This is a genomic window from Streptomyces sp. DSM 110735, from assembly GCF_016482685.1.
Taxonomy (GTDB): Bacteria; Actinomycetota; Actinomycetes; order Streptomycetales; family Streptomycetaceae; genus Streptomyces.
Genome location: NZ_JACYHF010000006.1, coordinates 115,343 through 228,990, shown reverse-complemented (window position 1 = coordinate 228,990; position 113,648 = coordinate 115,343). Strand labels below are relative to the sequence as shown.

The following is a 113,648-nucleotide window of genomic DNA, read 5'->3' as shown; positions in this document are numbered from 1 at the left end:
CCGCACCTCGTCCGGCACGACGGCCCGAGCGGCCACGGAGGCGCCCGTGACTTCGCCAGCGACACCCCCGGGTCTTGCCCGGTTCAACGCCCTGGAGGAACCCGCGGCCAGCGCCGCCCTCCACGAGGTCTGCGCCGCCGCCGAGTGGACCCGCCGCCTGCTCGCCGCCCGGCCGTACGCCACCCCGGACGAGCTGTACGCCGCCGCCGACACCGCCCTCGCCGAGCTGGACGAGCCCGGTCTCACCGAGGCGATCGCGGGTCACCCGCCCATCGGACGCCCCAAGCCCGGCGACCCCGCCTCCGCCCGCGAGCAGCGCGGCATGGCGGGCGCCTCCGACGACCTGCGCGCGGAGCTGCTGGAGCTGAACCTCGCCTACCAGGAACGGTTCGGCCACGTCTTCCTGATCTGCGCCACCGGACTGACCGCCGAGCACATGCGCGACGCCCTCAAGGAGCGCATCGGCAACACGCCGGAGCGCGAGAGGGAGATCGCCCGCGCCGAACTGGGCAGGATCAACCGCATCCGGCTGACCCGCCTCGTCGCCAAGGACGCGTGACCCATGCCCACCACCTCCGTCTCCACCCACGTCCTCGACACCGCCGCCGGGCGACCCGCCGAGGGCATCGCCGTACGGCTCCTCGCCCGTGCCGCGCCCGGCGCCGACTGGCGGGAGGCGGGCACCGGCGCCACCGACGCCGACGGCCGCTGCCGCGACCTGCCCGACCCGCCCGAGGGCACGAGTGCGGTACGGCTGGACTTCGCCGTCGAGTCGTACCTCGCCGAGACCGCAGCCGGGGTGTCCGCCTTCTTCCCCGAGGTGACCGTCACCTTCGCCGTACGCCCCGGCGAGCACTACCACGTACCGCTGCTGCTCAGCCCGTTCGGCTACTCCGTATACCGAGGGAGTTAGCACCATGGCAGATGTGTCCCGCCCCGCCGGTCCCGCCCTCCTGGGGCAGAACCAGTACGGCAAGGCAGAGAACCGGGTCGTCCGGATCACCCGCGACGGCTCCACCCACCACATCAAGGACCTCAACGTCTCCGTCACGCTGAGCGGCGCGATGGACGAGGTCCACTACTCCGGCTCCAACGCCAGCGTCCTGCCGACCGACACCACCAAGAACACGGTGTACGCCTTCGCCCAGCAGCACGGCATCGAGTCCGCCGAGGCGTTCGGCATCCTCCTCGCCCGGCACTTCGTCACCTCGCAGGAGGCGATCGGGCGCGCCCGTATCCGCATCGAGGAGTACGCCTGGGAGCGGATCACGCTGCCCGGCGCCCCGGACGGCGGCCACTCCTTCGTCCGCAAGGGCCAGGAGACCCGGCTCGCCCAGATCACCTACGACGGCTCGGCGTGGGAGGTCGTCTCGGGTCTCGCGGACCTGGTGGTGCTCAACTCCACCGACTCCGAGTTCTGGGGGTACGCGAAGGACGAGTACACGACCCTCCCCGAGGCGTACGACCGCGTGCTGGCCACCGAGGTCACCGCCCGCTGGCGGTACGGCTGGACCGGCGAGGGCAAGACCCCCGACTGGGACGTCTCGTACGAGGAGACCCGGCGCCATCTGCTGACGGCCTTCGCCGGGACGTACTCGTACTCCCTCCAGCAGACCCTGTACGCGATGGGCGCCCAGGTGCTGGAGGCGCGCGACGAGATCGACGAGATCCGGCTCTCGCTGCCGAACAAGCACCACTTCCTGGTCGACCTCGCACCCTTCGGGCTGACCAACGACAACGAGGTGTACCTCGCCGCCGACCGGCCCTACGGCCTCATCGAGGCGACCGTGCTCCGGGAGGGGCGCGAGGCGGCGATCCCGGTGGACCTCACCAACCTCTGAGCCATCCCCGAGCGCAAAGGACGCACCCGTGGCAGCAGTCGAGCGCATCGTCATCGAGAACTGCGCGATCGCGACCGTCGACGCGGACGACACCGAGTACGCCTCGGGGCATCTGGTCCTCGCGGGCGACCGGATCGAGTCGGTCGGCGCGGGACCGGCGCCCGCCGCCCTGGAGAACGTCGTACGCCGCATCGACGCCGACGGGCACCTCGCGACCCCCGGACTGGTCAACACCCACCACCACTTCTACCAGTGGCTCACCCGGGGTCTGGCCACCGACCACAACCTCTTCGACTGGCTGGTCGCGCTCTATCCGACCTGGGCGCGCCTGGACGAGGACATGGTCCGCGTGGCCGCGCAGGGCTCCCTCGCGATGATGGCGCGCGGCGGAGTGACCACCGCGATGGACCACCACTACGTGTATCCGCGCGGCACCGGCGACCTCTCCGGGGCGATCATCGGCGCCGCCCGCGAGACCGGCGTGCGCTTCACCCTGGCCCGGGGTTCGATGGACCGGGGCGAGTCGGACGGTGGGCTGCCCCCGGACTTCGCGGTGGAGTCCCTGGACGACGCGCTGGCGGCCACGGAGGCGACGGTGCGCGAGCACCACGACGCGTCCTTCGGCGCGATGACCCAGGTGGCGGTCGCGCCCTGCTCGCCCTTCTCCGTCTCGACCGAACTGATGCGGGACGGCGCGGAGCTGGCGCGACGGCTCGGTGTGCGACTGCACACGCACGGCTCGGAGACGGTGGAGGAGGAGAAGTTCTGTCACGAGCTGTTCGGCATGGGTCCGACCGACTACTTCGAGTCCACCGGCTGGCTCGGCGAGGACGTGTGGATGGCGCACTGCGTCCACATGAACGACTCCGACATCGCCGCCTTCGCCCGCTCCGGCACCGGCGTCGCCCACTGCCCCTCCTCCAACGCCCGCCTCGCGGCCGGCATCGCGCGCGTCCCCGACCTGCTCCGGGCGGGCGTCCCGGTGGGGCTCGGCGTGGACGGCACGGCGTCCAACGAGTCCGGAGAACTCCACACCGAACTGCGCAACGCCCTCCTGGTCAACCGCCTCGGCCCGCACCGCGAGTCCGCCCTCACCGCCCGCCAGGCACTCCGCCTCGGCACCTTCGGCGGCGCCCAGGTCCTGGGCCGCTCCCGGGAGACCGGCTCCCTGGAGCCGGGCAAGCTGGCCGACCTGGTCCTGTGGCGCATGGACACCCTCGCCCACGCCTCCATCGCGGACCCGGTGGCCGCCCTGGTCCTGGGCGCGGCGGCTCCGGTCACGGCGTCGTTCGTCGGCGGACGGCAGATCGTGGCGGACGGACGCCTGCTGCACGTGGACGAGGAGGCGGTCGCCCGCGCGACCCGTGCCGAGGCGCGGCGGCTGGCGCGGATCGCGGACGGGGAGTGAGCGCGCCCGAGCGGACGACGCGCGGGGCGCTCAGAGACCGAACACGTCGAGGTCCGTGGCCAGTTCCTTGAACACCTCGCGCGGGTCGGTCACCAGCTTCCGCCGCTCCAGGTCCATCAGACCGCCCACCGCCGTGACCTCGGCGGCGAGGGTGCCGTCCAGTTTGCGTATCTCCTGGCGGATGCGGAAGGTCTTGCCCTCGGTCCACTCGAACGCGCAGGTCACGTCGACCTCGTCACCGGCGAGGAGTTCGTGCCGGAAGCGGATCGTGGTCTCCAGGGCGACCGGTCCCACACCGCGACCGACCAGGCGCGCCTGGCTGATCCCGGCGGCGTGGAGCAGGGACCAGCGGGCGTGCTCGGCGTAGTTGAGGTAGACCGCCTGGTTGAGGTGGCCCTGGGTGTCGGTCTCGTAGCCGCGGACGGTCACACGGACGGAAAACGGTTCGGGCACTGCGTCCCCTTCTCGCGTCGGACTTCTCCGGTCACCCGATCTTGGCACGCGGCTCACACCCGGCGCGGGGATGCCAGCAGATAGCGCACCCGGGTACGGGGCTCGGTGCACACGCCGGGCTGCCAGCCCGCCTCCTCCAGGGTGGTCGCGCAGGCGCGCAGCGCCTTCTCGCCCGGGGCGTACACGGCGACCGCCTCCGGCTGCGGGGTGGCGCGCACCCGGTAGCCGGGTGTCTCCGCGCCCTCCGGCTGATGCCCGGCCGCTTCCAGGGCGAGCGCGGCGGCGCGTACGAGATGACCCCGCTCCCACGCACAGGGGCGGTCCGTGGCGCCGTCCCGGTTGGTCATCCGTCGCATCTCCAGGAGCCCCTGCCAGGCGCCGCGCACCTCGCGCAGCCGGGCGGGACCGGACGCCGCGGTCCCCTCCTCGCCACCGACCCGTGCCGAGAAGACCCCGCCGGAAGCAGGTGTTTCCGGGTTCGCGGGCGGTTCCTGCTCCCGTATCCGCTGCCCCGCCGGAGTCAGGAAGTGATCGTGCGGCGGTCTCGGGTGCCGGAACGCCAGCCCGCGCCTCACCAGCGCGGCGAGCTGTGTCTCCGTCCCCCGCAGCCGCCCCGTCTCCGGATCGGCTCCCTCGATGACCCGCCGCTGCGCGGCACTCGGCGGTCCTCCCACGACCGGCTCCCTCCGCTCCCGCACCACTTTGAACGGGTCTGCCCGCACGGCGGACCCATTTCCGAAGCGTACGGCGGGGGTCTGACAACGCCGACGACGCCGACGACGCCGACAGCGCCGTCCGGCTACTGGCCGACAGCGCCGGTCCGGCTACTGCCGGTACCCGCTCAGGAACCGTCCGATCCTGCCGATCGCCGCCTCCAGGTCGTCGGCGTGGGGGAGGGTGAGGATGCGGAAGTGGTCGGGGGTGGGCCAGTTGAAGCCGGTGCCCTGGACGACCTGGATCTTCTCGCGGAGGAGGAGGTCGAGGACGAAGCGCTCGTCGTCGTGGATCTTGTGGACCTTGGGGTCGAGGCGCGGGAAGGCGTAGAGGGCGCCCTTGGGCTTGACGCAGGAGACGCCGGGGATCTCGTTCAGCTTCTCCCAGGCGACGTTGCGCTGCTCGTGGAGGCGCCCGCCGGGGCTGGTGAGGTCGCGGATGGACTGGCGCCCACCGAGCGCGGCCTGGATGGCGTACTGCGCGGGCGCGTTGGCGCACAGCCGCATGGAGGCGAGCATGGTCAGCCCCTCCAGGTAGTTCTTGGCGTGCTGCTTGGGTCCGGTGACCACCAGCCAGCCGGAACGGAACCCCGCCACCCGGTAGGTCTTGGACAGACCGCAGAAGGTGAGGACGACCAGGTCGGGGGCGAGGGCGGCGGCCGAGTGGTGCACGGCGTCGTCGTAGAGGATCTGGTCGTAGATCTCGTCGGCGAAGACCATCAGTCCGTGGCGGCGGGCGAGGTCGAGGATGCCCTCGATGATCTCCTTGGGGTACACCGCGCCGGTCGGGTTGTTCGGGTTGATGATGACCACGGCCTTGGTGCGGTCCGTGATCTTCGACTCCATGTCGGCGAGGTCGGGGGTCCACTCTGCCTGCTCGTCGCAGATGTAGTGAGTGGCTCGACCCCCTGCCAGCGTGGTGACCGCCGTCCACAGCGGGAAGTCCGGCGCCGGGATGAGGATCTCGTCGCCGTCCTCGACCAGGGCCTGGACGGCCATGGAGACCAGTTCCGAGACGCCGTTGCCGAGGAAGACGTCGTCCACGTCCACCTCGAGACCGAGGCTCTGATAGCGCTGGGCGACGGCGCGGCGGGCGGAGAGGACGCCGCGCGAGTCCGTGTAGCCGTGCGCCTGCGGGAGCATCCGGATCATGTCCTGGAGGATCTCCTCCGGCGCCTCGAACCCGAAGACGGCCGGGTTGCCGGTGTTCAGACGCAGCACGCTGTGCCCCGCCTCCTCCAGCGCGTCGGCGTGCTCTATCACCGGGCCACGGATCTCGTAGCAGACCTCACTGAGCTTGTTCGACTGCCGGAACTCCATGCGCCGCAACCCTTCGCCGTCTGGTGTCACTTGGTTTTACCAAGTGGGAGCTTGGAAAGTCCAACGAACTGTCTAGACTGCGTCCCATGCCACCTCGCCGACGCTACGACCAGTACTGCTCCGCGGCCCGCGCCCTCGACCTCGTCGGGGACCGCTGGACCCTGCTGATCGTCCGGGAACTGCTGGCCGGTCCGCGCCGCTACACCGATCTGCACGCCGACCTCCCCGGGGTGAGCACCGACGTCCTCGCCTCCCGCCTGAAGGACATGGAGCGCGACGGTCTCACCACCCGCCGCCGCCTCCCGCCGCCCGGCGCGGCGTACGTCTACGAACTCACCCCGCGCGGAAGCGGGTTGCTGCCCGTGCTCCAGGCGCTGGGGGAGTGGGGCCGGGACGGTCTGGAGGAGCGGCGCCCCACCGACGCCGTGCGCGCCCACTGGTTCGCGCTGCCCCTGCTGACCGCGCTGCGCGGGGTGGACACCGGGCCCGGGACGCTCGAAGTCGGCCTGGAGGAAGGGACCTTCCATCTGAACCTCGGAGCCGAGGACGGACCGGTCTACGGCGACGGACCCGCGCCCGGCGGCGCCGACGCCCGGCTCGTGATGGACGAGGGGACCTGCACCGCCGTCGTCCGGGGGGAGTTGACGGTTCCCGAGGGGATACGGTCCGGGCGGATCACCGTGACCGGCGACAGCCCGCTGGGCAAGGCGCTCCGGGAGGAGTGAGGCGCCGGGAACGACCGAAGACCCGCCACGGGGGCGGGCCTTCGGCCTCGGTCATCCGCTACGCACCTCAGGCGCCCGGCGGCACCCGGTACGGTCGTCCCGAACCGCGCGTCAGCGCGTACCCGCCGATACCGGCGAGCGCGGCCAGCACGCCGCCGATCGCGGTCCACACCCAGCGGTCGGACCACCAGTTGGAGGACCAGCCGTCGTCCGGCTCGATGCCGGAGAGCACGGCAGACTTCGTACCGTCGTCCTCCGCCTGCGACTTGACCGCGATGCCCGGCACCAGCGGCTTGGCCAGCGAGCCGTCGACCGCCGCCGCGCCGCCGATGTCCTTGGAGTCGGCGCGCACTTCGGTGCTCACCGGCTTGCCGAGGTCGGCGGAGGAGAGGTTCAGCGCCGTCAGGCGGATGTAGTACGTGCCCGGCAGCGGGTCGTTCGCCCACGGCTCCGACCACGCCCGCACCGTGCGCAGCACACAGGCCAGTTCGACCGTGGGCGCGTCCTGCGCGGCGGTGCGCGTCGCCGCGCCGTACTGGCACGCCTGGCGGCGGCGCAGACCGTCGTAGACGTCGATCTGCCAGGTCTGGCCCGCGTGGGACTGCGGCAGCTTCACCGTCGCCCGCACGGTGGGACGCTGGCCCGCGTCCGCCGCGAACGACCAGTAGAAGTAGTCACCGGTGGAGCCGGAAGCGGTCGCCCGCTGCCCCTGGTCCATCTCCGCCGCCGTACGGAACGACGTGCCCGCCTGGGTGGGCGCCTTCGCGTCGGAGGACGCGCTCGGCGAGGGGGAGGAGTCGGCCACGGCCGGGGCGGCGGCGAGTCCGAGCGCCAGTGCGGCGGTGCTCAACACATGGGTGAAACGCATCAGTTGGTCCTCCAGACCGCGACCCGCCAGCGCGACAGCCAGCCCCACAGCAGACCGGCGACGAAGCCGGTGAGCACCAGCGCGCCCAGCAGCCACCAGCCGCGCCCGAGACCGAAGGCGGCGACGTCGTGCGCCGCGGACGGACCGTCCACCACGTCCACCGTCAGCTCAAGCGGCAGACCCGGCGTGGTCTTCACACCCGGCGCCGCCGAGAAGGAGTTGGTGACCTGGAGGCACACCGGCTCCGCGGTCGCGGTGTCGTCGTCGCTGTCCGGCTTGGCGTAGCGCAGACCCGTGGAGATCACGTCCGTGCGTCCCCGCCCGGCCGACTCGCCGCGCACGATCTCGCGGCCCTTCGCGGTCACCGCGCGCAGCAGCACGCCGTAGTCGGGGGAGACGGCGCGGTCGTCCGCGACGCTCACCGAGGCGCGCAGCTCCTGCCCCGGCTGGACGTCCACCTTGTACCAGCGCTCGCGGCCGAACTCCTCACGGTCGGTGAAGAGTCCGGACTTCAGCGTCGGGGCGGCGGCGCAGGAGGCGGCGCCGTCGGTGGCCACCGGGGTCACCACCGGGTCGGCGGCGCGGTCCACCAACTGGCCGACACGGTCGGACAGTTCTTCCTTGTGCTGGACGGAGGTGTAGGTGCCGCCGGTGGCGTCCGCGATGCAACTGAGCTGGTCGCGGGTCTTGGCGTCCGGCACCAGACCCAGGGTGTCGATGGTGAGCCCGATGCCCTTGGCGGCTATCTCGCGGGCCACCTCGCAGGGGTCGAGCGGCTGGCAGGTGTCCTCGCCGTCACTGATCAGGACGATCCGGCGGGTGCCGTCGCCGCCCTGGAGGTCGTCGGCTGCCTTCAGCAGGGCGGGACCGATCGGGGTCCAGCCGGTCGGCGAGAGCGTCGCCACCGCGGTCTTGGCGTCGGTCCGGTCCAACGGGCCCACGGGGTAGAGCTGTTCGGTGTCCTTGCAGCCCGTCTTGCGGTCGTTGCCCCGGTAGTTGGCGCCCAGGGTGCGGATGCCGAGTTCCACCTCCTTGGGCGTCGCGTCGAGAACCTCGTTGAACGCCTGCTTGGCCGCTGCCATTCTGGAGCCGCCGTCGATGTCCCGCGCCCGCATGGAACCGCTGACGTCCAGGACGAGTTCGACCTTGGGGGCCGCCGCCTGTGGCTCGGTCTCGTCCGCCACAGCTCCGCCGGGAAACGCGATCCCGGCTCCCAGGGCCGCGAGCAGGGCGCAGGCGCCCGTCGCCAGCCGATGTCTTCTGATCATCGGCGGATCCTATTGACCGGACGCGTCACGCTCCAAAACGAACGGGTGTGGCAGCGCCGCCCATTGGTCACCCGGCGTCTCGGGCGACAGCCGCATCAGCGTCAACGCCTTGGCGGGCAACGGCTCGTCACAGAGCGCGGCCAGATCCGGCGTACGGGGCAGGTGGGGCAACGCCGCCCGCAGCGCGGCGCCCAGCGCCGGACCCGAACCCGCCGTCGCGGCCAGCGCACCCGCCACCAGCGAGCCGAACAGCTTGCGCCGCAACACCGTGACGTCGTCCGAAATCAGACGCCCGGTCAGCGCGGGCGGCGTGATGCCGTGCCGGGCCAGCCGCGCCGGGCTGATCCGGATGTCCGCCAGATCGCGGTAGACCAGCCGCAGCGGGGAGTTGTCCGCCGCGAGCACCACGAGCAGGTTCTGCCCGTGCGCCTCCAGCGCGACCCCGAGGTCCAGCAGCCGCAGCCCGGTGGTGAGCGCGAGCCGCGTGAAGGCGGCCAACCATGCGGCGGACCGGGGCAGTTCCGTCGCCGCCAGCGCCGCCACCGGCACCACCCGCTCGCCCGGACCCGCGTACACCTCAGGCGACTCCCGCAACTGCGCCGCCAGGTCGGGAGAGTGGGCGGTGGCCGCGCCGAGCGCGCGGGTGACGTGCAGCAGCCCGTCGGTCCGCTCGGCCAGCTCGGTCGCGAAGGAGGAGAGCGTGGCCGACGCCCGCACCGAGTACACCGAGATGTCCCGCACCGAGGAGGTCAGCCGGGCGCTCAGCGCGGTCTTCACATGCGGTCCGCCCGGGATCGCCAGCGTGCGCAGCGCCATCAACGGGTGCGCCCCACGCCAGGGTTCGGCCGACCGCTTCAGCACATGCGCCGCCTGCCAGGGATGCACCGGCAGCAACAAGTCGCCCCCGGAGCGCAGTTCGTCGGGCCAGTCGCCCGACACCAGGCACTCCGACGCCGGTACCGCCACCGTGCCCAGCCACACGAGCGGACGGTGCTCCGGACCGTACGCCAACTGGTCCGCCACCGAGAAACCGGGACGGGAACGGCAGTTGGGGTGGTACGGATGACCGTCGACCACCCGCTGCTCCCACTCCCAGTCGTGCGCGGGCCACTCCCCGGACTCCTCGGCGTCCGCCCGCGACAGCGCCAGCGAGGCGACGCTGCCCGCGAGTTCACCGGCGAAGGCAGCCGCGTGCGGCACCGCGAGGTCGGTCATCAGGCGCGCGGGGTCGTCGTAGCGCTCGCGGTCCAGCCACAGCGCGCGGACGTGGTCGCCGGTCGCGTACGGATCGGAGTACGGACCGCGCAGCGTGCGGCCGTCGGCGAGGCGCAGGGTGTGTCCCTCGGTGTCCCGGGCGCGGTCGGTGATCCAGGGCAGCGGCTCGTGGACCAGCGCCCGCCACAGCCGGGTCAGGACGCCCGCCCGTGCTCCCGGCAGCGCGGCCGCGTACCGGCCGAGCAGGGCGGGCCGTACGGTGGCCAGCTCCTCGGCGATCTCGGCCTCGGCAGTGGGAGAGTGGTACACGTCGGCTCCTCGGGGACGGGCAGCTCAGAGCACGATTGTCGGACACGCGAGCCATACTGAACGCGACCGGCCCCCGGACGCGAACCGGCGGACAGCGCGGTCCGCCCTCGCGCGGACACCGGCGTCGCAGAGCCCGACGAGCACGGCCGAAGAGACGAACACGGCCGAAGAGCCGACGAGTACGAACGAATGGATCGCGTGGACCTCCAGCCTCACACCGACGACGCCGGGCGGCGCGCCGACGCCTACGCGGCGGCGCCCCTGCTCAACTGCCTGCTGCGCGAGGTCGCCACGCCGCTCCCGGACCCCGGCGAGGACCCCGGCGAGCGGCCCGTCTACCGGCTGCCCGGCACCGGTCGGCTGCTGCGCGTGCGCCCCGGCCGCCGTCCGGCGGAGCCCGAGGTGCGCGCCCAGGACCGATGGCACCGCATCGGCCACACCGAGCTGGTCAAACTCGTCGCGGAGGAGCTGCGCCGACACACCGGACTGACCGGCGGCGACCTGCCCGCCGAGATGATCGACAGCCGGGACACGGTCGCCGCGCTGCTCGCCGCCCGCGCCCGCACCGTCGCGCCCGAGGACCCGTATCTGCGCTCCGAGCAGTCGCTGATCACCGGCCACCCGCACCACCCCGCCCCCAAGGCGCGCGGCGGCGGTCCGGCCGCCGCCTGGCTGCGGTACGCCCCCGAGGCACACGGACGTTTCCCGCTGACGCTGCTCGGTGTGCACGAGGACCAGGTCGCCGAGGAGGGCGACACCGGCGTCCTGGACGCCCTCGGCACCGCCCCGCCCGGCTACCGGCTGCTGCCCGCCCACCCCTGGCAGCTCGACCTCCTCGCCCGCGAGCTCGCCCCCGCCTTCGAGGACGGGCGCCTGGTCCGGCTCGGCGAGACGCCCTTCGCGGTGTGGCCGACGGCCGCCGTCCGCACGGTGTACGAGCCCGAGCGCGACCTGTTCCTCAAGTTCAGCCTCGACGTCCGCATCACCAACGACATCCGCCGCCTGTGGCGCCACGACCTGGCCAGACTCCGCCGCACCGACGATGCCGCCACCGCCGCGTTCGCCGCCATGGACGGTCCCGGCGCCTGGCTGAGCGACCGGGGCTACCGCACCGCCGCCTTCGCCTTCGAGGAACTCGCCGTCCTCGTCCGCGACGGTCTGCGCGACCATCTGGTGCCCGGCGCCACCCCGCTGCTCGCCGCCGGACTCGCGGAGGGCTTCGACGGCAGCCCGCTGACCGCCACGTCCGACCCCGGCGCCTGGTGGACGGCGTATCTGAGCGCGGTCGTCCCGCCCGCGCTCACCGCCTTCGACACCCACGGCGTCGTCCTGGAAGCCCACCTCCAGAACACCCTGGTCGCCGTGGACGCCGGTGGTACGCCGGTCCAGGCGCTGTTCCGCGACGCCGAGGGGGCCAAGCTCCTGCCGGACGTCTCCCGCGCGGCGGGCTGGGAGCGGCTCGTGTACTGCCTGGTCGTCAACAACCTCACCGAGATCGCCGCCGCCCTCGCCGAACACCACCCCGGCTTCGACCCGTGGCCCGCCGCCCGCCGCGAACTGGCCCGCCACGGCGTGCCGGAGATCCCGGCGCTGCTCACCGCACCCAGCCTGCCGGGCAAGACCAACCTGCTCCTGCGCTGGACGGCGGCGGACGGCGCGGACGCCCGCTATCTGCCGCTGCCCAACCCACTGACCGACGGGCACCCGCCACTGGCCGACGGACCCGCGGGCGGGTGATCTAGGCTTGCCGGTGTGCTGCGCGAGGTGACCGCCGTCCGATACGTGACCCCGTTGCGGTCCGGCGGCTCCGTGCCCGGAGTCGTCGAGGCCGACGACCTGGGGACCTATGTCGTGAAGTTCACCGGCTCCGCCCAGGGGCACAAGGCGCTGGTCGCCGAGGTGATCGTCGGGGAGCTGGCCCGCGCGCTCGGGCTGCGCTTCCCCGAACTGGTCCTGGTGCACTTCGACCCGGCCATCGCGGCTTCCGAGCCGCACCAGGAGGTGCGCGAGCTGCACGGCGCCAGCGCGGGCGTCAACCTCGGCATGGACTATCTGTCCGGCGCCGTCGACCTCACCCCCGAGCTGGCCCGCGACTTCCCCGTGGACCCGCTGGAGGCGGGCCGGATCGTCTGGCTGGACGCGCTCACCGCCAACGTGGACCGCACCGTGCACAGCTCCAACCTGATGCTCTGGCCCACGCGCGGCACCGTGCCCCCGCGCCTGTGGCTCATCGACCACGGCGCCGCCCTCGTCTTCCACCACCGCTGGGACACCACCGCGCCCGGCAAGAAGTACGACTTCCGCCACCACGCCCTCGGCGTCTACGGTCCCGACGTACGAGCCGCCGACGCCGAACTGGCGCCGCTGGTGACCGAGGAGCTGCTGCGCCGCGTCGTCGCCGAGGTGCCGGACGCCTGGCTCGCCGAGGACGCGGGCTTCGCGACGCCGGACGACGTGCGCGCCGCCTACGTCGACTACCTGCTCGACCGGGTCCGGCTGTCCGAGCAGTGGCTCCCCACCGAGTTCCCCAGCCGCGAGGAGATCGCGGCAGAGAACGCCGCGCGCGCGGAACGCACCCAGCGGGGGCGTCCGGACTGGCTCAAGGCGGTGCCCGATCTGCACGGCAGACCGGCGGCGGAACAGGATTGGTCGGTGCATCTGAAATGACCGGCGCATCTCCCATGACCGGTGTATCCGCAACGAGGGGGCCGCGATGAGCCATCGTGTCGTGATCGAGTACTGCACCCAGTGCCGCTGGCTGCCCCGCGCCGCCTGGCTGGCGCAGGAACTGCTCACCACCTTCGAGAGCGAGCTGACCGAGCTGTCGCTCAAGCCCGGCACCGGCGGTGTATTCGTCGTCCGGGTCGACGACGAGGTGGTCTGGGACCGCCGCGAGCAGGGCTTCCCCGAGCCGACGGCGGTCAAGCGGCTGGTCCGCGACCGGGTGGCGCCTGACCGCTCCCTCGGCCACTCGGACGGTCACTCGGACAAGGGAGGCGACGGCGACCCGGCGCCCGGGGTCGGCCCCTGAGGTCAGCCTTCAGGTCAGCCCTTGAGGTGCCGGTAGGCGGGCAGCGTCAGGAAGTCGGCGTACTCCGCGTCCAGTGCCACCTGGAGGAAGAGGTCGTGCGCCTCCTGCCAGCGACCCGAGGCGAAGGCATCCTCGCCCAACTCCTCGCGGATGGCGGCGAGTTCATCGGACGCGACGGAGCGGACCAGCTCGGGAGTGGCCCGCTCGCCGTTCTCGAACTCCACCCCCGCGTTGATCCACTGCCAGATCTGCGAGCGCGAGATCTCCGCCGTGGCCGCGTCCTCCATCAGGTTGAAGATGGCCACCGCGCCCAGACCGCGCAGCCACGCCTCGATGTAACGGATGCCCACCTGAACGGCGTTGACGAGCCCGCCGTACGTCGGACGCGCCTCCAGAGCGCCGACCGCCAGCAGGTCCGCCGCCGTCACCCGGACGTCCTCGCGCAGGCGGTCCTTCTGGTGCGGGCGGTCGCCGAGCACCTTGTCGAAGGACTCCAGGGCGATCGGCACCAGGTCCGGATGCGCCACCCAGGACCCGTCGAAACCGTCCCCCGCCTCACGGTCCTTGTCCGCGCGCACCTTCTCGAAGGCGACCCGGTTGACCTCCGCGTCCTTGCGGGACGGGATGAACGCCGCCATCCCGCCGATCGCGTGCGCGCCCCGCTTGTGGCAGGTGCGGACGAGGAGTTCGGTGTACGCCCGCATGAACGGCGCGGTCATCATGACCGCGTTGCGGTCCGGGAGCACGAACTCCGGTCCCGCGTCACGGAAGTTCTTGATGAGGGAGAACAGATAGTCCCAGCGACCCGCGTTCAACCCCGAGGCGTGCTCGCGGAGTTCGTAGAGGATCTCCTCCATCTCGAACGCCGCGGTGATGGTCTCGATCAGCACGGTGGCGCGTACGGTGCCGCGCGGGACGCCCAGGTGGTCCTGCGCGAACACGAACACGTCGTTCCACAGCCGCGCTTCGAGGTGCGACTCGGTCTTCGGAAGGTAGAAGTACGGTCCCTTGCCGAGGTCGAGCAGCCGTCGCGTGTTGTGGAAGAAGTACAGCCCGAAGTCCACGAGCGCGCCGGGCAGCGGGGTGCCGTCGGCGCCGACCAGGTGCCGCTCGTCCAGATGCCAGCCGCGCGGACGCATCACGACGGTCGCCAACTCCTCGTCGGGGCGCAGCGCGTAGGACTTGCCGGTGCGCTCGTCGGTGAAGTCGACGCGGCGCGCGTAGGCGTCCTTCAGGTTGAGCTGACCGAGGACCACGTTCTCCCAGGTGGGCGCCGAGGCGTCCTCGAAGTCCGCCAGCCAGATCCGGGCGCCCGAGTTCAGCGCGTTCACCGTCATCCGGCGGTCGGTGGGACCGGTGATCTCCACCCGCCGGTCCTCCAGCGCGGGCGGCGCCGGGGCGACCCGCCAGTCCTCGTCCGCGCGCACGTCCGCCGTCTCCGGCAGGAAGTCCAGCGTGCCGGTCCGCGCGATCTCCGCCCGCCGCTCGGCCCGCCGGGCGAGCAGCTCGTCCCGCCGGGGCGTGAAGCGCCGGTGCAGCTCCCCGAGGAACGCGAGCGCCTCCTCGGTCAGCACCTCCTCCTGCCGGGGCAGCGAGGGGGCGTCCACGACCGTGGGCGGGGACGACGCGGGTGCGGACATGAGCGGTCACTTCCTCACTGCGCGGGCGGTCGCTTCTGACGCTTCCGAGAAGCGGATCGTAGGTTTTTCCCGGGGGAACCTCAACGGGTCGCGGATCTTCGGCGGGGCGGCGCCCCCGGCGGGCGGGTCACTCCAGCCGCCTCAGATCCGCCTCGGTGTCGATGTCGTACGCCTCCGCCACGTCCCCGCACTCCACCAGCCGGAGCCGCGCCGCGTGCTCCCGCAGATAGGCTCGCGCGCCCCGGTCGCCGGTGGCGGTCGCGGCGACGCCGGACCAGTGGGCGGAGCCGAGGAGGACCGGGTGACCGCGTACGCCGTCGTAGGCTGCCGAGGCGAGGGAGTGCTCGTCCTCGAAGGCGGCCAGGACCCGGGCGGTCGCCGTCGGACCGATGCCGGGCTGGTCGACCAGGCTCACCAGGGCCGCTCGGGCGCCCGTTCCCGCGAGGGAGCGGAGTCCGGCGCGGAGGGAGGAGCCCATGCCCTCGGACCAGTCGGGGTTGCCGACGAGGACGCAGCCGTCGAGGCGGGCGCGCTCGCGGACCTCGGCAGCCCGCGCGCCCAGGACCACGTGGATCCGTGGGCACCCGGCCGCGCGCAGGACTCCGGCCGCGTGCTCGACCAGCAGGCGCCCCCGGTACGGCAGCAGCGCCTTGGGGCGGCCACCGAGCCGGCTGCCGCCTCCGGCGGCGAGGAGCAGCCCGGCGATGCCGTCGTCGGAGGTCTGCGAGGTCGGTGTCATGAGGGGTGCATACCCGGCAGCCGCGCACCATGCCCCACAGCCACCACCTCCGCCACACCCGTGCACCCTTGACGACGCACCGCCCGCCATGAAGACTCCTTCAACAGAACGTTGAATTCCGTTACATGGGTGTGAATCCCGTTTCCGGAAAGTGAACCGCCTGGTCGACGGCCGAGAGGGGTCCGGGTGTCCGACGCCGAACTGGCGCTGCGTTCGACGCGCGTCGTCACACCGGAGGGGGTGCGGTCCGCCACGGTCACCGTCGCCGCCGGGACCGTCACCGCCGTGCTGCCGTACGACGCGCCACTGCCGGGCGCGATCCGGCTGGAGGAGCTGGGCGACCACGCGCTGCTCCCCGGTCTGGTCGACACACACGTGCACGTCAACGATCCCGGCCGGGCGGAGTGGGAGGGCTTCCGGAGCGCCACGCGCGCCGCTGCCGCCGGGGGCATCACCACCCTGGTGGACATGCCGCTCAACTCCCTTCCGCCGACCACCACCACGGCTCACCTGGACATCAAGCGGTCTGCCGCACAAGGGCGTACGCACATCGACGTCGGCTTCTGGGGCGGCGCGCTGCCCGCCAACGTCAAGGATCTGCGTCCGCTGCACGAGGCGGGAGTCTTCGGGTTCAAGGCGTTCCTGTCGCCGTCCGGCGTGGACGAGTTCCCGCATCTGGAGCGGGAGCAACTGGCCCGCTCGCTCGCGGAGATCGCCGGATTCGACGGTCTGCTGATCGTGCACGCCGAGGACCCCGCCCGGCTCACCGACGCCCCCGCCGGGACGGCGTACGCGGGCTTCCTCGCCTCCCGCCCGCACGCGGCAGAGACCGAGGCGATCGCCCAACTGATCGAGCAGGCGAAGAAGTTCAAGGCACGGGTCCACGTCCTCCACCTGTCCTCCGCCGCCGCGCTCCCGCTGATCGCCGCCGCCAGGGCCGAGGGCGTCCGGCTCACCGTGGAGACCTGCCCGCACTACCTCACGCTCACCGCCGAGGAAGTCCCGGACGGGGCGAGCGAGTTCAAGTGCTGTCCGCCCATCCGCGAGGCGGCCAACCAGGACCTGCTCTGGCAGGCGCTCGCGGACGGCACGATCGACTGCGTGGTGACCGACCACTCCCCGTCCACCGCCGACCTCAAGACGGCGGACTTCGCCACCGCCTGGGGCGGGATCTCCGGACTCCAGTTGAGCCTTCCCGCCGTGTGGACCGAGGCGCGCCGCCGGGGACACGACCTCGCGGACGTGGTCCGCTGGATGTCCGCGCGCACCGCAGCCCTGGCCGGTCTCGACCGCAAGGGCGCCATCGCGCCCGGCCGCGACGCCGACTTCGCCGTCCTCGCCCCCGAGGAGACCTTCACCGTCGACCCCGCACGGCTCCAGCACCGCAACCCGGTCACCGCGTACGCGGGCAGGACGCTGCACGGCGTGGTGAAGTCGACCTGGCTGCGCGGCGAACGGGTGTACGCGGACGGGGAGTTCAGCGAGCCGAAGGGGCGCCTGCTCACCCGTACCCGATGAGCCGCCCCCGTGAGTGAAAGGAACCCCGTGACGGAGTCCACGACCCGATTCACCGGCCCCGCGGCGCCGTTCGGCGGCGGCGACCCCTACGCCGACTACCGCACCGCCGACTTCCCCTTCGCGGCGCACACCGACCTCGCCGACCGGCGGCTCGGCGCGGGGGTGATCGCGGCGAACGACGAGTTCTTCGCCGAGCGGGAGAACCTGCTCACGCCGGGACCGGCCGTGTTCGACCCCGGGCGGTTCGGTCACAAGGGCAAGGTGATGGACGGCTGGGAGACCCGGCGGCGGCGCGGCACGGACGCCGGGCAGCCGTGGCCCACCGCCGAGGACCACGACTGGGCGCTGATCCGCCTCGGCGCGCCCGGGGTGATCCGGGGGATCGTCGTGGACACCGCCCACTTCCGGGGCAATCACCCCGAAGCCGTCTCCGTCGAGGGCGCCTCGGTGCCCGGCCCCCCGTCACCGGAGCAGCTCCTCGGCGACGACGTGAAGTGGACGACGCTCGTCCCGCGCACCCCGGTCGGCGGTCACGCGGCCAACGGCTTCGCGGTGTCGGCACGGCAGCGCTTCACCCACCTGCGCCTCAACCAGCACCCCGACGGCGGAGTCGCCCGGCTGCGGGTGTACGGCGAGGTCGTCCCGGACCCCTCGTGGCTCGCCGCGCTCGGCACCTTCGACGTGGTCGCCCTGGAGAACGGCGGCGGGGTCGAGGACGCCTCCGACCGCTTCTACTCCCCGCCCGCCCACACCCTTCTGCCCGGTAGCTCCCGCCGTATGGACGAGGGCTGGGAGACCCGCCGACGACGCGACCGGGGGCACGACTGGATCACCTACCGCCTCGCCGCCCAGTCGGAGATCCGGGCGGTCGAGATCGACACGGCGTATCTGAAGGGCAACAGCGCGGGGTGGGCGTCGGTGTCGCTGCGGGACGGCGAGGGCGCCGACTGGGTCGAGCTCCTGCCCCGTACCCGCCTCCAGCCCGACACCCTCCACCGGTTCGTCCTTCCGGACCCGGCCGTCGGGACGCACGCGCGGGTGGACATCTACCCGGACGGCGGGATCTCCCGGCTGCGGCTGCACGGCTCGCTCACGGACGCGGGCGCGTCCCATCTCGCGGCGCGGCACCGGGAGTCGGGCGGCTGAGCGGACCGGACGTACCACCCGTTCCCGCCGTCGCCCGGGCGGGTCACTCCGCCGCGTACGCCCGCAGGAAGGTGTCCACGGCCGCCTCCGCCAGCGCGCGCATCTCCGCCGTGCCCGGCTTGCGGGTGCCGAGGCGGGAGCGGGTCTCCAGCGGACCGGTGATCAGGGCGAGCAACTGCTCGGCGGCGACGGCGGGTTCGCAGGGGCGCAGATGTCCGGAGAGGGTGAGGCGGGCGAGCCGGTCCGCCATGGCTTCGGCGATGCGCACCGAGGTGCGGTCCTGGACGACCTCGATCAGGTCGGGGAAGCGGGTCACCTGCGCGTAGGTCAGCCGACGCAGGGAGCGGGAGCGTACGTCACAACAGGAGCGCACCAGTTGGTACGCGACGTCGTTCAGCGTCGCGCGCAGGTCGTCGCCCGGGGAGCGCATACGGTCGAGCACCGCGATGTTGCGGTCCATCACCGTGCGGGCGGCGGCCGTGAGGGTCTCCCGGAACAGCGTCTCCTTGTCCGTGAAGTGGTTGTAGACCGTCGGCTTGGCGACCTTCGCCCGCTCCGCGATCTCCTGCACCAGCGCGTCCGCGTAGCCGTGCTCCGCGAACACGTCGAAGGCGGCGTCGAGGATCGCCTGCCGCTTGTCGATGCGGCCGCGTGAGGCCGTCCGCGCTGCCGTCGCCGCTGCTGATGCCATGCCTTCAGGGTAACCGCCGACGGCTCGGACCGTACCCGTCGGTGCAGTCTTCCGAACTCGGCTGTTTCTATCCTCGTGAGGTTGGTAAATTGAACCCGCAGGTTCATTTCGCAAGCGACTCCGTCGGGAGACGACGATGACCACCCCCTTGGACGACAAGCTCGACCCGGCCTTACGGCGGATGATCGGTGTGATCCTCATCGGCGGGATCATGGGCATCCTCGACGGGTCGATGACCGCCGTCGCCGTGGACACTCTGTCCACCCGCTTCGACGCCTCGCTCACCACGACCGGCTGGGTGTCGACCGGCTATCTCCTGGCGCTGACCGTGACCATCCCCGTCACCGCGTGGGCGGTGGAGCGGGTCGGCGGCAGGCGGCTGTGGCTGTCCGGCCTGGTGCTGTTCATGGCCGGGTCGGTCGCCTCGGGGCTCGCCTGGAACATCGGCAGCCTCATCGTGTTCCGCGTGGTGCAGGGCGTCGGTGCCGGCATCCTCGACCCGCTGATGCTCACCCTGCTGGCCCGCGCCGCGGGACCCGCCCTGGTCGGCCGGGTGATGGGCGTCATGGGCATCGTCGGCTCCACCGGTCCCGTGCTCGGTCCGATCGTCGGCGGGATCATCCTGCAGGGCCTCGACTGGCGCTGGATGTTCTTCGTCAACGTGCCGATCGTGATCGTCGCCTTCGTCCTGGCCCGGCGCACCCTGCCCGCCGACCCGCCCGAGGCACGCGCGGCGGCCGGGCGTCTCGACGTCCTCGGCGTCGCGCTGATCGGTCCCGGCGTCGCGACCGGCGTGCTCGCGCTGTCGGAGGTCGCCCAGCGCGGCTCGTTCACCAGTTGGCAGGTGCTGCTGCCGCTGGCCGTCGCCGTCGTGCTGCTCGCCGGGTACGCGCTCCACGCGCTGCCCGTCCGCGCGACCCCGCCGCTGATCGACCTCCGGCTGTTCACCCGGCGCAGCTTCACCGCGAGCGTCGTCGCGGCGGCCGTGCTGGGGCTCGCCACCTTCGCGAGCATCTTCGTGATCCCGCTCTACTACCAACAGGTGCGCGGCTACGGCGTGTTCGAGTCCGGACTGCGCCTGGCGCCCTTCGGCGTCGGCTCCGCGCTGGTGATGCCGCTCGCGGGGCGCCTGTCCGACCGGTGGGGCTCGCGCAACCTCGCCCTCACCGGCGCGGCGATCGCCCTGCTCAGCTCGCTCGCCTTCAGCCGGTTCGACGCGCACACCGCGCAACTGTGGCCGCTCCTTGCCGCGTTCACGCTCGGCATCGGCACGGGTTCGGCGGGCGCCCCGGTGATCGGCTCGGTGTACCGCACCCTGCCGCCGCGACTCGTCCCGCAGGGCAGCTCCGTGCTCTACATGCTCAACCAGCTCGGCGCGTCGATCGGCATCGCGGTGGTCGCGCTACTGATGCAGAACGCGGGCGCGGACCATCCCCGGACCGGGTTCCACAACGCGTATCTGGCGGTGGGGGTGGCGCTGGTCGTGATGATCGTCGCCAGCCTGTTCATCCCGGGGCGCGCGGTGGCGGCGCCGGAGCAGGCGGGCGGGGAACCGGTGGAGCCCGGTGCCGAGGGGTCCGAGGAGTCCGGCGGCGAGCGCACCGTCGCCCGCGCCGGACGCCAGGAGAACGGCAACTAAGCCCGGCAGCAAGGGAATCCGTGGAAGAGGTGATGGCCCTGTCCGAGCAGTGGATCGACATCCTGCGGGCACCCGAGCGCGACCGGCTGACCGTCACGGAGGTCTGTCGCCGCCACGGCATCTCCCGCAAGACGTACTACGTCTACCTCGCCCGCTACCGCACCGAGGGACCCGCGGGTCTGACTCCCCGCTCCCGCCGCCCCAAGAACTCCCCGGCCCGCACGAAGAGCGAGACCGAGGCGCTGGTCGTACGGCTCCGGGGAGCCCAGCCCCGCTGGGGCGCCCGCCGCATCCACGACGAACTGGTGCGGCGGGGCGTGCCCGGCGTACCGGCGGTGTCGACGGTGCACGCGATCCTGCGCCGCCACGGACTGCTGGCGGAGCGGACGGGGGACTGACCGGGCGGGGGACTGACCGGACGGCGGACTGAGCGGGCGGAGGATTCAGCGGGCGACCGACTGAGCCGCGCGCACGACGGTGGGCGGAGCGCACCCGCGCCCCGCCCACCGTCGTGCGCCCGCTCCGCTACCAGGTCACCGGGAGCCGTGCCACCCCGAAGACCAGCGCGTCCTCCCGGTACTCGACGGCGTCGAACCCGATGGCCAGGCGCAGCCCGGGCAGCCGCCGCAGCAGCGCGGGCAGCGCGATCTGCAGCTCCAGGCGGGCCAGTTGCTGTCCGACGCACTGATGGGCGCCGTAGCCGAACGCCAGATGCGCGACCGGCCTGCGGCGTACGTCGAGCCGCGTGGGCTCGTCGGGCACCAGCTCGCCGTCCTGGTCGGCGGCGAGGGTGGAGAGCACGACGCGCTCGCCCGCCTTGACCGGACGTCCGCCGAGTTCCAGATCGGTGGCCGCCTGGCGGACCAGGGGTGGTGCCACCGACAGCAGGCGCAGCAGCTCCTCCACCGCGCCGGGTGCGGCGCTGTCGTCGTCGCGGACGACCGCGAGCTGGTCCGTGTCCTCCAGCAGCGCCAGGACGCTCAGACCGATCATGCTGGAGACGGTCTCGTGCCCGGCGACCAGGATGCTGTTGCCCATGCCGATCAGCTCGTCGTCGCTGAGCTCGTGCCCGTGCCTGCGGATCAGGTCACCGAGGATGTCGTCGGCGGGCTCCGCGCGCTTGCGCCGTACCAGCTCGCCCATGTACGCGGCCATCGCGGCGAAGTTCTCGAGCTGGGTCTCCAGCGTGTTGCCGACGTCGGTGCCGGTGGCGCTGCGGCGCTGGATGCCGTCGCGGTCCTCGGCCGGGATGCCGAGCAGCTCGCAGATGACCAGCAGCGGGACAGGACCGGCGAACGCCTCGACCAGATCGGCGCCGGGACCGGCGTGCTCCAGGGCGTCGAGCCGCTCGTCCACGACCCGGCGGATCGCCGGGGCTAGGGAGCGGACCCGCTTCACCGTGAACGCGCCCGACAGCATCCGGCGGTAGTGGGTGTGCGCGTCGCCGTCGTAATTGAGCAGGATCCCGGGCTGGTTCATGACCGTGCGCGGACCGGAGCCGTCGAAGGCGAACCCCGCCTCGTACCGCGGATCGGCCAGCACCTGGCGGACCTCGTCCAGCCGGGTGACCAGAACGGCCTCGAACTCGCCCAGTTGGGGGTTGAACGTGGAGACGCGCGGCAACTCCGGTTCCTCGCGGAGGCGTTCGAGCGCGGTGTCGGGGCGGAAGGGGCAACCGGGGCGGCGCCGGTTGTGGGGCATGGGCAGCGGGGCGGTCATGAGGCTCCTCTCAGGGGGCGTGGGGGACCGGGTGGCGGCTCGTGAGCAGGGCGCGCGCGGTGCGCGTCCCGCCGGGGCTGTTCCAGCCCACGACGGCCACGAGCCGTCCGTCGGTCGCGACATGGGCGACGAACTTCCGGCTGTGGAGCGAGCCTTGGACGATCCGGACGGCGGACGGACCCTCGGGGACGGTGCCGTAGACCTGGACGCGCACCTGGAACTGGTCGGACCAGACGTAGGGCACCGGGCGGTACGCGGCGCGGGCGCCGAGGATGTCTGCCGCCACGAAGAGACCCTGGTCCGTGGCGTTCGTACGGTTCTCCAGGCGCACCCCGTGCTCACCGGCGCCCGCTCCCGAGCCTGCTCCCGCTCCGAAGCGGGCGACGTCACCGACCGCGTACACGTCCTCGGCGGCGCGGCAGCGCTCGTCGCAGACCACGCCGTCGTCCAGGACCAGTCCGCTGCCGGTCAGCCAGTCGGTGGCGGGGCGCCCGCCCACCGCGACCACCACGACATCGGCGGGCAGCACGGCACCGGACCCGGTGCGGACGCCGACGACCCGCCCCGCCTCGCCGACGAGACCCCTCACCTGCGTCGAGGTGAGCAGCCGCACGCCCCGCTCGGCGTGCAACCGGGCGACCTCCGCGCCGAGTTCGGGTCCGAGCAGGCGTTCCATGGGCTGCGCCGCCGGTTCCACGACCGTGACCTCCCGGCCGAGCCCCCGTGCCGTCGCGGCGATCTCGCAGCCCAGCACCCCGGCGCCGACGACCACGACCCGGCGCGCCGACTCCAGCTCGGCGCGCAGCAGTTCGCTGTCGGTCAGGGTGCGCAGGGTGTGCACTCCGGCGAGGCGTTCCTGCCCCGGAAGACCGCGGGCGACCAGTCCGGTGGCCAGGACGAGGGTGCGGTAGCGGAGCACCCGGCCGTCGAGGAGGGTGAGGCGGTGTCCCGGCGCGTCGAGAGAGACGGCCGGGCAGCCGAGCCGCAAGTCGAGCTCCAGGGAGTCGAGTTCGTCCGGGTCACGCAGCCGGGCACGCTCGGCGGGCCAGCGACCGTCCAGCACCTGCTTGGACAACGGGGGTCGGTCGTAGGGGAGTTCCGGGTCCGCGTCGACCAGCGTGACCGAGCCGGTGAAACCCCGTCGGCGCAGTCCCTCGGCCACCGTCAGACCGCCCGCCGACGCGCCGACGATCACGACGTCGGTCGTCACGAGGACGCCCGCACCAGACGGATGGCCGCGGCGGGGCACAGCAACGCCGCCTCGCGCACGGCGTCGTGGACCGCATCGGAGGGGCGGGGATCGAGGAGGACCACGACACCGTCCTCCTCGCGCTGGTCGAAGACCTCGGGAGCCGCCACGACACAGTGCCCCGCGGCCACGCACCGGTCCTCGTCCACGGTGACCCGCGGCGCGGCGGTCTCCTCGGGCGCGTTCACCGCAGCTCCTCGATGACCTTGGCGAACGCCTCCATCTCCGGCTCCAGCACGCTGTAGTAGCTCAGCCCGTATTTCTCGCGCCGCTCCAGCAGTTGGTCGGCGCACTCCTTGGGCGAGCCGATGAGGAAGGAGGGGAGTTCGGCCAGTTGAGCGGCGTCCAGGCCGAGTTCGTTCTGCCACACGTCGGTGACGGCACCGGTCGCGGCCGAGGGCAGCACGCGGTGGACGGGGATGTTCAGCTCCACGTCCCGGGCGCGGGCGCCGAGCAGGGCGTGCACGTCGGCGATGCGCCGGGTGATCTCGTCCGGTCCGCCCAGCACCAGACCGTCGCCGTCCCGCACGGGCGCGGTGCCGGTGAAGCCGACGATGTCGGCGTGCTCGGCGGCGAGGCGCAGCACGCGCGGTCCCCGCCCGGCGATCAGGATCGGCGGACCCCCGGGCTGCGCGGGCGGGGGCACCGTCTCCGGCGACGCGAAGACCTTGCGCAACTCCCGCACGGTGGCTTCCAGATGATCGACGCGCTCGCGGGCACCGGTCCAGGGCAGACCCGCCCGGTCGAACTGTGCCTTGTCGTAGCCCGCGCCGAGCCCGATCTCGAGCCGTCCGCCCGCGTAGTGGTCGACCGTCGCGAGGTCCCGGGCCAGGACCGTCGGCCGGTAGAAAGAGGTGTTGAGCACGAGAGTGCCGATCCGGATCCGCTCGGTCGCCTCGGCCACCAGGGCGAGCGTCGCCAGCGGGGCGGGCATCCCGAGGTGGTCGGAGACGGACACGACGTCGTACCCGAGGCTCTCCGCCCGGCGCGCCCTGGCCACCCACTCCGCCCGGGAGGCGGGGGTGAACACGACGAGGCCGAACCGCAGGGGCCGGGTGTACGGGCTGGTCACGGGTGAACCCTTCTCTAGGGCGGGTGGGGAAACGGGGCGGCGGCGGTCAGCGCTGGTACGGCCGCGCGGCGCGGGCGGAGCGCAGCGCCTCCCCCCACCACACCAGCCGGTTCAGCAGCGTCTTGGCCGCCACCTCGCTGTCCTCCGCGTCGCGCGGGGCGTCGCCGTCGAACCGGTTCCACACCTGGTGGAAGATCAACTGCTCACGCAGCGGCACCGCGTGCAGCTCGGTGAAGACATGGCGCAGATGGGACACCGCCCACAGACCGCCGCTCATGCCGCCGTAGGAGACGAAGCCGACCGGCTTGGCCGCCCACTCGTCGAAGATCCAGTCGATGGCGTTCTTCAGGGCGGCGGGGATGGTGTTGTTGTACTCGGGCGTGACGACGACGAACGCGTCCGCGCGACCCAGCCGTGTCGCCAGCGCCCGGCGCAGGGTCGCGGTCTCCTCGTCGGGCGGGTCGCCCGGGGTGGCCTTCTCCAGCGGCAGGGGATAGTCGACCAGGTCGACCAACTCGACCGTGATGTCCTCGCGTTGCTCCGCCTGCTTGATGAACCAGCGGGCCACGGTGGGTCCGAACCTGCCCTCGCGCACGCTGCCGATGACGACGGCGATGGTCAACGGAGGTGCGAGCGTGCTCAGTTGCTCGGTCATGACGGTGTGCGTCCCTTCGGGGAACGGCTGCGCAAGCCGGTGAGTGAGATGACCGCCCCCACCGCCCCGGCCAGTGCCAGGGCGAGCGGCGCGGTGCGGGAGCCGTCGGTGAGCAGGACCGCGACCAGGGGCAGCATCAGGACGCCGCCGAGCTGGACGCCGGTCTGGTACACGGGCACCGCCGCGCCGCGTTCCCGCGCGGTGAGACCGCTCGTGGCCTGGAGGTTCAGGGCGGCGAAGGACAGCGCGAGCGCGGCGCCGACCAGCAGCAGGGTGGGCAGCAGCCCGAGCGCGTACGAGCGCGGGCGCGGGTGGAGCAGGAGCAGCAGTTGCCCGGCGAGGGCGGTCACGGCTCCTGCCGCGATGGGACCCGAGGTGCCGTACCGCGCGGTGAGCCGTCCGGCGAACGGGACGGACACCGCGAGCGGGACACACGCCGGGAGCAGGGCGAGCGCCAGTTGCCAGGGGCGCCAGCCGAAGCGGTCCGCCGCCTGGAAGGTGGTCAGGAGCAGCAGGGCGGCGTAGGTGCCGTTGAGGGTGGCCGCGCCCAGGGTGGCGCGGACCAGGTCGCCGTCGCGCAGCAGGTCCCTGGTCAGGCGGGGCGGGGTGCGGCGCTCGGTGTGCGGGACGGTGCGCAGACCCCACAGGAGCAGGGCGAGGGCGACGGGCGCGGGGAAGAGGAAGGTCCAGTGCCAGCTCAGCGGGGTGAGCAGGCCGGAGAGCAGCAGACCGAGGGTGAACCCGGTGGCGCCGAAGAGCGAGTAGACGGAGACGGCACGGCGCAGTCGCGGTCCCTCGGGGAAGGTCGCGGCGATCAGGGTCAGCCCGGCGGGCGCGGTCAGTGCCGCGCAGCCGCCCTTGACCACCCGCGAGGCGACGAGCACCCAGAGCGTGTCGCTCAGCCCGCCCACCACCGACGCCCCGGCGAACACGAGCAGCGCGGCGAGATAGCAGCGGCGCAGCCCCCAGCGGGCCGTGAGCCGGGGTCCGAGCAGGAGCACGGCCGCGAAACCGAGCGCGAAGCCGGACATCAGCCACTGCACGGACCGCACCGACAGACCGAGGTCGCCCGCGATGGAGGGCAGCGCGACGAGCACCACGGACACCTCGACGGCGTCCAGGACCATGTTCCCGGAGAGGACGAACAGCAGCCGCCAGGCACCGTCCGGCGTCCGGGGCGGAGCGGTCCGCGCGACCAGCGGCTCAGCCACGGCTGAACGCCCCGGCAGCCTCCGCCGCTCCTGCCGTCCCGGAGACACCGGCCGTCCCCGCCTCCGCCGCCGCCCGTTCCGCGAGCAGCGCGGGCAGCCGCTCGCTGATCAGCTCGATGTTGCGGACGACCAGGTCGTCCGGCATCCCCGCGATGCTCGCCCAGAAGATCAGATGCCGTACCGGCAGCCCCCTGATCCGCTCGTGGATGCGCCGTGCCGCCTCCTCCGGAGTGAGGATCTCCAGCAGCGACCAGGAGCCGTCCCCGGGCGGCGGCTGCGGGAAGTCCTCCGCCTTCAGCAGCGGCGGACGCGGCACGTCGGTGCCCTCCAGCGAACCCTGCTGGTAGGTGTTCATCTGGTGGGCGAGATGGGGGGCGACCCGTGGCCACGCCGCCTCCGGGTCGTCGGCCAGGATGACGGGCAGCAGGTCCGACACCCGGGCGGTGTCGGGGTCGTGGCCGCCCTCGACGAGTCCCTCGCGGTAGGGGCCGTACATCTCGTGGTTGATGTGCAGCAGCCCGATGCCGAGGCGCCCCGCGAGCCGGGCGCCGCGCGGGCCGTAGAAGCCGCCCCACAGCGGCACCGGCGACTGGAGCGGTCCGGGGGTGATCCCGTTCTCCTCCCACAGCCTGCGCACCTCGCGGATGTTGGTCTCGACCTGGCGGAAGCGGCGCCCGTAGTCGGCGCCGAACAGCCGGTACTCGGGTATCCGGTAGCCCGCGCCGAAGCCGACCTCAAGCCGACCGCCGCTGATGAGGTCGACGAGCGCGGCGTCCTCGGCGAGCTGGGCCGGCTTGTGGAGGTTGGGCAGGACGACGGCGGTGCCGACGCGGACCCGGCGGGTGCGGGCGGCGGCCGCCGCGGCGAAGGTCAGCGGCTGCGGCAGATAGCCGTCCTCGAAGAGGTGGTGCTCGGTGAACCACACACCCCCGGCTCCCCGCCGGTCCGCCTCCTCGCAGTACTCCAGGCAGCGGGCGTAGTGGTCGGCCCACGGCCGGTGCCACGCCTCGGGGTTGCGCAGGTCGAAGAGCAGTCCGACGTCCATCGTCAGGTCTCCGTTCGCAGCAGGGGCGGATGGGCGGGCGCGGTCCGCGCGGGCGCCGGCGTCCGGCGCGGGAGCGTGGCGAACACGCGGGCCACCAGGGCGCGCAGATCACCGGGCTCGCCCGGGTCGTCGGCCGGGGCGCGGGGGCGGTCGTACGGCACGGTCGTCATCGGCTGCCGTCTCCGTTCGTCTCGTCGGCTCGTCTCGTCGGCGTCGGGTCCGGTCAGCCGAGCAGCGTGCCGCCGCTGGCGTCGATGAACGCGCCCGTGATCCAGCGGGCCTCGTCGGAGGCGAGGAAGGTGACCACGTCGGCCACGTCCACCGCCCTGCCGACCCGCTTGAACGCGGACAACTGGGCCATCTGCTCGACCGCTTCGGGGATGTCGAACAGCGCGCTGCCGTTGTCGGTGATGCCGGGCGCCACGCTGTTGACGGTGATGCCGCGCGGCGCGAGATGGCGGGCGAAGTGCAGCGAGAGCTGCTCGATCGCGCCCTTGGTCATCGCGTAGGCGACCTGGTCGGGGCTGGCGAACCGGGTGAGACCGGAGGAGATGTTGACGATCCTGCCCCCCTCGCGCAGCAGCGGCAGCGCGCGCTGGACGACGAAGAAGGGCGCCTTGGCGTTGACCGCGAAAAGCCGGTCGAACTCCTCGGGCGTGACGTCCTCCGGCTGGAGACCGGCCGGTGTGGTGACACCCGCGTTGTTGACGACGATGTCCAGCGCCGCCTCGCCGGTGCGCTCCTTGAGTCCTTGCTCGACCCCGAGGAACAGCTCGTGCACATCGCCCGGGACGCCGAGTTCGGCGCGGACGGCGAAGGCACGGCCACCGTCGCGCTCGATCGACTCGACCGTCTCCCGCGCCGCGTCCTCGGCGCTGGCATAGTGGACGGCGACCAACGCGCCCTCCTCCGCGAGACGTCGGGCCACGGCGCGACCGATGCCCCGGCTCGAACCGGTCACCAGCGCGGTCTTGCCCGTGAGCCTGCTCATGACGGACCTCCTGTTGCTGCTGTTCCTGGGGTTCTCTTCGATGGCGGGTGGTTCCGTGCCGATGACGGGCGGGCGCAGCTCGCCTTGTTCCTTCTCGACGGCGGACGCGGGTGGTCGTGGCGGCGTCGCACCGACACCGCTGATCCGCCGCGCCAAGTGCCGTCGTACGGAACCGAGTTCCAGCAGTTCCGCGAAAAGCTGACGCATGGGCTCCACCTCCGGTCCGCCGAGCAGCAGGGACGACTGCGCCTGGATGTCGGCGAGGGTGCGGGCGCCGGCCGGGCGGCGGACCCGGTCGTAGCCGTCGAGGTCGCCGTCGGGGAGCCGGGTGCCCAGCTCGGCGGCGTCCTGGAGACCGAGGTTGAGCGCCTGGCCGCCCACCGGCATCTGGACGTGCGCGGCGTCGCCCGCGAGGAACACCCGACCGTGGCGGTAGCCGACCGCCTGGCGCCGGGTGTCGTCGAAGGCGTTCAGCCACAGCGGGGTGCCGTGCCCGATGTCCTCGCCGGTCACCTCCGCCCACGCGGACACCACCTCCGCGTACGCGGGCGGTCCCGGGCGCCGTGCGGGGGCGGTGCCGAAGACGTGGACCATGACCCGGGTGCTGCCGTCCGGCCAGCGGTGCGCGGTGGCGAGTCCGCGCGGGTGCCGCTCGAAGCGCCGGTCGGGGACGTCGAGCCCGGCGACGTCCGCGCGGAGCATCTCGCGCCGGGCCGCGCTCCCTTCGAAGCCGATGGACGCCAGGCGCCGGACGCTGCTGTCGCTCCCGTCGCAGCCCACGACGTACGCGCAGGTCAGCCGCTCGCGGTGGCCGTCGGTGGCGACGCTCTCCACGAGGACGTCGCCACCCCGGTCCCGCAGCGCGACCAGGCGCCGCCCGCGCCGCACGTCCGCGCCGAGGTCCCGCGCGCGTTCCTGGAGCACCGCTTCGAGCCGGGTCTGCGCACACTTCCACTGCCCGGCCCAGCGGTGTGCGGGGTCGGCGGCGGTCAGGTCCAGGCGCAGTCCGCCGAAGTGTCCCGGACCGCCGTCCGGCAGCGGACCCAGTCGGTCGAGGACGCCGCGCTCCTCAAGGAGTTCCATCGTGCGGGTGTGCAGGGTGGAGGCACGGGACTCGGTCATCGGCTCGGTGAGCCGCTCCAGCACCACGGTCGGCACGCCCCGCGCCGCGAGGTCACCGGCGAGGAGCAGACCGACGGGTCCGGCTCCGACGACGACCACCGCCGGGGTCAACGCCGCTCTTCCGCGTACCGCTTGGCGTGCTCCAGGGTCGCCCGGCTGTTGGCGCCGAGCGCCTCGCGGACGAACGCCCGCGCCTCGGGCACGCCCGCGTCCGGACCCAGGACCTTGCCGATGGTGTCCGGGTTGAGCACGACGGTGTGCTGCGACGCGGCGGTCACCGTCCCGTCGTCCTCGGTACGGAACTCCCAGCGACCGGTGTGCAGGGTCATCAGCGCGGGCAGCGTGGTCTGCTTGTACGCGATCCGGTGATGCGGGAAGCACACCCGCACCGACTCCGTGGTGTGCGTCGAGCCGTCGACGGCCCGGGTCTCCATGCGCAGCACCTGGAGTCCGGGCACGTCCTCGGTGAGCCGGACCGTGCTGACGTGCGGCAGCCGCTCGGTCCACCGGTCTGCCTCGTTCACGAAGTCGTACAGATCCTTCGCCGACCCCTCGACCTGTACGGAGTCCACGAAGGACAGGGTCAAGTCGGCGGTGTCCGCCGCCTGTTCGAGACCCGCCTTGACCCCGGGCAGCTCTTCGCTGCTGTTGCGGTCGACGGCACGGTCGATCCACTCCAGTCCCTCGGGGTCGTCGTCCACCGCGCGATAGGAGTGCAGCAGCCGCAGACGCGTCTCCCGTTCGCCGCGCGGTTCGACGATCCAGGTGCCGCTCATCTCGGCGACCGGCGGCGCGGACACCTCCTGGCGGAAGGTGATGCGTAGCCCCTCCGGGTCCAGGTCGCGCCGTGAAGTCCAGTTCTTCGCCTCGCCGTTGGCGGTGGCCCAGATCCGGATGCGCTCCTGGTTCCCCTCCCGTTCCAGATACTCGACGTACACCGACGGCGGGAACAGCCGTGGCCAGTTCTCCACCTCGGCGAGCAGCCGGTAGACCTCGGCGGCCGGGGCGTGCACGGTGATCGCGTGCTCGACCTCGCGGACGGTCATCGTGAACTCTCCTTTGATTCCTCGGACTTGAGGGGACGCTCGGCGCCCGGAACATGCGCCCGGAAAGCGCGCTCGGGCTCAGAAGTTGCCGAGTCCGCCGCAGACGTTGAGTGCCTGCCCGGTGATCGAGGCGGCGGTGTCGGAGGCGAGGTAGCCGACCAGTCCGGCGACCTCCTCGGGCGTGGAGTAGCGGCCGAGCGGGATCTTCGCCTGGAACTTCTCCAGGATGGCGTCCTCGGTGGTGTCGTAGGCGGCGGCGTACCCGGCGCGCACCCGCTGGGCCATGGGCGTCTCCACATAGCCGGGGCAGACCGCGTTGACGGTGATGCCGGTCGGGGCGAGTTCGTTGCCCAGCGCCTTGGTGAAGCCGACGACACCGTGCTTGGACGCCGAGTAGGGGGCGCCGAGCACCACGCCCTGTTTGCCCGCCGTGGAGGCGATGTTGATGATCCGGCCGCGCTTCTTGTGCCGCATCCCGCCGGAGGTGAGCACCTCGCGCGTCACCACGAACACACTGGTGAGGTTGGTCGCGATCACGTCGTCCCACAGCTCGTCGGCGATGTCGGCGGTGACCCCGCCGCCGGACCGCCCGGCGTTGTTGACCAGCACGTCGATGGGTCCGAACCGGGCGACCGCCGCCCGCACCACCTCCGCGACCTGCTCCTTGAAGCGCACGTCACCGGTGGTGCCGTCGACGTCGAAGCCCTCGTTCTGCAGTGACTTGACGGTGTCCGCGACCGCCGTCGCGTCCCGGGCGCACAGGAAGACCCGGTGCCCCTGCCCGGCCAGCAGCCGCGCCGAGGCGAGCCCGATACCGCTGGTGGCGCCGGTGACCAGCGCGACCCTGCCGTTGTCGGTCATGAGCGGAAAGTCCCTCCGGTCAGACGGCGCGGGCGGCCGGCAGATGGGCGTTGACCAGGTCGACGAGCAGCCGGGGCGTACGGGCGTCGGCGAGAGCCTCCTCGTCCAGGCTGATGCCGTACGTCCGCTCGATGCGCCCGGCGGTCTCCAGCAGGGCGAGCGACTCGTAGCCGAGGTCCTGGAAGTCGAGGTCGAGGATGTCGCCGTCCAGATCGACGGTCTCGTCGGTCCCGGCGGCTTCCAGGAGGATCGTCCTCAGGTCGGACAGCGTGAATTCCGTGGCGGACATGGGAGGTGGACCTTTCGTCGCGGAGGTGAAGGAGGCGGCGGCCCGGACGACCAGCGCGGAGTTGAACCCGCCGTGGCCACGGGCGAGCACCAGGGCGGTGCGCACCGGCGCCGGACGCGGGGCGCCGGTCACCAGGTCGATGTCGTAGGCGGGGGAGGGCACGGAGCCGGTGGTCGGCGGGATGACGCCGTCGCGGATCGACAGCAGCGCGGCGGCCAGGTCGAGCGGTGCGGCGCCGGAGTACAGGCGCCCGGTGGTCGTCTTCGGCGCGGTCACCGGTACCGCGCGGACGCCGAACACCTTGGTGATCGCCTCCGCCTCGGACCGGTCCAGCTCCGGGACCGCCGCCGCGTCCGCGAACACCACGTCGATGTCGGCGGGCTCCAACCCCGCGTCGGCGAGCGCCAGTTCGATGGCGTGCTGGAGGGTCGGGGCGCGGTCGGTGCCCGGTCGCGGGTCCACCGTGGCGGCGTGACCCGCGATCTCGCCGTAGACCCGTGGCGCACCCCGTCGACGGGCGTGGTCGGCGGACTCCAGGACGAGCAGGGCACCGCCCTCGCCGGGGACATGGCCCGCCGCCCGGTCGTCGAAGGGGAGGTAGGCGAGCGCGGGGTCGTCCGAGGTGCTCAGGCGCCCGCTGGTCAACTGGGCCACCCAGCCCCAGGGGCAGATCGAGGCGTCCACCGCCCCGGCGATCACCACCGGGGTGCCCTTGCGGATCTGGCGGCGCGCCTGCGCGAGGGCGTCCAGACCGCCCGCTTGGTCGCTGACGACCACACTGCTGGGTCCGCGCAGTCCGCCGCGGATCGAGATCTGGCCGCTGTTGACCGCGTAGAACCAGGCGAACGACTGGTACGCGCTGACGTGCTGACCGCCCTTGCTCCACAGCGCCCGCAGCTCGTTCTGCCCGAACTCGAAGCCGCCCGAGTGGCTCGCGGTGATCACCCCGACGTCGTACTCGGGCAGCTCGCCCGGCACCACGCCCGCGTCGGCGAACGCCCAGTCCGCCGCGACCAGCGCGAGCCGGGTCATCCGGTCGGTCTGCGGCAGCAGCCTGCCCGGCAGATGCGCGGCGGCGTCGAAGCCGGAGATCTCCCCGGCCAGCCGGGACGGATAAGGCGAGGGGTCGAAGCGGGTGACCCGGCGGATCGCACCCCGCCCGGCCAGCGTCGCCGCCCAGTACTCCTCGACGCCCAGCCCCGTCGGCGCCACCACGCCCAGTCCGGTGACCAGCGTGCGCCGCGTCATCGCTCCTCCCGCTCGGGACCGGCCAGCACGATCGCGCTCTGGAACCCGCCGAACCCGCTGCCCACCGAGAGCACCGCGTCCGTGAGCTGGTCACGCGCCGTCAGCGGTACGTAGTCCAGGTCGCACTCGGGGTCGGGCGTGTGCAGGTTCGCGGTGGGCGGTACGACGTTGTGGACCATCGCGAGCACGGAGGCGGCGATCTCGATCGAGCCGATGGCGCCCAGCGAGTGACCGATCATCGACTTGATCGAGCTGACCGGAGTGCGGTGGGCGTGCTCGCCGAGGCTCCGCTTGAACGCGGCGGTCTCGTGCCGGTCGTTCTGCTTGGTGCCGGAGCCGTGCGCGTTGACGTAGTCGATGTCCTCCGGGTTCAGCCGGGCTTCGTCGAGTGCGACGCGGATCGCCTCCGCCATCTCCTTGCCGTCGGGGCGCAGACCGGTCATGTGGAAGGCGTTGGAGCGGGTGGCGTACCCGGCGACCTCGGCGTAGATCCGCGCCCCGCGCGCCCGCGCCCGCTCCAGGTCCTCAAGCACGAACACCGCCGAACCCTCCCCGAGCACGAAGCCGTTGCGGCTCGCGTCGAAGGGCCGGGAGGCGTGCTCGGGGTCGTCGTTGCGGTTGGTCGTCGCCTTGATCGCGTCGAAGCAGGCGAGGGTGATCGGGGAGATGGGCGCGTCCGTGGCGCCCGCGATCATCACGTCCACCGTGCCGTCCCGGACCAGGTCGGCGGCGTGCCCGACCGCGTCGAGCCCCGAGGTGCAGCCCGTGGAGACGACCGTCGCCGGACCCTCGGCGCCCACCACCCAGGCGACCTCCGTCGCGAAGGAGCTGGGCACCATGTAGTTGTACAGATGCGGTACGGCGTAGGTGTGGTCCACCAGCTCCAGGCGCCCGCCGTCGGAGACCGTGCGGTACTCCTGGTCAAGCCCCATGGTGGCGCCGACCGCGCTGCCGACGGTGACACCGGTGCGGCGCGGATCGATCTCCTCGAAGGCGAGCCCGCTGTCGGCGACCGCCTCGCGGGCCGTGACCACCGCGAACTGCGCCGCCCGGTCCATCCGCCGGACCTCCTGCGGGGTCAGCCCCGACAGCACGGGGTCGAAGTCGACCTCGGCGGCGACCTGCGAGCGGAACGGCGCGGGGTCGAAGAACGAGATACGGCGGGTGGCGGTACGACCGTCGGTGAGCAGGTCCCAGAACGCCTTCGCGCCCTGCCCGCCCGGCGCGGTGACCCCGACCCCGGTGATGACGACCCGCCGCCCGGACACCCCGGCCATCAGGCCCTCCACGCGTAGAAGCGCCGTGCCATGGCGTCGGCGGGGGAGCGCCAGGTCGCGGGGTCGTACGCCTCGATGTACGGCTTGAGGTCCTGGCTGATCGAGACGAACCGGGGGTCGGTCTTCGCGTCCTCGATACGGTCCCCGCCGTCGTCCCCGTCGAAGTCCTGGAGGTGGAAGTAGAGCCCCCGGTACTCGAAGAGCTGACGGCGCCGGGTGCCCATGCGATCGGGCATGTCGGTGCGGTCGAAGGCGTCGAACAGCCCGGCGACGTGCTCGGCCGAGGCCGGTGCCATGCGGGCCACGATCAGGGTGCTGTGCATCGCTCTCCTTCTGCGTGTGGGGTTTCGCCGTGCAGTCCCGGCGCGCCGTCTCAGCGCGCCGGTCCGAACCAGCGCTCCAGCGCCGTCGGCAGGTCGTCATGGCTGCCCGGCGCGGCCCAGGCGACGTGCCCGTCCGGTCGCACCAGCACCGCCGAGGTGGTGCTCAGGGGGCTGTCGCCGGGTACGGCGCGGGGGCGGGCGGTGACGAGGTCGACGCGGTCCGTCCAGCCGTCGGCGCGGCGGCGCAGCCGGGGGTTGTCGTCGAGGTCGAGCAGCAGACCCCGTCCGGTGCGCAGCAGTTCGGTGCCGGAGGTGCGCCGCTCGCCCCGCTCCAGTTCGAGCCGGGGGAGCCGCAGACCGAGCAGGGGATGCGGACCGCCGCCGACCTCGTAGCGGATGTCGAGACCGCTCACCCGCCCGGCGAGATCGCGCACCACCTCGGTGTGACCGAGGAGTTCACCGAGGACGTCCCTGAGCGGCGCCACCTCGTCACCGCCGAGGATGAGCAGGCTCTGCGCCCGGGTGTTCGCCAGCAGTCGCCGCCCCACCGGGTGGCGTTCCTCGTGGTACGTGTCGAGGAGCGCGTCCGGCGCCGTACCGCGCACCACCGCGCCGAGCTTCCAGCCGAGGTTCACCGAGTCCTGGACGGAGGTGTTCATCCCCTGCCCGCCCGCCGGGAGATGGACGTGCGCGGCGTCGCCCGCGAGCAGGACCCGGCCGCGCCGGTACCGCGTCGCCTGGCGGGCGGCGTCGGTGAAGGCGCTCACCCACACCGGCTCGGCGGCGGAGATGTCGTGGTCGGTGAGACGCTTGAACACGTCGGCCACCTCGCTGAACTCGGGCGCCCCGGTGCGGCGGACGGGAGGCGCGCCCCGCTCGGCGGCGATGATCCGGGTGATGCCGTCGGGCAGATGGGCCACCATCACCAGACCGCCCGCCGACGGATCGGCGGTCATCTTCGCCTCAAGGTCCACCCCGCGCACGTCGGCCAGGAACAGCTCGGTCGTCGCGGCGGTCCCCGGGAAGTCGAACCCGGCGAGCCCGCGGACCGTACTGCGCCCGCCGTCGCAGCCCACGACATACCGCGCCCGCAGGGCGTGCCCGGCGCCCGCGACACTCACGCTCACCCCCTCGGCGTCCTCGGTGAGCCCCGTGACCTCCTGACCACGCCGGATGTCGGCGCCCAACTCCCTGGCCCAGGACTCCAGTACGGCCTCGGTGCGGGACTGCGGGACGGTACGGGCGGCACCGTGTGCGGCGCCGAGCACGGTGAGGTCGAGCGGCAGACCGCCGAAGTGCCCGGCGTCGCTGGTCTCGAAGTCCCCGAAGCGGGACAGCAGTCCGCGCTGGTCGAAGACCTCCATGGTCCGGATGGTGAACCCGATGCCACGGGACTCGCCGGTGCGCTCGGGCAGCCGCTCCAGGACCAGGACGTCGACGCCGGCCAGGCGCAGTTCCCCGGCCAGCGCGAGTCCCGCGGGTCCCGCGCCGACGACGATGACGGAGGCGTCCATGCGTGTCTCCCCTCTCAGGTGGGCGGACTCGGACTCGCTCACAGATAGGCGGTGTTGGGTTCGAGACCGCACAGCGAGCGGCCGTACAGCTCGACGTTGACGCCGGGCGTGATCATGGCGTGCAGCGTGGCCGCGTGGAGGTCCCGCTGGATGCGGGTGATCGGCACGTCCCGGTGGATGGAGGAGCCGCCGCTCGCGCCCGCGAGGATGTCGACGGCCGCCTTGCACTGCCGGGCGATCCAGCCGATCCGCGCCCGCGCCGCGACCCGTTCCCCGGTGGTCCAGGGTTCGTCGTGCGCGACCTTCCGGGCGATGAGGTCCGCGAAGCGGTGGGCGCGCTGTTCGGCGTCCTCGATCAGCAACGCCGCCTCACCCACCTGGAGATGGGTCAGCGGCGCCTCGCGCTGGCTCGGGTAGTCGGTGTAGGTCAGGGGGCGCCCGGGGAGGCGTTCGAGGAAACTGGCGAGCGCGTACTTGGCGGCGCCGACGAGCTGACCGCTCTGGATGGCGTTCGTGGTGACGAGGACGGGGACGCGGTAGTGCGGCTTGGGACCGTTGATCCGCGACTTGGAGACGTTCTGGTAGAAGTCGATCCCGCTGATCACCCGGTGGGCGGGGACGAAGACCTCCTCGGCGATGGTGGTGACGCTGCCGGAGCCCTGGAGCCCGATGGTGTGCCAGTCGTCCTCGATCCGCAGATCCGCGACCGGGACCAGGCAGAACAGCGGGACCGTGCCGTCGGCGGGGTCCTCGGGCATCGCCACGTTGATCTTCCACTGGCTGTGCAGCACACCGCTGTTGAAGCTCCACTTGCCGCTGAGGAGATAGCCGCCCCGGGTGCGCCGGGCGGTGCCGGTCGGCGCGGTGGTGCCGCTGATGCGGACGTGCGGGTCCGCGAACACCTCGTCCAGCGCCTCGTCGGGCCACAGCGCGGCCATCCAGCCCAGCGCGGCGTACACCGACAGGCAGAAGGCGGCCGAGCTGTTTCCCTTGGCGATCTCCCCGAGCACGTCCACGAAGGCGCGGGCGTCCGACTCGTATCCGCCGTACTGCGCGGGGATCTGCATCCGCAGCAGCCCGGACTCCTCGACAGCCGTGACGACGTCCTGCGGCAGTCGCCGGTGCTCGTCGATCCACAGGGCACGCGAGCGCAGCAGGGGGACGAGCTTGGCGGCGGTGTCCACGAGTTCGTCGCGGGTCGGTGCGGTGGGGTGCGGCATCAGGTCCTCCGGCGGGGGCTTCGGGTCACGGACACGGCACGCGCCGCTATTCGCTCTCGAGATTGGCGGCGATACGCGCCAGGACGTCGTTGGCGGCGAGGAATTCCGCCTCCGATATCCCGGTGAGCGAGCGGGCGGCGTGCGCGTTGACGAGCTTTTCCGCGCGCTCGTGCGCCACCACTCCGGAATCCGTGAGGATCACGCGTTCCCCGGCGACCGCGACCCAGCCGCGTTCCTCGAATGCGTCCACGACGGGCTGATAGGAGGTGTCCTTGTCCACGGCCAGAAAAGGAGCGAACGCCGCGTCGATACCGGACACCGTGTCGACCCCGATGTGGATGGCGTGCAGCACCTGCCACTGGCGCCGGTTCAGCTTTTCCTCCGCGAGGGCGTGACCGGTCGCCTCGTCGAAGAGCCGGTGCAGATGCAGGAGCCAGTATCCGAGCCGTTTCGTCGTGTTCTTCTGGAGCACGGAAATCCACCTCAGAATGTCTCGGACGGCGCTTTGCGCACCAGTCCCTCGTGATGCGGGAGAACCCAGTAGAGGGTGAGTTCGATCCGGGCGAAGACCCACCGGCCGTCCTCGCGGACGTAGGTGTCGGTGAACCTGCCGGCCACCATCGCGCTCTCGTCGTCGAAGACGACCCGCTCCTCGAAGAAGCTGACCCCGGTGGCGTGATCGCCGGAAACCTCCACGTCATGGCCGTGGACGAACTGCTTGACGAGCAGCCCGGAGCCCGGCTTGTCCTGCTGGATGAGCCCGGGGAGCGCCGTGAAGTAGTCCTGGATCGCGGTGCGTCCGGTCGCCTGACCGAGGTGCGCGTAATCCAGCGTCGCGGTGCCGGAGAACAGTTCCCCGACCCGGTCCCACTGCCCGTCGTTGATACGGCGCGGCAATGCGGAGCGCAGCCTGGTGAGTTCCCGCACGTCTTCGAGGACCCGCACCCGCTCGGCGAGCGATTTCACGAGATCCGCGACTTCCGTCTGTTCCGGCATGGGCAAGGAAACCCTCTCCGTCAGGGGTGGGGAATCGCCGGGGGATCCGGGAGATCGCCCTGCCATTCGACCTTCGCAGGGTTCCGTCCACCGTCACAAGGCGTCCCGGGAGAACCTGCGGTCGGACCGCAGGCTTTCCTGTGGTCGCGCTGCGGTCCCGTGGGAGGGGAAACCCGTGGCTTGCGGGAACTCGCGGGCAGAGAAAAACGCGCCGCCCCCCCGAAGCTGGGGGACGGCGCGTTTTACGCGGGCGCGCGGAATGTCAGGGCGACGGAGAACCCAGCACGGAAATCAGCTCCCGTCGCCCGGACACACCGAGTTTGCGGTAGACGCTCGACAGATGGAACTCGACCGTGCGCACGGCGAGAAAGAGCGTCTCCGCGATCTGCCGGTTGCTGTACCCGGCGCGGGCCAGCTCGCTGATGCGCAGCTCCTGACCGGTCAGGTCCGGCAGGTCCCGGCGCTCCAGGACAAGACCGAGCCGGGCGGGCCACAGACCGTTGCGGCTCTCGCGGGCGACCTCGGCCGCAGCCTCCAGGCGCGAGCGTGCCACAGCCGGTTCGCCGCGCTCCTTCTGCAGAACGGCGAGGTCGTGGAGGGCGTGGATCAGCTCGCCGCGCGCATGGGCCAGATCGAGCAGCTCCACCGCCTCCTCCAGCAGTGCGGGCGAGGAGTCGTCCCGTCCTGCCACCGCGACGGCGTGCAGCGCGATGCCGATGCCCCGTGCCGCGCCCCACTTGCGCGCCGCCGTCAGCTCGTCGGCGGCCAGCGCGAGCGCCAGGTCGTTGCGCCCGGTGGCGAGTGCCGCGAACGCGGCGCGCGAACGCCACGGCACGACCGCCGGGTTGGTGACGCCCTGCGCGGTGAGGACCCGTCCGCAGGCCGTGAAGTCCTCCAGCGCCTGCTTGCAGTTGCCGGTCGCCATGTGCAGCGCGCCCCGCGCGGCCAACACCAGTGCCACGTCAGGAAGTTCCGGGTCGAGGCGCCCCGCCAGCTCATGCGCGAGCAGCACGCCGTGCGCGGCGTCCGGGCTGCCCGCGAGGACCTGTGCCTCCACGAGCCACGCCACGGCCGGCCGGGTCAGCTCCGGCGGCAGACCGCGGGCGAGCACCTCACCCAGCAGCGCCGCCGACTTGACCCCGTCACCGGCCAGCAGACTGACCCGGGCGCGCAGCAGCGCCAGCAGCGCCTGATGCCGGGGTGACCCCAACCACCTGGGGTCCATGAGCAGTTGACGGCAGCGGGCGCGCGCGGAGACCAGATCACCGGTATAGAGCAGGGTCAGGATCGCCAGCCACATGCAGTACGGGTGACCGCGCCGGTCCGATGCCTCCAGGATCGTCTCGACCTGCTCGTGCACCAGCGCGCGGCGCACCCCGAGATTGGCGAGTTCGAGGCTGTGCAGCGACAGGCAGACCTCGTCGGGCGGCACGCGTTCGTCGTCGGATTCCTGGCGTCCGGGTATGTAGACGGCGGAGCCCTCCCGGAACGGCCCCGGACCACTCCGCGGTCGACCGGTCGGCTGCGCAATCTCGGTCATCGTCTCCCCCTGGGCTCGGCTGGATGCTGCCCGGTGCCGCGTGTCGGGCCCGCCGGGCCGCAGCCGGACGGCACTGTCCGGGGCACCGGGGCGGGCTGGGGTGAGGCACGCTGAGCAGACACGCTCTGGCGGAACCGGCTCGACCGTACACGGCCAATATTGCCGCAGTGTCAAACGCCTGACCGACCGGAATCGGCCGGTGCGCGCCGTGCCCCTGCCCTGAGCGGGAAGGACGGAATGCCGGGGATCGTGCCGCTGTCCGAAAACCCGTGCCCGGGCAGCACTACCCAGGGTTCAAACGTGAACGATGCCACAATTCCGGTGAGGTGGGGACCGGCCATCATCATCCGGGAATCCGGCCCCCGTGGGGAGAGTTTATTTCGGAACACCGGTGACAGTTGTTCGGAAACATCGGTGACGGAAATTCGGATACATCGGTGACACTTTTCGAAGATCCCGATCTCCCCCCCGGCGCACGCGTCCGCGCGCCGGTCGGTAGAAATGCAGCACTGGGAAAGCGCCACCCGGGGAAAACCCCTACATCGGTCCCGTCCCCGCCGCGACCAGCCCCGCCACCGGCGCCACATGACGCCGGCTGATGAGCCAGCGGCCGTCCTCCAGCTCGAAGTCGTCCTCCACCAGTCCGACCACGGTCCAGTCGGCGGGGCGGTGGCGGCCGTCCGGGGTGCGGGTGGCGCTCCAGTGCCAGACCGTGGCGTAAGCCTGCACGTGGGGGCGGCCGTCGGTCCATTCGATGAGGGTCTGGCCGAGCACATGGGCGACCGTGGGCTCGCGCCGCCAGCGGCTGCCCGCCGACATGAACGCGGTGAACTCGTCGCGGCCGTGGAAGCGCTGGGTGGGCCCGGGCATCACGTCGTACTCGATCAGGGCGTCCTTGGTGAAGCAGTCGACGAGCTGTTCGTACCGGCCCGTGTCCACCAGCCGGAAGAACGTGTAGAAAGTCCGGTAGATCTCCCGTTCCGCCGCGATGGTGGCGAGAAGATCGTCGTTCGTGGAGGCCATGTCGGTCCTTTCCGGGCCGCCGGACGAGTTTCCGCTCATGATGCCACGGAGTTTCCGGGGCATGGAAACTCGCCATTGACCGTTCTCGGCGGAACTCGCTACGGTGGGCGCGTTATCGGGGGCGCTTCGGCCTGCCGCACGGGGGAGGAAAGCAGTCATGCGTGTACCGCTTTTCCCCGACCGTGCCGCCGTGCCCGCTCCCGTCTCGGCGTGGCTCTCCTCGCGCCGCCACATCGACCTGCGGCGCGTGAACAGCGCGGGGTGTACCGCCGCCTGATCCGGTGAGTTCCCCGGCGCCTTCCGCACAGGTCGTGGGCGCCGGTTCCGCGCGCATTCCCGTGGCCGCTCCCTCCCCCCCCTCGCAGGACCCTCGGCCGATCCCCCCGCACGCCCTTTCCCCTGGTCTCACTCCGCAGGAGACAGCGCCCGTGACCCACGATCGCCCGGGGCGGCTCAGGCCGGCCTCGTCCCTCGTCCTTGCCCTGACCGTCGCCGCCGTGTCGAGCGCCTGTGGGGGCGCCGCCCCCGGTGACGCGCGCGGCGGGACCGGTACGCCGAAGTCCGGCGGGAACCTGCGGTTCGCCGTCGGCACCGACGCCGGATGCCTCGACCCGCAGCAGGTCGGCAGCAGCGACACGCTGTACGCGCTGCGCCAGACCGTCGACTCCCTCACCGACCAGGACCCGTCGACGGGTCGCATCGTCCCCTGGCTGGCGAAGAGTTGGGAGGTGTCGGACAAGGCGCGCACCTTCACCTTCCGGCTGCGGCCGGGCGCGACCTTCAGCGACGGCAAGCCCGTGGACGCCGAGGCGGTCAAGAAGAACCTCGACGCGATACCCCGGCTCGGCGGTCTGGCGATCCTCGCGCAGGGCTATCTCACCGGCTACCGGGGCACGCGCGTCGTCGACAAGCTGACCGCCGAGGTCACCTTCGACCGTCCCAACGCACAGTTCCTGCAAGCGACTTCGACCCCGTCACTCGGTCTTGTCTCGCCCGCCGACACCGCACGGACCGCCCAGCGCCGCTGCGGCGACGGCGTCCACGGCTCCGGTCCCTTCACGGTGTCCGGCTACCGGCAGAACCAGTCCCTCACCCTCAAGAAGCGCACGGGATACGCCTGGGGCTCCACCGCCTGGAAGAAGAAGGGCGCCGCCTACCTCGACTCCGTGACGTTCAGCGTGGTCGCGGAGGCGGGCGTACGCGCGGGCAGCCTCGGCTCCGGTCAGGCCGACGTGATCGGCGGGGTCCGCCGCCAGGACGAGGCGGTACTGCGCCGAGGCGGCGCCGGTGTCGAACGGCGCGCCAACCCCGGCGTGGTCTTCAACCTCGGTTTCAACAACGGCCGTCCGCTCACCCGCGACCCCCGGGTACGCCAGGCAGCCCAGGCGGCGATCAACCGCGCGGAGATCGCCGGCGCCGTCTTCCCCACCGGCACCCGCGCCGCCACCAGCGTCCTCTCCCGCACCACCCCCGGCTACACGGACCTCTCCATGGACCTGACCTACGACCGGCAGAGGTCCAAGTCACTTCTCTCGGAAGCCGGTTGGAAACCGGGCGGTGACGGAATCCGCCGCAAGGACGGCAAGCCCCTGAAGCTGACCGTGGTGTCCTTCAGCAAAGCCGGTTCCTACGAAGCCGCCCTCGAACTCGTCCAGCAGCAGCTCAAGGACGTCGGCATCGCGCTCGTCATCAAGCGGCTGGAGGTCACCCAGTTCCCGCAGACCCTCCGCACCGGCGACTACGACGCCCTGTGGGGCGGCGACCTCACCCGCGCCGACCCCGACGCGCTGCGCACCCTGTACTCGACCCGCCTCGTCAACTCCTACCGGCTGCCCGGCGGCGCCCTCGACGCCGCCCTGGACGAGCAGGCGACCACGACCGACACCGCCAGGCGGAACCAACTGGTCGCCAAAGCCCAGCAGTTGATCGTGCGCGCCGCCTACGTCCTGCCGATCGTCGACCAGGAGACCCTGGTCGGGGTCGCCGGGGGAGTCCACGGGCTGACCCTCGGCGCGTCCGGCGGCGTCCGGCTGCACGACACCTGGAAGAGCTGAAGTCCGCCATGCAAAGGCGGACTTCGGCAGCCCCTGCCCGGATGTGAAGGACGACGATGCGACGGTACGTACTCTGGCGCCTCGCCCAGGCCGTCGGCGTGCTGTGGGCGGCGTACACGCTGACCTTTCTGCTGCTCGACCTGCTGCCCGGCGACCCGGTCGCGGCGATGGCCGGTGCCGGGCTGAACTCCACCCAGGTCACCCCCGAGCGGCTGGCCGAACTGCGGGCGCAGTACGGCTTCGACCGACCGCTGCTCGTGCGGTACGCGACCTCGCTCGGGCACGCCCTGCGCGGCGACTTCGGGGACTCGGTCGCCACCGGCCGACCGGTGGCGGCCACCCTCGCCGACGCGCTGCCCTCGACACTCGAACTGACCGGCATGGCGCTGCCGTTGGCGGTGCTGCTCGGTGGCGCGCTGGCGCTGGCGGCGGCGTCCACGAGCCGGGGTCCGCTGCGACGGCTGCTGCTGTCGCTGCCCGCCGTCGGCATCTCGCTGCCCGCGTTCTGGGTCGGGCTGATGCTCGTCCAGCTCTTCTCCTTCCGGCTGCGCCTCTTCCCCGCCTTCGGCGACGCCGGAGCTGCCGGGCTCGTCCTGCCCGCCGTCACGCTGGCGCTGCCCGCCGCCGTACTGGTGGCCCAGGTGCTGTCGCAGAGCCTGCTGGCGGTGCTGGACGAGCCCTATGTGCAGACCGCGCGGGCCAAGGGCGCGGGTCGGGTCCGCGTGCGGTTGCACCACGCCCTGCGCAACGCGGCACTCCCCGCGCTGACCGTGATCGGCGTGCTCGCCGGGCAGTTGACGGCCAACGCGGTCGTCGTGGAGAACGTCTTCTCCCGCAACGGGCTCGGCCGCGTCACCACCGACGCCGTCACCGTGCGGGACATCCCCGTGGTGCAGGGCGTGGTGGTCTTCGGCGCGCTGGTCTTCGTCCTCCTCAACCTCCTGGTCGACCTGGCAGGACCGCTGCTCGACCGCCGCATCGTCATCTCCGGACGAAGGAGCTACACGTGAGCGAGGCGCCGACCGTCCCCCGCCCGGCGACCGGTCCGGAGCAACAGCCCACACCCCCGCGCGCCCACGCCCGCCGGACCCTGCGCCATCTCCTGCGCCGCCCCGGTCTGGTCCTGTCCCTGCTGATCGTGGCCGCGATGGTCCTCGCCGCCTTCCGGCCGGAGCTGTTCACCGGTCGCGACCCCCTGCGCGGCGTACCCTCCGAGATCCTCAGCCCACCAGGACCCCAGCACTGGTTCGGCACCGACGGGCTGGGCCGGGACCTCTACGCGCGCGTGGTGTACGGCGCCGCGCTGTCCCTCAAGGCGACCCTGATCGCCGTCGCCGTGGCGTTCGCGGTGGGCGGCGGGCTCGGTCTCGTCGCCGGGTTCGCCGGGGGCTGGGTGGAGAGCGTGCTGATGCGGCTCGTGGACGTGCTGCTCGCCGTGCCCGGACTGTTCCTCTCCCTGGCGGTGGTCGCCGCGCTCGGCCCGGGCACCGCGCAGGTGGCGCTGGCCGTCGGGGTCGCCGGTGTCGCGGGGTTCGCGCGGGTGGCGCGCGCGGAAGTGCTGCGCGTACGGCACACCGCCTACGTGGAGGCGGCACGGGTCTCCGGCGCCCGCTGGTGGACCGTACTGGTCCGGCACGTCCTGCCGAACTCGGCGGGAGCGGTGCTGGCCCTGGCCACCCTCGACCTCGGCACCGCCGTCCTGTCGGTCGCCTCCCTCAGCTTCCTCGGCTACGGCGCACCGCCGCCCGCGCCCGAGTGGGGCACGCTGATCGCCGACGGCCGCGACTACCTCGCCGACGCCTGGTGGGTGTCGACGCTCGCCGGGCTGACCGTCGCCGCCCTCGTCCTGGCGGTCAACCGCCTCTCCCGCGCGTTCGACGGCACCTGGACGGAGCAGCGATGACGACGCCTCCCCTTCCGAAGCCTGTGCGCAAGCCGCCCGCAGGGGAGCCGCCCGCAGGGGAGCCGCCCGCAGGGAAGCCGCCCGCAGGGGAGCCGCCCCTCCTCTCCCTCCAGGACCTGCACGTCTGCTACCGCACCCGCACCGGCGGTCTCCACCACGCCGTACGCGGTGTCGACCTCGACGTCGCACCGGGCGAGATCGTGGCCCTCGTCGGGGAGTCCGGGTCCGGCAAGAGCACCACCGCCCACGCCGTCACCCGCCTGCTGCCCCGGGGCGGCGGGATCGACGCCGGACGCGTCCTGTTCGGCGGCCGCGACCTCACCGCGCTGTCCGAGAAAGAGTTGCGGACCGTACGCGGCACCGGTGTCGCCCTGGTCCCGCAGGACCCGGCCGTCTCCCTCAACCCCGTGCAGCGGATCGGCACCCAGGTGGCCGAAGTGCTGCGCATCCACCGGCTCGCCACGCGGCGCACCGCGCACGAGCGGGCGCTCGACCTGCTCGCCCGCGCCGGGCTGCCGGACCCGCGCACCCAGGCGCGGCGCCGTCCGCACGAACTCTCCGGCGGGATGCGGCAGCGCGCCCTGATCGCCATCGCGCTCGCGGGCGACCCCCGGCTGATCATCGCGGACGAGCCCACCAGCGCCCTGGACGTCACCGTGCAGCGGGGCATCCTGGACCGGCTCCAGGCGCTCGTCCGCGAGTCGGGCACCGCCGTGCTCCTGGTCACCCACGACCTCGGGGTGGCCGCCGACCGGGCGGACCGGATCGCGGTCATGTCGGAGGGCAGGATCGTCGAGTCCGGTCCGAGCGGTCCCCTGCTCGCCGCCCCCGCCGACCCCTACACCCGGCGGCTCCTGAGCAGCGCCCCGCGACTGGACGCCCCCTCGCCGCCCCCGCCCGCTCCCGGTCCGGCACCCCTCCTGGAGACCGAGCACCTCACCAAGGACTTCCCGCTGCCCCGTGGCGAGGGCGCCGCCCGCACCCTGCGCGCCGTGGACGACGTCTCCCTCACCGTGCACCGCGGCGAAACGGTCGCCCTGGTGGGCGAGTCCGGCTCCGGCAAGTCGACGACCGCCCGGCTGGTGCTGCGCCTGACGCCCCCGACCTCGGGTCGTATACGCCTCGACGGCGACGACGTCACCGACGCCCGGGGCGCCCGGCTGCGGGCGCTGCGCCGCCGGGTCCAGCTCGTCTACCAGAACCCCTACGCCTCCCTGGACCCGCGCCTGACGGTCGGCGAGAGCGTCGGCGAACCGCTGCGCGCCTTCCGGGTGCCGGGCGCCGCCGCACGGGTGGCCGAGCTGCTCGACCGGGTCGCGCTGCCCGCGACGGCTGCCCGGCGCAGACCTGCCGAACTCTCCGGGGGGCAGCGGCAGCGCGTCGCGATCGCCCGCGCGCTGGCGCTCTCCCCGGACCTGGTCGTGTGCGACGAACCGGTCTCCGCCCTCGACGTCACCGTCCAGGACCAGATCCTGCGCCTGCTGGCCGAACTCCAGGCCGACACCGGGGTGGCGTACCTCTTCATCTCGCACGACCTCGCCGTCGTACGGCGGATCGCGCACCGCGTGGTGGTCATGCGGGGCGGCCGGGTTCTGGAGGACGCCCCGGCCGACGAGTTGTTCCGGGCGCCGGTCCACCCGTACACCCGCGCACTCCTCGCCGCCGTTCCGGGGCGGACCGATGAGTTGCGCGCCGAGCCGGGGTCTGCACCGTTGACAACGGCGGCTCCCCGCCGACAGCGGACCCCGGCATCGGAAGAAGGCACCTCATGGCCACGCTAGTCTCCACCGTCTTCGTCAGCCTCGACGGTGTCTACCAGGGTCCCGGCGGCCCGGAGGAGGACACCAGCGGCGGCTTCGGCCAGGGCGGCTGGACCGTCCCGTTCTCCGACCCGGACTTCGGCGCGTTCATCACCGAGGTGTTCGAGAACCCCGAGGCGTTCCTGCTCGGACGGCACACCTACGACATCTTCGCCGCGTACTGGCCGCACGTGACCGATCCGGACCACCTGATCGCGGCGAAGCTCAACGGGCTGCCCAAGTACGTCGTCTCCGCCACCCTCCAGGACCCGTCCTGGAACCGCACCACCGTCCTCTCCGGCGACCTCGCCAAGGAGGTCCGCACGCTCAAGGAGAGCACCGAGGGGCAGATCCAGATCCACGGCAGCGGCGCCCTGGTCCGCTCCCTGATCAACCTCCGCCTCCTGGACACCCTCCACCTCGCGACCTTCCCGGTGGTCCTCGGCGCGGGGCGCCGACTCTTCGCGGAGGGCGCCGTACCCACCCGCTTCCGCCACACCGCGGGCCGCGTCACGAGCACGGGTGTCTCCGTCCAGACGTACGACCTGGCGGGCGATCCCGAGTACGGCAGCTTCGAGCTGTCCGACGAGGCGTGAGGCGCCGCCCGACGCGGCTGAAGGCGGGTCCCGAGGGGCGGAGGAGGGGGCCGGGAGGTCCCCTCCGGGGAGGTTAACTTCCCGAGAACTCATGGGACCTGACGGGAAAATCCACATCTTTGTCATTGACATGCCCACGTCTACGCGCGTCATCATGAGGGCATGAGATTCCCCCCACGAACGTCTCGCATCGGCGCCGCCGCCGCGCTGCTCTCGGCGCTCCTCGTCGGCGGCACGGTCGCCACCGGCACGGCGGACGCGGCCACCGCGTCCACCGGCAGCATCTGCTACGGCGACCTGCCCTCGCAGGCATACGACACCCTGGAACTCATCGACCAGGGCGGTCCGTTCCCCTACTCGCAGGACGGCGTCGTCTTCCAGAACCGGGAAGGCGTCCTGCCCAGCCAGTCGTCCGGCTACTACCACGAGTACACCGTCAAGACGCCGGGCGAGTCCACGCGCGGCGCCCGGCGCATCGTCACCGGCAAGGCGTACGAGGAGGACTACTACACCTCCGACCACTACGCCACGTTCGACCTGATCGACTTCGGCTGCTGACGCCGCCGCCGGGGTAACCACCGCACGACCTCCGCCCTGCCGCCCACCCCCACACCGGGCCGCGGGGCGGAGTCGTCCCCGCCGGCGGGCAACTCCCGCTAGCTGTACGACGGCTGCGCCCGGTCCGGCACCTCGGCCAGGGCCACCGCCCGCCGCTCGCGCCGCGACGTCTCGCACGCCTCCGCGACGCGCAGCGCCTGGAGCGCCTCGCGGCCGTCGCACGGGTTGGGGAGTTCGCCGCGCACCACCTCGACGAAGGCGCGCAGTTCCGCCTCGTACGCCGAGCCGAAGCGCTCGAAGAAGCCGCTCCACGGCTTGTCGCACGGGGGCGGTCCTGTCGGTTCGGTGGAGGCGACCGGGGTGCGGTCGTCCAGACCGACCACGACGGTGTCGCGTTCCCCGGCCAGCTCCATGCGGACGTCGTAGCCCGCGCCGTTCAGCCGGGTCGCGGTCGCGGTGGCCAGGGTGCCGTCGTCCAGGGTGAGCACCGCCGCGCCGGTGTCCACGTCACCAGCCGCGCGGAACATCGGCGGCCCGGCGTCCGAGCCGCTCGCGTAGACGTCGGTCACCTCGCGCCCGGTCACCCAGCGCAGGACGTCGAAGTCGTGGATCAGGGTGTCCCGGAACAGCCCGCCCGACAGCGGCAGCCACTCCGGCGGGGGCGGCGACTGGTCGGAGGTGAGCGCCCGCACCGTGTGCAGACGCCCGAGTCTGCCGGAGCGGACCGCCTCGCGGGCGCCCACGTAGCCCGCGTCGAAGCGCCGCTGGAAGCCCATCTGGAGCACCGTGCCCGCCGCCTCGACCTCCGCGAGCGCGTGCAGGGTGCCGGGCAGGTCGAGTGCGATCGGCTTCTCGCAGAAGACCGGAAGCCCGGAGCGTGCCGCCCGCCCGATCAGCTCCGCGTGCGCGGACGTCGCCGTGGTGATCACCACCGCGTCCACGCCCCACTGGAAGACCTCGTCCACCCCGGGCGCCGCCGTCTCGCCCAGACGGTGCGCCAACTCCTGTGCCCGTAACGGATTCGAGTCCGTCAGGATGAGCGATCCGACCTCCCTGTGGCGGCTGAGCGTGTTCGCGTGGATGGTGCCGATGCGGCCCGTACCGATGACCCCGATGCGCATGGAAACAAAGTGGAGGGCCGTCCTGTACTTGTCAATCAGTATGTCCGGACAATCGGACTTCACGACTTCCCGTCAACCGGGCACCGGACTACGCTCAAGCCCGTGCCGAAACCAGATGTGGACCCGACCGTGGCGCTCGATCTCCGTGTGGACCGCGGCTCTCCGGTGCCGCTGTACTTCCAGCTCTCCCAGCAACTGGAGGCGGCCATCGAGCGCGGCGCGCTCACCCCGGGCAGCCTGCTGGGCAACGAGATCGAGCTGGCCGCGCGGCTCGGTCTGTCCCGGCCCACCGTCCGCCAGGCGATCCAGTCCCTGGTCGACAAGGGGCTCCTGGTGCGCCGCCGGGGCGTCGGCACCCAGGTCGTGCACAGCCAGGTCAAGCGCCCCCTTGAGCTGAGCAGCCTCTACGACGACCTGGAGGCGGCCGGGCAGCGCCCCGCCACCAAGGTGCTCGTCAACACCGTGGTGCCCGCGTCCACCGAGGTCGCCGCCGCGCTCGGACTGCCCGAGGGCGGCGACGTGCACCGCGTCGAGCGGCTGCGCCTCGCGCACGGCGAGCCGATGGCGTACCTCGTCAACCATCTGCCGCCCGGTCTGCTCGACCTCGACACCGCCCGCCTGGAGGCGACCGGTCTCTACCGGATGATGCGCGCGGCCGGGATCACCCTGCACAGCGCCCGCCAGTCCATCGGCGCGCGCGGCGCCACCCCCGCCGAGGCGGAACGGCTCACCGAGGGCGAGGGCGCCCCCCTGCTCACCATGAGACGCACCACGTACGACGACACCGGGCGCGCCGTCGAGTACGGCGACCACGTCTACCGTCCGGCTCGCTACTCCTTCGAATTCCAGCTCCTCGTACGGTCCTGAGGTGGTCCTGAGGCGGCGCCGAGCCTGTTCCAAAGCATCCCTTCACGTGTCCGGATGTCCGGACAAAGGGACCGTAATGGGTGCCCCGGGCATGTAACGAGTGTTCCGTATGTTCGATACTGAAGTGTTTGGGGCAGGCGACGGCACCGCCGGGACGAACCGACGGAGTGCTCGCCCGCCCCTCTCGCACGTTGGAGCACGGTCTAGTTACGCACGCAAGAAGGGCACGGCCTCGTGGCACGGTTTCGGACCCGGGTGGGCAGGGCGACGGCAGGAGCACTCGGTGTGATCGCCTGTCTCTCGCTCGCCGCTTGTAGCAGCACCGGCGGCAAGCGCGCCGAGGACGCCCGCAAGGCAGCGGTCGCCCAGGGCAGGTCGGCGGTGAACACCCCCCGCTGGACCTTCGCGATGATCACCCACTCCGGAGACGGCGACACCTTCTGGGACATCGTCCAGAGCGGCGCCAAGCAGGCAGCCGTCAAGGACAACGTCACCTTCCTGTACTCGCACGACGACGAGGCGCAGCAGCAGGCGCAGCTCGTCGACGCCGCCGTGGACAAGAAGGTCGACGGCATCATCGTCACCCTCGCCAAGCCCGACGCGCTCAAGGCGGCGGTCGCCCGCGCCGAGAAGGCAGGCATCCCGGTGATCACGGTGAACTCCGGCTCCGCCGACTCCAAGAAGTTCGGCGCCCTCACCCACGTCGGCCAGGACGAGACCATCGCCGGTGAGGCGGTCGGCGACGAGCTGAACAAGCGTGGCCGCAAGAAGGCACTGTGCGTCCTGCACGAGCAGGGCAACGTCGGCCACGAACAGCGCTGCGACGGCGTCGCCAAGACCTTCCACGGCACCGTGCAGAAGCTCTACGTCAACGGCACCAACATGCCCGACGTGCAGTCCGCGATCGAGGCGAAGCTCCAGGCCGACCGCTCCGTGGACGCCGTCGTCACCCTGGGCGCGCCCTACGCCGACACCGCCGCCAAGGCGAAGCAGGACGCGGGCAGCAAGGCCGAGATCGACACCTTCGACCTCAACGCCAAGGTCGCCGCCGAGCTGAAGGACGGCACCCTCGGCTTCGCCGTCGACCAGCAGCCCTACCTCCAGGGCTACGAGGCGATCGACCTGCTGTGGCTGTACAAGTACAACGGCGACATGCTCGGCGGCGGCAAGCCCGTCCTGACCGGACCGCAGATCATCACCAAGGACCAGGCAGGCGCGCTCGCCGAGTACACCCAGCGGGGCACCCGATGAGCACGACCACCGGCACCGCCGCACCGCCCGGTCCCGAAGGACCCTCCGCCGACGAACGCCTGCTGCGGACCTCCCCGCTGCGCCACCTGCTCTCCCGCCCCGAGCTGGGCTCGGTCGTCGGCGCCCTCGCCGTCTTCGTGTTCTTCGCGTTCGTCGCCGAGGGATTCCTGCGCGCGTCGAGCCTGAGCACGGTCCTCTACGCCTCCTCGACCATCGGCATCATGGCGGTGCCGGTGGCGCTGCTCATGATCGGCGGCGAGTTCGACCTGTCGGCGGGCGTCATGGTGACGTCCTCCGCGCTGATCTCCTCGATGTTCAGCTACCAGATGACGGCGAACGTCTGGGTCGGCGCGGGCGTGTCCCTGCTGGTCACGCTCGCGATCGGCGCCTTCAACGGCTTCATGCTGACCCGCACCAAGCTGCCCAGCTTCATCGTCACGCTCGGCACCTTCCTGATGCTGACCGGCATGAACCTCGGCTTCACCAAGCTGATCGACGGCACCGTCTCCACCAAGACCATCGCCGACATGGAGGGCTTCCCCAGCGCCCGCGCCCTCTTCGCCTCGACGCTCACCGTCGGCGGCGTCGACTTCAAGGTGACCATCCTGTGGTGGCTCGCCCTGGTCGCCGTCGCCTCCTGGGTGCTGCTGCGCACCCGCGTCGGCAACTGGATCTTCGCCGTCGGCGGCAACGCGGACGCCGCCCGCGCGGTCGGCGTGCCCGTCTCCAGGACCAAGATCGGTCTGTACATGGGCGTCGCCTTCGGCGCCTGGATCTCCGGCCAGCACCTGCTCTTCTCCTTCGACGCCGTCCAGTCCGGCGAGGGCGTCGGCAACGAGCTGATCTACATCATCGCGGCCGTCATCGGCGGCTGCCTGATCACCGGCGGCTACGGCAGCGCCGTCGGCTCGGCGGTCGGCGCGCTGCTGTTCGGCATGACCAGCAAGGGCATCGTCTTCGCCGAGTGGAACCCCGACTGGTTCAAGTTCTTCCTCGGAGCCATGCTCCTCCTCGCGACCCTGCTCAACACCTGGGTCCGCAAGCGTGCGGAGGCCACGAAATGACCGTGACCCAAGAGCGCGTGCCGCTCGTCGAGCTGACCGGTGTCAGCAAGCACTACGGCAACGTGCGCGCCCTGGAGGGCGTCTCCCTGGAGGTCCACGCCGGGGAGATCACCTGCGTCCTCGGCGACAACGGCGCGGGCAAGTCCACCCTGATCAAGATGATCGCGGGACTGCACCGCCACGACGGCGGCACCCTGAGCATCGAGGGCGAGGAGACCCGGCTCACCTCCCCGCGCGACGCCCTGGACCGGGGGATCGCCACCGTCTACCAGGACCTCGCCGTCGTCTCCCTGATGCCGGTCTGGCGGAACTTCTTCCTCGGCTCCGAACCCCGCAAGGGTCGCGGTCCCTTCCGGCGCCTCGACATCGAGCACATGCGCCGCACCACCCGCGCCGAACTGCTCCGCATGGGCATCGACCTGCGCGACGTGGACCAGCCCATCGGCACCCTCTCCGGCGGCGAGCGCCAGTGCGTGGCCATCGCCCGCGCCGTCCACTTCGGCGCCAAGGTCCTCGTCCTGGACGAGCCGACCGCCGCACTGGGCGTCAAGCAGTCCGGTGTGGTCCTCAAATATGTGGCCGCCGCACGCGACGAGGGTCTCGGCGTCGTGCTGATCACCCACAACCCGCACCACGCGTACCTGGTCGGCGACCGGTTCGTGCTGCTGCGGCGCGGCACCATGGTGGGCAATCACACACGTGACGAGATCACCCTGGACGAGCTGACCAAGCAGATGGCGGGCGGCGCCGACCTCGACGCCCTGGTGCACGAACTCCAGCGCGGCTGACAGGAGCGGGGAGCGTGTTCGCGGCGTCCATGGTCACGCACGCTCCCTTATCCCGCCTTGACACCATGCACCTCGCCCGTTGAGGCAGAATCGACGACGATGAGCACCTACCGCGACCTCACGGCCCCCATCGGTTCCCGCCGAGCGCCCGTACTGCGGACCGTCGGCACCCGGGAACGCCGTTCGCATCTCACGGCTCCCCGCGTGCCCACCGTCGGCATCGACATCGGCGGCACCAAGGTCATGGCGGGCGTCGTGGACGCCGACGGCAACATCCTGGAGAAGCTCCGCACGGAGACCCCGGACAAGTCCAAGAGCCCCAAGGTCGTCGAGGACACCATCGTCGAACTGGTCCTTGACCTCTCCGACCGGCACGACGTGCACGCCGTCGGCATCGGCGCGGCCGGCTGGGTCGACGCCGACCGCAACCGGGTGCTCTTCGCCCCCCACCTGTCCTGGCGCAACGAACCGCTGCGCGACCGCCTCTCCGGCCGCCTCTCGGTGCCCGTCCTGGTCGACAACGACGCCAACACCGCCGCCTGGGCCGAGTGGCGCTTCGGCGCCGGACGCGGCGAGGACCACCTCGTCATGATCACCCTGGGCACCGGCATCGGCGGCGCCATCCTGGAGGACGGCCAGGTCAAGCGCGGCAAGTTCGGCGTCGCGGGCGAGTTCGGCCACATGCAGGTCGTGCCCGGCGGACACCGCTGCCCCTGCGGCAACCGCGGCTGCTGGGAGCAGTACAGCTCCGGCAACGCGCTCGTCCGCGAGGCCAAGGAGCTGGCCGCCGCCGACTCCCCGGTCGCCTACGGCATCATCGAGCACGTCAAGGGCCAGATCGGCGACATCTCCGGTCCCATGATCACGGAGCTGGCCCGCGAGGGCGACGCGATGTGCATCGAGCTGCTCCAGGACATCGGCCAGTGGCTCGGCGTCGGCATCGCCAACCTCGCCGCCGCCCTCGACCCCTCCTGCTTCGTCATCGGCGGCGGGGTCAGCGCCGCCGACGACCTGCTCATCGGTCCCGCGCGCGACGCCTTCAAGCGCCAGCTCACCGGGCGCGGCTACCGCCCCGAGGCCCGCATCGCCCGCGCCCAGCTCGGTCCCGAGGCAGGCATGGTCGGCGCCGCCGACCTCGCCCGCCTGGTCGCCCGCCGCTTCCGCCGCGCCAAGCGCCGCCGGGTCGAGCGGCACGAACGCTACGAGCGGTACGTCCAGGGCCGCCGGGACCGGGACACCGCATGACCACCTCGCTGCCGCACCAGGCGGCGTCCCCGGACGCCCCGCACGCCCCCGCCGAGGACCCCGGCCACCGCATCCGCCGCCGCGCCCTCACGCTGCTCATCATCGTGCTGCTCATCGGCGTACCCGCGGGCTATCTGGTGATCTCCGCCAACCAGAGCCGCGACAGCGGCAAGGACAAGGAGGCGAAGTACTCGGCCACCGGTCTCACCCCGGGCTGGCCCTCCAAGGTGCAGCGCCGCCTCTACCAGGTCGCCGTCCCGCGCCCCGCCGACTACCTCGCCTACTACGAGACCAACAACTGGAAGACCAGCCGTCTCTACGTGCAGTTCCGCACCAACGACGCGGGACTCGACAGCTTCCTCGCCACCATGGGACTGCGCCGCGACGAACTGAAGAAGGGGCACCTCACCATCGGCGCCCGCGACCGCAAGGTCTCCGGCTGGAACTTCGCGGGTCCCGGTCCCTGGGTCGGTCTGACCAACACGCAGAAGAACCCTGCCCCCACCCAGGACGTGGTCGTGAACCTCTCCGACCCGCAGTACCCGATGGTCTACGCGGTCTCCCGCACGGTGCCGTGACCGGCATCCGGCCGCTGCCGCCGACCGGTGTCCAGCCGCTGCCGTGAGCCGGTCCGGACGGCCGCCGGAGCCGATTGTCAGACCCCGCCCGTACAGTCGGAGACAACTGGTCCGACCGGCGGACGGGAGGTGACAGGACGTATGGACGGCGGCACGGCCGTGCTGAGCGAGCGCGCGTACTCCGAGGCGATCGGGGGACGCGTCCCGGCGTACCTCGCCACCCTCTACCTGCCCGCGCCCCTGCCCCGCGAGGGCCGCATCGCCCTCTGGTCGCCCGACGGCACCCCGCTGCCCGATCCCGAGGGCTCCGGTGCCACGATCACCGAGCTGACCGTCGTACGCCGCCACGGCGCGACCGTACGGCGCCGCCAGGTCCCCGCGCTCACCCTGCCGCTCATGGACGCCCTGCCCCTGCTGGTCAACGCACGGCACGACGCCGCCGCCCACCCCGCCACCGTCTGCTGGGGCGCCGCCGCGCTGCACGCCCTGCGCCTGGCCGCGCGAGGACGGCTGCTGCCCGGTCTCACCCCGAGCGGGCACGACGCCTGGCGCGCGGGTCCGCTGGAGCCCGACGACATCGCCCACCTGCGCGCGATCGCCGCCGCCCTGCCCGCCGAGGGGCACGCCGTGCCGCTGCCCGGCGAGGGCCCGCTCCGGCTGCCCGAGCCCGAGCACCTGGTCCGCTCCTTCCTGGACGCGGTCGCCGACACCCTGCCCCGCACCCCCGCCGCCCCGCACACGGGCGGCCGCCCCTTCGCCGCCCGCGAACCCCAGCCGCTGCCCGGCGCCCACGACTGGGCCGCCGAGGTCGCCGCGGGCATGGACGCGGGCGTACGCGTCTCGCTGCGCCTGGACCTGTCCGCGTACGCGGTCTTCGACGCGGGGGACGACAGCGGCTCGCGCGCGGCGGGCGCCGCCGTCGTCCAGGTGCACAGCCTGGCCGACCCCACCCTGGTCACGGACGCCGCCGCGCTGTGGGCGGGAGAGGCCGACACCGCCTTCGGACCCCGCGCGCGCGTGGACGCCGCCCTCGCCGTACGGCGCGCGGCGCGCGTGTGGGCGCCCCTGGAGCGGCTGGCCGAGCGCGACGTCCCCGACGTGCTCGCGCTGTCCGAGGACGAGGTGAGCGACCTGCTCGGGACGGCGGCCGGACGGCTCGCCGCCGCCGGGGTCGGCGTGCACTGGCCGCGCGACCTCGCCCACGACCTCAGCGCCGCGGCCGTCGTCCGCCCCGCCCCCGGCTCGGCCACCGACGGCACCGGCTTCTTCGACAGCGAGGAACTCCTCCAGTTCCGCTGGCAGTTGGCGCTCGGCGGCGACCCGCTCAGCGAAGCCGAGATGGACGCCCTCGCCGAGGCGCACCGCCCCGTCGTACGGCTCCGGGACCGCTGGGTGCTGGTCGACCCCGCGCTCGTGCGCAAGGCGCGCAAGCGCGAACTCGGGCTGCTCGACCCCGTCGACGCGCTCTCCGTCGCGCTCACCGGCACCGCCGAGGTGGACGGCGAGAGCGTCGAAGCCGTCCCCACCGGCGCCCTCGCCGCCCTGCGCGACCGCCTCACCGCCGGACTCGCCCCCGCCGAGGCACCGGCAGGGCTGGACGCCACCCTCCGCGACTACCAATTGCGCGGTCTTGCCTGGCTCGACCTCATGACCTCCCTCGGTCTCGGCGGCTGCCTCGCCGACGACATGGGTCTCGGCAAGACCGTCACCCTCATCGCCCTGCACCTCAAGCGCGCCCACCCCGAGCCGACCCTCGTGGTCTGCCCCGCCTCCCTGCTCGGCAACTGGCAGCGCGAGATCAACCGCTTCGCACCCGGCGTCCCCGTCCGCCGCTTCCACGGCGCCGACCGCACCCTGGAGGGGCTGACCGGCGGCTTCGTCCTCACCACCTACGGCACGATGCGCTCCGCCGCCGAACAGCTCGCGGACCGCCCCTGGGGCATGGTCGTCGCCGACGAGGCCCAGCACGTGAAGAACCCCTACTCCGCGACCGCCAAGGCACTGCGCACCATCGGCGCCCCCGCGCGCGTGGCGCTCACCGGCACCCCCGTCGAGAACAACCTCTCCGAACTGTGGGCGCTGCTCGACTGGACCACCCCCGGACTCCTCGGTCCCCTCCAGTCCTTCCGCGCCCGGCACGCGCGCGCGGTGGAGAACGGCGAGGACCAGGAAGCCGCCGAGCGCCTGGCCCGCCTCGTCCGGCCGTTCCTGCTGCGCCGCAAGAAATCCGACCCCGGCATCGTCCCCGAACTGCCGCCCAAGACCGAGACCGACCACCCGGTGCCGCTCGGCCGCGAACAGGCAGCGCTGTACGAGGCGGTGGTCCGCGAGTCCATGGCGGCCATCGAGTCCGCCGACGGCATCGCCCGGCGCGGACTCGTCCTCAAGCTGCTCGGCGCGCTCAAGCAGATCTGCGACCACCCCGCGCTGTACCTCAAGGAGGGAGCGTCCCGCCCGGACGGTCTCGCCGCCCGCTCCGGCAAACTCGCCCTCCTCGACGAGCTGCTGGACACGGTGCTGGCCGAGGACGGCTCGGTGCTCGTCTTCACGCAGTACGTCGGCATGGCCCAGCTCATCACCGCCCACCTCGGCGCCCGCGCGGTCCCGGTGGACCTGCTGCACGGCGGCACCCCCGTACCCGAGCGCGAGCGCATGGTCGACCGCTTCCAGGCGGGCGAGACCCCGGTCCTGGTCCTCTCCCTCAAGGCCGCCGGCACCGGTCTCAACCTCACCCGCGCGGGCCACGTCGTCCACTTCGACCGCTGGTGGAACCCCGCCGTCGAGGACCAGGCGACCGACCGCGCCTATCGCATCGGCCAGACCCAGCCCGTCCAGGTCCACCGCCTGGTCACCGAGGGCACGGTCGAGGACCGCATCGCCGAGATGCTCACCGCCAAGCGCGCGCTCGCCGACGCCGTCCTCGGCTCCGGCGAGGCAGCCCTCACGGAACTCACCGACCGCGAACTCTCCGACCTGGTCTCCCTGCGGAGGCCGTCATGACGGAGTCCAGCCCGAGTCCCGCCGAGGCGGCGCGCAGGGCGCTGCGAGAGGCGCGGGAGAAGGCGTCCGGTGCGACGGAGGAGGGGGCGTCGGCATCGGCGTCGGCATCGGGTTCCCGGCAGGCGGAGCCCTCGCGGGTCGAGGAACCCACCCGAGCCGGTGACTCCGTGCACGCCGGTGAGTCCTCTGCGTCCAGTGAACCTTCCGGGACGGCAGAGACAGATGCGTCCGCCGAGCCCGTCCGGGCCGGGGACATCGCCCGAGCCGCTCTCCGCGCTGCCGTCGCCCAGCGGCTGAGCGCCAACGCCCGGACGCCGGACGGTCGGATGGCAGAAGGCACTGCCGCCGACGCGACCGACAGGGCTGCCGCCGCCCCCGACACCGAAGGCGTCGCTCCCGGCGAGGGGGCGGAGGGCGTCGCCACCGGTCACGCGGCCGACGGCGCAGCGTCCCGCCCGATGCCGGACGGCACCAGCTCCGGTTCGCGCGCGGAAGGCGCCTCCTCCAGCTCGACCGTGGTCGGTATGACCCCCGGCGAGGGGGCGGAGGGCGTCGCCACCGGTCACGCGGCCGACGGCGCCGTGTCCCGCCCGATGCCGGACGGCACCAGCTCGGGTCCGCGCGCGGAAGCAGCCTCCTCCGGCTCGACCACGGTCGGTATCACCCCCGCTCCGGGCCCGGAGGGCACCGGCACCGGCGCCGCAGCCGACGACTCCGCCGCTCCGGAGTCCCAGGACACGGCGCCCGGTCCGATCCTGGACGGGACCATCCCCGCCCCGACGCCGGACGCCCTCACCACCAGCCGAGCAGCCGACGGCGCCGCCTCGGAGGCTGAGGACCTCACCCCCCAGCCGCCCGCCGAAGGCACCCCGCCCGACGAAACGCCCACTCCAGCAGCCCGCCCAGCCACCACCCGCCGCCCCGGCGACGCCGCCCGTGAAGCCCTGCGTGCCGCGCGGGCGGAGGCGCTGCGTGCGCAGGCGGAGGAGGAGACGCGGCGTCCGGCACGTAAGCCGGTGCGCAAGGCGCCCCCCGCTCCCGCCGAGGGCACCCCGGGGGCCGCTCGGGCTCAAGCCGTCCGTGAGGTGAAGGACTTCCTCGCGACCGCCTTCCGCATGCCCACCTGGGAGGACACCCCCGAGGACACCCCCGAGGGCGCCTTCGAGGACGCCCCCGAGGAAACCGCAGTGACCGAATCCGCCGCCGAACCGGAGTTCACCCGCCCCCACCCCCTCCAGCCGGAGCCCGCGCACGCGACCCCGCACATCCCCGCCACCATGGCCACCCCTCACCGCGACAACGAACTCCGCCGCACCTTCCCCGCGTTCGCCCCCCGCACCGAGACGGACGGGTTCGCGGACACCTGGTGGGGCAACGCCTGGGTGGAGGCGCTGGAGCGGGGCGCGCTGGACCCCAAGCGCGTGGCACGGGGACGGAGTTACGCGGACGCCGGACACGTGGACGCGATCACCGTGACGCCGGGCCGGGTGCTGGCGTACGTGCGGGGGAGCCGTCCCCGGCCGTACCGCGTGCAAGTCACCCTGCCCACGCTCCAGGACGCGGACTGGGAGCGGTTCCTGGACGCCGCCGTGGACCGCCCGGGGCACATCGCCGCGCTGCTCGACAAGGAGCTGCCGCACTCCCTGGCGGACTGCGGCGCCCCCCTGCTGCCCGGCGCCACCGAGCTGAACCCCCGCTGCAACTGCCCCGACTCCGGTCACCCCTGCAAGCACGCGGCAGCGCTCTGCTACCAGACGGCACGTCTGCTGGACGCCGACCCCTTCGTGCTGCTCCTGCTGCGCGGGCGGGGCGAGCGCGAGCTGCTGGACACGCTGTCCCGGCGCAGCGCCGCCCACGCCGCCCGCGCCGCCCGCGAGGGACTGACCGAGGACCTGCCGGGCGTCCGCGCCACGGAGGCGCTCGCCGAGCGGCGCCTGCCGCCCCCGCCCCCGCCGTTGCCCGCCCCCGCGCACCCCGAGCAGCCCCCGGTGTACCCGGCGGCACCCGGCGGTCCTGACCCCTTCGCGCTGGACCAGCTCGCCACCGACGCCGCCGCCCGCGCGCACGCCCTGCTCACCACCGGCCGCGATCCGGTGGGCGGTCTGACGCTGTGGCAGGACGCGGTGCGCCTCGCCGCCGCCCGCCCCGGCTCCGGTCTGACCGCCGCGACCCGCGCGCTGTACGCCACGCTGGCCGCGGCGGCGGGCCGTACCCCCTCCGACCTGGCCCGCGCGGTCGCCGCCTGGCGGCAGGGCGGGCTCGCGGGACTGGCCGTCCTGGAGGAGCCGTGGAACCCCCCGGCGGGCCGCTTCGACCGGGCGCGCCCGCTGCTGATGGCCGCGGGGCTGCCCCCGTTCCGCCCCTGGCACAACCACCTCACCCACCCGCTCGGCGACGTCCAGCTCCGCTTCGGTCAGGACGGTCTCTGGTACGCCTACGAGTCCGAGCCGGGCCAGGACGACTGGTGGCCCCGGGGCACCCCCGCCCTCGACCCGGTCGACGCCCTCACCGGCCTGGACGCCCTGGCCGACCTCTGACCGACCGCACCGGCGAACGCCCCGACGGCGAACGCCCCGACAGGAGGCACCCGTTGCACCTGCGCGATGTGACCCCGGACGACCTCGACGCGTACCTACGGATGCGCTGCGACCCCGTCATGATGGCCGGGCTCGGCGGACCGCTGCCCCGCGAGGGCATGGCCGACAAGGTCCGCCGGGACGTCGAGCTGGCCACCGCCGACCGCGCGTGGATCAAGATGATCGTCCCCGACCCCGCCGAGCCGGGGACGGTGGCCGGGACCGTCACCCTCTGGTCGCACGACACCCCCCACGGACCGATGTCCGAGATCGGGTGGATGGTGCTGCCCGAGTTCCAGGGGCGGGGGCTGGCCAAGCGTGCCGTCCGCGCGGTGCTCGCGCGCGCCCGCGAGGAGGTCCGCTGGGACACCGTGCACGCCTTCCCCGCGACGGACAACGCGCCGTCCAACGGCATCTGCCGCTCCCTCGGCTTCCGGTTCGCCGAGGAGACCGAGGTGGACTTCGCCGGGCGGACGCTGCGCGTCAACCACTGGACCGTGGACCCCGCACAGGCGCCCCTGTCGTGAAGACCGTGTGAGGATTCCCCGGCGATCCCCGCCGACGCGCCGGGCGCACCGCCCCCCACGAAACGGGCACACCCGACCGGCGGTTAGCGTGGTGCGGTGAGTGAGAAGAAGACCCCTGCCCTCCAGTACCGGTTCGACGGACCCGAAGACGCCCCCGTGCTCGTGCTCGGGCCCTCCCTCGGGACGACCTGGCACATGTTCGACCGCCAGGTGCCGGAACTGGTCAAGCAGTGGCGGGTCTTCCGGTTCGACCTGCCCGGACACGGCGGCGCCCCCGCCCACCCCGCCGGTTCCGTCGGCGAGCTGACCGACCGGCTGCTGGCCACGCTCGACGCGCTCGGCGTCCAGCGCTTCGGCTACGCGGGCTGCGCGCTCGGCGGCGCCGTCGGTCTCGAACTCGCCCTGCGCCACCCCGAACGGCTCGCCTCGCTCGCGCTGATCGCCGCCTCGCCCCGGTTCGGCACCCCCGACGAGTTCCGCCAGCGCGGGGTGATCGTACGGACCAACGGGCTCGACCCCATCGCCCGCAGCGCCCCCGAGCGCTGGTTCACCGGCGGGTTCGCCGCCGCGCAGCCCGCCATCACCGAGTGGGCGGTGCAGATGGTGCGCACCACCGACCCGGGCTGCTACATCGCCGCCTGCGAGGCACTGGCCGCCTTCGACGTACGGCCCGAGCTGGGCCGGGTCGGCGTGCCGACGCTCGTCCTGGTCGGCTCCGAGGACCAGGTGACCGGTCCCGCAGAGGCCCGCACGCTGGTCGCCGGGGTGCCCGACGCCCGGCTCGCGGTCGTCCCCGGCGCCTCCCACCTGGTGCCGGTCGAGCAGCCCGCCGCCGTCACCGACCTCCTCGTACGCCACTTCTCCACCGCCTGGCAGCAGCCGTACGAGACCGGGCAGACGGCGCTGCCCGCCGTGGCCGTCGCGCCCGCGCTCGTCGCGCCGCCGCAGCCCGTGCAGGTCGCGCCGCTGGCCGAGATCGCCCCCGCGCCCCTCGCCGTACCGCAGGAGGCGCCCGGCGTGGCCGACCGGTACGAGACCGGGCTCAAGATCCGCCGCGAGGTGCTGGGCGACGCGCACGTGGAGGGGGTGCTCGCGGAAGCCGACGCCTTCTCCGGCGACTTCGAGGAGTTCGTCACCCGCTACGCCTGGGGCGAGATCTGGGACCGCCCGGGTCTGGACCGCAGGTCCCGGAGCTGTGTCACGCTCACCGCGCTGGTCGCGGGCGGTCACCTGGAGGAGCTGGCCTTCCACACCCGCGCGGCGCTGCGCAACGGGCTCACCCCGGCCGAGATCAAGGAAGTGCTGCTCCAGGCGTCGGTGTACTGCGGAGTCCCGGCCGCCGCCGGTGCCTTCCGGGTGGCGCAGCGCGTCATCCGCGAGGAGACCACGCCCGCCGAGTGAGTGCGCGGCAGCCCGAGGCGACAGGATGGACACCATGAGGTTCACCAAGAAGTCCCACGCGTGCGTACGCCTGGAGAAGGACGGGCGGACGCTCGTCGTCGACCCCGGCGGCTTCAGCGAGACCGACGCCGCCGTCGGCGCCGACGCGATCCTGATCACGCACGAGCACCCGGACCACTTCGACGAGGGCCGCCTGCGCACCGCCATGGAGGCGAACCCGGACGCCGGGATCTGGACCCTGCGCTCGGTCGCGGACCAGATCTCCGCCGCCTTCCCCGGCCGCGTGCACACCGTCGGCCACGGCGACACCTTCACGGCGGCGGGTTTCGACGTCCAGGTCCACGGCGAACTCCACGCCGTCATCCACCCGGACATCCCGCGCATCACCAACGTCGGCTATCTGATCGACGACGGCAAGATCTTCCACCCCGGCGACGCCCTCACCGTCCCCGACCAGCCGGTGGAGACCCTGCTGCTGCCGGTCATGGCCCCCTGGAACAAGATCGCCGAGGTCATCGAGTACGTCCGCGAGGTCAAGCCGCGGCGCGCCTACGACATCCACGACGCGCTGCTCACCGACCTCGCCCGCCCGATCTACGACCGCCAGATCGGCTCCCTCGCCGGTGCCGAGCACCTGCGCCTCGCCCCGGGGGACGACGCCAGCCTCTGAAGCCCGCCGGAGCCCCTCGCCGTAAGACCCGTTGTCGGACCCGGCGGGTAGGTTGTGGAACATGCGCATCGCCACCTGGAACGTGAACTCGATCACCGCCCGCCTGCCCAGGCTGCTCGCCTGGCTGGAGAGCAGCGGCACCGACGTGCTCTGCCTCCAGGAGGCGAAGATCGCCGAGGAGCAGTTCCCGTTCGAGCCGCTGCGCGAGCTGGGCTACGAGGCGGCGGTGCACGCGACCGGCCGGTGGAACGGCGTGGCGGTGCTCTCCCGCGTCGGCATCGAGGACGTGGTCAAGGGGCTGCCCGGCGACCCGGGCTACGACGGCGCGGTCGAACCCCGCGCCCTGTCGGCGACCTGCGGACCGGTCCGCGTCTGGTCGGTGTACGTGCCCAACGGCCGCGAGGTGGACCACCCGCACTACGCGTACAAGCTCCAGTGGTTCGAGGCGCTGAAGGCGGCAGTCGCCGGTGACGCGGCGGGCGGCCGCCCCTTCGCCATCCTCGGGGACTACAACGTGGCGCCGACGGACGACGACGTCTACGACCGCGCCGCCTTCGAGGGCTCCACCCATGTCACCCCCGCCGAGCGCGCCGCCCTCGCCTCCCTGCGCGAGACCGGTCTGACCGACGTGGTCCCGCGCCCCCTGAAGTACGACAAGCCGTTCACGTACTGGGACTACCGCCAGCTCTGCTTCCCGAAGAACCGCGGCATGCGCATCGACCTGGTCTACGGCAACGACCCCTTCGCCGGAGCCGTCAAGGACGCCTACGTGGACCGCGAGGAGCGCAAGGGAAAGGGAGCGTCGGACCACGCGCCCGTGGTGGTCGACCTCGACGTGTGATGCCACGCTGAGGGCATGAACATTCCGTTCCTGGGGGCCCGGCACCGCAAGGGCGGTGAGGTGGTGCTGCCCACCGACCCCGAGGCCATCGCCGCGCTGCTCTCCGAGTGCGAGCTGCTGCGCTCCCAGGCGGAGGAGGCGGGCGTCCGCCTCGACGACACCCCGGCGGCCCTGGAAGCCCTGGACCAGTTGCTCCCGCGCTGGCGCGACGACACCGAACTGCTGCCCTGGCTGGGCAACGACGCCGGGCTCTATCTCGGCACCGTCGTCGTGCGCACCGTACCCGGCGCCGCCTGGCACCTGCGGGAGGACGGCGAGCCCGTGCTGCGGCTCGCCTCCGGGCGGGAGACGGAGGTCGTGGAGTGCGGCCGCGCGTGGGCCTCAAGCGGCGTCCCCGAGCTGTCCCAGCTCTACGCCGAGCTGTCCGAGACCTGAGCCCCGCCCCGGCCCGCGCCCCGGCTCGGGCGTGTAAATACGGCTAATGCCCGAAAGGCGCGTGTCGTCCATCCGTGTGGCGGCGAGCTGGATAGTTTGCGGCCAGTACGACCACGGCTGAGTACGACACGGCTGAGAGTGAGTAGGGCTGCGGATGGCCGTCGATCCGTTGATCGAACTGCGCGACGTCAACAAGTACTACGGGGATCTGCACGTCCTCCAGGACATCGACCTCACGGTCGGCAAGGGGGAGGTGGTCGTGGTCATCGGCCCCTCGGGGTCGGGCAAGTCGACGCTGTGCCGCACGATCAACCGGCTGGAGACCGTCGAGTCCGGCACGATCACCCTGGACGGCGAGCCGCTGCCGCAGGAGGGGCGGGCGCTGGCGCGGCTGCGCGCCGAGGTCGGCATGGTCTTCCAGTCGTTCAACCTCTTCGCCCACAAGACCGTCCTGGAGAACGTCTCCCTGGCGCAGATCAAGGTGCGCGGCCGCAAGAAGGCGGACGCCGAGCGCCGCTCGCGTGAACTCCTCGACCGGGTCGGTCTGCTGGCCCACGCCGACAAGTTCCCGGCGCAGCTCTCCGGCGGTCAGCAGCAGCGCGTGGCCATCGCCCGCGCCCTCGCCATGGACCCCAAGGCGCTGCTCTTCGACGAGCCCACCTCCGCCCTCGACCCCGAGATGATCAACGAGGTCCTTGAGGTCATGCGGCAGCTCGCCGAGGAGGGCATGACCATGATCGTCGTCACCCACGAGATGGGCTTCGCCCGCTCCGCCGCCAACCGGGTCGTCTTCATGGCCGACGGCAGGATCGTGGAGGACCGCACCCCGGAGGAGTTCTTCACCGCCCCGCGCAGCGAGCGCGCCAAGGACTTCCTGTCCAAGATCCTCAAACACTGACCGGGGGAGTGCGTTCCATGTCCCGCGACACCCGTGCGCCCCGCGCCCGCCTGCGGTGCGTCCTGCCCGCGCTGCTCGCCCTGCTGGCCCCGCTCGCCGCCTGCGGCAAGGACGGCAGCCCACCGGTCAAGGGCCCCGCCCCCGAGCAGCTCCCGCACTATTCGGTCGACCGCAACTTCACCCTGCCCGGCTCCCCGACCTGGAAGCGGGCGAAGGAGCGCGGTCACTTCGTCGTCGGCGCCAAGGAGGACCAGCCCTACCTCGGCGAGCGCGACCCGGCGACCGGCGTCTACTCGGGCTTCGACATCGAGATCGCCAAGATGCTCTCCGCCTCCCTCGGCTTCCCCGGCGACAGCGTCCGCTTCCGCACCATCGCCTCCGCCAACCGCGAGACCGCCCTGCAGAACGGGCAGATCGATTTCTACGTCGGCACCTACACCATCAACGCCAATCGCAAGAAGCTGGTCGGCTTCGCGGGTCCGTACTACATGGCGGGACAGTCCCTGCTGGTGCGCAAGGACACCGACGACATCCACGGCCCGCAGGACCTCGACGGCAAACGCGTGTGCTCGGCGGCCGGTTCGACGCCGTACCAGCGCATCAAGGACGACTACCCGAAGGCGGTCCTGGTCGCCTACGACACCTACTCGATCTGCGTCGACAACCTGCTCACCTATCAGGTGGACGCGGTCACCACCGACGACGCGATCCTGATCGGGTACGCCGCCAAGGCGCCCGACGAACTCAAGGTCGTCGGCAGACCGTTCTCCAAGGAGCCCTACGGCATCGGCGTCCCGCACGGCGACAACGCCCTGCGCTTCGCCCTGGACGACGCCCTCGCCGCCCGCGAGAAGAACGGCGACTGGAAGAGGGCGTACGACGCGACACTCGGCCTGTCCGGCGTGCCCGCACCGCAACCTCCGCCGATCGACCGCTATCCGGCGAGCTGACCGAGGACGGCATGAACGTACTGACAGACAACTTCGCCGTCTACGGCGAGGGTTTCCTCGGCACGGTCGAACTGACCGTCTACGCCTCCCTGCTGGCGCTCGCGCTGGGCTTCCTGATGGCGTCCTTCCGTGTCGCCCCCGTGGCGTCGCTGCGGGTCTTCGGCACCGCGTGGGTCACCGTGCTGCGCAACACCCCGCTCACGCTGCTGTTCTTCGCGGTGCTGCTCGGACTGCCCCGCTTCGGACTCGTCCTGCCCTTCCAGGCGTTCGCGGTCCTCGCGCTCGGCTGCTACACCTCGGCGTTCATCTGCGAGGCGCTGCGCTCCGGCATCAACACCGTGCCCCGGGGCCAGGGCGAGGCGGCGCGCAGCCTCGGCATGACCTTCTCGCAGACGCTGAGCGTGGTCGTGCTGCCGCAGGCGTTCCGCTCGGTCATCCCGCCCATCGGCTCGACCCTCATCGCGCTCGCCAAGAACTCCGCCATCGCGGGCGCCTTCAGCGTCACCGAACTCCTCGGCACCTACAAGACGCTGAGCGAGCTGGGCTACAACATCGTCTGGATCTTCGTCTGGATCGCGGTCGGCTACCTCATCATCACCCTCGCGATCAGCGCCCTGTTCAACCTCATGGAGCGCCGCTGGGGAGTCGCCCGATGACAAGCACCACCGCCCTCTACGACGTTCCAGGACCCGGCACCCGGCGCCGCCACGCCCTCTACGCCGTCCTCTCCACGGCCGTGCTGCTCGGCCTGGTCGCCTGGGTGCTCTATCTCCTGTTCGCCACCGACCAGTTCACCTCAACCAAGTGGATGCCGTTCGAGTACAAGGGCATCCAGGAACTGCTGCTGCGCGGACTCGGCAACACCCTCAAGGGGTTCGCCATGGCGGCGGTGCTCTCCCTCGCCCTCGGCGGGGTGCTGGCCGTCGGACGGCTCTCCGACCACCGCGTGGTGCGCTGGCTGGCGACGCTCGTCGTGGAGTTCTTCCGCGCGATGCCCGTCCTGGTCATGATTTTTTTCATCTTCGTGGCGCTCAAGGTGCAGGCGCTGCCCGCGCTCGTGGCCGGACTGACCCTCTACAACGGCTCGGTGCTCGCCGAGGTCTTCCGCTCCGGCGTCAACGCCGTCGAACGCGGCCAGCGCGAGGCCGCGTTCGCGCTCGGGATGCGGAAAACCCAGGTCATGGCGTACGTCCTCGTACCGCAGGCGGTGCGCGCCATGTTGCCCGCGATCATCAGCCAGTTGGTGGTCGCGCTGAAGGACACCTCGCTCGGCTTCCTCATCACCTACGAGGAGTTCCTCCACGCCGGGAAGCTCATCGCCTCGAACCTCGACTACGATTTGCCGTTCATCCCCGTGGTGATGGTGATCTCGCCGATCTACATCGGGATGTGCATGTTGCTCTCGTGGTTCGCCGGCTGGGTGGCCCGCCGGGAGCAGCGCAGTCCCAAGACCGAGGCCGTGGCGGTGGCCGAGGCCGGTCCTGGGGCACTGCTGCCCGGTGGGGAGCCACCCACGGCGCCGAAGCCGTGAAGGGGGCGGCAGGACAACGGGCCATGCTCGTCCGGCGGCGGCCGGAGATCACTGCTCGCGCAGGGGGACCGACACGTACGACGGGTCGGTCTGAGGCGAGGAGAAGGTCAGCCGCGCGCCGGACGGGTTGTGCTCGATGTAGAGCGGGTCGACCGTGTCCACGACCAGCGCGAGCCGGTGCCCGGCGGGAACGTCGTACGCCGTCGAGAACAGATCCAGGTCCACCCCGAACGGCTCGCCCGGCGTCCGCCCGTGCCAGGTCAGGGGCGCGTGGGTGACCAGCTTGCCGATGCCGAGCGGACCCACGTCGTACAGATACGCCACCAGGGTGCCGCTCTCGGCGGTCGGGGTGAGCGTGGTGTGCAGTCTGGCGGTGCCGCGCACGCGCTGCGGCGCCGCGTACCGCTCCGACTGCCACACGGCCGCCCAGCGGCGCGGCAGCAGCGGGACGGACGCCATGGGCGGCAGCTTGGCGAACTGGTCCAGGGCGCCGGAGAGGAGCACGACGCCGCCGTCCGCGCCGGAGTCGACGTTCGCGTGGATGGTCGTGGTGCCCGCCAGCGCGATCTTGCGTTCGGTGGCGGCGACCGACTTCCAGTCCGGGTATCCCTCGTACCCACCCGCGTCGCGGGACTCGAGCTGGACCGGGCGCTCGCGGTCGATGCCGTTGTCCACGCCGCGCAGATAGTGGTCGAACCAGCGGGCGGTGTCCGTCCACACGTCATTGGGCAGCCCGAACAGACCGGTCAGCTCCGGGGTGGCGTGGTCGCCGGGGCGCAGCTCCAGGCGCTTGGGACCGGTCAGCTTCTCGTAGAAGTCGGCGTACTGGTTGGCCGGGAAGACCGAGTCGCTCCAGGCGCCCGCGAGGAGGACGGCGGGCTTGGTCTTGTTCAGTTGGTCCAGATAGGAAGCCGCCGAGCGCTTTCGTCCCCAGTCGGTCAGCTCCTGCTCCTTGGAGAGGTCGGAGGCGTAGAAGCTGTCGAAGATCCCGCGCAGCTCGGGACCCTCGCGTCCGGTGACGAGCCCCGCGCCGTCCAGGAGGGCGCCCGCCTGGACGTGCTGGGTGCGGCCCGAGTAGATCGAGCCGATGAGGTCGGCCCAGCCGCTGAGCGCCGCCACGGCCTTGACGCGGGGGTCGTGGGCGGCGGCGAGCAGGCTGATGCCCGCGCCGTAGGAGACGCCCGCCATGCCGATGCGGTCGGGGTCGGCGGGGGTGTTGGCCAGTGCCCAGTCGATCACCTTGGAGGCGTCCGCGAGGTCCGGCGCCCCGGCCACCTCGATCTCGCCGCCGGACTGCCAGAACCCGCGCACGTTGTAGGTGAGCACCACATAGCCGGACTCGGCGAGCTTGCGCGCCTGCGCCAGGTACTGCACCTGCGGCAGCCCCCAGCTCGTGGGGAGGACGAGGAGCGGGTGGCGGCCGGTGACGGTGTCGCCGGAGGGGGTGACGACGTTCGCCTTGAGGACGGTGCCGCCGTCGCCGGGAATGTCGACGAAGCGTACGGCGGGGGCAGCCGCTTGGGCCGCCGGGGCCAGTCCGACGAGGGCCCCGGCGGCCAGCGCCGCCGACACGGTGCCGACGGCGCAGGTGCGCAGGGTGCGGTGGGGGGATCGCATGGGTCACTCCTGACGCGTGTCAGTGCAAAGTGACCCGAGGGTAGTGGGCGGTTGCTCACGCAAGTAACCCGTCGGTAAGTTACGTACGGGTAAAGGTTGTTGGGCGTGACTGTTGAACGTGAGCGGTGAACGCTACGACGCCTGGGGCGCCGGTCGCGCCTCTTCCTCGGTCACCGGGAAGGGCGCCTGCGCGGCTCGCGTCACATCGGCGACCAGCTCCACCAGATCCGGTCCGTACGCCTGGGAGTTGACCACCTTCAGCAGCAGCACGAACGGACCGTTGCCGTGCTTGCGCGCCAACCGCGGGTGATTGCGGGCCAGATAGCGCGTCGCCGCCTGGTTGGTGATGGCCCGCTGTCCGCAGAACAGGAACACCGGACGGGTCTCGCGCCCCGCCGTCACCTTGGCGAGCAGCACGTACTCGGTCGTGCCGGGCTCCATCCGGTAGGTCTCCGAACCGATGCGGAACGCACCCCGGTTGGGTCCCTTCTCCTTCTCCGTGTTGACCCGGATGCCGGGCAGCAGCGCCGTCATGTGGGCCTGCATCCGCCGGTTGGACGCCGGACCGCCCACACAGAACTCGGTGCGCTCCCCGAACCCCTGATGGGTCGCGTCCTGCGTCACCACCTGGAAGTGCGCCCCGCACTCCTTGACCAGCGCGGACAGCTCCAGCAGCGCGAACACGTCGAAGCGGTGCACGGCGGGCTCCGTCGCCGCCGGGTCGCGGTTGACGACGAGCAGGGACTCCGCGTTCTCCGGCAGCCCGAAGAACGCCTGCTTGCGCCGCAGCCTGCGCCGCCACAGATAGGTGCGGGCGAGCCAGCCGAGCGCCGCGCTGACGCCGGTGCCTATGACACCCAGGACGATGTTCCGTACGTCGTCGTTCATGGCCGCGCATGTTATCGGGCCCGGCCGCCGCTTCGTACCCGCGTTCGGTCTGTGGCGGTCGTGTGACAGGGGGCGGAGGCGTACTGTCGAGACATCCCCGATCCGGTTACGCTGCGCGGACGTCACCCCCGGGAGGTACGCATGGCACGTCCTGGCACGCGCGGGCTCGCGGTGGCCGCCGTCTCGGCCGCCGTCCTGTCGACGGTGGCCGCGGGGCCGCCGCACCCGGGAGGGCAGCCCGCCAAGACCCCCGTCGCCGTCGGCTACGGCGGCGCGGTCGCCAGTGTGGACGCCGACGCCACCGCCGCGGGCATCGAGGTGCTGAGGAAGGGCGGCAACGCGGTCGACGCCGCCGTCGCCACCGCCGCCGCGCTCGGCGTCACCGAGCCCTACTCGGCGGGGATCGGCGGAGGCGGCTACTTCGTCTACTACGACGCCAAGTCCCGTACGGTGCGCACGATCGACGGCCGCGAGACCGCTCCGCTCACCGCGAAGAGCGACCTCTTCCAGGAGAACGGCAAGCCGCTCGCCTTCGCGGACGCCGTCAGCAGCGGGCTGAGCGTCGGCACCCCCGGCACGCCCGCCACCTGGAGCACGGCGCTGGACAAGTGGGGCACGCGACCGCTGGCGAACGTCCTCCGGCCCGCCGAGCGCATCGCCCGCGACGGCTTCACCGTGGACTCCACCTTCCGCTCGCAGACCTCCGACAACGAGACACGGTTCCGCTACTTCCCGGACACCGCCAAGCTGTTCCTGCCGGGCGGTCAACTGCCGGTCGTGGGCTCGACGTTCAAGAACCCGGAACTGGCCCGCACATACCAGGAGTTGGGGCGCAAGGGAGTCGGCGCGGTCTACAACGGCGGCCTCGGACGGGACATCGTCTCGACCGTCAACAAGCCGCCCGTGGAACCCGGTTCGGGCTGGAAGGCGCGTCCGGGCAAGCTGTCCGCGCGGGACCTCGCCGCCTACCGCGCCAAGCCGCAGAGCCCGACCGAGACGTCGTACCGGGGTCTGAAGGTGTACTCCATCGCACCCTCCTCCTCCGGCGGCACCACCGTCGGCGAAGCCCTCAACATCCTGGAGAACACCGACCTTTCGCGCGCCAGCGAGACCCGCTATCTCCACCGCTTCATCGAGGCGAGCCGGATCGCGTTCGCCGACCGCGGGCGCTGGGTCGGCGACCCGAGCTTCGAGAACGTGCCCACCAAGGAACTGCTCTCCCAGCGGTACGCCGACTCGCGCGCCTGCCTGATCAAGGACGAGTCGGTCCTCACCAGCCCGCTCGCCCCCGGCGACCCCCGCCACCCCGCCGCCTGCGCCAAGGGAGGCAAGGCGGCGCCGACGACCTACGAGGGCGAGAACACCACCCACCTCACCGTCGCCGACAAGTGGGGCAACGTCGTCTCCTACACGCTCACCATCGAGCAGACCGGCGGCAGCGGCATCACCGTGCCCGGCCGGGGCTTCCTGCTCAACAACGAGCTGACCGACTTCTCCTTCGCCCCCGCCGACCCGGCCGTCCACGACCCCAACCTGCCCGGACCCGGCAAGCGTCCGCGCTCCTCCATCTCCCCGACGATCGTCCTCGACCGGCACGACCGTCCCGTGGTCGCCCTCGGCTCGCCCGGCGGCGCCACCATCATCACCACCGTCCTGCAGACCCTGACCGAGTTCGTGGACCGGGGTCTGCCCCTGGTCGACGCCATCGCCGCCCCCCGCGCCAGCCAGCGCAACGCCGCCCAGACCGAACTCGAACCCGCCCTCTACGACAGCCCGTTGAGGGCGCGGCTCGAAGCCATCGGGCACAGCTTCAAGCTCAACCCGGAGATCGGCGCCGCGACCGGCGTCCAACGGCTCCCCGACGGGCGATGGCTGGCAGCCGCCGAGAAGGTACGACGCGGCGGCGGCTCGGCGATGGTGGTGCGTCCGGCGCCCTGACATCGGGTCCGGCCCGCCGTTCACGACGCGGCGGGCTGGACCTGCTCCCCCTCCGCGACCTCCTCGACCCGGAAGTCCAGACCCTCGCCGTTCGTGTCCACCGTCACCCGGCCGCCCTCGGCCACCGTGCCCCTGAGGAGCAGGCGGGAGAGCTGGTTGTCGACCTCGCGCTGGATGGTGCGGCGCAGGGGGCGGGCGCCGTACTCGGGCTGGTATCCGCGGTCGGCCAGCCAGTCGACGGCGGCGTCGGTGAAGTCCACCGTGACGTCCCGGGCGCGGGCGAGTTCGCGAGTGCTCTCCAGCAACAGGTCCGTGATGCGGCGCAGTTGCTCGCCGGTGAGCTGCCGGAAGACCACGATCTCGTCGATGCGGTTGAGGAACTCCGGCCGGAAGTGCTCCCGCAGCGGTCGCAGGATCTGCTCGCGCCGCGCCTCCTCGTCGGCGTCCTGCCCGCCGGGACCGAAGCCGATCGAGGCACCGCGCCGGGTGATGACGTCGGAACCGAGGTTGCTGGTCATCACGATCACCGTGTTGGTGAAGTCGACCGTGCGCCCCTGAGCGTCCGTCAGGCGCCCGTCGTCCAGCACCTGGAGCAGGATGTTGAACACGTCGGGGTGCGCCTTCTCCACCTCGTCCAGGAGCAGCAGCGAGTACGGATGCCTGCGCACCACCTCGGTGAGCTGCCCCGCCTCCTCGTGCCCCACATAGCCGGGCGGCGCCCCGATCAGCCGGGAGACGGTGTGCCGCTCCTGGTACTCGCTCATGTCGAGGCGGACCATGCGGTCCTCGCTGCCGAACAGGTCCTCCGCGAGCGCCCGCGCCAGCTCCGTCTTGCCGACACCGGTCGGACCGAGGAACAGGAAACTGCCGATCGGCCGGTCCGGGCTGGCCAGCCCCGCGCGCGAACGCAGCACCGCGTCGGCCACCACCCGTACCGCCTCGTCCTGGCCGACCACCCGCTGATGCAGATGGTCCTCCAGACCCAGCAGCCGCTCCTTCTCCTCCTGGGTCAGCCGGCTCACCGGCACCCCGGTCTGCCGCGAGACCACCTCGGCGATGGCCTCCGCCGTGACCTCCAGGTTCTGGCCCTCGTCCGCCTCGCCGTCGTCGCTGGCCGCGATGCGCTCCTTCAGCTCCACGATCCGGTCGCGCAGCCGGGTCGCCTCCTCGTACTGCTCGCTCGCGACCGCCTGGTCCTTGTCCCGGGCGAGCTGCTCGGCCTCGCGCTCCATCGCGCGCACGTCGGTGCCCTTGGTCCGCGCGCCGAGCCGTACCCGGGCGCCCGCCTGGTCGATCAGGTCGATCGCCTTGTCCGGAAGGCGCCGGTCGGTGAGATAGCGGTCCGACAGCTCCACGGCCGCCGACAGCGCCTCGTCGGTGTAGCGCACCTGGTGGTGCGCCTCGTAGCGGTCCTGGAGCCCGCGCAGGATCTCCAGCGCGTCCTCGGGCGTCGGCTCCGGCACCATGATCGGCTGGAAGCGCCGGGCCAGCGCCGCGTCCTTCTCGATCCGCCGGAACTCCTCCAGCGTCGTCGCGCCCACGATGTGCAGCTCGCCGCGGGCGAGCGCGGGCTTGAGGATGTTCCCGGCGTCCATCGCGCCGCCCTCGCCGCCCGTGCCCGCGCCGACGACCGTGTGCAGTTCGTCGATGAACACCACCAGCCGGTCGGAGTGGGCGCGGATCTCCTGCACGATGTTGTTCAGCCGCTCCTCGAAGTCGCCCCGGAAGCGGGTACCGGCCACCACCGCCGTCAGGTCAAGCGCCACCACCCGGCGCCCCTCAAGACCCTCCGGCACGTCACCGTCCGCGATGCGCTGCGCGAGCCCCTCCACGACCGCCGTCTTGCCGACGCCCGCGTCACCGATCAGCACCGGGTTGTTCTTGCCGCGCCGGGACAGCACCTCGATGGTCTGCTCGATCTCCTTCTCCCGCCCGATCACCGGGTCGATACGGCCCTGCCGGGCCAGCTCGGTCAGATCGCGCCCGTACTTGTCGAGCGTCGGCGTACCGGTCGGCTGCGGGCGCTCCACGCGCACCTGCGTGGGTCCGACGCCCTCCGGGGGCGGGGGCGGCACCGGTCCCGGACGGAACCGGGCCGCGTTCAGGATGTGCCCGGCCGCCGAGTCGGGGTTCGCGGCGAGGGCGCTCAGGACGTGCTCGGGGCCGATGTACCCCGCCCCGGTCGAGCGCGCCATGTCGTGCGCGTCGAGCAGCGCCCGCTTGACCGCCGGGGTGAGGGACAGTGCCGTCGGGGGCACCTTGCCCTGCGGGTGCTGGGAGGGTCCCGCGCGGCCGTCTATCTCCGTCGCCAGCGAGTCCGGGTCCGCGCCCGAGCGGCTGAGCAGGCTCCGGGTCGGCTCGCTGGACAGCGCGGCGCGCAGCAGGTGCTGGGTGTCCAGATCCCGGCTGCCGTGCTCGGCGGCGTACTGCGCGGCCCCTTTGACCAGCTCGCGGGCCGGCTGACTGAGCAGGCGGCCGATGTCGATGGGGCGGGGGCCGGGCTGCCCTGGGGCGCCGGGGGCTCCGCCGAAGTAGCGGGAGAAGAGTTCCCCGAAGGGGTCGTTCTCGGGGGGACCGGTGTAACCGCTGGTCATCGTTACCGTCCTTCGCAGACGATGTGCGGAGCGGCGGGGGGCCACTTCTGCCAACTCTGGCACGTCGGTCTCCGAGTGGCACCTGCGGGCGACTACGGCGGGGGGTGGTGCGGGGTGTCTGTCGGGTGCGGGTCGTGGTGGGTTCTCGCGCAGTTCCCCGCGCCCCCCCCGCGGGTGGCCTGTGCCGTCCGTCGGGTGCGGGTCCTTGGTGGTTGCTCGCGCCGTTCCCCGCGCCCCTTTTAGGTCGGCTGTCGCGAGGTCAGGATTCGGGGGCCGTTCTCTGTGATCGCCACCGTGTGTTCTGCGTGGGCCGCCTTCGAGGCGTCCGAGGTGCGGAGGGTCCAGCCGTCCTCTGCCTCGTAGTACGCGTTCTTGCCGCTGGCGATCAGCATGGGTTCGATGGCGAGGACCATGCCGGGGCGCAGGGGGATGCCGCGGCCGGGGCGGCCCTCGTTGGGGACCTCGGGGTCCTCGTGCATGCGGCGGCCGATGCCGTGGCCGCCGAAGCCGGAGGGGATGCCGTAACCGGCTTGGCGGCAGGTGCGGCCGACGGCGTGGGCGATGTCGCCGATGCGGTTGCCGACGACGGCCGCCTCGATCCCCGCGGCGAGCGCGCGCTCGGCGGTCTCGATCAGGCGCAGGTCGGCCGGGTCGGGGCGGCCGACCACGAAGCTGATCGCGGAGTCACCGGCCCAGCCGTCCAGCAGGGCGCCGCAGTCCACGGAGAGCAGGTCGCCGTCGCGCAGGCGGTACGCGGTGGGGATGCCGTGCACGATCGCGTCGTTCACCGAGGCGCAGATCACCGCCGGGAACGGGGTCGGGGCGAAGGAGGGGCGGTAGCCGAGGAAGGGGGACGTCGCGCCCGCCTCGCGCAGCACCTCGCGGGCGACCTCGTCCAGCTCCAGCAGGCTCACCCCGGTCCCGGCGGCTCGTCGTACGGCCGTCAGGGCGCGCCCGACCACCTGGCCCGCCGCGTGCATGGCGTCGATCGACGCGTCCGTCTTGAGTTCCATCATGCCAATTACTATACCGGTATTAGAATGGGCACCATGGTGCGCACCCCCCTCACCCCAGAAGAGCGCGAACGCGGCGAACGGCTCGGCGCGCTGCTGCGCGCGGCCCGTGGTCCCCGGAGCATGACCGAGGTCGCGGCGGCGGCCGGGGTCTCCGCCGAGACGCTCCGCAAGATCGAGACCGGCCGGGCACCCACCCCGGCCTTCTTCACCGTGGCGGCGCTCGCCGGAGCACTCGGTCTGTCCATGGACGAGCTGGCGGCGCTCTGTGTCCTGGTGAACGCCTGAAACCGACCGCAAAGCGGGCGTAGCCGGGCCGTAACACCGCTGGTGTTGGCTACCCGTCCAAGGGGCGCGGTCGTCACGGCACACACGCGCGCGCTCACCCACCGGAGTGTGAATCGGGACCGACTCAGCGGGTTGCCGACGATGGTCTTGGCAAGGGCGTCCAGGAGGCTTACTTTCGTCCCTCTACGGGCCGTTTCTGCGGGCGTGGAGGGCTCGGACGCCGCGTCGAAGGAGCAGCTCATGGCCAACGTCGTACGTGCCGCACTGGTGCAGGCCACCTGGACCGGCGACACCGAGTCCATGATCGCCAAGCACGAGGAGCACGCCCGCGCCGCCGCCCGGCTCGGCGCGCAGGTGATCGGCTTCCAGGAAGTCTTCAACGCCCCCTACTTCTGCCAGGTCCAGGAACCCGAGCACTACCGCTGGGCGGAACCGGTCCCGGACGGTCCCACGGTGACGCGGATGCGGGAACTGGCCCGCGAGACCGGCATGGTGATCGTCGCCCCCCTCTTCGAGAGCGACGGCTCCGGCTTCTTCTACAACACCGCCGCCGTGATCGACGCCGACGGCACCTACCTCGGCAAGTACCGCAAGCACCACATCCCGCAGGTCAAGGGCTTCTGGGAGAAGTACTACTTCAAACCCGGCAACCTCGGCTGGCCCGTCTTCGACACGGCGGTCGGCAAGGTCGGCGTCTACATCTGCTACGACCGCCACTTCCCCGAGGGCTGGCGCGAACTCGGGCTCAAGGGCGCCCAGTTGGTCTACAACCCCTCGGCCACCCATCGCGGACTCTCCGCCCACCTCTGGCAGTTGGAGCAGCCCGCGGCCGCCGTCGCCAACGAGTACTTCGTCGCCGCGATCAACCGCGTCGGCCAGGAGAAGTACGGCGACAACGACTTCTACGGCACCTCGTACTTCGTGGACCCCCGCGGACAGCTCGTCGGCGACCCGGCCGACGACAAGACCGAGGAACTCCTCGTCCGGGACCTGGACTTCGACCTCATCGACGAGGTACGGCAGCAGTGGGCGTTCTACCGCGACCGGCGCCCCGACGCGTACGAAGGACTGGTGCGGCCATGAACGACCTCTTCGCCCGCCACCGCCGGGTCATGCCCGACTGGCTCGCCCTCTACTACGACGACCCGCTGGAGATCACCCACGGCGAAGGGCGTCACGTCTGGGACGCGCAAGGCAACCGCTACCTCGACTTCTTCGGCGGCATCCTCACCACGATGACCGCGCACGCCCTGCCCGAGGTCACCAAGGCGGTCAGCGAGCAGGCCGGGCGGATCATCCACTCCTCGACCCTGTACCTGAACCGCCCGATGGTCGAACTGGCCGAACGCATCGCCCAGTTGAGCGGCATCCCGAACGCCCGGGTCTTCTTCACCACCTCCGGCACCGAGGCCAACGACACCGCGATGCTGCTCGCCACCGCCTACCGGCAGGGCAACACCGTGCTGGCGATGCGCAACAGCTACCACGGCCGCTCCTTCGGCGCCGTCGGCATCACCGGCAACCGCACCTGGTCCACGACCTCGCTCTCCCCGCTCCAGACCGTCTACGTCCACGGCGCCGTCCGCACCCGGGGTCCGTACGCCGAGCTGGACGACCGCGCGTTCATCGACGCCTGCGTGGCCGACCTGCGCGACCTCATCGGCCAGGGCCGCACCCCGGTCGCGCTGATCGCCGAACCCGTCCAGGGCGTAGGGGGGTTCACCGCGCCGCCCGACGGGCTGTACGCCGCCTTCCGCGAAGTCCTCGACGAGCACGGCATTTTGTGGATCTCCGACGAGGTGCAAACCGGCTGGGGCCGCACCGGCGACCACTTCTGGGGCTGGCAGGCGCACGACCGCAACGGACCGCCGGACATCGTCACCTTCGCCAAGGGCATCGGCAACGGCATGTCCATCGGCGGCGTGATCGCCCCCGCCGAGATCATGAACTGCCTTGACGCGAACAGCATTTCCACCTTCGGCGGCACCCAGATCACCATGGCCGCCGGACTCGCCAACCTCACCTACCACCTGGAGCACGACCTCCAGGGCAACGCCCGCCGCGTCGGCGGGCTGCTCCTGGAGCGGCTGCGCTCCGTCGCCGCCCGGCTGCCCGGCGTCCGCGAGGTGCGCGGGCGCGGTCTGATGATCGGCATCGAACTGGTCAGACCCGGCACCGACCAGGCCGACCCCGTCGCCGCCGCCACCGTCCTGGAGTCCGCCCGCTCGGGCGGTCTGCTCGTCGGCAAGGGCGGCGGCCACGACACCAGCGTCCTGCGCGTCGCCCCGCCGCTGTCGCTCACCGTCGCCGAGGCGGAGGAGGGCGCGGACATCCTCGAGGACGCGCTGCGGAGCACGTACTGAGAGCGCGCCGAGGAGCCCGTACGAGAGACGAGGTACCGCCCATGACCACCACCTCGGAGTCCTGGCACCCGGCCGCGCCCTTCGGCGGACCGACCCTGTCCGTCCGGCAGGTGCTCACCCTGGAACGCGTGCTCGCCGGGGAGCCCGAGGTGGTGGCCGGAGCCGGACAGCTCGACCGCGCCGTGCGCTGGGTGCACGTCGCCGAGGCAGCCGACGTCGGCGTGATGCTCAGCGGCGGCGAGATGGTCCTCACCACCGGCGTGCTCCTCGCGGGCGACGACGCCAAACAGGCCGCCTACGTCCGCTCCCTGCACCACGCCGACGCCGCCGCCGTGGTCCTCGGCCTCGGCCGCGCCTTCCCCGCGCCGCCCGAGACGATGTGCCGTACCGCCGAACGGTACGGACTCCCCATGGTCGTCCTGCACCGTCCCTTCCCCTTCGCGGAACTGACCGAGGAGGTCCAATCCCGGCTCGTACGGCGGAAGTTCGCCGCCGTCAGCCTCTCCGACGCCGTACGCACCGGGCTCACCGCGCTGATCACCGCCGGGGCTCCGCTGCAACAACTCCTGGACGAGATCGCCCGGCACAGCGGCTGTCCGGTCGTCGTCACCAACCTCGCCCACCGCGTCCTCGCCACGGCGGGGGAGCGCTCCGCCGTGGACGACGTGCTGCGCGACTGGGAGCGCATCGCCCGCCAGGCGGGAGGCAGCGAGGGCGACGGCTGGGTCCGCGCCGAACTCGGCGGCCGGGGCGAACGCTGGGGACGGCTGCTGCTGTGCGGCTACCGGGGCGACGCGGCCACCGGACGGCTGCTCGCCGACCGCGCCGCCGAAGCCCTCGTCCTGCACCGGATGCTCGGCGGCGGCTCCATGGCGAGCTGGGAGGAGCAGTCCGCGCGCGGTCTGCTCACCGACCTCGCCTCCGGCACCGTACCCGCCCGGCATCTGCTGCCCCGCGCCCGCGCCGCCGGACTGCCGGTCGGCCGGCGCACCTTCGTCCCGCTGGTCGTCCCCGGCGCCGAACCTGCTGCAGTGGACCGGGTGTTGCGCACGCTGGGGCTCGCCGGGCTCGTGGCCGAACTCGGGGACGGCGTCACCGCCGCCCTGCTCAGCCTCGCCCACGACCAGGACGCCGAGGCGCTCACCGCCCGCTTCGCCGCCCGGCTGCGCACCGCGGAGCCGGACCTCTCCGTCGCCGCCGCCGAACCGCGCGACGCCTGGGACGACGTACCCGCCGGGCTGCGCGAGGCACGGCACGTCGCGGACGCCCTGGCGGGCGCCGACGCCGCCCTGGACCGCCCGCCGGTGGTACGGCTGCGGGACGTCCATCTGCGAGGACTGGTACGGCTGTTGCGCGACGACCCCGAGGTGCAGTCCTTCGCGGAACGCGAGCTGGACGGGCTGCTGTGCGGCGAGGGCGCCGAACTGCTGGACGTGCTGCGCACCTACCTCGCGACCGGGCGCAACAAGTCCCGCACCGCCCAGCTCCACCACGTCTCCCGCCCCGCCCTCTACCGCCGACTGGAGGCGATACAGACGCGCATCGGCATCGACCTCGACGACTTCGAGCAGGCGGCGTCGGTGCACATCGCCCTGCTCGCCCATGACGCGCAACGCCACTGAAACACGCCACGACCTGGGAAAACGGCGCTGAAACATGCCCCCGCCGACTCGTGACACGGTGACACGACCGACCCCCGCACACGTGACACCCTGCCACTCAAAACCGGCCACCCGCCCTTCCTAGGCTCCTGGGGCGGGCATCGGAAGCCCCGTCTGCCCGCCGACGCCCAGCACGCACTCTCGCTGCACCGGGCGCGAGCCCTAGTACATCCAGTACGAGGGATCACGCCCGGCACACCGAGAGCACGCACCGGACGCCGCCCGGCCCGCCCTTCGGGCGGACGACGCGGCTTCCGATGCCCGCCCCAGCCACATCGAGCTACGGAGGTCCCGATGAGCCGAGTCATCCGCGCCGCCCTCTTCCAGACGGCCTGGACGGGCGACAAGGAGTCCATGATCCAGGTGCACGAGCAGGCGGCCCGCGACGCCGCCGCCCAGGGCGCCCAAGTCCTCTGCTTCCAGGAGCTGTTCTACGGCCCCTACTTCTGCCAGGTCCAGGACAAGGCGTTCTACGAGTACGCCGAGCAGATCCCCGAGGGTCCCACCGTCCGCCGCTTCCAGGCACTGGCGAAGGAACTGGGCATCGTCCTGGTGCTGCCCATGTACGAGGAGGAGCAGCCCGGCGTCCTCTACAACACCGCCGCCGTGATCGACGCCGACGGCTCCTACCTCGGCAAGTACCGCAAGACCCACATCCCCCAGGTCCAGGGATTCTGGGAGAAGTTCTACTTCCGCCCGGGGAACAGCGGCTGGCCCGTTTTCGACACCGCCGTCGGGCGCATCGGCGTCTACATCTGCTACGACCGCCACTTCCCGGAAGGCTGGCGGGCGTTGGGCCTGGCGGGCGCCGAGATCGTCTTCAACCCCTCGGCCACCTCGCGCGGACTCTCCCGCTACCTCTGGCAGTTGGAGCAGCCCGCCGCCGCCGTCGCCAACGAGTACTTCGTCGGCGCCATCAACCGCGTCGGCGTCGAGGACCTCGGCGACAACGACTTCTACGGCACGACGTACTTCGTGGACCCCGAGGCCCAGTTCGTCGGCGAGGTCGCCAGCGACAAGGAGACCGAACTGGTCGTCCGCGACCTCGACATGGAGAAGCTGCGCGAGGTCCGCGACCGCTGGCAGTTCTACCGCGACCGCCAGCCGAACGCGTACGACCCGCTGACGGCGCCCTGAAGGGGCGCGGGGAACCGCGCGACCAGCCACGAACCACCCGCAGCGGACCACAAGGAGAGGACCCCATGAGCCGCCGCACGCTCATCCGGAACGGTCTCGTCATCACCGCCTCCGACGAGATCCACGCCGACGTACTCATCGAGGACGGCCGAATCGCCGCCTTGGCGGCAACCGGAACCCCCGCCGCCGAGGCGTTCACCGCGGAGCGGACCATCGACGCCACCGGAAAGTACGTCATCCCCGGCGGCGTCGACGGCCACACCCACATGGAGATGCCGTTCGGCGGAACCTACGCCGCCGACACCTTCGAGACCGGCACCCGAGCCGCCGCCTGGGGCGGCACGACCACGATCGTGGACTTCGCCATCCAGAACGTCGGCGGCACCCTGCGCGAGGGTCTGGACGCCTGGCACCAGAAGGCGGAGGGCAACTGCGCGATCGACTACGGCTTCCACATGATCGTCTCCGATGTGAACCAGGAGACGCTCAAGGAGATGGACCTGCTGGTCGAGGAGGGCGTGACCTCGTTCAAGCAGTTCATGGCGTATCCCGGGGTGTTCTACTCCGACGACGGCCAGATCCTCAGGGCGATGCAGCGCGCCGCCGAGAACGGCGGGCTGATCATGATGCACGCCGAGAACGGCATCGCCATCGACGTCCTGGTCGAACAGGCTCTCGCGCGCGGCGAGACCGACCCCCGCTACCACGGCGAGGTCCGCAAGGCACTCCTTGAGGCCGAGGCCACCCATCGCGCGATCAAGCTCGCCCAGGTCGCAGGCGCGCCCCTGTACGTCGTGCACGTCTCCGCGCAGGAGGCGGTCGCCGAGCTGACCCGCGCCCGGGACGAGGGGCTGAACGTCTTCGGGGAGACCTGCCCGCAGTACCTGTTCCTGTCCACCGACAACCTCGCCGAGCCCGACTTCGAGGGCGCGAAGTACGTGTGCAGCACGCCGCTTCGCCCCCAGGAGCACCAAGCCGCCCTGTGGCGGGGGTTGCGCACCAACGACCTCCAGGTGGTCTCCACCGACCACTGCCCGTTCTGCTTCTCGGGCCAGAAGGAGCTGGGCCGGGGCGACTTCTCCAAGATCCCCAACGGGATGCCGGGCGTGGAGAACCGTATGGACCTTCTCCACCAGGCGGTGGTCGAGGGGCACATCTCGCGCCGCCGCTGGATCGAGATCGCCTGCGCCACACCCGCCCGCATGTTCGGCATGTACCCGAAGAAGGGCACCCTCGCCCCCGGCGCCGACGCCGACGTGGTGATCTACGACCCGCACGCCGAGCAGGTCATCTCCGCCGAGACGCACCACATGAACGTCGACTACTCGGCGTACGAGGGCCGGCGCATCACCGGCCGGGTCGAGACCGTGCTCTCGCGCGGTGTGCCCGTGATCACCGAGCGGGAGTACACCGGGCACGCCGGGCACGGCGTCTACACCCCGCGCTCCACCTGTCAGTACCTCAACTAGGAGTGGCGCCCATGGACTTCGGACTAGTCCTCCAGACCGACCCGCCCGCCTCCCGCGTCGTCGACCTCATGAAGCGCGCGGAGGACAACGGCTTCACGTACGGCTGGACCTTCGACTCCGCCGTGCTCTGGCAGGAGCCGTTCGTCATCTACAGCCAGATCCTCGCGAACACCGAGCGGCTGACCGTCGGACCCATGGTCACCAACCCCGGCACCCGCACCTGGGAGGTCACCGCCTCCACCTTCGCGACCCTCAACGACATGTTCGGCAACCGCACGGTGTGCGGGATCGGCCGGGGCGACTCCGCGATGCGCGTCGCCGGTCGCAAGCCCAACACGCTCGCCCGGATCAGCGAGGCCATGAAGGTCATCCGCGCCCTCGGCCGGGGCGAGGAGGCGGACCTCGGCGGCACCGTCATCCGCTTCCCCTGGACCAAGCCGGACGCCCAACTCCCGGTGTGGATGGCCGCGTACGGTCCCAAGGCGCTGAAGATGACCGGGGAGGAGGCGGACGGCTTCATCCTCCAGCTCGCCGACCTCTACCTCACCGAGTACATGGTGAAGGCCGTCAAGGACGCCGCCGTCGCCGCGGGGCGCGACCCCTCCGAGGTCACCATCTGCGTCGCCGCCCCCGCCTATGTCACCGAGGACGACTCGCCCGAGGCGCTCGCCCACGCCCGCGACCAGTGCCGCTGGTTCGGCGGCATGGTCGGCAACCACGTGGCCGACCTCGTCGCCAAGTACGGCGAGCACTCGGCCCAGGTGCCCGACGAACTCACCGACTACATCAAGTCCCGCGAGGGCTACGACTACGCCCACCACGGGCGCAGCGGCAACCCCGACACCCAGTTCGTGCCCGACGAGATCGTGGACCGCTTCTGCCTCATCGGTCCCGTCGAACGGCACATCGAGAAGCTGACCGCGCTGCGCGCGCTGGGCGTCGACCAGTTCGCCGTCTACGACATGCACGACGCGCAGGAGGCGACCATCGACGCCTACGGCGCGAAGGTCATCCCGGCGCTCAACGCCTGAGCCCAGCCCGCCCGACCGCCCGCAGTCGGATCGAACTCCCCCTCCCCGCAGGTCCCTTGCGCGGGAGGGGAGCCGGACGCCCGTACGGAACCTACGGACGCACCCCCCAATCGGCGCCACCCGCACGGCCTGTCCCGTCGTCCCACTCATCCGATTGGCCTGTCCCATGACCGACACCGCTCCCACCGCCTCGCCGCCGACCGCCCAAGTCACCCTCCCCGACGGCCGGGTGGAGATCCCCGCCGAGGCTGCCCAGCCCAGCGGCCGCTTCGCCAACGAGGACCTGCTCCCCGTCCCCGTCGCGGGGCGCACCTGGACCACGTACAACTTCTCCGCGCTGTGGGTCGGCATGGCCCACAACACCGCCTCCTGGACGCTGGCTTCGGGACTCATCGCGGTCGGCATGGACTGGAAACAGGCGGTGTTCACCATCGCCCTGGCCAACCTGGTCGTCCTGGTGCCGATGCTGCTCACCGGGCACGCCGGACCCAAGTACGGCATCCCCTTCCCGGTCTTCGCCCGCGCCTCCTTCGGCATACGCGGCGCCAACCTCCCCGCCGTCGTGCGGGCGTTGGTGGCGTGTGGCTGGTTCGGCATCCAGACCTGGATCGGCGGCGAGGCGATCTACTTCCTCGCGGGCAAGCTCATCGGCGGCAGTTGGTCGAACGCCTCGCACATCGGCGGCTACGCCTGGACCATGTGGCTGTCCTTCGCCCTCTTCTGGGTGCTCCAAGTCGCCATCATCGTGCGGGGGATGGAGACCATCCGGCGCTTCGAGAACTGGGCCGCGCCCTTCGTCCTGGTCGGCGCCTTCGTGATGCTGTGGTGGATGAGCGTCAAGGCCGGCGGCGTCGGACCGCTCTTCGACCAGCCCTCCAGGCTCGGCTGGGGCGGGGACTTCTGGAAGCTGTTCTGGCCCTCCCTGATGGGCATGATCGGCTTCTGGTCGACGCTCTCCCTGAACATTCCCGACTTCACCCGCTACGGCCGCAGCCAGCGCGCCCAGACGCGGGGCCAGGCGCTGGGACTTCCCACCACCATGACCCTGTTCGCCTTCCTGTCGGTCCTGGTCACCTCCGGCTCGCAGGCGGTCTACGGCAAGCCGATCTGGGACCCGGTCCAGCTCGCCGCCAAGACCGACAACGTGGTGGGGCTGCTCTACGCCCTGGTCACCGTGCTGGTCGCGACCCTCTCGGTGAACATCGCGGCCAACCTGGTCTCCCCGGCGTTCGACTTCTCCAACATCGCGCCCCGCAAGATCAGTTTCCGCACCGGCGCCCTGATCACCGCCGTCCTCGCGGTGCTGATCTTCCCGTGGCGGCTCTACTCCGACCCGCAGGGCTACATCTTCACCTGGCTCGGTCTGGTCGGCGGGCTGCTCGGCACCGTCGCGGGCATCCTGATCGCCGACTACTGGCTGGTGCGCCGGACCCGCCTCGACCTCGCCGACCTCTACCGCGAAGGCGGACGCTACTGGTACGCGGGCGGCTGGAACTGGCGTGCCGTGGCAGCCTTCGTGGTCGGCGGCGTCCTCGCCATCGGCGGCGCCGACTTCCACCCCCTGATCGACGGCCGCCCCATCCCCTTCCTCAAGCCCCTCGCGGACTACGGCTGGGCGGTGGGGCTTGGCACGTCACTGGTGCTGTACCTGGCGCTCACGGCGGCTACGGGACGCAAGGAGCAGCCCGCGTAAGGCAGTTGTGAGGTACGGCGCCCCGGCGACTGGATGCATCGCCGGGGCGTCGTGCTGTCGTTCGCGGGGGCGAGACCGCTCCGGTCAGCCGGATTTGCCCGCGCTGCCCTTCAGTGTCGCCATCGCCGCCTTCGCCGCCTGGATGGCGCCCTTGTTGATCTCGTCGGTGGAGGGTGCCTTCTTGTTCTCGAAGTCGCTTCCGCTGTAGGTGATGACGACCAGCGCGTTGGAGGCGCGGGCCATCACCAGACCCTCGCGGGTCTGCTGCTTGTCCTCGGTGGTGAGGTTGACGACCGAGTAGCCGCTGTCCCCGAGGCCGGGGACCGAGCCGCCGCCGCTCTTCTCGGTGACGCGCTGCTGGTACTCCTTGGTCGCCTCCTGGTCGGACGCGGTGACCTCGTAGGAGACGTCGAGCCAGCGGTAGTCGAAGCCCTTGAGGGCGTTCCAGGAGCAGGTGCGGCGCAGCTTGGAGTCAGTGGAGGGGATCTCCTTGCCCGCCGTCTTCGCCCCGGGGACAAGGGACTTGAGGGTGTCGGCGGGCACACCGGCGCACGGTGCGGGCGCCGCGGCGTAGGTCTTCACCGCAGGGGCGGAGGACGCGGCGCCGCCACCGCCGGAGGAGGCGGCCGGGGCGCTCTCCTGCCCGGTGGAGCGGTGCTCGGCGGCGGCGGGCGTGGCCGGGCCGGAGGACAGGGTCCAGCCCACGCAGGCCAGCACGACGACGGGAGACAGACGTGCGGTGAGGGCGAGCGGCAGAGGAAGGGATCGCACGGCGCACTTCTCGTGGGGGAGGGGGTGCGGAAGGGTCCGCAGGGTGGACGGAGACGACAGTCTCACACGACTGACTCCGGCGCGGAAGGGTCCAACTCGCTGCGTACTCGGCCGGTGACCCAGCCCGTTCAAGAAGGCGACGTTTGTCGGGAATTGCCAGTTCCGGGGATGGTCCCCGCGGATTCCGTCCGTTGGTATGGACCTGTCATGAAGGCGCGACTAGGCTCTGCCCCGCACACATGAGAGCGCTCTCAGAAATCGGCTGTTCCACCCCCACCTTGCTGGAACGACGAAGGGCAACTCCCGTGAGACGCAAGAGACTTCTGCGCGCGGCCGGAGCCGCACTCCTCATGCTCGGCGGAATGACGGTGGCCGGTACCGTCCCCGCGACCGCCCACGGCTCCGCCACCACCGCGAAGGCGCCCGCCTCCGAGGGGCTCCTGACCGCGATGCGGCACGACTTCGGCCTGACGAGGGAACAGGCCGAGGCGCGCCTGGCGTCGGAACGCGCGGCCACGAAGCTCGACCCGAAGGCCCGCAGGACGGCGGGGTCGGCGTACGGCGGCTCCTGGTACGACGCGGACAGCGGACGGCTCACCGTGGCCGTCACCGACGCCGCCTCCCCGGCCACCCGCGCCGCCCTGCGCGACGCCGGTGCCACGGTCCGTACCGCCCCCCGCAGCGCCCGCGAACTGGACGCGGCCAAGGCGCGCATCGACCGCCTCAAGGCGCCTTCCGGCGTGAGCAGTTGGCACGTCGACCCGAAGGCGGGCACCGTCGTCGTGGACGTGGTGCGCGACCGTCGAGCCGACAACGATGTCCAGCGCTTCCTGACCCGAGCCCGCGCCGCCGGACCCGTCACCGTCGCGACCGTCTCCAAAGCGGCGGGCACCCTCGCCGCGGGCACCGTCGGCGGCGACCCCTTCTACACCGGCAACGTCCGCTGCTCCATCGGCTTCTCGGTCTACGGCGGCTTCGTCACCGCCGGACACTGCGGACAGCCCTCCGCCGCCGTCTACGGCTGGGACCGCTCCTACGTCGGCAACTTCCAGGGCTCGTCCTTCCCGGACAACGACTACGCCTGGGTGAACGTCGGCAGCGGCTGGTGGACCGTACCGGTCGTGCTCGGCTGGGGCACCGTCTCCGACCAGTTGGTGCGCGGCTCCAACGTGGCGCCGCCCGGCACCTCCATCTGCCGCTCCGGCTCCACCACCCACTGGCACTGCGGCACCGTCCTCGCCCTCAACGAGACGGTCAACTACAGCCAGGGCGCGGTCCATCAGCTCACCAAGACGAACGTCTGCGCCGAACCCGGCGACTCCGGCGGCTCGTTCATCAGCGGCGACCAGGCCCAGGGCGTCACCTCCGGCGGCTGGGGCAACTGCTCCAGCGGCGGCGAGACCTGGTTCCAGCCGATCAACGAGATCCTGAGCCGGTACGGGCTCACGCTGCACACGGCCTGATCTCACGTACGGTCTGACGTCGCGCACTGCCTGACGTCGCGCACTGCCTGACGTCGCACACGGCCTGACCGTGATCCGCAGGAGCCCCGCCGGAGTCGGACGACCGGCGGGGCTCCTCGGCGTTCCCCCGCGCCGCGGCACATACTTCGGTCATCGCCTTCGACAACTCAGGGAGAAGAGATGCGACTTGCCGACGATCCTCGCGTGGAGTGCGCGACGGACATCGCCGCCGAGCCGAAGCGGGTGTGGGCGCTGGTGTCGGACATCTCCACACCGGCCAGGTACAGCCCGGAACTTCAGGACGTGGAGTGGCTCGACGGAGCCGAGGAACCGGCTGTCGGCGCGTGTTTCTCCGGCCGCAACCACAACGACGTGCTCGGCGAGTGGCGCACGGTCAGCCGCATCGCGCAGGTCACCGAGCCCCGGATCTTCGAGTGGGAGGTCGTCCGCTACAACGAGCGTGAACTCGGCGAGCCGTTGGCGATCTGGATGTTCACCCTGGAGCCGCTCGCGGACGGCTCGGGCACCCGCTTGCGGCACGGGATGCGCTTCGGCTCCGGGCGTGGCCCGATGAACGCCTACGTCGAGCGGTACCCGGAGCGGGAGGAGGAGATCGTCGACGGCCGCCTCGCCCTGCTCCGCGCGGGCATCGAGAAGACGCTGGCCGGGGTGAAGGGCGAGGCGGAGGCGTGAGCCGACGCACGGGCGGGACCGGGTCGACGCGCTGCTGCGCGCGCGTGGTTGACGTGCGGGCGGCCGGGCGGAAAGTCTCGTCCCGCAGGCGCGGCTCACGCAGACGGGAGACCCCATGTTCACCACCCGCCCCACCCTCCAGGGCACCTTCGGCATGGTCTCCTCCACGCACTGGCTCGCCTCCCAGTCCGCGATGGCCGTGCTGGAGGACGGCGGCAACGCCTTCGACGCCGCCGTGGCCGGGGCGTTCGTGCTGCACGTGGTCGAGCCGCATCTGAACGGTCCCGCGGGCGAGGTGCCGATCCTGCTCGCCCCGGCCGGTGGCGAGGTCCAGGTGCTGTGCGGGCAGGGCGTCGCCCCGGCGGGAGCCACCGTCGCGCACTACCAGGGGCTCGGTCTCGACCTCGTCCCCGGCACCGGTCCGCTCGCCGCCGCCGTGCCCGGCGCCTTCGACGCGTGGCTGCTGCTCCTGCGCGACCACGGCACCAAGTCCCTTGAGGGCGTGCTGAAATACGCCATCGGGTACGCCGAACACGGTCACCCGCCCGTGGAGAACGTCGGCGCGGCCGTGCAGAGCGTGCGGGAGCTGTTCGAGACCGAGTGGACCTCCTCGGCCGAGGTGTACCTCCCCGGCGGCCGCCCGCCCCGCCCCGGCGAGTTGCTGCGCAACCCCGCGCTCGCCGCCACCTGGCAGCGCCTGCTCGCCGAGACCGCCCACGCGGGCGACCGCGAGGCACGTATCGACGCCGCCCGCGAGGTGTGGCGCTCCGGCTTCATCGCCGAGGCGCTGCTGCGCCAGTCCCGCCGCCCCACCCTGGACACCAGCGGCGAACGCCACACCGGCACGCTCACCGAAGCCGACCTGGCCGACTGGTCCGCGTCGTACGAGGACCCGGTCACCTACGACTGGAACGGCTGGACCCTCTGCAAGGCGGGTCCGTGGAGCCAGGGTCCCGCCTTCCTCCAGCAACTCGCACTGCTGCCCGCAGAGTTGCCCGCGTACGGCTCCGCCGACTACGTCCACCTGCTGGTCGAGAACTGCAAGCTCGCCATGGCCGACCGAGAGGCGTGGTACGGCGACGCCGCCCAAGTCCCGCTCGCGGGGCTGCTGTCGGCGGAGTACAACGCGGAACGGCGGGCGCTGGTGGGGGAGTCGGCGTCGTACGAGCTGCGGCCGGGGACGGTGGACGGGCGGGCGCCACGGCTGCCCGCGCGGGCGGGGGCGCGGGCGGACGCGGGTGCCAGGAGTCTGCCGGGGGCGGGGGAGCCGACCGTGGGGCTGGGGGGTGGGGGCGAGCCGGTGCTCGGGGCGCGCGAACCGGGGGTGCCCGGCGAGCCGCGGGTGAGTGCCGACGGCGCCACCCGGGGCGACACCTGTCACCTCGACGTGGTGGACCGCTGGGGCAACATGATCGCGGCGACCCCCAGCGGCGGCTGGCTCCAGTCCAACCCCGTCGTGCCCGAACTCGGCTTCCCGCTCGGCACGAGGCTTCAGATGGCCTGGCTGGAGGAGGGGCTGCCCAACTCCCTGACGCCGGGGCGCCGTCCCCGGACCACCCTCACCCCCTCCCTCGCGCTGCGCGACGGCGTGCCCGTGCTCGCCTTCGGCACCCCCGGCGGCGATCAGCAGGACCAGTGGCAGTTCCACTTCTTCCTCGCCGCCGCCCTGCGCGCCCCGGTGCGCGGCGCCCTCGACCTCCAGGGCGCGATCGACGCCCCGAACTGGCACAACGACGGCTTCCCCAGCTCCTTCCACCCGCGCACGAGCCGCCCGGGCAGCGTCACCGTCGAGTCCCGGATGCCTCGGGCCGTGGTCGCGGAGCTGCGGCGCCGGGGACACGACGTGACCGTGGGACCCGCGTGGTCGGAGGGACGGCTGTGCGCGGTCGCGCGTGACCCCCGAACCGGCGTGCTCTCCGCGGCGGCGAATCCGCGCGGGACGCAGGGGTACGCGGTGGGCCGCTGAGGCGGGCGCCGGGCGGGGTCCCGCCGGTTGCCCACAGGCGGCTGACCAGGCGTTTTCCGGGTTGTCCACAGCCTGGCGGGGGAATGTCCGCCGGGCGTGGTCTCATGGACACATGATCGACGACACGGAAGCCCTCGAAGAGTTTCTCGCCCGGCACTCCGCCGATGTGGAGGAGGCGATCCACAAGGCGGCCGCGGCCGAGATCCTGCCCCGCTTCCGCAGACTCGCCGCGCACGAGGTCGACCAGAAGAGCGGTCCGCACGATCTGGTCACGGACGCCGACCGGCTCGCCGAGCGCCGTCTCGCCGCCGACCTGTGCGCCCTGCTGCCCGGCTCGGTCGCCGTCGGCGAGGAAGCTGTGCACGCCAACCCGGCGTCGTACGAGGCGATCAAGGGGGACGCCCCGGTCTGGATCATCGACCCGGTCGACGGCACCCGGCACTTCGTGCACGGCAAGGACGGCTTCTGCACCCTGGTCGCGCTCGCCCACCGGGGCACCGTGCTCGCCTCCTGGACGTACGCGCCGGTCCGCGACCAGATGGCCACCGCCGTGCGCGGACAGGGCGCCTATCTCGACGGGGAGCGCCTGTTCGCCGGTCCGCCCGCGCCCGGGCGTGACCTCACGGTCGCCGTGTCCCACCCCGACTACACCACCGAGGAACAGAAGCGCGCGCTGCGTGCCCTGTGGACCGACGGCGTCTCCCCGCGCTCCTGCGGCTCGGCCGGGCTGGAGTACCTGGCCATCGCCCGGGGCGACACGGACGCCGTCGCCTTCTCCTGGGAGGCCGCCTGGGACCACGCGGCGGGACTGCTCCTGGTCGAGGAGGCGGGCGGCGCCCATCTCACCCTGACCGGCGAACCGTTCCGGATAACCGGCGGCAACGTACTGCCGTTCACCGCCGCCCGCGACGCCGCGACCGCGCGCCGCGTGGGAGAGCTGCTGCGTACGGCGTCCTGAACCGGGCGGGGAGCGGGAAGCCACCTGCCCTGAACCCGGCGGAGAGCGGAGCGCCGCCCGTCCTGAACCGGGCGGGGAGCCACCCGCCGGGGGAGCGGCGGACCGCCCGCCTATCCTGATCCGAGTTGCCACCGGCCGACGAGGGGGTCCGAAGGTGCCGTCGATGCTCGATGCCGTCGTGGTGGGTGCGGGGCCGAACGGACTGACCGCCGCCGTGGAACTGGCCCGGCGCGGCTTCTCCGTGGCCCTCTTCGAGGCACGGTCCACCGTCGGCGGCGGCGCCCGCACCGAGGAGCTGACCCTCCCCGGCTTCCGCCACGACCCCTGCTCGGCCGCCCACCCGCTCGGCATCAACTCGCCCGCCTTCCGCGCCCTCCCGCTGGAGCGGTACGGGCTGCGCTGGCTGCACGCCGAGCTGCCCATGGCGCACCCGTTCCCCGACGGCAGCGCGGCGGTGCTGGCGAGGTCCGTGGCGGAGACCGCCGCGTCCCTCGGACCGCGCGACGCGGGCGCGTACCGGCGGCTGGTCGCCCCGTTCCTGCCCCGCTGGGACACCCTGGTCCGGGACTTCATGTCCCTGCCGTCCACCGCGCTGCCGCGCGACCCGCTCACGCTGGCCCGCTTCGGTCTCGCCGGGCTCCCGCCCGCCACCGCGCTGATGCGCCGCTTCCGTGACGAGCGCGCCCAGGCACTCTTCTCCGGCCTGGTCGCCCATGTGATGGCCCCGCTGAACGGTCTCGCCACCGGCGCCATCGGCCTCGTCTTCGCCCTCGCCGCGCACGCCCGGGGCTGGCCCGTGGCCGAGGGCGGCTCCCAGTCGATCTCCGACGCGCTCGCGGCGTACCTGAAGGACCTCGGCGGCGCCGTGCACACCGACTACGAGGTCAAGCGCCTGGACGACCTCCCGCCCGCCCGCGCCTACGTCTTCGACACCTCGCCCACCGCGCTCGCCCGCATCGCGGGTTTCGGCGGCTACTACGACCACTACCGCTACGGCCCCAGCGTCTTCAAGATCGACTACGCGCTGGACGGACCGGTCCCGTGGACCGCCCCCGAGGCACGCGTCGCGGGCACCGTGCAGATCGGCGCGAGCCGCGCCGAGATCGACGGTGCCCTGCGCGCCGCCTCCCGCGAGGGCCGCGCCCCCGGGAAACCCTTCATGATCACCGTGCAGCCCAGCGTGGCCGACCCCACCCGCGCGCCCGAGGGCAAGCATGTCTTCTGGACCTACGGGCACGTCCCGAACAACTGGAGCGGCGACCTCACCGACGCGATGGAGCGCCAACTGGAGCGCTTCGCCCCCGGCTTCCGCGACCGCGTCCTCGCCCGCGCCACCGCGGGACCCGCCGAGATGGCCGCGGGCAACGCCAACTACGTCGGCGGCGACATCGCCTGCGGCGCGGCTTCCGGACTCCAGCTCCTGCTGCGTCCCCGGCTGTCGGCGTTCCCGTACCGCACCCCGCACCCGGCGGTGTTCCTCTGCTCCTCCGCGACCCCGCCCGGTCCCGGGGTACACGGCATGTCGGGGCACAACGCCGCCAAGGCGGTCTGGAGGAGGCTGAGACAGAGATGACCACGCTGCGGCTCGTCCTGGGCGACATCACCCGCCAGCGCGCCGACGCCATCGTCAACGCGGCGAACTCCTCCCTCCTCGGCGGCGGAGGCGTCGACGGCGCGATCCACCGGCGCGGCGGACCCGCCATCCTGGAAGCCTGCCGCGCCCTGCGCGCCTCCTCCTACGGCCGCGGGCTCCCCACCGGCCACGCCGTCGCCACCCCCGCCGGCCACCTCGACGCCCTCTGGGTCATCCACACCGTCGGCCCCGTCTGGCAGGGCCCCGACAGCGACCCCACCCCCCTGGCGTCCTGCTACCGCACCTCCCTCCAGGTCGCCGACGACCTCGGCGCCCGCACGATCGCCTTCCCGGCGATCTCCACCGGCGTCTACCGCTGGCCGATGCCCGACGCGGCCCGCATAGCCGTCGAAACCGTCCGCACCCTCCCGACCGAGGTGGAGGAGGTCCGCTTCGTCCTCTTCGACGAGTCGGCGTACGAGGCGTTCGCCCGCTACGTGGACTGACCGCGCGGTCCGTGGTGGCCGCGCCACCCACGCCCTGTTCCGCCCGCCCGCACGTCGCCCTACCGTCGCCCCATGCCCTGGATGACACTGGCGAGCGCCGTGGTCGGCGCGCTGATCGCGACCGGCTCCGCCGCTCTGCTGGAGCGCAGCCGGTGGCGGCGGGAGCAGGACGACCGGCTGACCGGCGTGCGGCGGATTCTGTACGGCGACTATCTGACCTGCCTCTCCCAGGCCCGCAACGCCTTTCGCGCGCTGGCCCGGAACCACGACCTGACCCTCGCCGAGCGGGACCGCTCCGCCCGCGACAGCTTCGCCGCCTGCTACGGCGTGCGCTATCAGATGTCGATCACAGCCGCGCCGGAGGTGTTCACCGCCTCCGAGGACACTTTCCGGCGCCTGCGCGACGTACGGGACCGCGCCGCGTCCGGCGCCCTCGCCGGGGACGAGGCGTACACCGGGGGCCGGGCCGAGTACGAGGCCGCGCTCACCCGCTTGCGGGACGCGATGCGCCGTGACCTCGGTGTCGAGCGGGCGGAGGAGGTCTAGCGGAGGAGGTCTAACGCAACGCCAGCCGCGCGAGCACCGCGCGGTGGTCCGTGCCAGGAACGGTCCGTTCCGTCACCGAGACGGCCGTCAGGCCGGGGCCGTGGAGGACGTGGTCGAGTTGGACCAGGGGTGGGAGGAGGGGCTTGTCGGCGGGCCAGGTGGGGGACCAGCCGTGGCCGAGTTCGGCGTGGGTGTCGGTGAGGTCGCCCGAGGAGAGGAGGGTGCGCATGCGGGCGTGGTCGAGGGAGGCGTTGAAGTCGCCGAGGAACACCGTGTCGGGTCCGTCGGCGCGGGCGACGGAGGTGAGGGCGGTCATGTCGCGGCCCCAGCGGGCGGCGTCGCCGAACGGGTAGTAGGTGTGGACGGCCACCAGCCGTACGCTCCGCCCGCCGACCCGCACCCGAGCGGTGGTCTGGGGCCAGGCGGTGTCGGCCTTCAAGGGGCCACCGTGCGTCAGCGGAAGGCGGGAGTACAGCGAGGAGTCGTTCTCGGGGTGCAGTTCCCGGTACGGCAGCACCCGCCCCAGCCCGGCCCGCGCGAGCGCGGCGACTCCGGCGGACGGCAGCTCCTGCACCGCCAGCACGTCGATCCGCTCGGACTTCACCAGCCGTACGACCGCCCGCGCGTCCGCCTTCCCCACATGCGTGTTGAGCGTGGCCACCCTCAACTCGGCCGCCCCCGCCGGGACATGCTCCCCGTCCGGCACGAACCGCGGTACCAGCAGCGCCACATGAGCCGCCGCGAGCAGCGCCGCGACGACGACCACCGGCCAGGACCGCAGCGCCCGCACCCCGAGCACCAGGACCAGCAGGAGCACGCTCAGCACGACGGCGTACGGAAACAGCACCACCGCCACGGCGACCGGCGTCGCCCCGTCAAGGCCGCCCACCCGCACGAGGAGCAGCACCGACAGCGGACCGAACACCACGCCCCACCCAAGGATCTTCCCGAGCCCGCCCACACCCACTGTCCCCGCCTCCCGCCCCGACCCGAAGTCGATCACTCCGGCCCTCTGAACGGGGACGGCACCCACCGCCCGCCGGTTGCACAAGGCGACCGCGATGAACGACGACGCGCGGACCCGCTTCTTCGACCACCTGTGACACCCGAGCCCCCCTCACCTGCGACGCTTGCGGTGCCCGGGTTACCGGAGTTACCTGGAAGTATCCGGCGGTGAAGCGAGGGTTCGAGGCCACGGTGATGACCGGGGGCCCGCTCTTTCTGCGCGCCCTCGGCGGCGGTCCGCGCTCGCCACCGTCATCCGGCGTCAGACGCGGAGGTGACAGAGGTGAGAGCCGTTGTCTACGAGAGGCCCTTCAGTGTCACGGTCGAGGAAGTCGACGATCCGCAGATCCTGCACCCCAACGATGTGATCGTCCGGGTCACGTCGTCCGCGATCTGCGGCTCGGACCTGCACATGTACGAGGGGCGCACGGCGGCCGAGCCGGGCATCGTCTTCGGCCACGAGAACCTGGGCGTGATCGAGGAGGTCGGCGACGGCGTGACCTCCCTGAAGGTGGGCGACCGCGTCGTCATGCCGTTCAACGTCGCGTGCGGGTTCTGCAAGAACTGTCTCGCCGGGGAGACCGGGTTCTGTCTGACGGTCAACCCCGGTTTCGCGGGCGGTGCCTACGGCTACGTCGCCATGGGCCCGTACACCGGCGGCCAGGCGGAGCGGCTGCGCGTGCCGTTCGCCGACTTCAACTGCCTGAAGCTGCCCGAGGGCGACGAGAACGAGACGGACTACGTCCTGCTGGCGGACATCTTCCCGACCGGCTACCACGGCTGCGAACTCGCGCAGGTCTCGCCCGGCGAGACCGTCGCGGTGTACGGAGCCGGACCGGTCGGACTCATGGCCGCCTACTCGGCGCTGCTGCGCGGCGCGTCCAAGGTGTTCGTCGTCGACCGCGTGCCCGAGAGGCTCGCTAAGGCGGCGGAGATCGGGGCCATCCCGATCGACTTCACCCAGGGCGACCCGGCCGAGCAGATCAAGGCACAGACGAACGGAGAGGGCACCGACAAGGGGATCGACGCCGTCGGCTATCAGGCGCAGGCGGGCGACGAGTCCCACCACGAGGAACCCGCGATCGTCCTCAACCAGCTCGTGGAGACGGTCCGGCCGACCGGCAGGCTCGGTATCCCGGGGCTGTACGTGCCGTCCGACCCCGGCGGTCCCGACGAGCACGCCAAGCACGGTCAACTCCTGGTCTCGATCGGCAAGATGTTCGAGAAGGGCCAGAAGATGGGCACCGGCCAGTGCAACGTCAAGCGGTACAACCGCCAGCTCCGCGACCTGATCACCTCGGGCCGTGCCCGCCCCAGCTTCGTGGTCTCCCACGAACTGCCGCTGGAGGACGCCCCGCAGGCGTACGAGAAGTTCGACCAGCGGATCGAGGGCTACACCAAGGTGGTGCTCCACCCGGGTCACGACCTCGCCGCGTGAGCGAGCGAGCAGGCAAAGCAGGACGGAGGCGCGCGAACCGCCTCCCGTGAAGCCGGGCGGTCGCCCCTGCGCGAGCCGCCCGGCCGGGGACCGGGCCCGGCGTTACGGTTTCGGCCGGGCGGTCCCTCCCCGGGGCTGCCCACCAGGGCCGTCAGCCGGGAGGAACCGTGAGCCGAGCCACCGACCACGCGCCGTCGCCGGTGCGGGGTCTGAACGGGCGCATGCTGACGGCGGCCGTGGTCTCCGCGATCAGCGGTCTGCTCTACGGCTACGACACCGGCATCATCTCCGGCGCCCTGCTGCAGATCTCCAAGGAGTTCCGCATCGGGGACTTCATGAAGGAGGCGATCGCCGCCGGGATTCTGCTGGGCGCGGTGATCGGCTCCCTCGCGTGCAGTCTGCTGTGCGAGCGGATCGGTCGGCACCGGACCATCCTGCTGATCTGTGTGGTGTTCATCGCGGGCAGCCTGACCTGCTCGTTCGCGCCCAGCGCGGTCGGTCTGGCGCTGGCCCGCGTGCTGCTCGGCTTCGCCGTCGGCGGTGCCACGCAGACCGTGCCGATGTACGTCGCGGAGCTGGCCCCGAGGACGATCCGCGGTCGTCTGGTGCTCTGTTTCCAGCTCGCCATCGGCGTCGGCATCGTCATCGCGACCCTGGTGGGCGCGAGCGAGTCGGTGTCCTGGCGCGTGGCCATCGGCGCGGCCGCCGCACCGGCCCTGGTGATGCTGCTCGGCCAACTGCGGCTGCCCGAGAGCCCGCGCTGGCTGGTGGAACAGGGCCGGGTGGACGAGGCGGAGCGCGTACTGAAGGCGGTACGGCCCGACGGCTACGACATCGCCCCCGAACTGGACGAGATCGTGGCCCTCGCGGGTCAGCAGGAGAAGGTCGGACGGGAGCGGCGCGGCTGGCGCGGGCTGCGGCAGCCGTGGGTGCGCCCGGCGCTGATCGTCGGCTGCGGGATCGCCGTGTTCACCCAGTTGTCCGGCATCGAGATGATCATCTACTACGCGCCGACCATCCTCACGGACAACGGCTTCTCCCGGGAGGACGCGCTGCGGATCAGCGTGGCGCTGGGCGTGACGTACCTGGTGATGATGATCGTCGGGCTGTGGATCGTGGACAAGGTGGGGCGCCGACGGCTCACCCTGGTGATGGTCCCCGGCGCGGCGCTCAGTCTGTTCGCCCTCGGCGCGTTCTTCGTGACCGGCCACTCCGGGCGCTCCGACATCCCGGGCATCGTCGCCTGCCTGCTGGCGTTCATGTTCTTCAACGCGGGCGGTCTCCAGCTCATGGGCTGGCTGACCGGCTCCGAGATCTACCCGCTGGGGGTCCGCGCCGCCGCGACCAGTGTCCAGTCGGCCACGCTGTGGAGCACCAACCTGCTCATCACCCTGACCCTGCTGACGATGATCAACGCTTTCGGTGTCGGGCAGGTCTTCTGGATCTACGGCTTCTTCAACGTCGCCGCCTGGCTGTTCGTCTGGCGCCGGATGCCGGAGCTTACCGGACACAGCCTGGAGGACATCGAGTCCCACCTCAAGAAGGGACGCTTCCACCCGAGCGACTTCGCCCGCGCCTGACCCCTGCTGGGACTTCAGCCGTACAGCACGAAGATGGAGCCGCACACCAGCACGGCACCCGCCGTGAGCCCGAGCACCCGGTACCGGTCCCAGGCGGTGAGTGCGAGCGCCCCCGCCCACACCGCCCCCGCGGCGGCGGTGGCCGTCCCGCCCAGGACCGTCTGCGCCGCCGTCAGGGGCAGCGGCGCGAGCAGCAGCGTCGGCGGTATGACGGCGAGCCGCGGTCTGATGTCGAGTCGCTTGTACACCACGACCAGCACGACCAGCGCGGTCACGATGACGACCGGCAGCGCGGTCAGATTCCCCCAGGTGACGCACATGACGCCGTCCGCCCCGCAGATCCCCTCGGCCCGCTCCCGCGCCCGCGCCAGGTAGGCGGTCGCCCCCGCGGCCAGCCCGGCACCGGTGACGGCGGCGCCGGACAGCCGCGGGACAAGAGCAGGGGATACGGGGCGCGAGGAGTCCATGTCGGCAGTCTTGCCGGGGAGTTGAGCGGAGGCATGAGTATGGGTACTCAACGCCCGGCGCGACCGTCCCGGACAGACCGGCAGGAAATCGCCCGGGAGGAGTTCCTCGGGGTGTACCGGACACCGGCGATGGGGCGGACGCTGCTGGGTTCGGTGGCGGCGACCCTGGACGCCCGTCGATACGGCATGCCGTCCGATCTGATCGTCAGCCCCTGATGATCAGCACCACCACCGATGCCGCCGCAGCGAGAACCACCGCCGCGACCCCGTAGGCGAGGCGGTGGTGGCGGAGGATCGGGACGAAGTGGTCCAGGGCGATGCGGCCGGGGCCGGTGAGGGTGAGGCCGAGGGCGACGACGGCCAGGAGGAGGGTGAATTCGAAGCCGGTGGGGGCGAAGAAGCCGCTGTTCCAGGTGACGGCCAGGGCGTTGATCATCGTGCCGAGGGCGGCGGCGCCCGCGAGCGGGGTGAGGAAGCCGAGGGCGAGTCCGATGCCGCCGAGGGTCTCGGCGAGACCCGCGATCAGGGCGAAGGTCGTACCGGCGGGATAGCCGCTCAGGGTGAAGAAGTGCCCGGTGGCGTCCAGACCGCCGCCGCCGAACCAGCCGAACAGCTTCTGCGTGCCGTGCGAGAAGAGGATCACGCCGGCCGCCAGCCGGATGACCAGCAGCCCCACGTCGTAGGCGGGCTGGGAAGAGAAGGAGCGGTGGGGGGAAGTCATGCGAGGGGGCCTTTCGGAGGTGCGTGGAGCCGGGGTTTCAGTGATCCCCCTAGTGGGGTGTACCCGCTGGGGCGAGCGCCCTATGATGAGAAATGTAGTTGAACGTAGAACAAAACTTGGCGGGAGGCGCCCGGCGTGAGCAACGGCGAAGAGAAACGGGTCGAGGTACTGACCCCGCGTGACGTGCCGCTCGGCGGACCCCGCGCCATGACGGTCCGCCGCACCCTGCCGCAGCGCGGGCGGACCACGATCGGCGCCTGGTGCTTCGTCGACCACTACGGCCCCGACGACGTCTCCGCGAGCGGCGGCATGGACGTCGCCCCGCACCCGCACACCGGTCTCCAGACCGTGAGCTGGCTGTTCAGCGGGGAGATCGAGCACCGCGACAGCCTGGGCAGCCACGCCCTCGTACGCCCCGGCGAGCTGAACCTCATGACCGGCGGCCACGGCATCTGCCACTCGGAGGTCTCCACCCCGGCGACCACCGTCCTGCACGGCGTCCAATTGTGGGTCGCCCTGCCCGAGGAGCACCGCGACACGGAGCGGGACTTCCGGCACCACGTCCCCGAACCCGTACGGGTCGACGGCGCCGGGATCAGGGTCTTCCTGGGGACCCTCCCCGGCATCGGCAGCTCACCTGTGCCGACCTTCACACCCCTGCTCGGCGCCGAGATCGTCCTTGCGCCCGGCACCACCCTGACCCTCGCCGTCGACCCCGCCTTCGAGCACGGGCTCCTGGTCGACCAGGGGCGGGTGCGGCTGGAGGGTACGGCGCTGGACCGCGCCGAGCTGGGTCATCTGCCGCCGGGCGGCGACACCCTCACGCTGGCGAACGACACCGACGACCCCGCGCGGGCCGTCCTGCTCGGCGGCACCCCGTTCGAGGAGGAGATCGTCATGTGGTGGAACTTCATCGGGCGCAGCCACGAGGACATCGTCAAGGCGCGCGAGGAGTGGGAGAGCGCGTCCGCCCGGTTCGGCGCCGTCGAGGGATACCCGGGGGACCGGCTCCCCGCTCCCGCCCTGCCGCACGCCGCCCTCCGGCCACGGGGCAACCCCGCCCGCCGCTGAGCCCTGCCCGACCAGCAGCGCCACCTGAAACACCCCCCTGAAACGTCCGTGAGCCCGAAAGGCACGCCCATGACCCCGTCCGCCCCGACCGTCGAGCACAACGCCGCCAGGCACCGCTACGAGATCCACGTGGACGGCGAGCGCGCCGGGCTCACCGCCTACCTCGACTGCGGTGACCAGCGCGTCTTCCACCACACCGAGGTCGACGACGCCTACGCCGGACAGGGTCTCGCCGCCCGCCTCGTCCAGGGGGCGTTGACCGACGTGCGCGCCTCCGGCAAGCGCGTCGTGCCGGTCTGCCCGTACGTGGCGAAGTTCCTGGAACGGCACGAGGAGTTCGCCGACCTCGCCGACCCGGTGACCCCCGACGTCCTGGAGTGGCTGGAGAGCCGCCTGGGGTGAACCCGGCGCGGCACGAGAAAGGCCGCCGTGCGGGACCGGATCACTGGTCCCGCACGGCGGCCTTCGCATGCCTGCGGCGTTACGCGGTGACCGCGTCCTCCGCGTCACCCTCCACGGACGCGTCGCCCTCCACAGCCGCCTCGCTCTCCACGGCCGCCTCGCGCGCCGCGTCGTCGTCGCCCGCGCCGCGCGGGGCGGGGATCGCCGGGGCGGCGAGCCGGGCGGCCATGCGCTCGCGGCGCTCGTCCGCCTGGGCGCACAGCGCCTCGGCGGCGGCGCGGAAGCGCTCCATCGACGGCGGGTCGGACGGACCGAGCAGGTGCTCCTTCAGCTCGGCGCGCCGCTCGGCGAAGGGGTCCTTCTCCGGGTGGCGGACCGACTCCAGCAGCCCCGGGACGCCCTTCGCGGACGGCGCCAGCACGGTGGCCGCGGTCACGGTCGGGAAGGCGGTGCGGAAGTCCTTCTCGGTCATGCCCGAGGTGTTGGCGACCGCGTACGGCTTCTCGCTGGTCAGCCAGTCGGAGACCACGCTGGAGACGTCACTGATCAGCAGGTCCGCCATGTTGAAGCAGGCGAAGATCGCGGGTCGCGCGTCGGTGACGATCAGGTGCTCCCACTCCGGGAAGGACGCCCAGTACGCGGCCTCCCAGGCGGCGGTCGCCCGCACGATCTCGGACTCGCGGTCGCCCTGGGGGGTGCCCTGGAGCAGCATCCGCTCCAGTTCGTCGGCGCCCGGACGGAAGGAGACCGAGGTCAGCTTCTCCAGTTCGGCGGTGCGGCGGGCCAGCTCGGCGGCGGCTTCCGGACCGGGACGGGCGCCGGAGCGCTTCGCGGCGGCCTCGCGGATCATCGCCTTGATCCGCTCGTTGGCGGCGCCCGCGCGCGGGTCGACGGAGCCGGTCATCGGGTGCGGCTTGTAGACCAGGCGCACGGCGGGGTCGGCCAGCAGCTTGCGCACGATGTTCTCGCCCGCGAGCACCACGGAGGTGTTGCCGGGGTTGCCGTCCCAGCCCTCCCAGGTGGGGGCGTAGAGCACCTGGGTGTACTCCCCGGTCGGCGGACCGGCGTACGGGCGGATCGGCGCGAGCTGCGGGCGGCCGACCTCGACGATGTCCTTGTCCTCGACGCCGACGTCCGCGAGCGCGTACCGCTCGCGCGCCGCCGGACCTGCCACCCACACCTCGTCGTACGCCTTGGCGTAGGGGTTGCAGGAGGAGAGCTTGTCGCTCTCGCCGTGGTTGATGAACGCGTGCTTGATGGAGGGGATGCGCAGCACCTGCGAGGTCTTACCGGAGTTCGCCGGGTGCAGCATCATCTTCAGCGTCGAGTTCTCCAGCGCGAACATCGTGGAGACCTTCGGGAAGCAGATGATCGGCACGTCGGTGGCGTCGATCTTCTGCACCATGAACCGCTCGCGCAGCACGATCAGCGGGCGCTCGAGCTGCGAGAGCGTCGAGAGCCACATGTTCGCCTGGTAGGCGGAGGAGGTGCCGCCGGAGAAGTACATGGCGACGGTCGGCCGGTAGTCGGCCAGCCACCTGTCCAGCCACTCCATGACCTCGGCGTCGCTCTTGGCGCGCTTCCTGCCGGTCAGCCAGCGGGCCAGGTGCAGGGTGCCGCCGGCCATCAGCGCGACGGAGACGGCCAGACCGACCGCACCCCAGCGCGCCTGCGTGGTGACGGCGGTGAGGAGCAGACCGATGGTGCCGGGGACGGCGAAGGTCAGCAGCCGGTGCGCCGGGCGGCGCAGCAGGATGCGCGGCGGCGCGGCGCTCAGGCTCAGCTCGGCGGCGTCGATGTTGCGCGTGACGATCGGCAGCGAGCGCGCGCGGCGCACCATGACGGCGATCGCCTGGCACAGGAAGTGCAGGCTGTAGAACGCGCCCAGCGCGACGAGCAGGGGGGCCTGCTCACGCCGGGGCTCCACCCCCTCGATGCGCAGCAGCGCCACCATGACCAGCATGTCGCGCAGCAACTGCCGGACGGTCACGTCCAGACGGATCCTGTTGAGCTGCGCCAGCGCCGCGGGCCGCCTGTACTGAAGGTACGTTTCGAGAGCGACGCCCGCCGCGGTCGCGGCGACGAAGAGCGGGACGATCGGCATCAGCGCGCCGATCAACTGCGCCGCGAAGAGCGCGAATATCGCGAACACCGCGTAGAGCTGCGCGATGCGACGGGGGACGAGTCCGGCGGAGGGCACGGGCTGGGCTCCTGCTGGGGGTGCGACGGACGGGGTGAGCGTATGCGGGGGGTGCGCCGCTCCCGGCGGACCGGGGGCGGAAAGGGCGGCCGTATGGCTTATGCGGCCCGCGTAGCAATGTACGACAGGGAAAAATGCCGCATTACGGGCGAAGCGTGAGCAAAGTGACAAGGGGTGGTGCGGTTCTGACGCGTCGTCGGGGCGGGTGGCCCCGGTTGTCCGGAGGGTGCCGCCGCAGCGGTCGCCGAGCCGACGACTGTGCCCGCCGAGGGCAGCAACCGCCCGCGATTGAGCCTGGTCATCGAAGCTCCCTCGAAAAGGAAAACGTGCCGTGTTCCGAACCTGTTCACCGGGTGTCCGCCTCCTCGTGACGCGGCAGGAGGAGGGGGCATTCGGCCGTGATGTCGGCGGATCATTAAAGCACTTGCGGATTTGGCTCAGGTAACCACGGCAACCTGTGCGGCTTTACGGGCCGAACGATACGGAATCGTTACTTCCGGGTGTGTCGTCGGAGCGTCCGCGTGCGCGTGACATCATCGGCCGAGACCACCCCCTCAAGGTCACGGTCCCGCCGCCGCGCGGGACCGCCGCGCAAGGAGCACGATGAACCCCGTCCCCTCCGTCCCGGCCGCCCGTGCGACGGCAGCCGGAGGCGCGGGCGCCGCGCTGCTGGACGGCTTCTCCCTGGAGATGACCGGCAAGGACGTGCCCCGCCTGGAGGAAGCCGCCCCCGGCATACCCCCGGGCACCCGGATCAACGTGACCTATCTCGCGGGCGAGGACCTCGGCACCCGGCTGGCCGCCGCCCGCGCGGTCAAGCGGCTCGGCTTCGTCCCCGTCCCGCACATCTCCGCCCGCCGCCTGCCCTCCCGGGCGCACCTGGAGGAGTTCCTCGCCGGACTCGCCGCCGACGGCACCGGCGAGCACGTCTTCGTGGTCGGCGGCGACCCCGCCCGCCCCGAGGGTCCCTACGAGGACGCCCTCTCCGTCATCCGCACCGGACTGCTCCGGCGCCACGGCGTACGGCACGTCGGCATCAGCGGTTACCCGGAGGGCCACCCCGCTCTCACCGGACCCGTCCTGTGGTCCGCGCTCACCGACAAGGCGGTCGCGCTCGGCGCCGGGGGGTTCGGCGGCGAGGTGATCACCCAGTTCGGCTTCGCCGTGGACCCGGTGCTGACCTGGCTGGAGGCGGTCCGGGCGCGCGGGGTGGAACTGCCCGTGCGCGTCGGCGTCCCGGGTCCTGCCGGAGTGCGCCGACTGCTCGGCTACGCCTCCCGCTTCGGCGTCGCCACCAGCGCCTCCGTCGCCCGCAAGTACGGCTTCTCTCTCACCAACCTCATGGGAACAACGGGACCGGACCGCTTCCTGCGCGAGCTGGCGCTGCGGTACGACCCGTCGCGGCACGGCGTGGTGAAGGTGCACTTCTATACGTTCGGCGGGCTGCGGACGACCTCGGAGTGGGTCGGCGCGTATCGCACGTCTGTCTGACCCGGGCGCGGGGCGGTCCCTGGTCACCCCCAGGTACATGTCGGATTCTCGCCAGCGTCCGGCGCTCCCGGTGACCATCCTTGGAGACATGAGGACAGCGACGAGCGGGACGGCGGGGGCGGCGCCCCCGGCCGCCCACCTGGACCGGGAGCACTGCGTGCACGCCGTGCAGTCGAAGGACGCCCGCTTCGACGGGTGGTTCTTCACGGCGGTGCTCACCACCGGCATCTACTGCCGGCCGAGCTGCCCGGTGGTCCCGCCCAAGCCCCGGAACATGACCTTCTACCCGAGCGCGGCAGCCTGCCAGCGGGCCGGATTCCGGGCCTGCAAGCGCTGCCGCCCCGACGCCAGCCCCGGCTCACCGGAGTGGAACCAGCGCGCCGACCTGGTGGCACGCGCCATGCGGCTCATCGCCGACGGCGTCGTCGACCGCGAGGGCGTGCCCGGACTCGCCGCCCGGCTCGGCTACTCCGCCCGGCAGATCGAGCGCCAGCTCCTCGCCGAACTCGGCGCCGGACCGCTCGCCCTGGCCCGCGCCCAGCGCGCGCAGACCGCCCGGCTGCTGATCGAGACCACCGCGATGCCCATGGCGGAGATCGCCTTCGCCGCGGGCTTCGCCTCCCTGCGCACCTTCAACGACACCGTCCGCGAGGTCTACGCCCTCACCCCGACCGAGCTGCGCGCCCGCGTCCCGGCCGTGGGACCCGCCGCCACACCGGGCACGATCTCCCTGCGGCTGCCGTACCGGGCTCCGCTGGAGCCGGGCAACCTCTTCGGACACCTCGCCGCCACCGCCGTACCCGGCGTGGAGGAGTGGCGGGACGGCGCCTACCGGCGCACGCTCTCGCTGCCGTACGGGCACGGGATCGTCGCGCTCTCCCCGGCCGCCGGACACATCGCCTGCCGCCTGACCCTGAGCGACCCGCGCGACCTCACCGTGGCGATCAGCCGCTGCCGCGCCCTGCTCGACCTCGACGCGGACCCGGCCGCCGTGGACGAGCGGCTGCGCGCCGACCCGGCGCTCGCCCCGCTGGTGGACCGCGCGCCGGGGCGGCGGGTGCCGCGCACGGTGGACGAGGCGGAGTTCGCCGTACGGGCGGTGCTCGGGCAGCAGGTGTCCACCGCCGCCGCCCGCACCCACGCGGCCCGCCTGGTCGCCGCGCACGGCAAGCCGCTGGACGACCCCGAGGGCGGGCTCACCCATCTCTTCCCGACCCCCGCGGCACTGGCCGCCGTGGACCCCGCGACCCTGGCCATGCCACGTACCCGCCGCACCACCCTGACGACCCTGGTCGAACGGCTCGCGGACGGCACGCTGCGGCTCGGCGCCGAGTCCGACCGCGCCGAGACCCGCGCCCGCCTGCTCGACCTGCCCGGCTTCGGTCCCTGGACCGCCGACGTCATCGCGATGCGCGCCCTGGGCGACCCCGACGCCTTCCCCGTCACCGACCTGGGAGTACGACGCGCCGCCGAGCGCCTCGGGCTCCCCGCCACCCCGGCCGCGCTCACCGGCCGCGCCGAGGCATGGCGCCCCTGGCGGGCGTACGCCGTGCAGTACCTGTGGGCGACCGACAGCCACCCGATCAACGTCCTTCCGGACTGAGGAAGTTGCCATGAGTGCCAGCAAGCACCACACCCTCGTCGACAGCCCCTACGGGCCGCTCACTCTCGTCGCGGACGCCGACGACACGCTGTGCGGTCTCTACATGGAGGGCCAGCGCCACCGCCCCGCCGAGGAGACCTTCGGTCCGCGCGACGACACCCTGCGCGCCTTCGGCGAGGCTCGCGAGCAACTGTCGTCCTACTTCGCGGGCGACCTGACCCGGTTCACGCTCCGGCTGAACCTCGGCGGCACGCCGTTCCAGCAGCGCGTCTGGGAGCAGCTCACCCTCATCCCCTACGGGGAGACCCGCAGCTACGGCCAGCTCGCCGCCGCCCTCGGCAACCCCACCGCCTCCCGCGCGGTCGGGCTCGCCAACGGCCGCAACCCGGTCGGCATCATCGTCCCCTGCCACCGCGTCATCGGCTCGACCGGCAGCCTCACCGGCTACGGCGGCGGACTGGCCCGCAAGCAGCGGCTGCTGGAGTTCGAGAAGGTCGAGAAGGGGGAGAGCCTCTTCTGACCGACCGCGGCTCAGCCCCCGTACTGCCCGGCCAGCGCGCTCAGCAGGCCGGGCAGCGCCGTGCCGATCGGCTCGCGGACGACCTCCGCGGCGAGGTCGTCGTACGGGGTCGGCTCGGCGTTGACGATCGTCAGCCGGGCGCCGTGATCGGCGGCCACCCCGGCGAGACCGGCGGCGGGCTGCACCTGGAGTGTGCTGCCCACGGCGATGAACACCGTGCACGCCTTGCTGATCGACAGCGCCTCGCCCAGGACGACGGGGTCGAGGCTCTGCCCGAACATCACCGTCGCGGACTTCAGGATCCCGCCGCACTCCAGGCACGGCGGATCGTCCTCACCGGCTTCCACCCGGGCGAGGGCGTCCTCCATCGGACCGCGCGCATGACACTTGGTGCACACGAACTCCCGTACGTTGCCGTGGAGTTCGAGCACCTTGCGGTCCGGCAGCCCGGCCCGCTGATGCAGCCCGTCCACGTTCTGCGTCAGCACCCGCACCGGGACCCCGGAACGCTCCAGCTCGGCCACCGCCCGGTGCGCGGCGTTCGGCTCCGCCGTCAGCGCGCGGTTCTTGCGCCGCATCTGCCACGAGCGGCGCCGGATCTCCGGGTCGCCCATGTAGTACGCGTACGTCACGAGCTTCTCGGCCTCCGGGTCCCGCCGCCACAGCCCGTTGGGACCGCGGTAGTCCGGGATGCCGGAGTCGGTGGAGATGCCTGCGCCGCTGAGGACGGCTACGAGGGGCTTGGCCATGGGACCGAGGGTAGGGCGGTCGCGGGCGGCGCGGCGAGCGGATATCCCCGCGCGGGGGCTCCTCAGACCACCCGGTGGCCGTTCTCCAGCTCCGCCGGTCCGTCGCCCTCCGCCAGGACGTCCAGGGCGGTCAGGATGCGGTCGGAGAGGGGCGAGGGGAGGTAGTCCGGGAGGTCGGGGCGGGGGACCAGGCGCCAGGACAGCAGCTCCTCCTCCTGGAGACGGATCGACTTCAGCTCGGACTCGCTCAGCACGCCGCCGTCGTACAGATACGCCACCAGCGGCGGTCGGTCCGGTCCCGGCACCCAGTCCACGGTGAGCAGCCGCCCCGGCTCCCGGTCGAGACCGATCTCCTCCAGCGTCTCGCGCCGCGCCCCCTGCCGGGGCGTCTCCCCGTGGTCCGACTCGATCGTCCCGCCCGGCAGCCCCCACCCCGGCCGGTAGTTCGGCTCGACGAGCAGCACCCGCCCCTCGTCGTCCCTGAAGAGACACGCGGCGGCCGCGAGGACCCGGGGCAGACCTGCGATGTACGTGGCGAAGTCGTTCGTGGTCATCCTGGCAGCGTAACCAGGCGCGCGGCGGCGGGCACAGGGGGCGCGGCGGGGCTTGCGGGGCGCGGGGACGGACCCCGACGCGCTGGGGGCGTACCGGCGTCGTACCGCACGGACGGAGTCCGTCCCCAGCCCTTAGGGTCGCAGCGGCGGGCGTACCGCCGGACAGTGAGGGGCATGTGGTGGTGGACGGTGTGGGGACGGGGCGGCGGGTGCTGGTCGCCGCCGACAAGTTCAAGGGGTCGCTGACGGCTGCCGAGGTGGCCGGGCGGGTCGCGGCGGGGCTGCGGCGGGTGGTGCCGGACGTGGTGGTGGAGGCGCTGCCGGTGGCCGACGGCGGGGACGGCACCGTGGACGCGGCGCTCGCGGCAGGGTTCGAGCGGCTGGAGGCGCGGGTCGCCGGACCGCTGGGGGAGCCGCTGACGGCCGCCTTCGCGGTGCGCGGGGACACCGCCGTCGTGGAGATGGCCGAGGCGAGCGGGCTGCGGCGGCTGCCGGAGGGCGTACGGGCGCCGCTGACGGCGTCCACGTACGGCTCCGGGGAGCTGCTCCGCGCCGCGCTGGACGCGGGCGCGCGCACCATCGTGTTCGGCGTCGGCGGCAGCGCCACGACGGACGGCGGCGCCGGGATGCTGACGGCGCTCGGCGCGCGGCTCCTGGACGGCGGCGGCAAGCCGGTGGCGCCCGGCGGCGGCGCGCTCGCGGACCTCGCCCGTGCCGACCTGTCCGGTCTCGACCCCCGTCTCGCCTCCGTGGACCTGGTGCTCGCCGGGGACGTCGACAACCCGCTGACCGGTCCGCAGGGCGCCGCCGCCGTGTACGGCCCGCAGAAGGGCGCCTCCCCGGCGGACGTGACCCTCCTCGACGCCGCCCTCGCCCACTACGTGACCGTCCTCGCCGCCACCGTCCCGCGCGCGGCGGACCTCGCGACCTTCCCCGGCGCGGGCGCCGCCGGTGGACTCGGCTACGCCGCCCTCCTCCTCGGCGCCCGCTTCCGGCCCGGCATCGAGGTCGTCCTGGACACCCTCGGCTTCGCGGCGGCGCTGGACCGCGCCGACCTGGTCATCACCGGCGAGGGCTCCCTCGACGAACAGACCCTCCACGGCAAGGCACCCGCCGGAGTCGCGGCGGCGGCCCGCGCGGCGGGCAAGGAGGTGGTGGCGGTCTGCGGCCGTCTGACCCTGACCCCCACCGCCCTCCACACCGCAGGCATCACCCGCGCCTACCCCCTCACCTCGCTCGAACCGGACGAATCCCGCTGCCGAGCCCAAGCGGGTCCCCTCCTGGAACGCCTGGCCACCCGCCTGGCCGAGGACCACCTGACCTGAGCGAGGACCACCTGGACCAAGGGCAGACACCGAGGGCCCCGACCTGTCACAGGTCGGGGCCCTCGGTGTCTGCTGCTGGACCGGCGGGGCTACGGGAGCTGCGCCGCTCGCGCCTCGCGGCGGTTGTCGCGGAAGTTGTTCACCCGGCGGGCCGTGGCGAACAGGGGGATCACCGCGCCCATCACCAGTTGGAGCGCGCAGCCCGTCTGGAGGAGGAGCTGTCCGCCCGGAGCGTCGAAGGCCCAGGCGGCCAGGAGCCCCATCGAGAGGACGATCCAGCCGAGCACGGCACCGGCGAGGCGGCCACGCGGCTTCGGGTACTCGACCCGGCTCACCATCAGCCAGGCGGTGCCCACGATGGCCAGGAGCGTCGCCACGAAGGGCAGCTCCAGGAGCACGATCGAGACGACGGTCAGCGCGCCGAACGGCGACGGCATCCCCTGGAACATGCCGTCCTTCATCGTCACGCAGGAGAAGCGCGCGAGACGCAGGACCACCGCGAGCAGGACCACGATCGCGCCCAGCGCCGCCACCCGCTGGTGGGCGTCGTCCGCGACCATGCCGTAGACCAGGACGAAGTACGCCGGCGCCAGACCGAAGCTGATGAGGTCGGAGAGGTTGTCCAGCTCCGCGCCCATCGGCGAGGAGCGCAGCTTGCGCGCCACCAGACCGTCGAACAGGTCGAAGATCGCCGCGCAGAGCATCAGGATGACCGCCGTGGCCGCGCTGTGGCGGGCCATGCCGGATTCCTGGCTGCCGGTGAGGTGCGGGATGAGGATGCCCGTGGTGGTGAAGTACACCGCCATGAACCCGCAGGTCGCGTTGCCGAGCGTCAGCGTGTCCGCTATCGACAGGCGCAGAGAGAGAGGCATCTCCTCTTCGTCGTCGGCCGCGTCGGCCTCGGGCACCCAGCCCGCCTGTGTCTCCGGATCAATCACGGTCAATGCGAGTCACCCCAGCCACGGTCTTCTGACCGACCTCGACCGCGACCTCCACGCCCTCGGGCAGGTAGAGGTCGACACGCGAGCCGAAGCGGATCAGACCGATGCGCTCGCCCTGCTCGACCTTCGTCCCCTCGGGGAGGTACGGCACGATACGGCGAGCCACCGCTCCCGCGATCTGGATCATCTCGATGTCGCCGAGTTCGGTGTCGAAATGCCAGACTACGCGCTCGTTGTTCTCGCTCTCCTTGTTGAAAGCCGGAACAAAGCCGCCGGGGATGTGCTCGACCGACGTCACGGTGCCCGCGAGAGGCGCCCGGTTGACGTGGACGTTCAGCGGGCTCATGAAGATCGCGACGCGGGTGCGGCCGTCCTTCCACGGCATGATGCTCTGCACCACACCGTCGGCGGGGGAGATGACGCGGCCCGTGGCGATCTCGCGCTCGGGGTCGCGGAAGAACCACAGCATCCCCGCCGCGAGCGCGGTGGCGGGAACGGCGACGGCCTTGGCGACGCCCGAGCGGCGGGCGCGGGCCAGGCTGAGGGCTGCGGTGGCGACGGTCGGGAGGAGCCACGGCGATGCTCCGCGCGCGAGGCGTACGCCGGCCCGGCTGTCGCGAGGTGCAGAGGTTTGGCTGTGGGGCATGGATGACCTTCGTAGCGGATGATGCCGCGCTTGACGGGGGACGGCGGCTTTCCGGGATCGTACCGGGAGCGGGCCGCAACTGGGCAAGCCAGGAAGCCGAGTCGACGGCTGAAGACCGTCGACGGGGTGTGATCTTCCCTACGAAGAAAACACCCCGTCCCCGGACAATCAGCCCTGGAACCGGTACTCTTCGAGCAGTCTGCGACCGATGATCATTTTCTGGATCTCGGCGGTGCCTTCACCGATGAGCAGCATGGGCGCTTCGCGGTACAGGCGCTCGATCTCGTACTCCTTGGAGAATCCGTAGCCGCCGTGGATGCGGAAGGCGTCCTCCACCACTTCCTTGCAGTACTCCGAGGCGAGGTACTTCGCCATCCCGGCCTCCAGGTCGTTTCGCTCCCCGGAGTCCTTTTTGCGTGCGGCGTTCACCATCATCGCATGGGCGGCCTCGACCTTGGTGGCCATTTCGGCCAGCTTGAACTGGATGGCCTGGTGCTGGGCGATCGGCTTGCCGAAGGTGTGGCGCTGCTGTGCGTACTGGACGCCCAGTTCGAAGGCGCGCTGGGCGACACCGCAGCCGCGCGCCGCCACGTTGACGCGCCCGACCTCCACGCCGTCCATCATTTGGTAAAAACCCCGGCCGGTGACGCCGCCGAGCACGCGGTCGGCGGGGATGCGCAGACCGTCCATGATCAGCTCGGTGGTGTCGACGCCCTTGTAGCCCATCTTGTCGATCTTGCCGGGGATCGTGAGCCCCGGGCGGACCTCGCCGAAGCCGGGCTCCTTCTCCACCAGGAAGGTCGTCATCGACTTGTGGGGCGCGGTGCCCTCGGGGTGTCCTTCGTCACTGCGGACGAGGACGGCGACCAGGGAGGACGTGCCGCCGTTCGTGAGCCACATCTTCTGGCCGTTCAGGACGTACTCCTCGCCGTCCTTCACCGCCTTGGAGGTGATGGCCGACACGTCCGAGCCGAGCGCCGGTTCCGACATCGAGAAGGCGCCCCGGATGTCACCGAGGGCCATCTTCGGCAGGTAGTAGGACTTCTGTTCCTCCGTGCCGTGCTGCTTGAGCATGTACGCCACGATGAAGTGCGTGTTGATGATCCCGGAGACCGACATCCAGCCCCGGGCGATCTCCTCGACGCACAGGGCGTAGGTGAGGAGGGACTCGCCCAGACCGCCGTACTCCTCGGGGATCATCAGACCGAAGAGGCCGAGTTCCTTCAAGCCGTCGACGATCGCTTGCGGGTACTCGTCGCGGTGCTCCAGCTCGGTGGCGACCGGGATGATCTCCTTGTCCACGAAGTCGCGGACGGTGGAGAGGATCTCCCGCTGGATGTCCGTCAGACCTGCGGTCCGGGCGAGGCGCGCCATCTACTTCACCTGCTCCTTGAGTTCCGGACGGCCCGGCTGCTCGCCGCCGCGCTCCTTGATGTACGTCTCGGTCGGCACCATGACCTTGCGGCGGAAGACGCACACCAGGGTGCCGTCCTGCTTGTAGCCCTTGGTCTCCACGTGCACGATCCCGCGGTCGTTCTTCGACTTCGACGGCCACTTGTCGAGCACGGTCGTCTCGCCGTAGATCGTGTCCCCGTGGAAGGTCGGCGCCACGTGCCGCAGCGACTCGATCTCCAGGTTGGCGATCGCCTTGCCCGACACGTCCGGCACCGACATGCCGAGGAGCAGGGAGTAGATGTAGTTCCCGACCACCACGTTCTTGCCGAAGTCGGTCGTGCTCTCGGCGTAGTTGGCGTCCATGTGGAGCGGGTGGTGGTTCATGGTGAGGAGGCAGAAGAGGTGGTCGTCGTACTCGGTGACCGTCTTTCCGGGCCAGTGCTTGTAGACGGCCCCGACCTCGAACTCCTCGTAGGTGCGCCCGAACTGCATCTCACGCCTCCGGAATCTCGAACTTGCTGGTCCGCCGCATTCCGGCCGCGCGGCCCTTGCCCGCGATGACCAGGGCCATCTTGCGGCTCGCCTCGTCGATCATCTCGTCGCCGAGCATCGCCGAGCCCTTCTTGCCGCCCGCCTCGGACGTGCAGTACTCGTACGCGTCGAGGATCAGCTCGGCGTGGTCGTAGTCCTCCTGCGAGGGCGAGAAGATCTCGTTGGACGCCTCGACCTGGCCCGGGTGCAGCACCCACTTGCCGTCGAAACCGAGCGCGGCTGCGCGCCGGGCGACCTCGCGATAGCCCTCGACGTTGCGGATCTGGAGGTAGGGACCGTCGATCGCCTGGAGGTCATTGGCGCGGGCGGCCATCAGGATCTTCATGAGGATGAAGTGGTAGGCGTCCGCCGGGTAGCCGGGCGGCTGCTCGCCCACGACCAGCGACTTCATGTTGATCGACGCCATGAAGTCGGCGGGACCGAAGATGATCGTCTCCAGGCGCGGGGACGCCTCGGCGATCGCGTTGACGTTGTTCAGTCCCTGCGCGTTCTCGATCTGCGCCTCGATGCCGATCCGGCCGACCTCGAAGCCCATGGTCTTCTCGATCTGGGTGAGCAGCAGGTCGAGGGCGACCACCTGCTCGGCGCTTTGCACCTTGGGCAGCATGATGCAGTCCAGGTTCGGGCCCGCGCCCTCGACCACGGTCACGACGTCCCGGTACGTCCACTCGGTCGTCCAGTCGTTGACCCGCACGACCCGTGTCTTGCCCGTCCAGTCGCCCTCGTTGAGGAACTTGACGATGGTGTGCCGCGCCTCGGGCTTGGCGAGCGGCGCGCACGCGTCCTCCAGGTCCAGGAAGACCTGGTCGGCGGGCAGCCCCTGCGCCTTCTCCAGGAAGCGCGGGTTGCTCCCCGGCACCGCCAGACAGGAGCGGCGCGGACGCAGACGGTTGACAGTCATGCGGGGACCTCCAGGGGGTCGAGCTTGTTCGCTGTGCGGATCTCGTCGACGATACGGCCGATGATTCCCGTGATGTCGAAGTCCTTCGGGGTGAACACGGCGGCCACACCGGCGGACTTCAGCAATTCGGCGTCGGCGTTCGGGATGATCCCGCCCGCGATCACCGGGATGTCGTGCGCGCCGGCCTCGCGCAGCCGCTCCAGGACGTCCGGGACGAGCTGGGCGTGCGAGCCGGACAGGATGGACAGCCCGACCGCGTGCACGTCCTCCGCGAGGGCGGCGTCCACGATCTGTTCCGGGGTCAGCCGGATGCCCTGGTAGACCACCTCGAACCCGGCGTC

Annotated in this window: 107 protein-coding genes and 1 pseudogene (1 of these 108 cut by a window edge); 60 read left to right on the top strand and 48 right to left on the bottom strand. The window is 72.1% G+C overall.

From position 1 onward, the window contains the following. Positions 1-46: 46 nt before the first annotated feature. The 4 genes from uraD to IF655_RS12675 are packed head-to-tail and all read left to right on the top strand — an operon-like array spanning position 47 to position 3,249. Positions 47-559 (top strand): 2-oxo-4-hydroxy-4-carboxy-5-ureidoimidazoline decarboxylase, encoded by a 513-nt coding sequence (gene uraD, locus IF655_RS12690; protein ID WP_199584659.1) that lies wholly within the window; start codon positions 47-49, stop codon positions 557-559. A gap of 3 nt (positions 560-562) precedes the next feature. After that, positions 563-913: a hydroxyisourate hydrolase gene (uraH, locus tag IF655_RS12685; RefSeq protein WP_199584656.1), complete on the top strand. Its 351-nt coding sequence runs from the start codon at positions 563-565 to the stop codon at positions 911-913. A gap of 4 nt (positions 914-917) precedes the next feature. Then, positions 918-1,841: a factor-independent urate hydroxylase gene (gene pucL / locus IF655_RS12680; RefSeq protein WP_199584654.1), complete on the top strand. Its 924-nt coding sequence runs from the start codon at positions 918-920 to the stop codon at positions 1,839-1,841. Positions 1,842-1,869: 28 nt separating this feature from the next. Beyond that, on the top strand, positions 1,870-3,249 hold the full coding sequence (locus tag IF655_RS12675; protein ID WP_199584653.1) for an 8-oxoguanine deaminase: 1,380 nt from the start codon (positions 1,870-1,872) through the stop codon (positions 3,247-3,249). 30 nt (positions 3,250-3,279) lie between these two features. Here the strand turns inward: IF655_RS12675 and IF655_RS12670 are convergent, their stop codons facing one another. The 3 genes from IF655_RS12670 to IF655_RS12660 all read right to left on the bottom strand — a co-directional run bounded on the left by IF655_RS12670 (position 3,280) and on the right by IF655_RS12660 (position 5,735). After that, positions 3,280-3,702: a thioesterase family protein gene (locus tag IF655_RS12670; RefSeq protein ID WP_199584644.1), complete on the bottom strand. Its 423-nt coding sequence runs from the start codon at positions 3,700-3,702 to the stop codon at positions 3,280-3,282. 53 nt (positions 3,703-3,755) lie between these two features. Then, positions 3,756-4,376 (bottom strand): hypothetical protein, encoded by a 621-nt coding sequence (locus IF655_RS12665; protein WP_199584642.1) that lies wholly within the window; start codon positions 4,374-4,376, stop codon positions 3,756-3,758. 150 nt (positions 4,377-4,526) lie between these two features. Next, positions 4,527-5,735 (bottom strand): pyridoxal phosphate-dependent aminotransferase, encoded by a 1,209-nt coding sequence (locus IF655_RS12660; RefSeq protein WP_199584640.1) that lies wholly within the window; start codon positions 5,733-5,735, stop codon positions 4,527-4,529. A gap of 86 nt (positions 5,736-5,821) precedes the next feature. On the opposite strand from IF655_RS12660, the gene IF655_RS12655 reads away from it, so the two are divergent. Further along, a complete protein-coding gene (locus IF655_RS12655; protein ID WP_199584638.1) occupies positions 5,822-6,460 on the top strand; it encodes a helix-turn-helix domain-containing protein in 639 nt (212 codons plus the stop codon). Positions 6,461-6,527: 67 nt separating this feature from the next. On the opposite strand, the gene IF655_RS12650 is transcribed toward IF655_RS12655, so the two are convergent. The 3 genes from IF655_RS12650 to IF655_RS12640 are packed head-to-tail and all read right to left on the bottom strand — an operon-like array spanning position 6,528 to position 10,120. Continuing rightward, on the bottom strand, positions 6,528-7,328 hold the full coding sequence (locus tag IF655_RS12650; RefSeq protein ID WP_199584636.1) for a hypothetical protein: 801 nt from the start codon (positions 7,326-7,328) through the stop codon (positions 6,528-6,530). Continuing rightward, a complete protein-coding gene (locus IF655_RS12645; protein ID WP_199584634.1) occupies positions 7,328-8,596 on the bottom strand; it encodes a VWA domain-containing protein in 1,269 nt (422 codons plus the stop codon). The genes IF655_RS12650 and IF655_RS12645 overlap by 1 nt, the downstream gene beginning before the upstream one ends. Before the next feature lie 9 nt (positions 8,597-8,605). After that, positions 8,606-10,120: an IucA/IucC family protein gene (locus IF655_RS12640; protein WP_199584633.1), complete on the bottom strand. Its 1,515-nt coding sequence runs from the start codon at positions 10,118-10,120 to the stop codon at positions 8,606-8,608. 189 nt (positions 10,121-10,309) lie between these two features. Between IF655_RS12640 and IF655_RS12635 the strand changes: the two genes are divergently transcribed. Genes IF655_RS12635 through IF655_RS12625 form a run of 3 tightly spaced genes read left to right on the top strand, consistent with a single transcriptional unit; the run spans position 10,310 to position 13,151 of the window. Then, on the top strand, positions 10,310-11,857 hold the full coding sequence (locus tag IF655_RS12635; protein ID WP_199584632.1) for an IucA/IucC family siderophore biosynthesis protein: 1,548 nt from the start codon (positions 10,310-10,312) through the stop codon (positions 11,855-11,857). Positions 11,858-11,872: 15 nt separating this feature from the next. After that, on the top strand, positions 11,873-12,787 hold the full coding sequence (locus IF655_RS12630; RefSeq protein ID WP_199584631.1) for a HipA family kinase: 915 nt from the start codon (positions 11,873-11,875) through the stop codon (positions 12,785-12,787). Positions 12,788-12,833: 46 nt separating this feature from the next. Then, positions 12,834-13,151, top strand: coding sequence for a SelT/SelW/SelH family protein (locus IF655_RS12625; protein WP_199584630.1), 318 nt, complete (start codon positions 12,834-12,836; stop codon positions 13,149-13,151). A gap of 14 nt (positions 13,152-13,165) precedes the next feature. Here IF655_RS12625 and aceB read toward each other — a convergent pair whose 3' ends face one another. Both aceB and IF655_RS12615 read right to left on the bottom strand, forming a co-directional pair. Beyond that, the gene (gene aceB, locus IF655_RS12620) at positions 13,166-14,791 is read right to left on the bottom strand and encodes a malate synthase A (RefSeq protein ID WP_199584629.1); all 1,626 of its coding nucleotides are present in this window, start codon (positions 14,789-14,791) and stop codon (positions 13,166-13,168) included. 127 nt (positions 14,792-14,918) lie between these two features. After that, on the bottom strand, positions 14,919-15,530 hold the full coding sequence (locus IF655_RS12615; RefSeq protein WP_199584627.1) for an NTP transferase domain-containing protein: 612 nt from the start codon (positions 15,528-15,530) through the stop codon (positions 14,919-14,921). Between the two features lie 186 nt (positions 15,531-15,716). On the opposite strand from IF655_RS12615, the gene allB reads away from it, so the two are divergent. Together allB and alc are read left to right on the top strand one after the other, a co-directional pair. Further along, positions 15,717-17,048, top strand: coding sequence for an allantoinase AllB (gene allB / locus IF655_RS12610; protein ID WP_199584625.1), 1,332 nt, complete (start codon positions 15,717-15,719; stop codon positions 17,046-17,048). Between the two features lie 27 nt (positions 17,049-17,075). Then, complete coding sequence (gene alc / locus IF655_RS12605; RefSeq protein ID WP_199584620.1) at positions 17,076-18,194, top strand: allantoicase; 1,119 nt, start codon at positions 17,076-17,078, stop codon at positions 18,192-18,194. Positions 18,195-18,237: 43 nt separating this feature from the next. Here alc and IF655_RS12600 read toward each other — a convergent pair whose 3' ends face one another. Continuing rightward, entirely contained in the window at positions 18,238-18,885 is a 648-nt protein-coding gene (locus IF655_RS12600) for a TetR/AcrR family transcriptional regulator (protein ID WP_199584618.1), read from the bottom strand. Positions 18,886-19,021: 136 nt separating this feature from the next. On the opposite strand from IF655_RS12600, the gene IF655_RS12595 reads away from it, so the two are divergent. After that, positions 19,022-20,524 carry an MDR family MFS transporter gene (locus IF655_RS12595; protein WP_242488700.1) on the top strand — a complete coding sequence of 501 codons (1,503 nt, stop codon included), beginning with the start codon at positions 19,022-19,024 and terminating at the stop codon, positions 20,522-20,524. Between the two features lie 20 nt (positions 20,525-20,544). Then, complete coding sequence (locus IF655_RS12590) at positions 20,545-20,922, top strand: helix-turn-helix domain-containing protein (protein ID WP_199584616.1); 378 nt, start codon at positions 20,545-20,547, stop codon at positions 20,920-20,922. A 127-nt stretch (positions 20,923-21,049) separates the two neighbouring features. Here the strand turns inward: IF655_RS12590 and IF655_RS12585 are convergent, their stop codons facing one another. The 21 genes and pseudogenes from IF655_RS12585 to IF655_RS12490 form a co-directional block, all read right to left on the bottom strand. Continuing rightward, positions 21,050-22,243 carry a cytochrome P450 gene (locus tag IF655_RS12585; protein ID WP_199584614.1) on the bottom strand — a complete coding sequence of 398 codons (1,194 nt, stop codon included), beginning with the start codon at positions 22,241-22,243 and terminating at the stop codon, positions 21,050-21,052. Positions 22,244-22,253: 10 nt separating this feature from the next. After that, on the bottom strand, positions 22,254-23,453 hold the full coding sequence (locus tag IF655_RS12580) for an NAD(P)/FAD-dependent oxidoreductase (RefSeq protein WP_199584612.1): 1,200 nt from the start codon (positions 23,451-23,453) through the stop codon (positions 22,254-22,256). Beyond that, positions 23,450-23,680, bottom strand: coding sequence for a ferredoxin (locus tag IF655_RS12575; RefSeq protein ID WP_199584610.1), 231 nt, complete (start codon positions 23,678-23,680; stop codon positions 23,450-23,452). The genes IF655_RS12580 and IF655_RS12575 overlap by 4 nt, the downstream gene beginning before the upstream one ends. Next, on the bottom strand, positions 23,677-24,564 hold the full coding sequence (locus IF655_RS12570) for a TIGR03621 family F420-dependent LLM class oxidoreductase (protein ID WP_199584608.1): 888 nt from the start codon (positions 24,562-24,564) through the stop codon (positions 23,677-23,679). The genes IF655_RS12575 and IF655_RS12570 overlap by 4 nt, the downstream gene beginning before the upstream one ends. A 46-nt stretch (positions 24,565-24,610) precedes the next feature. Next, entirely contained in the window at positions 24,611-25,219 is a 609-nt protein-coding gene (locus tag IF655_RS12565) for an NADPH-dependent FMN reductase (protein ID WP_199584606.1), read from the bottom strand. Beyond that, positions 25,216-26,430, bottom strand: a complete 1,215-nt coding sequence (locus tag IF655_RS12560) for an MFS transporter (protein WP_307814913.1) — start codon at positions 26,428-26,430, stop codon at positions 25,216-25,218. Before IF655_RS12560 ends, IF655_RS12565 begins: the two co-directional genes overlap by 4 nt. Continuing rightward, positions 26,423-27,475, bottom strand: a complete 1,053-nt coding sequence (locus tag IF655_RS12555; RefSeq protein ID WP_242488699.1) for an LLM class flavin-dependent oxidoreductase — start codon at positions 27,473-27,475, stop codon at positions 26,423-26,425. The genes IF655_RS12560 and IF655_RS12555 overlap by 8 nt, the downstream gene beginning before the upstream one ends. 2 nt (positions 27,476-27,477) lie before the next feature. Next, on the bottom strand, positions 27,478-27,645 hold the full coding sequence (locus IF655_RS12550; RefSeq protein WP_199584604.1) for a hypothetical protein: 168 nt from the start codon (positions 27,643-27,645) through the stop codon (positions 27,478-27,480). Between the two features lie 53 nt (positions 27,646-27,698). Further along, the gene (locus IF655_RS12545; protein ID WP_199584602.1) at positions 27,699-29,699 is read right to left on the bottom strand and encodes an SDR family oxidoreductase; all 2,001 of its coding nucleotides are present in this window, start codon (positions 29,697-29,699) and stop codon (positions 27,699-27,701) included. Beyond that, positions 29,696-30,634, bottom strand: coding sequence for an aromatase/cyclase (locus IF655_RS12540; RefSeq protein WP_199584601.1), 939 nt, complete (start codon positions 30,632-30,634; stop codon positions 29,696-29,698). Before IF655_RS12540 ends, IF655_RS12545 begins: the two co-directional genes overlap by 4 nt. 78 nt (positions 30,635-30,712) lie before the next feature. Then, entirely contained in the window at positions 30,713-31,495 is a 783-nt protein-coding gene (gene fabG / locus IF655_RS12535) for a 3-oxoacyl-ACP reductase FabG (protein WP_199584600.1), read from the bottom strand. Between the two features lie 19 nt (positions 31,496-31,514). Continuing rightward, positions 31,515-31,784: an acyl carrier protein gene (locus tag IF655_RS31150; RefSeq protein ID WP_242488711.1), complete on the bottom strand. Its 270-nt coding sequence runs from the start codon at positions 31,782-31,784 to the stop codon at positions 31,515-31,517. A gap of 36 nt (positions 31,785-31,820) precedes the next feature. After that, a pseudogene (locus IF655_RS12530) lies at positions 31,821-33,032 on the bottom strand (ketosynthase chain-length factor); the annotation flags it as partial. After that, entirely contained in the window at positions 33,029-34,309 is a 1,281-nt protein-coding gene (locus IF655_RS12525; protein ID WP_199584597.1) for a beta-ketoacyl synthase, read from the bottom strand. The gene IF655_RS12525 and the pseudogene IF655_RS12530, both read right to left, overlap by 4 nt. Beyond that, positions 34,309-34,632 (bottom strand): TcmI family type II polyketide cyclase, encoded by a 324-nt coding sequence (locus IF655_RS12520; protein ID WP_199584595.1) that lies wholly within the window; start codon positions 34,630-34,632, stop codon positions 34,309-34,311. Before IF655_RS12520 ends, IF655_RS12525 begins: the two co-directional genes overlap by 1 nt. A gap of 50 nt (positions 34,633-34,682) precedes the next feature. Next, a complete protein-coding gene (locus IF655_RS12515) occupies positions 34,683-36,146 on the bottom strand; it encodes an FAD-dependent monooxygenase (protein ID WP_199584593.1) in 1,464 nt (487 codons plus the stop codon). Positions 36,147-36,184: 38 nt separating this feature from the next. Next, on the bottom strand, positions 36,185-37,366 hold the full coding sequence (locus IF655_RS12510; protein WP_199584591.1) for an acyl-CoA dehydrogenase family protein: 1,182 nt from the start codon (positions 37,364-37,366) through the stop codon (positions 36,185-36,187). Between the two features lie 46 nt (positions 37,367-37,412). Further along, a complete protein-coding gene (locus tag IF655_RS12505; RefSeq protein ID WP_199584585.1) occupies positions 37,413-37,838 on the bottom strand; it encodes a MarR family winged helix-turn-helix transcriptional regulator in 426 nt (141 codons plus the stop codon). Between the two features lie 11 nt (positions 37,839-37,849). Beyond that, positions 37,850-38,362 carry a nuclear transport factor 2 family protein gene (locus IF655_RS12500; RefSeq protein ID WP_199584584.1) on the bottom strand — a complete coding sequence of 171 codons (513 nt, stop codon included), beginning with the start codon at positions 38,360-38,362 and terminating at the stop codon, positions 37,850-37,852. A gap of 262 nt (positions 38,363-38,624) precedes the next feature. Then, a complete protein-coding gene (locus IF655_RS12495; RefSeq protein WP_199584583.1) occupies positions 38,625-39,902 on the bottom strand; it encodes a helix-turn-helix transcriptional regulator in 1,278 nt (425 codons plus the stop codon). A 537-nt stretch (positions 39,903-40,439) separates the two neighbouring features. Next, positions 40,440-40,925 (bottom strand): nuclear transport factor 2 family protein, encoded by a 486-nt coding sequence (locus IF655_RS12490; protein ID WP_199584582.1) that lies wholly within the window; start codon positions 40,923-40,925, stop codon positions 40,440-40,442. 428 nt (positions 40,926-41,353) lie between these two features. Between IF655_RS12490 and IF655_RS12485 the strand changes: the two genes are divergently transcribed. The 6 genes from IF655_RS12485 (at position 41,354) to IF655_RS12460 (ending at position 47,835) form a co-directional block, all read left to right on the top strand. Next, positions 41,354-42,979 carry an ABC transporter substrate-binding protein gene (locus tag IF655_RS12485; RefSeq protein ID WP_199584580.1) on the top strand — a complete coding sequence of 542 codons (1,626 nt, stop codon included), beginning with the start codon at positions 41,354-41,356 and terminating at the stop codon, positions 42,977-42,979. 56 nt (positions 42,980-43,035) lie between these two features. Beyond that, positions 43,036-43,989: an ABC transporter permease gene (locus tag IF655_RS12480; RefSeq protein ID WP_199584578.1), complete on the top strand. Its 954-nt coding sequence runs from the start codon at positions 43,036-43,038 to the stop codon at positions 43,987-43,989. Then, positions 43,986-44,882 (top strand): ABC transporter permease, encoded by an 897-nt coding sequence (locus IF655_RS12475; protein WP_199584576.1) that lies wholly within the window; start codon positions 43,986-43,988, stop codon positions 44,880-44,882. Before IF655_RS12480 ends, IF655_RS12475 begins: the two co-directional genes overlap by 4 nt. Then, positions 44,879-46,663: an ABC transporter ATP-binding protein gene (locus IF655_RS12470; protein ID WP_199584574.1), complete on the top strand. Its 1,785-nt coding sequence runs from the start codon at positions 44,879-44,881 to the stop codon at positions 46,661-46,663. The genes IF655_RS12475 and IF655_RS12470 overlap by 4 nt, the downstream gene beginning before the upstream one ends. Further along, positions 46,651-47,277: a dihydrofolate reductase family protein gene (locus IF655_RS12465; RefSeq protein WP_199584572.1), complete on the top strand. Its 627-nt coding sequence runs from the start codon at positions 46,651-46,653 to the stop codon at positions 47,275-47,277. The genes IF655_RS12470 and IF655_RS12465 overlap by 13 nt, the downstream gene beginning before the upstream one ends. A 162-nt stretch (positions 47,278-47,439) precedes the next feature. Beyond that, a complete protein-coding gene (locus IF655_RS12460; protein ID WP_199584570.1) occupies positions 47,440-47,835 on the top strand; it encodes a ribonuclease domain-containing protein in 396 nt (131 codons plus the stop codon). Positions 47,836-47,933: 98 nt separating this feature from the next. Here IF655_RS12460 and IF655_RS12455 read toward each other — a convergent pair whose 3' ends face one another. Then, the gene (locus IF655_RS12455; protein WP_199584568.1) at positions 47,934-48,956 is read right to left on the bottom strand and encodes a Gfo/Idh/MocA family oxidoreductase; all 1,023 of its coding nucleotides are present in this window, start codon (positions 48,954-48,956) and stop codon (positions 47,934-47,936) included. Positions 48,957-49,085: 129 nt separating this feature from the next. Here IF655_RS12455 and IF655_RS12450 point away from each other — a divergent pair, with 129 nt between their 5' ends. The 17 genes from IF655_RS12450 (at position 49,086) to IF655_RS12370 (ending at position 67,578) form a co-directional block, all read left to right on the top strand. After that, a complete protein-coding gene (locus IF655_RS12450; protein ID WP_199584915.1) occupies positions 49,086-49,823 on the top strand; it encodes a GntR family transcriptional regulator in 738 nt (245 codons plus the stop codon). A gap of 234 nt (positions 49,824-50,057) precedes the next feature. After that, positions 50,058-51,074: a sugar ABC transporter substrate-binding protein gene (locus IF655_RS12445; protein ID WP_199584562.1), complete on the top strand. Its 1,017-nt coding sequence runs from the start codon at positions 50,058-50,060 to the stop codon at positions 51,072-51,074. Beyond that, positions 51,071-52,138, top strand: a complete 1,068-nt coding sequence (locus IF655_RS12440) for an ABC transporter permease (RefSeq protein ID WP_199584560.1) — start codon at positions 51,071-51,073, stop codon at positions 52,136-52,138. Before IF655_RS12445 ends, IF655_RS12440 begins: the two co-directional genes overlap by 4 nt. Beyond that, positions 52,135-52,926, top strand: a complete 792-nt coding sequence (locus IF655_RS12435) for an ATP-binding cassette domain-containing protein (RefSeq protein WP_199584558.1) — start codon at positions 52,135-52,137, stop codon at positions 52,924-52,926. The genes IF655_RS12440 and IF655_RS12435 overlap by 4 nt, the downstream gene beginning before the upstream one ends. A 99-nt stretch (positions 52,927-53,025) precedes the next feature. Continuing rightward, positions 53,026-54,171 carry an ROK family glucokinase gene (locus tag IF655_RS12430; protein ID WP_199584556.1) on the top strand — a complete coding sequence of 382 codons (1,146 nt, stop codon included), beginning with the start codon at positions 53,026-53,028 and terminating at the stop codon, positions 54,169-54,171. Then, a complete protein-coding gene (locus tag IF655_RS12425) occupies positions 54,168-54,749 on the top strand; it encodes a sugar kinase (protein ID WP_199584552.1) in 582 nt (193 codons plus the stop codon). Before IF655_RS12430 ends, IF655_RS12425 begins: the two co-directional genes overlap by 4 nt. Before the next feature lie 141 nt (positions 54,750-54,890). Further along, positions 54,891-57,749 (top strand): DEAD/DEAH box helicase, encoded by a 2,859-nt coding sequence (locus IF655_RS12420; RefSeq protein ID WP_199584551.1) that lies wholly within the window; start codon positions 54,891-54,893, stop codon positions 57,747-57,749. Positions 57,750-58,075: 326 nt separating this feature from the next. After that, positions 58,076-60,286, top strand: coding sequence for an SWIM zinc finger family protein (locus IF655_RS12415; protein WP_242488698.1), 2,211 nt, complete (start codon positions 58,076-58,078; stop codon positions 60,284-60,286). Positions 60,287-60,339: 53 nt separating this feature from the next. Further along, positions 60,340-60,852 (top strand): GNAT family N-acetyltransferase, encoded by a 513-nt coding sequence (locus IF655_RS12410; protein WP_199584550.1) that lies wholly within the window; start codon positions 60,340-60,342, stop codon positions 60,850-60,852. Positions 60,853-60,948: 96 nt separating this feature from the next. Next, positions 60,949-62,253, top strand: coding sequence for an alpha/beta fold hydrolase (locus tag IF655_RS12405; protein ID WP_199584549.1), 1,305 nt, complete (start codon positions 60,949-60,951; stop codon positions 62,251-62,253). A 34-nt stretch (positions 62,254-62,287) separates the two neighbouring features. Beyond that, positions 62,288-62,923 (top strand): MBL fold metallo-hydrolase, encoded by a 636-nt coding sequence (locus IF655_RS12400; RefSeq protein ID WP_199584913.1) that lies wholly within the window; start codon positions 62,288-62,290, stop codon positions 62,921-62,923. Between the two features lie 61 nt (positions 62,924-62,984). Beyond that, positions 62,985-63,764, top strand: a complete 780-nt coding sequence (locus tag IF655_RS12395) for an exodeoxyribonuclease III (protein ID WP_199584544.1) — start codon at positions 62,985-62,987, stop codon at positions 63,762-63,764. 15 nt (positions 63,765-63,779) lie between these two features. Further along, complete coding sequence (locus IF655_RS12390; protein WP_199584542.1) at positions 63,780-64,199, top strand: DUF6278 family protein; 420 nt, start codon at positions 63,780-63,782, stop codon at positions 64,197-64,199. A gap of 154 nt (positions 64,200-64,353) precedes the next feature. Beyond that, positions 64,354-65,097, top strand: coding sequence for an amino acid ABC transporter ATP-binding protein (locus IF655_RS12385; RefSeq protein WP_199584540.1), 744 nt, complete (start codon positions 64,354-64,356; stop codon positions 65,095-65,097). A 17-nt stretch (positions 65,098-65,114) separates the two neighbouring features. Beyond that, on the top strand, positions 65,115-66,047 hold the full coding sequence (locus IF655_RS12380) for a glutamate ABC transporter substrate-binding protein (protein ID WP_199584538.1): 933 nt from the start codon (positions 65,115-65,117) through the stop codon (positions 66,045-66,047). Positions 66,048-66,058: 11 nt separating this feature from the next. Beyond that, positions 66,059-66,703 carry an amino acid ABC transporter permease gene (locus tag IF655_RS12375; protein WP_199584536.1) on the top strand — a complete coding sequence of 215 codons (645 nt, stop codon included), beginning with the start codon at positions 66,059-66,061 and terminating at the stop codon, positions 66,701-66,703. After that, positions 66,700-67,578, top strand: coding sequence for an amino acid ABC transporter permease (locus IF655_RS12370; RefSeq protein WP_199584535.1), 879 nt, complete (start codon positions 66,700-66,702; stop codon positions 67,576-67,578). Before IF655_RS12375 ends, IF655_RS12370 begins: the two co-directional genes overlap by 4 nt. A 48-nt stretch (positions 67,579-67,626) precedes the next feature. Here the strand turns inward: IF655_RS12370 and IF655_RS12365 are convergent, their stop codons facing one another. Together IF655_RS12365 and IF655_RS12360 are read right to left on the bottom strand one after the other, a co-directional pair. Beyond that, positions 67,627-69,195: an alpha/beta fold hydrolase gene (locus IF655_RS12365; protein WP_199584533.1), complete on the bottom strand. Its 1,569-nt coding sequence runs from the start codon at positions 69,193-69,195 to the stop codon at positions 67,627-67,629. A gap of 132 nt (positions 69,196-69,327) precedes the next feature. Further along, positions 69,328-70,083 carry a hypothetical protein gene (locus IF655_RS12360; protein ID WP_199584532.1) on the bottom strand — a complete coding sequence of 252 codons (756 nt, stop codon included), beginning with the start codon at positions 70,081-70,083 and terminating at the stop codon, positions 69,328-69,330. 141 nt (positions 70,084-70,224) lie between these two features. On the opposite strand from IF655_RS12360, the gene ggt reads away from it, so the two are divergent. Next, a complete protein-coding gene (gene ggt / locus IF655_RS12355) occupies positions 70,225-72,021 on the top strand; it encodes a gamma-glutamyltransferase (protein WP_199584531.1) in 1,797 nt (598 codons plus the stop codon). 20 nt (positions 72,022-72,041) lie between these two features. Here the strand turns inward: ggt and IF655_RS12350 are convergent, their stop codons facing one another. Beyond that, the gene (locus IF655_RS12350; protein ID WP_199584530.1) at positions 72,042-74,615 is read right to left on the bottom strand and encodes an ATP-dependent Clp protease ATP-binding subunit; all 2,574 of its coding nucleotides are present in this window, start codon (positions 74,613-74,615) and stop codon (positions 72,042-72,044) included. Positions 74,616-74,854: 239 nt separating this feature from the next. Beyond that, positions 74,855-75,631 carry a type I methionyl aminopeptidase gene (map, locus tag IF655_RS12345; RefSeq protein ID WP_199584529.1) on the bottom strand — a complete coding sequence of 259 codons (777 nt, stop codon included), beginning with the start codon at positions 75,629-75,631 and terminating at the stop codon, positions 74,855-74,857. Positions 75,632-75,664: 33 nt separating this feature from the next. Between map and IF655_RS12340 the strand changes: the two genes are divergently transcribed. The 8 genes from IF655_RS12340 to IF655_RS12305 all read left to right on the top strand — a co-directional run bounded on the left by IF655_RS12340 (position 75,665) and on the right by IF655_RS12305 (position 85,270). Beyond that, positions 75,665-75,916 carry a helix-turn-helix domain-containing protein gene (locus IF655_RS12340; protein WP_199584528.1) on the top strand — a complete coding sequence of 84 codons (252 nt, stop codon included), beginning with the start codon at positions 75,665-75,667 and terminating at the stop codon, positions 75,914-75,916. A gap of 240 nt (positions 75,917-76,156) precedes the next feature. Next, on the top strand, positions 76,157-76,999 hold the full coding sequence (locus tag IF655_RS12335) for a nitrilase-related carbon-nitrogen hydrolase (RefSeq protein ID WP_199584527.1): 843 nt from the start codon (positions 76,157-76,159) through the stop codon (positions 76,997-76,999). Continuing rightward, positions 76,996-78,279: an aspartate aminotransferase family protein gene (locus IF655_RS12330; protein ID WP_199584525.1), complete on the top strand. Its 1,284-nt coding sequence runs from the start codon at positions 76,996-76,998 to the stop codon at positions 78,277-78,279. The genes IF655_RS12335 and IF655_RS12330 overlap by 4 nt, the downstream gene beginning before the upstream one ends. Positions 78,280-78,320: 41 nt before the next feature. Next, complete coding sequence (locus IF655_RS12325; RefSeq protein ID WP_199584523.1) at positions 78,321-79,901, top strand: PucR family transcriptional regulator ligand-binding domain-containing protein; 1,581 nt, start codon at positions 78,321-78,323, stop codon at positions 79,899-79,901. A 333-nt stretch (positions 79,902-80,234) separates the two neighbouring features. Then, positions 80,235-81,077, top strand: a complete 843-nt coding sequence (locus tag IF655_RS12320) for a nitrilase-related carbon-nitrogen hydrolase (protein WP_199584521.1) — start codon at positions 80,235-80,237, stop codon at positions 81,075-81,077. Positions 81,078-81,142: 65 nt separating this feature from the next. Beyond that, on the top strand, positions 81,143-82,546 hold the full coding sequence (gene hydA, locus IF655_RS12315; RefSeq protein WP_199584519.1) for a dihydropyrimidinase: 1,404 nt from the start codon (positions 81,143-81,145) through the stop codon (positions 82,544-82,546). A gap of 11 nt (positions 82,547-82,557) precedes the next feature. After that, positions 82,558-83,577: a TIGR03842 family LLM class F420-dependent oxidoreductase gene (locus IF655_RS12310; protein ID WP_199584518.1), complete on the top strand. Its 1,020-nt coding sequence runs from the start codon at positions 82,558-82,560 to the stop codon at positions 83,575-83,577. A gap of 166 nt (positions 83,578-83,743) precedes the next feature. Beyond that, complete coding sequence (locus IF655_RS12305) at positions 83,744-85,270, top strand: NCS1 family nucleobase:cation symporter-1 (RefSeq protein WP_199584516.1); 1,527 nt, start codon at positions 83,744-83,746, stop codon at positions 85,268-85,270. An 84-nt stretch (positions 85,271-85,354) separates the two neighbouring features. Here the strand turns inward: IF655_RS12305 and IF655_RS12300 are convergent, their stop codons facing one another. Then, positions 85,355-86,041 carry a hypothetical protein gene (locus IF655_RS12300; protein WP_199584514.1) on the bottom strand — a complete coding sequence of 229 codons (687 nt, stop codon included), beginning with the start codon at positions 86,039-86,041 and terminating at the stop codon, positions 85,355-85,357. 305 nt (positions 86,042-86,346) lie between these two features. Between IF655_RS12300 and IF655_RS12295 the strand changes: the two genes are divergently transcribed. From IF655_RS12295 to IF655_RS12265, 7 genes are all read left to right on the top strand, one after another. Then, positions 86,347-87,504 (top strand): alpha-lytic protease prodomain-containing protein, encoded by a 1,158-nt coding sequence (locus IF655_RS12295; protein WP_199584512.1) that lies wholly within the window; start codon positions 86,347-86,349, stop codon positions 87,502-87,504. A 180-nt stretch (positions 87,505-87,684) separates the two neighbouring features. After that, a complete protein-coding gene (locus IF655_RS12290; protein WP_199584508.1) occupies positions 87,685-88,197 on the top strand; it encodes an SRPBCC family protein in 513 nt (170 codons plus the stop codon). 115 nt (positions 88,198-88,312) lie between these two features. Next, on the top strand, positions 88,313-90,163 hold the full coding sequence (locus IF655_RS12285; RefSeq protein ID WP_199584506.1) for a gamma-glutamyltransferase family protein: 1,851 nt from the start codon (positions 88,313-88,315) through the stop codon (positions 90,161-90,163). 112 nt (positions 90,164-90,275) lie between these two features. Beyond that, complete coding sequence (locus IF655_RS12280) at positions 90,276-91,121, top strand: inositol monophosphatase family protein (protein WP_199584505.1); 846 nt, start codon at positions 90,276-90,278, stop codon at positions 91,119-91,121. A 163-nt stretch (positions 91,122-91,284) separates the two neighbouring features. Beyond that, positions 91,285-92,694, top strand: coding sequence for an NAD(P)/FAD-dependent oxidoreductase (locus IF655_RS12275; protein ID WP_199584503.1), 1,410 nt, complete (start codon positions 91,285-91,287; stop codon positions 92,692-92,694). Continuing rightward, positions 92,691-93,200 (top strand): O-acetyl-ADP-ribose deacetylase, encoded by a 510-nt coding sequence (locus IF655_RS12270; protein ID WP_199584501.1) that lies wholly within the window; start codon positions 92,691-92,693, stop codon positions 93,198-93,200. Before IF655_RS12275 ends, IF655_RS12270 begins: the two co-directional genes overlap by 4 nt. Positions 93,201-93,272: 72 nt before the next feature. Next, positions 93,273-93,746, top strand: a complete 474-nt coding sequence (locus IF655_RS12265; RefSeq protein ID WP_199584499.1) for a hypothetical protein — start codon at positions 93,273-93,275, stop codon at positions 93,744-93,746. Positions 93,747-93,756: 10 nt separating this feature from the next. Here IF655_RS12265 and IF655_RS12260 read toward each other — a convergent pair whose 3' ends face one another. Continuing rightward, a complete protein-coding gene (locus tag IF655_RS12260; protein WP_307814912.1) occupies positions 93,757-94,707 on the bottom strand; it encodes an endonuclease/exonuclease/phosphatase family protein in 951 nt (316 codons plus the stop codon). 327 nt (positions 94,708-95,034) lie between these two features. Between IF655_RS12260 and IF655_RS12255 the strand changes: the two genes are divergently transcribed. Together IF655_RS12255 and IF655_RS12250 are read left to right on the top strand one after the other, a co-directional pair. Beyond that, positions 95,035-96,189, top strand: coding sequence for a glutathione-independent formaldehyde dehydrogenase (locus tag IF655_RS12255; RefSeq protein WP_199584497.1), 1,155 nt, complete (start codon positions 95,035-95,037; stop codon positions 96,187-96,189). 167 nt (positions 96,190-96,356) lie between these two features. Further along, complete coding sequence (locus tag IF655_RS12250) at positions 96,357-97,769, top strand: sugar porter family MFS transporter (protein WP_199584495.1); 1,413 nt, start codon at positions 96,357-96,359, stop codon at positions 97,767-97,769. Between the two features lie 14 nt (positions 97,770-97,783). Here the strand turns inward: IF655_RS12250 and IF655_RS12245 are convergent, their stop codons facing one another. Continuing rightward, positions 97,784-98,236 (bottom strand): hypothetical protein, encoded by a 453-nt coding sequence (locus IF655_RS12245; protein ID WP_199584493.1) that lies wholly within the window; start codon positions 98,234-98,236, stop codon positions 97,784-97,786. A 33-nt stretch (positions 98,237-98,269) separates the two neighbouring features. Here IF655_RS12245 and IF655_RS12240 point away from each other — a divergent pair, with 33 nt between their 5' ends. Then, on the top strand, positions 98,270-98,452 hold the full coding sequence (locus IF655_RS12240; protein ID WP_199584491.1) for a hypothetical protein: 183 nt from the start codon (positions 98,270-98,272) through the stop codon (positions 98,450-98,452). Here IF655_RS12240 and IF655_RS12235 read toward each other — a convergent pair. Further along, positions 98,442-98,957 carry a DoxX family protein gene (locus tag IF655_RS12235; RefSeq protein ID WP_199584489.1) on the bottom strand — a complete coding sequence of 172 codons (516 nt, stop codon included), beginning with the start codon at positions 98,955-98,957 and terminating at the stop codon, positions 98,442-98,444. The two genes, IF655_RS12240 and IF655_RS12235, sit on opposite strands and share 11 nt — an antisense overlap. Positions 98,958-99,092: 135 nt before the next feature. On the opposite strand from IF655_RS12235, the gene IF655_RS12230 reads away from it, so the two are divergent. After that, positions 99,093-100,028, top strand: a complete 936-nt coding sequence (locus IF655_RS12230; RefSeq protein WP_307814911.1) for a pirin family protein — start codon at positions 99,093-99,095, stop codon at positions 100,026-100,028. A 69-nt stretch (positions 100,029-100,097) separates the two neighbouring features. Beyond that, on the top strand, positions 100,098-100,430 hold the full coding sequence (locus tag IF655_RS31145) for a GNAT family N-acetyltransferase (protein WP_242488697.1): 333 nt from the start codon (positions 100,098-100,100) through the stop codon (positions 100,428-100,430). Positions 100,431-100,509: 79 nt separating this feature from the next. Here the strand turns inward: IF655_RS31145 and IF655_RS12225 are convergent, their stop codons facing one another. Continuing rightward, complete coding sequence (locus tag IF655_RS12225; protein WP_199584488.1) at positions 100,510-102,630, bottom strand: hypothetical protein; 2,121 nt, start codon at positions 102,628-102,630, stop codon at positions 100,510-100,512. A gap of 603 nt (positions 102,631-103,233) precedes the next feature. Here IF655_RS12225 and IF655_RS12220 point away from each other — a divergent pair. The 3 genes from IF655_RS12220 to IF655_RS12210 all read left to right on the top strand — a co-directional run bounded on the left by IF655_RS12220 (position 103,234) and on the right by IF655_RS12210 (position 106,244). Then, complete coding sequence (locus tag IF655_RS12220; protein WP_199584486.1) at positions 103,234-104,121, top strand: methylenetetrahydrofolate reductase; 888 nt, start codon at positions 103,234-103,236, stop codon at positions 104,119-104,121. Between the two features lie 88 nt (positions 104,122-104,209). Beyond that, a complete protein-coding gene (locus IF655_RS12215) occupies positions 104,210-105,724 on the top strand; it encodes an AlkA N-terminal domain-containing protein (protein ID WP_242488696.1) in 1,515 nt (504 codons plus the stop codon). 10 nt (positions 105,725-105,734) lie between these two features. Next, the gene (locus tag IF655_RS12210) at positions 105,735-106,244 is read left to right on the top strand and encodes a methylated-DNA--[protein]-cysteine S-methyltransferase (RefSeq protein WP_199584485.1); all 510 of its coding nucleotides are present in this window, start codon (positions 105,735-105,737) and stop codon (positions 106,242-106,244) included. Positions 106,245-106,255: 11 nt separating this feature from the next. Here the strand turns inward: IF655_RS12210 and IF655_RS12205 are convergent, their stop codons facing one another. Beyond that, positions 106,256-106,993 (bottom strand): Sir2 family NAD-dependent protein deacetylase, encoded by a 738-nt coding sequence (locus IF655_RS12205; protein ID WP_199584484.1) that lies wholly within the window; start codon positions 106,991-106,993, stop codon positions 106,256-106,258. A 62-nt stretch (positions 106,994-107,055) separates the two neighbouring features. Beyond that, a complete protein-coding gene (locus tag IF655_RS12200) occupies positions 107,056-107,547 on the bottom strand; it encodes an NUDIX hydrolase (RefSeq protein ID WP_199584483.1) in 492 nt (163 codons plus the stop codon). A gap of 191 nt (positions 107,548-107,738) precedes the next feature. Here IF655_RS12200 and IF655_RS12195 point away from each other — a divergent pair, with 191 nt between their 5' ends. Beyond that, positions 107,739-108,872 carry a glycerate kinase gene (locus tag IF655_RS12195; protein ID WP_199584910.1) on the top strand — a complete coding sequence of 378 codons (1,134 nt, stop codon included), beginning with the start codon at positions 107,739-107,741 and terminating at the stop codon, positions 108,870-108,872. A gap of 89 nt (positions 108,873-108,961) precedes the next feature. Here IF655_RS12195 and pssA read toward each other — a convergent pair whose 3' ends face one another. The 6 genes from pssA to IF655_RS12165 form a co-directional block, all read right to left on the bottom strand. Beyond that, complete coding sequence (pssA, locus tag IF655_RS12190) at positions 108,962-109,780, bottom strand: CDP-diacylglycerol--serine O-phosphatidyltransferase (RefSeq protein WP_199584909.1); 819 nt, start codon at positions 109,778-109,780, stop codon at positions 108,962-108,964. Between the two features lie 22 nt (positions 109,781-109,802). Continuing rightward, positions 109,803-110,459: a phosphatidylserine decarboxylase gene (locus IF655_RS12185; RefSeq protein ID WP_018546998.1), complete on the bottom strand. Its 657-nt coding sequence runs from the start codon at positions 110,457-110,459 to the stop codon at positions 109,803-109,805. Positions 110,460-110,627: 168 nt separating this feature from the next. Further along, a complete protein-coding gene (locus tag IF655_RS12180) occupies positions 110,628-111,833 on the bottom strand; it encodes an acyl-CoA dehydrogenase family protein (protein ID WP_199584482.1) in 1,206 nt (401 codons plus the stop codon). Further along, positions 111,834-112,346 carry a MaoC family dehydratase gene (locus tag IF655_RS12175; RefSeq protein WP_086691032.1) on the bottom strand — a complete coding sequence of 171 codons (513 nt, stop codon included), beginning with the start codon at positions 112,344-112,346 and terminating at the stop codon, positions 111,834-111,836. 1 nt (position 112,347) lies between these two features. Beyond that, positions 112,348-113,307 (bottom strand): CoA ester lyase, encoded by a 960-nt coding sequence (locus IF655_RS12170; protein ID WP_199584479.1) that lies wholly within the window; start codon positions 113,305-113,307, stop codon positions 112,348-112,350. Then, positions 113,304-113,648, bottom strand: partial view of a protein meaA gene (locus tag IF655_RS12165; RefSeq protein ID WP_199584478.1) — the final stretch only. Its footprint extends 1,683 nt past the window's final position; the window shows 345 of its 2,028 coding nt (coding positions 1,684-2,028); the start codon falls outside the window, past its right edge — the gene reads right to left on this strand; it ends in the stop codon at positions 113,304-113,306. Before IF655_RS12165 ends, IF655_RS12170 begins: the two co-directional genes overlap by 4 nt.

Bases quoted from the DNA above. Each gene is read 5' to 3' on its own strand.
- uraH (WP_199584656.1), top strand. From the start codon at position 563: ATGCCCACCACCTCCGTCTCCACCCACGTCCTCGACACCGCCGCCGGG.
- pucL (WP_199584654.1), top strand. From the start codon at position 918: ATGGCAGATGTGTCCCGCCCCGCCGGTCCCGCCCTCCTGGGGCAGAAC.
- IF655_RS12660 (WP_199584640.1), bottom strand. From the start codon at position 5,735: ATGGAGTTCCGGCAGTCGAACAAGCTCAGTGAGGTCTGCTACGAGATC.
- IF655_RS12655 (WP_199584638.1), top strand. From the start codon at position 5,822: ATGCCACCTCGCCGACGCTACGACCAGTACTGCTCCGCGGCCCGCGCC.
- IF655_RS12650 (WP_199584636.1), bottom strand. From the start codon at position 7,328: ATGCGTTTCACCCATGTGTTGAGCACCGCCGCACTGGCGCTCGGACTC.
- IF655_RS12645 (WP_199584634.1), bottom strand. From the start codon at position 8,596: ATGATCAGAAGACATCGGCTGGCGACGGGCGCCTGCGCCCTGCTCGCG.
- IF655_RS12635 (WP_199584632.1), top strand. From the start codon at position 10,310: ATGGATCGCGTGGACCTCCAGCCTCACACCGACGACGCCGGGCGGCGC.
- IF655_RS12625 (WP_199584630.1), top strand. From the start codon at position 12,834: ATGAGCCATCGTGTCGTGATCGAGTACTGCACCCAGTGCCGCTGGCTG.
- aceB (WP_199584629.1), bottom strand. From the start codon at position 14,791: ATGTCCGCACCCGCGTCGTCCCCGCCCACGGTCGTGGACGCCCCCTCG.
- IF655_RS12615 (WP_199584627.1), bottom strand. From the start codon at position 15,530: ATGACACCGACCTCGCAGACCTCCGACGACGGCATCGCCGGGCTGCTC.
- IF655_RS12600 (WP_199584618.1), bottom strand. From the start codon at position 18,885: ATGGCATCAGCAGCGGCGACGGCAGCGCGGACGGCCTCACGCGGCCGC.
- IF655_RS12595 (WP_242488700.1), top strand. From the start codon at position 19,022: ATGACCACCCCCTTGGACGACAAGCTCGACCCGGCCTTACGGCGGATG.
- IF655_RS12585 (WP_199584614.1), bottom strand. From the start codon at position 22,243: ATGACCGCCCCGCTGCCCATGCCCCACAACCGGCGCCGCCCCGGTTGC.
- IF655_RS12565 (WP_199584606.1), bottom strand. From the start codon at position 25,219: ATGACCGAGCAACTGAGCACGCTCGCACCTCCGTTGACCATCGCCGTC.
- IF655_RS12555 (WP_242488699.1), bottom strand. From the start codon at position 27,475: ATGGACGTCGGACTGCTCTTCGACCTGCGCAACCCCGAGGCGTGGCAC.
- IF655_RS12550 (WP_199584604.1), bottom strand. From the start codon at position 27,645: ATGACGACCGTGCCGTACGACCGCCCCCGCGCCCCGGCCGACGACCCG.
- IF655_RS12540 (WP_199584601.1), bottom strand. From the start codon at position 30,634: ATGACCGTCCGCGAGGTCGAGCACGCGATCACCGTGCACGCCCCGGCC.
- fabG (WP_199584600.1), bottom strand. From the start codon at position 31,495: ATGACCGACAACGGCAGGGTCGCGCTGGTCACCGGCGCCACCAGCGGT.
- IF655_RS31150 (WP_242488711.1), bottom strand. From the start codon at position 31,784: ATGTCCGCCACGGAATTCACGCTGTCCGACCTGAGGACGATCCTCCTG.
- IF655_RS12525 (WP_199584597.1), bottom strand. From the start codon at position 34,309: ATGGCCGGGGTGTCCGGGCGGCGGGTCGTCATCACCGGGGTCGGGGTC.
- IF655_RS12520 (WP_199584595.1), bottom strand. From the start codon at position 34,632: ATGCACAGCACCCTGATCGTGGCCCGCATGGCACCGGCCTCGGCCGAG.
- IF655_RS12515 (WP_199584593.1), bottom strand. From the start codon at position 36,146: ATGGACGCCTCCGTCATCGTCGTCGGCGCGGGACCCGCGGGACTCGCG.
- IF655_RS12510 (WP_199584591.1), bottom strand. From the start codon at position 37,366: ATGCCGCACCCCACCGCACCGACCCGCGACGAACTCGTGGACACCGCC.
- IF655_RS12500 (WP_199584584.1), bottom strand. From the start codon at position 38,362: ATGCCGGAACAGACGGAAGTCGCGGATCTCGTGAAATCGCTCGCCGAG.
- IF655_RS12495 (WP_199584583.1), bottom strand. From the start codon at position 39,902: ATGACCGAGATTGCGCAGCCGACCGGTCGACCGCGGAGTGGTCCGGGG.
- IF655_RS12490 (WP_199584582.1), bottom strand. From the start codon at position 40,925: ATGGCCTCCACGAACGACGATCTTCTCGCCACCATCGCGGCGGAACGG.
- IF655_RS12480 (WP_199584578.1), top strand. From the start codon at position 43,036: ATGCGACGGTACGTACTCTGGCGCCTCGCCCAGGCCGTCGGCGTGCTG.
- IF655_RS12470 (WP_199584574.1), top strand. From the start codon at position 44,879: ATGACGACGCCTCCCCTTCCGAAGCCTGTGCGCAAGCCGCCCGCAGGG.
- IF655_RS12465 (WP_199584572.1), top strand. From the start codon at position 46,651: ATGGCCACGCTAGTCTCCACCGTCTTCGTCAGCCTCGACGGTGTCTAC.
- IF655_RS12460 (WP_199584570.1), top strand. From the start codon at position 47,440: ATGAGATTCCCCCCACGAACGTCTCGCATCGGCGCCGCCGCCGCGCTG.
- IF655_RS12455 (WP_199584568.1), bottom strand. From the start codon at position 48,956: ATGCGCATCGGGGTCATCGGTACGGGCCGCATCGGCACCATCCACGCG.
- IF655_RS12440 (WP_199584560.1), top strand. From the start codon at position 51,071: ATGAGCACGACCACCGGCACCGCCGCACCGCCCGGTCCCGAAGGACCC.
- IF655_RS12435 (WP_199584558.1), top strand. From the start codon at position 52,135: ATGACCGTGACCCAAGAGCGCGTGCCGCTCGTCGAGCTGACCGGTGTC.
- IF655_RS12430 (WP_199584556.1), top strand. From the start codon at position 53,026: ATGAGCACCTACCGCGACCTCACGGCCCCCATCGGTTCCCGCCGAGCG.
- IF655_RS12425 (WP_199584552.1), top strand. From the start codon at position 54,168: ATGACCACCTCGCTGCCGCACCAGGCGGCGTCCCCGGACGCCCCGCAC.
- IF655_RS12420 (WP_199584551.1), top strand. From the start codon at position 54,891: ATGGACGGCGGCACGGCCGTGCTGAGCGAGCGCGCGTACTCCGAGGCG.
- IF655_RS12415 (WP_242488698.1), top strand. From the start codon at position 58,076: ATGGCAGAAGGCACTGCCGCCGACGCGACCGACAGGGCTGCCGCCGCC.
- IF655_RS12400 (WP_199584913.1), top strand. From the start codon at position 62,288: ATGAGGTTCACCAAGAAGTCCCACGCGTGCGTACGCCTGGAGAAGGAC.
- IF655_RS12395 (WP_199584544.1), top strand. From the start codon at position 62,985: ATGCGCATCGCCACCTGGAACGTGAACTCGATCACCGCCCGCCTGCCC.
- IF655_RS12390 (WP_199584542.1), top strand. From the start codon at position 63,780: ATGAACATTCCGTTCCTGGGGGCCCGGCACCGCAAGGGCGGTGAGGTG.
- IF655_RS12385 (WP_199584540.1), top strand. From the start codon at position 64,354: ATGGCCGTCGATCCGTTGATCGAACTGCGCGACGTCAACAAGTACTAC.
- IF655_RS12380 (WP_199584538.1), top strand. From the start codon at position 65,115: ATGTCCCGCGACACCCGTGCGCCCCGCGCCCGCCTGCGGTGCGTCCTG.
- IF655_RS12375 (WP_199584536.1), top strand. From the start codon at position 66,059: ATGAACGTACTGACAGACAACTTCGCCGTCTACGGCGAGGGTTTCCTC.
- IF655_RS12370 (WP_199584535.1), top strand. From the start codon at position 66,700: ATGACAAGCACCACCGCCCTCTACGACGTTCCAGGACCCGGCACCCGG.
- IF655_RS12365 (WP_199584533.1), bottom strand. From the start codon at position 69,195: ATGCGATCCCCCCACCGCACCCTGCGCACCTGCGCCGTCGGCACCGTG.
- IF655_RS12360 (WP_199584532.1), bottom strand. From the start codon at position 70,083: ATGAACGACGACGTACGGAACATCGTCCTGGGTGTCATAGGCACCGGC.
- ggt (WP_199584531.1), top strand. From the start codon at position 70,225: ATGGCACGTCCTGGCACGCGCGGGCTCGCGGTGGCCGCCGTCTCGGCC.
- IF655_RS12350 (WP_199584530.1), bottom strand. From the start codon at position 74,615: ATGACCAGCGGTTACACCGGTCCCCCCGAGAACGACCCCTTCGGGGAA.
- map (WP_199584529.1), bottom strand. From the start codon at position 75,631: ATGATGGAACTCAAGACGGACGCGTCGATCGACGCCATGCACGCGGCG.
- IF655_RS12340 (WP_199584528.1), top strand. From the start codon at position 75,665: ATGGTGCGCACCCCCCTCACCCCAGAAGAGCGCGAACGCGGCGAACGG.
- IF655_RS12335 (WP_199584527.1), top strand. From the start codon at position 76,157: ATGGCCAACGTCGTACGTGCCGCACTGGTGCAGGCCACCTGGACCGGC.
- IF655_RS12330 (WP_199584525.1), top strand. From the start codon at position 76,996: ATGAACGACCTCTTCGCCCGCCACCGCCGGGTCATGCCCGACTGGCTC.
- IF655_RS12325 (WP_199584523.1), top strand. From the start codon at position 78,321: ATGACCACCACCTCGGAGTCCTGGCACCCGGCCGCGCCCTTCGGCGGA.
- IF655_RS12320 (WP_199584521.1), top strand. From the start codon at position 80,235: ATGAGCCGAGTCATCCGCGCCGCCCTCTTCCAGACGGCCTGGACGGGC.
- hydA (WP_199584519.1), top strand. From the start codon at position 81,143: ATGAGCCGCCGCACGCTCATCCGGAACGGTCTCGTCATCACCGCCTCC.
- IF655_RS12310 (WP_199584518.1), top strand. From the start codon at position 82,558: ATGGACTTCGGACTAGTCCTCCAGACCGACCCGCCCGCCTCCCGCGTC.
- IF655_RS12305 (WP_199584516.1), top strand. From the start codon at position 83,744: ATGACCGACACCGCTCCCACCGCCTCGCCGCCGACCGCCCAAGTCACC.
- IF655_RS12290 (WP_199584508.1), top strand. From the start codon at position 87,685: ATGCGACTTGCCGACGATCCTCGCGTGGAGTGCGCGACGGACATCGCC.
- IF655_RS12285 (WP_199584506.1), top strand. From the start codon at position 88,313: ATGTTCACCACCCGCCCCACCCTCCAGGGCACCTTCGGCATGGTCTCC.
- IF655_RS12280 (WP_199584505.1), top strand. From the start codon at position 90,276: ATGATCGACGACACGGAAGCCCTCGAAGAGTTTCTCGCCCGGCACTCC.
- IF655_RS12275 (WP_199584503.1), top strand. From the start codon at position 91,285: ATGCTCGATGCCGTCGTGGTGGGTGCGGGGCCGAACGGACTGACCGCC.
- IF655_RS12270 (WP_199584501.1), top strand. From the start codon at position 92,691: ATGACCACGCTGCGGCTCGTCCTGGGCGACATCACCCGCCAGCGCGCC.
- IF655_RS12265 (WP_199584499.1), top strand. From the start codon at position 93,273: ATGCCCTGGATGACACTGGCGAGCGCCGTGGTCGGCGCGCTGATCGCG.
- IF655_RS12245 (WP_199584493.1), bottom strand. From the start codon at position 98,236: ATGGACTCCTCGCGCCCCGTATCCCCTGCTCTTGTCCCGCGGCTGTCC.
- IF655_RS12240 (WP_199584491.1), top strand. From the start codon at position 98,270: ATGAGTATGGGTACTCAACGCCCGGCGCGACCGTCCCGGACAGACCGG.
- IF655_RS12235 (WP_199584489.1), bottom strand. From the start codon at position 98,957: ATGACTTCCCCCCACCGCTCCTTCTCTTCCCAGCCCGCCTACGACGTG.
- IF655_RS31145 (WP_242488697.1), top strand. From the start codon at position 100,098: ATGACCCCGTCCGCCCCGACCGTCGAGCACAACGCCGCCAGGCACCGC.
- IF655_RS12220 (WP_199584486.1), top strand. From the start codon at position 103,234: ATGAACCCCGTCCCCTCCGTCCCGGCCGCCCGTGCGACGGCAGCCGGA.
- IF655_RS12215 (WP_242488696.1), top strand. From the start codon at position 104,210: ATGAGGACAGCGACGAGCGGGACGGCGGGGGCGGCGCCCCCGGCCGCC.
- IF655_RS12210 (WP_199584485.1), top strand. From the start codon at position 105,735: ATGAGTGCCAGCAAGCACCACACCCTCGTCGACAGCCCCTACGGGCCG.
- IF655_RS12205 (WP_199584484.1), bottom strand. From the start codon at position 106,993: ATGGCCAAGCCCCTCGTAGCCGTCCTCAGCGGCGCAGGCATCTCCACC.
- IF655_RS12200 (WP_199584483.1), bottom strand. From the start codon at position 107,547: ATGACCACGAACGACTTCGCCACGTACATCGCAGGTCTGCCCCGGGTC.
- IF655_RS12185 (WP_018546998.1), bottom strand. From the start codon at position 110,459: ATGCCCCACAGCCAAACCTCTGCACCTCGCGACAGCCGGGCCGGCGTA.
- IF655_RS12180 (WP_199584482.1), bottom strand. From the start codon at position 111,833: ATGGCGCGCCTCGCCCGGACCGCAGGTCTGACGGACATCCAGCGGGAG.
- IF655_RS12175 (WP_086691032.1), bottom strand. From the start codon at position 112,346: ATGCAGTTCGGGCGCACCTACGAGGAGTTCGAGGTCGGGGCCGTCTAC.
- IF655_RS12170 (WP_199584479.1), bottom strand. From the start codon at position 113,307: ATGACTGTCAACCGTCTGCGTCCGCGCCGCTCCTGTCTGGCGGTGCCG.